A 115,343-nucleotide genomic window follows, 5' to 3' on the forward strand; every position below is an offset into this window, starting at 1 on the left:
AAGTCGCTCTTTGCTGCCCCCGCTCATCGCGAAAGCACGTCGCCTATCCGCGGTTACGGTGTCCAGCACAGACGCGCGTGCGTGGAGAAGTGGGACGGCACTCGTCGGAAACCCATGCGCGCATACAGCCGGATCGCACCCGGGTTATCGCGCGCTACGTGCAACCCCACGGAATCCGCCGATGCCACTGCGCCCGCGCGCTGGACCCAGCGGATCAGCGCCGTTCCGCGTCCCCGCCCGCGTTCGATCGCGACAAGCGACAGTTCGATCAGATGCCAGTCGCGGGAACTCCGGTCGAGCGATAGCCGCCCGATCGACACCCAGGCCCCGTCCGGCTCGATCCGGTCGACCACCCAATAGTCTGCGGTGGAATATGCGCGGAGGTAATGCGTATGCTGCAACCGGAACTGATCCGTGATGAACGCCTCCTGGCGACACTGTGGCCACGAGCACCCCTGCAATTCCGGGGCGCGGACGCTGCCGTAAAGTGCCAGCAGGAACGGCAGATCGACGCGCCGCGCGAGGCGTAGCCGCAGGTTTTCGGGCAGGCATGCCTTCGGTGCAGCCGGCAAACCAGTTGGGAAGGCAGCGAGATCGCGCATCACGCGATTTCGACCAACCCTTGCCGGCAATCGTATCCGTTATCGCGCAGTCTGCTTCTGGCAAGACCGCCTGTACGGATAGAAGCGATCGGACTGGTCCCTCCCGCACCGAGGATAGTACCGAATGTTTGTTGTGAAACCGGAAGACTTCGAACCCTGGGTAGGCCGACGGGTCCGCGTGGACACCGCGCCCGCGCCGATCGACTTGCTCCTTGCCAGGATCGAGCGGATGCCGCCGATCGTCGGTGCCGATTTCCGTGAACCGTTTTCGATGCTGTTCGAAGGATCATGGCCGGTGCTGCTGCTGGATGCGACCTATCGGTTCGACTGCGGTCGCGGCGGTCCCCATGCCTTCCACGTGACACAACTCCTCCCGCAGGGACGTACGCGACGGTATCAGGCGATCTTCACCTAGTCAGGGCTGTTCGGGCCAGATGCCCACGGAGGCGATGATCGTGGTCACCGCCAGGAATGGCGGCATTGTCGCGATCGGCCCGGAGCCGCCGGTCGGCGCGATCGTCACCACGCCTCCGCCGCTGGTCACGCTGCCTTGCAAGCCGGCCAGACTGACCGGGACCGCGCCTGGCTGCGTCGCGCTCGCAGCGGGAACGTACAACACCGGCGTGGTGTCCTGCTCCGCCGTAGAACCGAGGAAACAACCGTTCGTCGGGGTGGCCACTTCCTGAGCCCGAGGAACCCCCGCAATGGCGGTCAGCGTTCCGTTGAAGGCGCCGCTGGAGGACGGGGTGAAAGCGGCACTATGGGTGTGCGCGGGCAATTGCGCGGTAGTGAGCGCGACGACTTCGGCACCGCCTGAGCCACCTGCCGCGCGCGGGGTCAGCCCTGGCCCCGTGCCAGTCCCGATGAACGTCCGGCCCCGAGCGTCCGGAAGGCAGAAAGTGTTGGGCGGGGTGCCGCCAAAGCTGTTTCCGAGCAATGCGTACAGCGCCTGGTTCTGGTTCACCGGAAGCGGCGCTCCGTTGCAGGTGAGCCAGTTGATCGGTGCATACCGAAACCCGACCTGCATGATTTGCCCAATAAACGGATCCATAAGCTCCTCCTTGGTAATTCAAGACACTACACTTCAGGCGCGGTGCAAAAAAACGGAGTAAAGACGCATTCGGACCGGGTATCAAAATGACCCGAACCGGCGGATGCGACTAAACTCAGCGCTTTACCTATTGCGATCTCCATATTTGAAGTATTGCCAGTACATGAGAGTACCTCGGTTATGGCGCGATCTACTGGTAGATTTTTCGGTTTGTAGGAATTGCCGGAAAATCCAGCCTGACGGCAGAGCGGGCGGAGCGTGACCTAGCCAAGCGGGGGCGTGGATGCGGGGGGGCGGCGGGCATCGGTTACTCAGGAGCGTTGTCGACGGATCGTTGCGCGTCGCTCGCGGCGTTTTCGCAGCGGCGCTGGCAGCGGCCTTGCTGCACCCTGCCGCGGTGATGGCGCAGAGTAGCGGGTGCTCGGCGGTCAATGCCGGCCTGCTCGATTTTCACGCTGTCCTCGTGAGCAACGACGCGAACCAGCCGGGCACGACCAGCGGCGTCCACAACACATCGGGCGCGCTTTCGATGATGCGGACGACCACCTCCTATACGGACAATATCGCCGGTTCGACGGGATTCGTGCCCGATGCCGCCACCACCTACAGCTTCACGACGGGGGATCGTCTCGAATTCACCGCGAACGTCTCCGCAATCAGCGTCCTGGATCCCGCCCGGATTCGCTTCCGCGCCGGATTGAGCACCGGGAACGGCGCGTTTCAACCCGTCCCGGCGCGTGCCGACGCAACGGCCACGGGGACGTTCACCGGCTTTTACGTCATTCCGAGCGGCCTGCGCGCGATCGGCATGTCGGTCGATTCCCCGAACGGCAGCCACGTGACCGCGAGTATCTCCGTCATCTGTATCCCCTTTGCCGCCCCGACCCCGACACTGGCCGTTTCGATGACCCACACCGGCACCCCAGCGCAGGGCGGCACCGTCGACTACACGATCGTCCCGAGCGTGACCGGCGCGGCGACCAGCGGGGCATTGACGCTCGCCTTCACCTTGCCGAGCGGGCTGAGCTACGCCTCGGGGACGGGCACAGGCTGGAACTGCACGTCAGCCTCCTGCACCTACGGTACCACGATTGCCACGGGGGCGAGCGGCAATCCCCTGACGCTGCGCGCGAACGTCGCGGCCACCGCTGCCACCGGCCTGACGCCGAGCGTCTCGCTGACCGGTGGGGGCGCCTCCATTGCCGCCACCGCAACCAATCCGACCACCATCGCCCAGGTGGCCGCGTCGGTGACCATCGCCGGGGGCGATACCCAGACGGCGACCGTCGGCACGGCCTTTGCAACGCCGCTCAGCGTCACCGTCCGCGACGCGGCGAACGTTGCGATCCCCGATGCATCGGTTACATTTACCGCGCCCGCTTCGGGCGCGAGCGGTACCTTTGCCAACGCGAGCACCGCGGTTCTGGTCAACGCCTCGGGGGCGGGCGTTGCCAGTTCGGGGACGTTCACCGCGAATGCGATCGCCGGGGCCTATGTGGTCTCCGCCACCGCGGGCACGGCGTCTGCCACCTTTGCGCTGACCAACACCGCCGCGACCGCGGTGCCCACGGTCACTGGCATCGCTCCGGCATCGGGCCCTTTGACAGGCGGCGGTTCGGTGGTGATCACCGGCACCGCTCTGACCGGCGCTACGGACGTTCATTTCGGGTCGACCCCCGCCAACCGATTTACCGTCGACAGCGCAACGCAGATTACCGCCACCGCCCCCGCCGCAAGCGCGGGCGTGGTGGACGTGACCGTCGCCACCCCGGGCGGCACCAGCGCGACGAACGTTGCAACCCGGTTCACGTACGCGCAGTCCCCGCCCACACCGACGATCACCGCGACGCCGCTGGCGCTGTCGAACAGCGCAAGTGCCACCTTCCAGTTCACGCTCGCCGCTGGAACCGCGGAGTGCGCGATCGACACGGGCAGTTTCGCGGCGTGCGTAAGTCCGGTGTCGTTCAGTGGCCTGGCGGACGGACCGCATGTCTTCCAGGTCCGCGCGTCGAACAACGGGCTGACCAGTTCGCCGGCCTCCCATAGCTGGTCGATCGATACCACGCCGCCCGCCGCTCCCGTGGTCGGCACCCCCGCGACCGGGTCCAGCCGCGTGGTGACGCTGCGCAGCGTTGCCGGGACGGCGGAAGCAGCCACGACGGTCACGATTTACCTCGATGGCACGGCGGATGGAACTGCCACGGCTGACGGGTCGGGCCAGTGGACATATACGCTCGCTAGTCTGACCCCGGGTGCGCACACCGTGACGGCGCGCAGTACCGATGCTGCCGGCAACGCCTCGCCCGAGTCCGCGACCCGCAGCTTCACCGCGGCGGCAGTGCTCACCGCGACCCAGGCGGTGTCGAGCGTGGCGGCGACTACCAACGTTGCCCTCACAGCGGTGCAGCCAGTCACCACGAGCGGCGGCCTTGCACCGGTGGGTTATGCGCTCAGTGGTGGCACCCTGCCGGATGGCCTGGCATTCGACACCACGACCGGCCGGCTGTCCGGCACGCCGACCGTGCCTCTGGCGGCGGCGACCTTCACCGTCACCGCAACCGACGCGCTCAGCCAGACGGCTTCGCAGACGTTCAGCCTGAGCGTCGGCACGGCGAGCCAGACGATCACCTTCACCTCGACCGCGCCGTCCGCTGCGATCGTCGGCGGCGCGAGCTATACTCCGGCGGCGACCGCGACCTCGGGTCTGCCGGTCGCCTTTACGATCGATCCTTCCAGCAGCGCGATCTGCACCCTTTCGGGGGGGCACGTCAGTTTTACGGCCGCCGGGACATGCCGGGTCAACGCGGACCAGTCGGGCAACGCCGCCTATGCCGCCGCGGCGCAGATGTCGCAGAGCTTCGCGGTCGGCGCGGCGAGCCAGACGATCGGTTTCACCTCGACCGCGCCGGTCGGGGCGGTGGTCGGGGGAGCAACCTATACCCCCACCGCGACTGCGACATCCGGCTTGCCGATCGCGTTTACGATCGACGTCTTGAGCAGTGCGGTGTGCGCGATCGGCGCGGGCGTCGTGCGCTTTACCGGGACCGGCACGTGCCGGATCGATGCCGACCAGCCTGGCAACGCTGGGTATGCTGCGGCGCCGCAGGTCCAGCAAAGCTTCGCCGTCGGAGCAGCAAGCCAGACGATCAGCTTCACGACACTCGCCCCTGGCAACGCAAAGGTGGGCGGCACGCCGTATAGCCCGTCGGCGATTGCAACGTCGGGCCTTCCGGTAACCCTGACGATCGACCCGACCAGCAGCGCGGTATGCGCGCTTTCAGGGGGCAGCGTTCGTTTCCAAGGGAGCGGGACGTGCCTGATCGACGCCGATCAGGGAGGCAATGCGGGATATGCCGCCGCCCTGCAAGTCCGGCAGAGCATTACCGTCGGCAAGGGTGACCAGACGATCAGCTTTGCCGGATTGTCCGGGGCATCGCTCTCCGCCTCTCCGCTGATGCTCTCGGCAACCGCTGGTTCGGGGTTGACCGTCCCATTCTCAAGCGAAACGACCGGCGTCTGCACGGTCGCGGGAACCACGCTCACGCTGGTTGCGCAAGGCACCTGCACCATTGCCGCCGACCAGCCCGGCGACACCAACTGGAACGCCGCGCCGACCGTGCGCCGCAGCTTTACCGTACTGCCGGCGACGCTTTCGTTGACGCCCGGACACGGCACGGCCGCGGTGGTCGGCGCGTCCTTCAGCCAGGCCAATACGGTGACGGGCGGCGTCGCGCCATATCACTTCACTCTGGCGAGCGGGACGCTGCCGGAGGGTACAAGCCTCGATTCCGCGACCGGGACGGTAAACGGCACGCTCACCCACGCCGGAGCATTCAGCTACACCGTTTCCGTGACCGACTCCGCCAGCCCGCCGACGACGGCAAGCGGCGGCGGCGTTGCGGGCGGGACCGTCGCCAAGGGGAGTCAGACGCTCGGCTTCACGTCCACGCCACCGTCCCCGGCGGTGGTCGGCGGGACCTATACGGTCGTTGCGCTATCCTCGGCCAGTTTGACGCCCGCTTATGCGATCGCCCCTGCCGGCGCCGGCGTGTGCACCCTCGCCGGGGCGACGGTGACGTTCGCAGCGCCCGGAAATTGCCTGATCTATGCGGACCAGCCGGGAACGCGCGATTACGACGCCGCGCCACAGATCAGCCAAACGGTGACGGTTCTCGCCGCACCGACCGCAGCCGACCGCACCGAAACCGTCCCCTATGCCAGTACGGGTACGACAATCGACCTCGGATCCAGCATCGGCGGGGGCGGGCACACCGGAATCGCGATCGTGTCACCACCCGGGCATGGCACCGCGAGCTTAGCGGGCGACCGGGTCACCTACACACCAGCCACCGGATATTTTGGATCGGACAGTTTTACTTACAGCGCGACCGGCCCGGGCGGGACATCATCCCCCGCGACGGTGCGCGTGACCGTTGCCACGCCCGCGGCCCCGGGCTCGGCAGGCGGTACCCTCGACGTGGGGTATGACAGCACCGGGCAGGCGATCCCGCTCCAGCCGAGCGGGGTCTACACCGAGCTCGCGATCGCCACCGCGCCGACCAAGGGCAGCGTGACGATCAGCGGTACGACCGCGACCTATGTTCCGACGCACGGCAGCTACGGTGCGGACAGCTTCAGCTATACCGCGACCGGCCCCGGCGGCACTTCCGCGCCCGCCACGATCAGCGTCACGATCGCGCTGCCCGCCGCTCCGGGCGCGACCGGGAGCACGGCGGCGGTCGCGTATGACAGCACGGGGCAGGCGATCCCGCTCCAGCCCAGCGGCGTCTACACCGCCCTTGCGATCGCCACCGCGCCGACCAAGGGCAGCGTGACGATCAGCGGTACGACCGCGACCTATGTCCCGACGCACGGCAACTACGGCGCGGACAGCTTCAGCTATACCGCGACCGGCCCCGGCGGCACTTCCGCGCCCGCCACGATCAGCGTCACGATCGCGCTGCCCGCCGCCCCGGGCGCGACCGGGAGCACGGCGGCGGTCGCGTATGACAGCACGGGGCAGGCGATCCCGCTCCAGCCCAGCGGTGTCTTTACCGGCGTTGCTCTTGCGACACCGCCGACCAAGGGGACGGTCACCATCGCCGGTACGATCGCGACCTATGTTCCCACCCCGGGAAGCTACGGTGCAGACAGTTTCACGTATATCGCGACCGGCCCCGGGGGCACGTCCACGCCCGCCACCGTCGGCGTGACGATCGAGACGCCCGCCGCGCCCGGTACGGCGGCGATCGCCGCGGCGGTTGCCTATGGCAGCACCGGTCAGGCGATCGCCCTGCAACCGAGCGGCGTCTTTGCCAGTGTCGCGCTCGCGACCGCGCCGACCAAGGGGTCGGTGACCATCACCGGCACGACCGCGCGCTACGTTCCGGCCGCAGGAAGCTATGGTGCGGACAGCTTCACCTATACCGCGACCGGGCCCGGAGGGACCTCCGCGCCCGCAACCGTCAGCGTGACGATCGCCACGCCGCCGCCGCCGACCGCCGCGCCCGTCAACGTCGCGGCGTCGGGCACCACCGTCGAAGGCGGCGCAAGCGTGGGGATCGACCTCGCCAGGCTCGTCTCCGGGACGTTCGCGACGATCGAGATTGCCACGCCCCCGACGCACGGCAGCGTGACCTTGCGCGCCCCCCCGGCCGCAGCCGTGAGCACGGCGCGGGCCACCGGCGACGTGGGTATTCTCGCGGTCGCGGACTGGACCGCCGTCTATACGCCCCAGGCGGGGTTTGCCGGCACCGACAGTTTCCAGTTCGTCGCGGTTGGTCCGGGGGGACGATCGCCCCCCGCAACCGTCGCGATCACCGTCACCGGACAGGCCCCGACCGTGCAGGCCAAGACCGCCAGTATCGGCGATGCACAGACGGTCTCGATCGATCTCAGCGAAGGCGCGATCGGCGCGCCGTTCACTGCGGCAACGATCGACTCGATCACGCCGGACGATGCGGCGACCGGCCGCATCGTCCAGGGCGGCAGCGCCGCGCAACCGAGCTACCGCCTCGATCTCACCACCCGGGCGCATTACGGGGGGACGGTGATCGTGCGCTATCGGCTCGGCAACGCCTTTGGCCTGTCCGCCCCCGCCGCGGTGACCGTCACCGTCACCGCACGCCCGGACCCGTCCGCCGACCCCGTCGTGCGCGCGATCGCCGATGCCCAAGCCGAAACCGCGCGCCGCTTCGCGCGGACTCAAGTGTCGAATTTCATGACTCGCGCCCAGCAACTCCATCATGGCGGCGGCGCGACCAACCCGCTCGGCATCGCGGTTACCCTGCGGGACGCGGTGCTGTCCCCGCGCGGAACGAACCCGTCGGCGCAGGACCCGACGTTCTCACCGGCCGACCGCAACCGATACGTTTCCAGGACCGAGGCCGATGCCGCCTTGCCCGGGCGACCGATCGGCAGGGCGCGGAGCGAGGATCAATCCGCCGACCCTGGCGCTGCCGCGTCGCGCCCGCGGGCGGAAGCGTCGACCGTCGGCTCGCGCGCGATCGGCAGCGTCGCGGTGTGGACCGGGGGATCGATCGAGATCGGTACGCTCGATCGGCAGTCGGCGCGCGCGAAGATCACGCTCGCGAGCGGCGGTCTGTCTAGCGGCGCGGATCTCCGGATCGCGGACTGGGCCACGCTTGGGCTGGGCGGTGGCTATGGCAGCGACGTCAGCCGGATCGACGGCGAGGCGGCGCGCGTCCGCAGTGAAACCAAGGTGCTTGCCGCTTATGGCAGCTTCGCGCCGATCGACGGGGCGTTCGTCGATGTGATGATCGGGCACGGCAGCCTCGACTATGCAACGCGCCGCGCGGTTGCGGCGACGGGGGAGGTCGCGCTGGGCCGACGCGATGGTACCATGACTTTCGGCGCAGCGTCGGCGGGGCTGGACCGTGCGGATGACCGGCTGCGATGGTCGGCCTATGGTCGGTTCGAATGGCTGGATGGCACGCTCGATTCCTATGCCGAGACGGGAGCGACGCGCTATGCGCTGCGGTTCGATGCGCGGCATGTGCGATCGCTGACCGGCGTGGTGGGGGGGCGCTTCGAAATGACGCAGGACCTCGGTTTCGCCGCGATAAGCCCGCGGATCGCGGCGGAGTGGCTTCATGAATTCGAGGCTGCCGGGGTGCAGGCGCTGGACTATGCCGATTTTACCGGGGCATCGACCTATCGGATTCGCGGCATCGGCTGGCAGCGGGAGCAATATCAGCTCACGATCGGAAGCCGCCTCCGCTTGATGACGCAGTGGATGATCGACACCGAGATCGGCCTGCGCGGCGCGTCCGGCGAGCGCGCAGCACAGGCGCGGTTGCGGATCAGCAAACAGTTCTGATGCACGCCGCGGACGATCGACGTCCTGGCAAAGAAGGCGCGCGCCCCCTTTATCTTGCATGAGTGGGGGGCGCGATCCTAACCCGATGAGGGGCCAGCGTGGGCCGTGCGCCGTTCCGCAGACCGTCCGTCACGCGCTGATGGTCGACGTTCAATCAACGGGCTCATCCCTATTGGACGGCAGCAGGAAGCATTCGGCAGCCATGCGCCTGCCCGCGAACTGGGGTGAACCGTCGGACGTTGCCGATGCCAGGCCAGCAAGGTGAAACGACCGGGACGGGTGGTGCTAGCCCGGTCGGGAGCGCGACCTGCAGTGACGCGAGGACCGTTCACGCCTTGCGAAGCTGGCCCGGCGACACTCCCGTGATCCGGCGGAACGCCGCGCCGAATGCACTTTCGGAACCATAGCCCAAATCACGGGCGACGCTCGCGATCGGCACTCCACGCGCGAGCCGGTCGGTGGCAAGCACCATCCGCCAACGCGCCAGATAGGCGATCGCCGGCTCTCCGCACGTTTCGGCAAACCGTTGCGCAAAGCCCGACCGCGACAGGCCCGCGCGTTTCGCCAGCGCTTCCAGCGTCCAGCGCGCGCCCGGGTCGGCGTGGATCGCTTCGATCGCGCGCGCGAGCTGTGGATCGGCGAGCGCCGCCAGCCAGGTTCCGCTGCGCTGCTCCGCGCTCGCGAGATGCAGCCGCAGCGCCTCGACCAGAAGAGTCTGCGACAGATGCTCGGCGATGAGCCGCCCGCCCGGGCGCGGCGTCCGCAGCTCGGCCATCAGGCGGTCGACCAGCCACACCAGCCCCGACGCGTCCGCCCCCGCCCCCAGCCGCACCACGGGCGGCAGCGCGTGCAACAAGGAGTCGGTCGCCGACCCCGCCATTTCGAAATAGCCGCCCAGACCGCTGCACTCACGGCTGTCCCCGAACACCGCCGTATCGCCCGACGCGGTGGTGAAGAAGCGGTTCAGGTCGACTTGCGGCGCATCGAGGCGACTGCCCATGGTCAGCCCTTGCCCATGCGGCACCAACATAAAGTCGCCCTCCACCAGCCGGACCGGCGGGGCACCGTCGATCCACAAGCCGCACGCGCCCAGACGCAGGGCATAGCAGCGCACCACCGGTTGCGGCGGCAGGCACAGCGCCCAGTCCCCGCCAATATCGAGGCCGCGAAAGCCATAAGCGCGCGGACGCAGCACCTGCAGCAGGTCAGAAAGCGGATCGGCGGTCGTCATGGACGATCGCTACAGCATTACGGCCGATCGAGGATAGCAGGTCCAGTACATCCGCTCCATCTGAGCCAGCGGATCATCAGGGGCACAGACCATGACGCATATTTCCGTTTCGCTGCTCGACCCGGTCGGGGCGGTGACGCTGGTCGGCCTCGCGATGCTGGCGCTGGTTCCGCTGGGCGCGGTGTGGATGCTGCTAGACCGGCGCACGATCGGGCGCGAACGGGTCGCGCTCAAGCCAACCAAGTTCGCGCTGTCGATCGCGGTCTACCTGCTGACCATCGGATGGATGCTGACTTATGTCCGCCCCGAGCGGCTCGGGTCGGGCCTGATCCGGCTAATCGTCTGGGGGCTGCTGGTCAGCGTTGCGCTCGAGTTTCTGTGCATCGCGGCCCAGGCCGTGCGCGGACGCCGGTCGCATTTCAATCGCGCGACCCCGCTCGACGGCGCGATTTCAGTGGGGATGGGCGTGCTGACGGTCCCGTTCGTCGGCCTGCTGCTGCCGCTTGCCTGGGAGATCGCGGCGCGCCCGCGCGTCGACGCAACGCCCGTGATGGCCGCGGCGATCATCGCGGGGCTGGTGCTGACCCTTGTGCTGGGCGCGTTGACCGGCGTTGGCATGGCGCGCAACAGCCTGGCGCTGGCCGAGGCGGCCGGGCGCGGCGCTCGGATGACGCCGGACGAACGTCGCCGGACGGGTCTCCGGCTGCGCCTTGCCCATTTCTGCGGCATTCATGCGCTCCAGGCCATCCCGTTGATCGCCGCCGTGGCGGCGCGCTTCGCGGGCCAAGCCGCCGCGCCGCTGCTCGTGGCGGGGACGGTCGGCTATACGGCCGTCACGCTGGCCCTGCTGTTCCCTCGCGTCTTTCCCAGAGCGTGGCCGGTACTCAATACCGTGCGCGCCACGACGCGCTGGTGGCGGGGGTCGACCATGTCGTCGTGATGCTCGGCGATCAGGCGTTGCGGCTGCACATGTGGATCGACACCGCGTTCGTACGGCGGCTCGTCCCCGTGATGCGCCGGCAGGGCGCCCGGCGGATCCTGTATCAGGCGGGGGATTGCGCCGACCGCGTGATGGCGATCTTTTCGCCCGCGGTGTGGCTGCCCCGCAATACGCTGGCGCGATCGTATATCGGGCAGCACCGCGACAACGAGTCAGTCACGGCGTTCCTCGCGACCGAGGCGAACGATCTCCAATGGATCGGTCACCGTGCCGGAATCTCCTCCGACGGCCTGTCGAAGGGCAGCCTTCAGCGATCGGCGCGGACGTTCAACGTGGCGACGTTTCGCGATTATGGCTATCGGACCGTGACCGACCGGGCGGCGGTACACACGGCGGACTTCAGCCGGTATGGCTAGCGGATCGTGCCCGTCTCTCCGTCCGGAAAGCAGATCCATGCGCTTGATTGCGATCGAAGAACATATCCTCCCGCAAGACGTGCGCGAGGCGTGGAGCGCCGCGCCGCTGCCGCATGATCCGGTGTCCGCCTTTGCGGATGGCGGCGAAAATGGCGCCCGCCTGGCCGATCTCGGCGAAGGCCGCCTCGCGCTGATGGACGAACAGGGGGTCGACGTGCAGGTCCTGTCGCTCACCACGCCCGGGCTCCACAATCTGGCGCCCGATGTCGCGGTCGACCTGGCGTGCCGCGTCAACGACCGGATCGCGGAGGCCTGCACGCGCCACCCCGATCGCTTCCAGGGTTTCGCGGCGCTGCCGACACCCGATCCGGAGGCCGCGCCGCGCGAGCTCGAGCGCGCGGTCCGCGACCTCGGGCTGAAGGGCGCGCTCCTGTGCGGCCGGACGCGCGACCGGCACCTCGACCATCCCGCCTTCCGCCCGATGCTGGCCAAGGCCGCCGAACTGCGCGTGCCGCTGTTCATCCATCCGCAGACCCCGCTCCCCGCGGTACGGGACGCGAACTATGCCGGAATCAGCCCGCGCGCCGACCTCGCGCTCGCCGCCTTCGGGCTCGGCTGGCATTATGAGGCCGGGCTGCAATGGGTCCGCATGGCGGCGGCGGGCGTGTTCGATGAACTCCCCGATCTGCAGATCATCCTCGGCCATTGGGGAGAGGTGGTGCTGTTCTATCTGGAACGGATTTCGTCCGTCTTCGAGCGCGCGCTCGACCTGCAACGTCCGCTCGCTGCCTATGCGCGCGACAATCTGTATGTGACCGGCAGCGGTATGTGGAGCGAAACCTATCTGCAGCGCTGTCTCGAGATCGTCGGGCCGGAGCGACTGCTGTTCTCCACCGACTTTCCCTATCAGTATCGCGAAGGCGGGGCGCCGCGCCGGTTCCTCGAGGACAGCGCGCTGGACGATGCCACGCGCGAGGGATTTGCGCATCGCAATTGGGAACGGTTGACCGGCTGCGGTGGGTGACGCAACCGGGTCTTGGCAGGCATTCACCGGGCGCTATCCTTTCGGAACAGACCATCGCGGTCGCAACCGTGACGATCGCGTTGGGTCGATGGAAGGCGTTGGAGGCCGCCAGCGGCTATGCCTCGGTCACGTGCTGCCGTGACCTCGGCCGGTTTCTCCAGCGGCATTCCTGGGGTTCGAAAATCCGCGAGACGGCATTCGGCCTCACGCCTGCAACAGCGCCGTCAGGGTCCATCGCTGCGACCGCATGGGTCCGTCGCGAGCAGTCGCCCCAAGATCACCGGCATGCAGGCAGTTCGCGGGGTACAGGATCAGCCGATTGAATCGGAGGTCGGCATGCCCGATGCGGTCGAACCCGGCGGTGCGCTCATCGGGGTACTGCGCTTCCGGCAGACCGTACAAATTGCGGTCGCGCGTGAGTCCCTGCCGCCATGCGGATGCGCGGCTGGCGTCGATTCGTTCATAGCCCGTGCCGCGGTGGCGGTAGAAGCCGGTTCCGCAATGCGGCGGCTCGCACAGATAATGGACTGCCGCCATCATCTTGGGGTCCGTTGTGTCGAAGTGCGGGATCCGCTGGATCGGCGCGAGCCCGGCGGGATCATCGATCGCGATGGCAAAGGTGGCGCGCACGACGGTCAGTTTGCGCGTGGCGTCGGTCGCCAGCGCGACCTGCTCGAGCCATGCGGCGTAGCCTGCGGGTGCCGGCGCGCGGACGCCGGGATAATAATCGCCCGCATCGCGCTGGAACGGCTGCGTGGCGATCGCGGTCTGCAGGGTTTCGGGCTGTGGATGCGCGGCGTCGATGACGTAGAGCGGTACCGCTTCCTGCCCCATGAGCCGAACGGGGTGAACGATCACCCAGCGCGTCCTGCCGGTTGAACGCCGGGGGCGAACCACGCCGCCTCGTCCGCGATCCTGCGGTTCTTGCGCCGCACCAGACCGGCGACCTGCTCCAGCGACAGGAGGATCGCCGCAAGATCGAGCGCCAGGTCGAAGTCGGCCAGCATCCCATGCTGCCGCGAAAGCGCGCGCTGATCGATGCCATAGAGCCCCGACGGTGTGCAGTGCGTTCCATTGTCGAACGCGACGTCGAGCGTGATCTCGATCACCAGCTTGAGCGATACCGCCAGCGCGATCAGTGCCTGCGTTGGTTCCTGCCCCCGTGCGAGTTCGCCGAGCATCGCTTGCACCTGCGCAATATAGCGGCTGTCGCTGCCGTCGGCCTCGACGATCGCGCAGGTGCCTGCCGGATCCAGCGCGGGGCTTTCGAGATCGACGCAGATCACCCCTGCCATCGCGTCCTCGCCCCCGATGTAGAAAGGCTGGCGCCGGATGTTGAGCGGGACATAGCCCGTATCGAGCGTGCTGCCGTCCCAATACAGGTTCTCGTGCGGTTCGAGGCCCATCAGCGCGGCAAGGTGAAATTGGCCGGTTTCGCCGTCCTTGACGAAGAACAGGGGGTAATGGGCCGCGGCCTTGCGGATCTCGCTGCGGACGATCCGGACGAGATGGACCGTAGCCGCCGTCGCCGCCGCCCGGGACGGATCGATCCGCAGACCGGCATGATGTTCGCGCGACAGTTGCACCAGGTTCACGGCAGGTCTTTCCTTGGAACGAAACGGGTCGCGGCGCGCGTCAAACCGGCTGGAAGCGGTGCTGAGCGAGCGTATCGAGCAGCGCACGGTTGGTTGGCATGGTCGCGGCCAACCGTCGCTTGAGCGCGGTGGTGCGATCGAACGCATCGCGCGCGGCATCCGGGTCGCGAAGCGTTGCCGCCGCGAACCGCGGATCCGTGCGAAAGCCCATGCCGTACAGCACATATTGATAGCTCGCCGCCGGGAACATCTCGTGCGCGCTCGAAAAGTCCTGCTCGCCTGGAGGCGCGTGACGCCACAGTTCGAGCTGGTCCTGCAACGCCTGCGGGATCGTCGCGGGGTCGCGATTATCACGCCAGAAGGCGGTGTCGTCGCGTTCGCTCAGCATGTAATGCAGCTTGAGGAATTCGATGATCCGTTCCCAGCGATACAGCGTCATCGTGTTGAAGCGCCGCGCGACGATCTCCATCGCGCTGCGCGTCGCGGGCATCGACGCGGCGATATAGTCCGCCGACAGTTCGATCAGTACGAGCGCGGACGCCTCGAGCGGTTCGAGGAACCCTGCCGCCAGCCCGACCGCGACGCAATTGCGTTTCCAGAAGGTCTCGCGATGCCCCGAGCGGATCGTGATCTCGCGCGGCGACAGGTGGTCGAACGCGGGGCCGACATAGGCGGCAAGCTCGGCCTCGACCGAACTGCCGCCCGCGTGGGCGCTCGAATAGACATAGCCGACCCCGCGCCGGTTCTGCAGGCCGATATCCCAGATCCAGCCGTGCTTCTGCCCGGTCGAGACGGTATGCGAGACGATCGGCGCGCCCGCGTCGTCATAGGGCACCTGCACCGCGAGCGCGCGATCGATGAACAGCACGTCGTTGCAATCGCGGAACGGCACGCCCAGCGTCTCGCCCAGCAGCAACGACGAGAAGCCGCTGCAATCGACGAACAGGTCCGCGGTGATCGCGCCGTGTTCGCGGGTGACGACGGCGGCGATGTCGCCATCGTCCGCTTGCTCCACCGCGATCACCTCGTCGATGACGTGCCGGACGCCGAGCTTCGTCACGCAATGTTCCGCCATGAAGTCGGCGAAGCGGACCGCGTCGAGGTGATAGGCATAATTGGCGACCCCGCCATATTCGGGCGATGTGATCAGCTTGGGCGCCAGGTCGCGCTCGCACAGCGCCTCCTGGAAACAGACCGCATCCGAGAAGGAGGCCGTCGCGGGATCGTCTCGCATCTGCGCGTTCCAATAGGGGGCGAGGTCGAGCGAAGGGAAGCCTTCGGGCAGGACGAGCGGGTGGTAGTAAAAATTGTCCGGCGATTGCGTCCGCCATCCCGCGAATTTCGCGCCCTGCTTGAACGACGCGTTGCAGAAGCGGAGGAAATCCGTTTCCGAAACGCCGACTTTGCGCAGCGTGTTGCGCATCGTCGGCCAGGTCCCTTCGCCAACCCCGACGATCCCGATCCGGCGGCTTTCGACCAGCGTGACGCTGAGCCCGCCGCCGTCCGGCGTGCAGTGCCGCGCGGCGATCAACGCGGCGGTCAGCCACCCGGCCGACCCGCCGCCGACGATGCACACGGAGGAGACGGGTGTGTTCATGTCGGTCATCGCGGGAGAGGATGACATGGGACCGGGCGCGAAGAAAGCCCGGTCCGGTCACAGTACGATGGCCGCATCAGAAGTTGACGCGCACGCCGCTCTTGAAGCGCCGCCCGGTGTCTTCGGCGTAAAGGAACTGGCTGGTGTAATAGGCGTATTTCAGCGCCTTCGAATTGGTCAGGTTGACCGCTTCGAAGAAGACCGAGACATGTTTGTTGATGCGATAGATCAGGCTCGCGTCGACCTGCGAATAGGCACGAACCTGGGTGACCGCCTGGCCTGCGCCGTTGAGGGGCGGGGGTGCCAGATACTGAAGGAAATGGTCGCGCCAGTTATACGCGACACGCGCCTCGATCCCGTGCTTGTCGTAGAACAGCACGGCGTTGGCCGAGTTCGAGAGCCCGGTCAGCGCGAACTTGTTGGTCAGGTCCTGTGGGTTGAGCTTGCGATTGGAGTGGACCAGCGTCCCGTTGATCTGGAAACCGAAGCCGGTGTCCCACAGGTTTTGCTGCCACGCCGCTTCGAGGCCGGTGACCGTTGCGCTCTGCCCGTTGACCGGCGCGGTGATCGTGAATTGCGCGGGCAGGTTCGTCACCGGATCGAGCAGCGAGCCGCCGGTCGCATTGAGGACCGGGCCGCTCGTCTGGTTGAGCACGATGAAGTCGTTGACGTTCTTGAAATAGCCACCGAGCGAGATGTAGTTCGACTGGCCGAAATAATATTCGAGCGATAGGTCGAGATTGTTCGACTTGAACGGCTTCAGATCGGCATTCCCGCGGCTTGCGGCGAAATTGCCCGGGCGCAGCGTCACGAGCGTCGTCACCGGCGACAATTGCTCGAGCGTCGGCCGCGTGATCGTCTGCGAAGTGGCAAAGCGTGCGGTGAGCTTGTCGGTCAGGTCCCAGCGGAACGCGAGGTTGGGCAGGATGTCGGTATAGCTGGCATGGCCGACCGTGCGCGTCGTGCCCGATGAGGCGGAGCCATATTGCGTCTGGTCGTTGGCGAGCGTCACCAGCGCGGTGTAGGCCGTCGCCAGACCGTTGACGTTGGTCGCTGTATTTTCGACCCGTACGCCTGCGACCAACGAGAAAGGCCGATCCGCCAGCGCGCCGCGGAACTCTGTCTCGAGGTAGCCGCCGAGCACGCGCTCGGTGACCACGGTGTCGTTGACCAGCGGTGGCGCGAAGGTGAAATTGGGGTTGGTCGCGCGCTGCTGCTGCGTGATGGCGGCGAACAGGGCATCGCCGTCGAAGGTCTGCCACTGGGTCGGCAGCCGGTTCGACCCGCTGACCCCCGACAGGAACCCGCTGCCGGCATCGAACACCGAGATCGGCACCCCCGATGGTGCCGGCAGGTTGTAGCCACAGGTCGTGCATCCGGTCCCGCCGTCGTTCGAATAGAGCGAGGTGTCCTTGCGATCGTGCGAGTAATAGCCACCCCAACTGGCCTTGATCAGACCTTCGGCATCATCGCTCTTGTAGCTGAAGTCGGTCCGCACCTGGCCGACCTCGTCCTTTATGCCAAAGCCCCGGAGCAGCATGACGTGCTGGCATAGCGGCTGCCCGGCCCCGACCGTGTTGCCACTCGCGGGCGTGCCGGAATTGCTGACTGCCGACCCGCACGGGCTGGCGGGTGTGGCGAAGCTTGGCAACGTCTCGACGGTATACGGCAGCGTCGATCCGTCAGACCGATAGCGTTCCGATCCTGTGAGATAGCCGAGCAGCGCGAGATACGCCTGCCGGCCGCCATTCGGCTCTTCCTTCGCGACCGACCAGGTGCCGTCGACGCTGACCGAAAGCTGTGGCGTGATCTTATATTCCGCGTTGAGCCCGACCGCATAGGTGTTGGTGCGCTTGTCGAACTTCTTGTCGTGGAAATCGCTCGCGATGCCGCTGGACTGGGTGAGATCGGTTGCGGTGCCGTTGGCGTCGGTGGTCACGCCGGTCAGGTTCGATGCAGTGAACCAATGGCCGTAGGAGCGCGCGTCGGTGGTGTTGGTGAAACGGGTGTAGAGCCCGTCCGCGGTTACGGTCAGGTCGTCGCTCGGGCGATATTGCAGTACCAGCGTGCCGCCGATCCGCTCGCGATCTTCCCTCGTGACGCGCGAGTCGAAATTCTGCGGGATGAAGAGATTGCCCTGCGGGTTCGAGCTGCTGACCGTTCCGCGGCCGCCATTCACCTGCGCGGCCGGAACACCGGGATTGACGAGCCAGCCATCGGTCTGCGCCTCGTTCAGCTTGGTGAAGCGATGCTGGTAGCTGCCGCTCAGCAAGACGCCGAAGCGGCCGTCGGCGAACGTATCACTGAGCAGGAAGGATGCGTCGGGCGCGCCCTTCTCGGCGTTGCCATCGTAATTGCCGTCGGCCGCCGCGAACAGCTTGAAGCCCTTGTAATCGAACGGGCGCGCGGTCTTGATGTTGACGGTCGAGCCGACCCCACCCGACTGGTAGCGCGCAGTCGACGATTTGTAGACCTCGACTCCCGCGACGAGTTCGGAGGCGAGCGTGTCGAACGAAAAGGCGCGGCCAGATGCCTGGCTCGGATCGGTCGGCGTCGCGAGCTGGCGGCCGTTGATCAACACCGTGTTGAATTCGGGCCCGAACCCGCGCACCGTAATGAACGCGCCTTCACCGCCCGACCGGTCGATCGAGACGCCGGTGATGCGTTGGAGCGATTCCGCGAGGTTGGTGTCGGGCAGCTTGCCGATATCCTGGGTCGATATCGCATCGACGATTCCGGAGGCGCTCCGCTTGATCCCACGCGCGTTGCTCAGGCTGGCGCGCAACCCGACCACGACGATGTCGGATCCGCCGTCGGCCTGCGGGGCCGGGGCATCCGTCGGGGCAGGATCCTGCACGGCCGCCGCCGCTGGTGCTGGGCGATCCTCCTGCGGTGCGCGGACCGTCACCATCGCCGCCGGCACGGTGCCGAGCCGCGCCGTGGCGGGCGCCTGCGGCACGACGGCATAGGTGTGCGGGCCGATCAGTCGGGCGACCAGCCCTGTCCCTTCGAGCAGTTGGGTAAGTGCGTCCGACACGCTCATGTCGCCATGGACGGCGTGCGTACGCTTGTCCTGCGTGACCTTGCGCGCGGCAATGATCTGCACGTCGCCCTGACGACCGAGCAGTCCGATCGCGGTCTCGGCGGATTGCGCGTCGACCGCAAACTGCTTGGCCTGCGCAAATGCGGGTGTAGCAGCCACACACAGCAGTGCCGTCGATGTATAGAGCGCGTGACGGATCGAAATCCCGACCATCTGGTATCCCCCCCTAGAGCCTGTTTTCAACAGATCGTTTGTGTCTGTATTCCCCCATGAGACGCGGCCGGGAGCAAACCTTCCAAATTATTTCCGCAATCGACCGGCTGTTCGCGGCGGGTCGTCAGCGGGTGATGCGGATCGTGTCGGGAGCGGCGTCGACGACCGTGGCGTTCAGACTGACTTTCACCGCGAGCGCAAACCCTTCGGGGTCGTTGATGCGGAATACGCCATCGAGTTTCTCGCCAGCGAGCTGCGGATCGGACACGACGATCTTGCGCGCATTGTAGCGATTGAATTCTTCGGCGGCGGTGGCGAGCGTATCCCCCTCGAGGTCGATCATGCCGCCGCGCCATGCCAGCGCACGATCCACCGCGGATGCCCGATCGGCCTCCAACCGGACCGCCGCCTGCGCATCGACGAACGCGCGTTGCCCTGCAATCAGGCGGGTCGCGGGGATGACCTTGGCGGTATCTGCGTGGCGCGTCTCGACCGTGCCGTCCGTGACCAGGATCTCGACCCCGGTCGTGCGGACACGCACTGAAAAGGCGGTGCCGAGCGCTTGTGCCGTGACGCCCGCTGCGGTCACCACGAACGGTCGCGCGGGGTCATGCGCCACCTCGAACCATGCTTCGCCCTGCACCAGCGCAATCTGACGTGTGTGCGCGTCGATCCGAACGGTCAGCGCGCTGGCCGAATTGATCGTCATGGTCGACCCGTCGGCGAGGGGCACGCGGCGGATCTCGCCGAGATTGGTAACGTAGCGCGTCTCGGGTGCGAAGATCCTGGTCGTGCCGATCACTCCGGCGACGATCGTTGCGGCAAGGCCGGCGAGAACGTTGCGCCGTCGCCAGAACGGCCGGACGACCGCGGGCAGATCATCGCACGTCGCTGCGGATCCGGCGGGGATCAACGCCAGGTCGGCCGCCGCCCACGCTGCCTGGGTCCGCAACAACAGCCCGGCGCGGGTCGCGTCCAGTGCCAGCCACGCAGCAAGCGCAGCCTCGTCCGTCGCATCCCAGCGGCCCGAGTCCATCCGCGCGACCCAGCTGGCCGCTTCGTCCTCGATCGTTTCGAACGGCCCGGTCATCGCTGGCTTCGCGCTCCGTGTTCGGCAAGGTCCAGCCGCATGCCGGCGCGGCGCTCTGCGAGGTTCCAGGCGTCGCGCACCGCGCGCACGCCGACCCAGATCTGCTTCTCGACCGCCTTTTCGGTCATTCCGAGATGGTCTGCGATCTCGCGATGCGACCAGCCCTCGATCTTGCGCAACTCGACGATCCGTCGACAACGCGCCGGGAGGTTGGCGATCAGTTCCACCATCCTGTCATATGCCAGATGGCTTCCCGCCTGTTCCTCCGGGGAAGGCGTCGCATCGTCGCGATACGCTTCAATCTCGGCGAACGCCTCGAACGATACGATTCGTTGCCGTTTGAGCCGGCGCAGCAAGAGATTGCGCGCGATGGAAAAGAAATAGGCTGCCGGGCTGTCGATATGATCGACCGCCTTCAGCATTGCGATGCGACAGTAGGCTTCCTGAATCACGTCGTCGATATCCTCCGGCGAAAGGCGCGCGCGCTGGAACCAGGCGCGAACCCGGCCCTCGTGCGGCATGATTTCGCGCGCCACCCAAACGGCCATGTGGCGGCGACGTGCAAGCTCCCCTTCTGGCCACCTTTCCGTAGCATCCTCCCCTGTGCGGATACGTGCGGGCGTATTTCTCGCCTCTCTGATCCCCTTAGAGACATGATGCGCTCAAACCCCTCTCCGGCAAAGCGACGAACCGTTGGTATTACGAATGTCCGGTGACCGACCGCCGTTTTTTGTGCTGAACCGAAACTGAACCAGACCGTTCACGCCACGGCGACTTGCCAGCGCATAGAGGGCTGCCGTGCCAATCGGGCGCCGGACTGCATTGATCTACAAGCGTAAAGAGTGAGTGTGATGGCAAGTGCCGCGATATCGTCCCATGCCGTCGTCGACCCCATCTTCCCGCCCGGGGCGCGCCTCGCGTATGCAGGCTGCGGCAACGGTGAATCGGCATGAGCAAAACCGTCACCTGGGTGCATGTCGGCGATTTGCATATGGACGAAGCCGACGGCTTGCTGAGCAAGACCCGGTTGCAAGCGACGGTCGCGGAGATCAACACGTGGGTCGGTGCCGCGGCAGACTTCGTCTTCCTGCCGGGAGACAATGCGAATCACGCGACGCCGGCGCAATATGCGCATATCCTGGAAGCGCTGGAACCGCTGGGTCTTCCCTGGCGGGCGATCGCGGGTGACCACGATTTCGAGCCCGGGGATCTCGCGCATTACGAAGCGGCCTTTCCCGCGGCCAATCGTCCGGAAGTGGAAGTCATCGCCGGGCACCGGTGCATCTTCCTGGACATGATTTCGGCGGGCGCGGGCGGCCCGGACTTCCGACTGACGATGCACCATCGCAACCGCCTGTTCGAGGAACTGGCGCGCGCCGAGGCGGAGCGCCAGACCCCGATCGTCTTCATGCACGGCTATCCCGGCGACCTTGCCGCAGACGGAGACGTTATCGCGCGGACATTGGCAGACGCGCGCGTCGCCTTTGTCGATACCGGGCACACGCATTACAACGAACTGCTCAACGATGGCCGGGTCGTTTATGGCGCGACCCGCTCGACCGGCCAGATCGAGGAGGATGACGGCCAGCCCGGTTATGCGATCGTCACCGTTCATGACCGCGTACCGAGCTGGCGGTTCAAGACGTTGGGGTCGCCGTGGCCCTTCGTCCAGATCGTGGCGCCGTCGGACTATCGCATGGTCACGCGCCCGGCCGACCCGCAACAGGTGCCTCGCCCGGGGACGGTAGAGATCGTGGCCAAGGTTTATGGCCACACCGACCAGCCCGCGTCGCTGCGCTTCGCCGACACGGAGTGGGCGATGACCGGTCCTGACGAGGCCGGACTGGTTCGCGTGGCCGTCACGCTTCCGGCGGGGCTCCACCGATTGACCGTGGCGTGTGGTACGGACCAGGACAGCGTGTCCGTGCTCGTGCGGGATGTCGACGACATTCCCCGCCGCGGCGTTCCGGTTGCACCCGGACGCGACATCCACTCCGTGGGACCATGGCCCGAACACGGGATTGCGGGAACGCAACTCGGCCCCAACAAGAACGGGCGACGTTGGTGATGCCGGCATCGGACGCAACGCCGGATCCGCGCCGTGTTCTCGGTTGCCGGCATGCGGCCGGCCGCGCGCGTGAGCGTTCCTGCAGCGGGCGCGGGGTAGCCCCGCCTCGATATTCCATTCCCCCGTTGAAAAGGAGACGATCATGAATGCTGCCTGGGCCTATCCCTTCATTTTCGCCGCCGGTATCTTGCAAGCCGCCGGGGCCGCCATGGGCGGCCAGCTCAACAAGTCGCTGGTGAACCCGTGGCTGGCGACTTCCATTTCGTTCATGCTGGTGCTCTTCCTGACGTCTGCCCTATTTGCCTGTATGCCGCGGCCCTTGCCCACGGTCGGGGATCTCGCGTCCATGCCGTGGTGGGCACCGCTCGGTGGCATCGTGGGCGCGGTTGCGGTCTTCGCGGGGTTCCTGATGATCCAGAAGCTCGGCGCCGGGCCGGTCAACGGCATCACGATCACCGCCAATATTCTTGCGAGCCTGGCGATCGATCATTTCGGGCTGTTGCGCATGGAACAGCATGCCATGAACCCGATGCGCTTCCTCGGCGCTGCATTGATGATTGGCGGCGTGACGCTGATCGCCAAATTCTGAAGCAGGGAAAGGGGCCGGCCGGCCCCCCTCATGCCTCCTGCAATGCCGGATGTCGAAACAGGTCCAGCCCTTGCCGGGCTGGCAACCGCACCGGCCGCCCGGTTCGGGCACTCTCGTAAATCGCTTCCATCAACCGGTGGTCCTGCACGCCTTCTTCCCCGGGAGTATGGGGCGTGCCGCCGGTCAGGACGCAATCGGCCATATGATCGATTTCGGCAGCAAACTGATTCTTGGGGGATAGTGTCAGAGCGTCGGTGCTGGTCGCGTCGCCTTCGCGTCCGATGATGACGAGCCGCTGGCCGGTATATTGATAGCTGTTGGCCATATCCATCGCGGCGGTTTCCAGGTTCAGCCGCTGGTATTTATCGTCGCGGCCGCCGTAACTGGTGAAGCAGTTGGCGATGGTATGGGATGGAAACCGCAGCGTGAAGGACACGGTTTCCTCGACTTCGGCAAACCGTGGATCGCCAGGGGGAGAATAGCTGGTAGCGAAGATCTCGATCGGTTCCTCGCCGGTGATGAAGCGTGCGGTGTTCAGGCAATAGAGCCCGATGTCGAACAGCGATCCACCCCCGGCCATCGCCTTCTTGTGCCGCCACTGTTCGTGACCGTCCTCCGCGACGGTCTGCGTGTTGACCCCGTGATAGGCGAGCAACTTGCCATATTTGCCGCTGCGAACCAGTTGCATGGCGCGGCGATTGTACGGCTCGTACTGGATGCGATAGGCCACCATCAGCTTCACGCCGGCCTTGCTGCAGGCATCGACCATGGCTTGCCCATCCTGCGACGATATCGCCATCGGCTTTTCCGTCAGGACGTGCTTGCCTGCTTTCGCCGCGCGTTCACAGTAAAGGCGATGCATCGCGTTGGGCAGCACGATGTAGACGACCTTGACCTCCGGATTATCCCGGATGCGGTCGAAATCCGCGTAGCTGTAGCAAGCCTCGGGCTTGATCCCATATTGCCTTGCGACCGCGTGCAATTTGTCCGGCGAGCCGGATACCAGCGCAACGGGTTTTGCCTTGAGCGACATGGCGAATGCGGGCAGGATCTCCTCGAGCGCGAGGCGGCCGAGGCCGACGATCGCGAAGCCGATCCGTTCCCCAGGTGGCAGCGGGGTGGGGGGTGGCGGAGAAGGCGTGTCCGCGGCGTTACGCCAGGCGGGAAACGTCACCTTGCCGTTTTCGACCCGGCCGACATCGACCGGGCTGGGCGGGACGAAAGTTTGCGCCGTCGCACGTGATCCTAAAAGCAGCGCGGTTGCGCCTATACCGGCAGCTTGAAACACTTGCCGGCGGTCGGGGCGGTCGGTCGGGTCCATGGCGGAACATCCTCTTGCACATCTCGTCGATGGCTCAACGCGAGGCGGGCATATTGGAGCCGCCGCTCTGCTGCCCGATCCGGCGATGCGACGTGAGTGAGCGGCATACCCTCACGGAACAGGCATGATGCCATCGCGTTTTTGTTGCGACCGTGGAGCCCTTGGTCGGCAATTTTGCCATTCCGAAGAGAGGCTTGCGTGACCGCCGCGCGCCCGGCACAGTGATGGAATGTGGAAATCGCTTCTGTTGCTTGGCCTTGTGGTTCCGGGAATTTCGTCCGCGCAGTCGATCGCGCCCGGGCGGTGGGACGTCGTCTCGACCGCGACCGACCTCGATATTCCCGGCGCGCCAGGCTTCTTGCTGCGGATGATGAAAGGCCGGTCGAAGGCCGAGCATAAATGCGTTTCGGCCGAGCAGGCGAAGGCTGGGGTCGCCGCGCTTCTTGCGCCGGACCCCAAAGCGCACTGTCACGTCGACAGCGTCCAGATCGACAAGGGCCGCTTTACCCAGGTGCTGAGTTGCCCGCAGAAACAGGGAGCGCCGCTGAAGGTATCCCGCTCGGGAACCTATGATTTGGCGGGATTTGCCGGGCAGGCGCAAATGTCCGGCGTGACCCCAAAAGGTGCGATGCGGATCCGGCTGGAGCAACGGGCAGCGCATCTTGCCGGGGCCTGTCGCGGCTAGGATAACGCCCCGCACGCGGTAATCGTGCCGATCAGGAACTAGCGTTCGAGCGTTGCGAACCAACTCGCGTACGGTGTGTTGCGCGCCATGTGTCGGTTGAGGTCGGGGGCGCCGTCCTCCCACCAGACGGGGCCACGTTCGCCGAGAGCGCGCTTTGCCTGGTCCACTTGCCGGCGTGCCTGGGTCTCTCCGGCGCCGTCTCCGGATCGCAGCGCCACGCCCACCGCGCGGCGGGCGTCCATCAGTTCCTTGACGAGCGCCGTCCGAACATCCGCTGCCAGCGCGGGATTGCTGCGTCGCCATAGCCTCCCGCGGACGACGAAATAACGTCCGTCGGGCGTTACGGGGTAATCCGGGGCGGCGGCGGACCGGTCAGCGGTCATTTTGCAGACGCTCCGCCGCGCGAAGGGCTGCGGTGCGGACCGCACACCACCGTCCCCGTTCTTCCTGGGCATCGGCCAACGCGCGATGCGCCGGAACATGGGCGGGTTCCCGAATTTGCGCGAGGGTCAGCACGTCCTCGACACGATCCGTCAGCGCGCCCGCTGGCACATGCGGCGCCAGGATCGCGGTTGCGGTTTCGCGGCGGGCATCTTCGCTGGCGCGCAACCGCAAACTGCGTCGGTCGAGACCTGCTGCGCGGAGCAGCGCACTCAGCCACTTCCCGTCCCAGGACGGCGCGCTCGCCACCAGGTCGTGGCCGGAAAGATCCGCAACCATTTTCGTGGCGACCACGTCGTGCGGCGTGCCGTCCGCGACCAGCGTGTCCCGCGCGATGTGATGGATCGCTTCCGCGGCCGGATCCCAGTCGGTCCAGTCCGGGGCCGGACGGATCAGGCACCCGTGGGACCGCCCGTCCTCGAATACCCAGCCGACCTCGATCGGATAGCTCTTCTTGGCGAGCGACGAGGCTTCGAAATCGATAAAGACCAGCATGCCCGGTGAACGCCGGACCGCTGGCAATCGTCTCACGAGATCGGGCCAAGGACTATCGTGGCGTTGATTATTCGTCCGCGACCGGTGCCGCTTGAGCGGATACCGATGCCTCCTCGTCCTTCCGCCCAAGCGCCTGATCGACGGCCGCAACGAGATCTGTCGCATCGTATGGCTTGCTGAGCAGGACGGCTCCCGCGTCCGTATTGGCCGCGGCGGTATCGCCGGTGGCAAAGACGATCCTGACGTCGGGTCGCAGTTCGCGTGCCTTGCTGGCGAGTTCCGGTCCGGACAGGCCAGGGAGATTGACGTCCGTTACCAGGGCGTCGATCGGGACCGTATGCAACGCGGCCATCGCCTCCTCCGCACTTGCTGCATCGACCACGACGAAACCGCTCTGCTGCAACATCTCTGCGGTATTCATGCGGATCATGCCATCGTCTTCGACCAGCAGGATCGTGCCGCGCTTCATCATCGGCACGGGGGCGATGACAGGGGCGGCGACGGGGGTGACGACTGATGGGGCAGGGGTGCCGGTGGTTGCGCCGGCCTTGCGCTGGCGCTGGTTGGCGAGGACGTGCTTGAACTTTCGGGCAAGCGCCTCCCGCGTATAGGGTTTCGACAACAGTTCGATCCCGGCGTCGAGCTTGCCGCCGTGAACGATCGAATTCTCGGTGTAGCCCGAGGTGAACAGCACTGCGATGTTCGGGAGCCGTTCGCGTGCCTTGCGGGCAAGCTCCGGGCTTTTCATGGTTCCCGGCATCACCACGTCGGTAAACAGCATGTCGATGGCGATCCCGCTCTCGATCACGCTGAGCCCGCTCGCGGCGTCGACCGCCTTGAGCACGCTGTACCCGAGGTCGGACAGGATTTCGACCACGGTGTCGCGGACCTCGGCATCGTCCTCGACGACCAGCACGGTCTCGCTGCCACCAACGATCGGTCCGGTGTCGGTCACCACCTCGACGTCCTCCGACTCCATCGAGCGCGGGAGATACAGCTTGATCGTGGTGCCTTCGCCAACCTCCGAATAGATTTTGACGTGCCCTCCCGATTGCTTGACGAAGCCATAGACCATCGACAGGCCGAGCCCGGATCCCTTGCCTTCGCTCTTAGTCGAGAAGAACGGCTCGAACACCTTCTCGATGACCTCTGGCGGCATGCCGCTGCCGGTATCCGAAACCGCCAGCATGACATATTGCCCCGGCACCACTTCGTCATGGGTCCGCGCGTAAGCGTCATCGAGATGCGCATTGCCCAGTTCGATCGTCAGCTTGCCTTGGCCCTCCATCGCGTCGCGGGCGTTGATCGCTAGGTTGAGCAGGGCGTTCTCGACCTGTGCCGGGTCGATGAAGGTATTCCACAGCCCGCCCCCGACGATCGTCTCGACCTCGATGCCCTCGCCGATCGCGCGGCGCAGCATGTCGTCCATGCCGCGTACGAACCGGGTGACATCGACGACCTTCGGCTCCAGCGCCTGGCGCCGGCCGAATGCCAGCAACTGCGCGGCAAGCTTTGCGCCGCGCGACACGCCGGCCATGGCATTGGCAACCCGGCGTTCGGCACGATCGTTGCCCGCGATGTCCTTCGCCAGCAGCTGGAGGTTGCCCGAGACGACCTGCAGCAGGTTGTTGAAGTCATGGGCCACGCCGCCGGTCAGCTTGCCGACCGTTTCCATCTTCTGTGACTGCGCGAGCTTGGCCTCGGCCTGCCGCCGCTCGCCGATTTCCGCGATGACCCGCGCTTCGAGATCCTCGTTGAGCAGGCGCAACTGATCCTCGGCTCGCTTGCGATGCCCCGCCTCCCGCGCGAGCTTCTCCGCCTGCGCGCGCAATGCGGCTTCGGCGGCACGCCGGTGCGTGATGTCGGTATGGACCCCGACCCACTCCCGGATCTCGCCCGCTTCGTCCAGCAGGGGGAGTGCGCGGACGGCGAAGGTGCGCCACGCGCCCGAATGATGCCGGACGCGGTGTTCGAACACGAACATGGACTTGGTCGCGACCGCTTGCAGCCAAGCGTCGGTCGTGGGCGCAGCGTCCTCCGGATGGACGGCACTGGCCCAGCCAAAGCCCTGGTAGGCTTCGAAGGTCTGGCCGGTCAGGGCGGCCCAGCCCGGCTGTTCACCGATCATCCGACCGTCGGGACTGTTGGTCCACAGCACACCGTGGATCGCATCCATCGCGGTGCGGAAACGACCGTTGCTGAGCGCCAGGGCAGCCTCGCGATCCGCCCGCTCCTCGACGTCGATGGCCAGGATATGGACGCCGGGGATCGACCCGTCCGGCTCGATATGGGGGATGTAGCGGATCTCGCTGCGCCGCTCGCGTCCGTCGCGGTGGACCAGCATCGTTTCGGACGACAGCTGCTCGCCCCCGAGCGCCCGGTCGATCCACGGACGCCGTGAAGCATATTGCGCCGGTCCCAAGACGGTCGCGACCGACGTGCCGATCATCGCTTCGGGGTCGACGCCCAGCCAGTCGCGGTAGCACCCATTGGCGAAACGGTAGATGTGATCGCGGTCCACATAGGAAACCAGCATCGGCACCGCGTCGGTGATCTGTCGCAATTCGGCGGCGCTGGCAGCAACGCGCCGCTCGACGTCTGCGCGCGCGCTGTTGTCGACGATCGTGCACATGACCCCGCCCGGATTGCCGGTCGAATCAAACACAGGCGTGTAGAACATGTCGAGGGTCAGCGTCTGCGGGCCGGTCGCGCGGTCGAACACGACCGGTTGGTTGCTGTAGGAACGGAGCTCCCCGCGCAGTCCCGCTTCCAGGATCGGCCGGTTCCAGTCCCAAACGTCCGGGAAGGCACGTGCCACCGGGCTGCCAAACGCAGCGGGATGGCGATCCCCCGCGATCGTGCAATACGGATCGTTGTACAGCATGATGTGATCCGGTCCCCACATCAGCACCTTGGCGACCGGGGAATTCAGGATGTTCGCGACGGTCGTCCGAAGCTCCACGGACCAGTCGTCGACCGGACCCAACGACGTCTTGCTCCAGTCCCGTGCGCGCACCAGATCGCCACAGGCCCCGCCGCCACGGGGCCATTCCGCCAAAGCGTGGTCGCGTTGCGGCTCCTCTTTGGCACGCAGCGCCGACAACGCCGCCATCACCACCGCACCGACGTCTGCATAGGTGCCAGCCGCGACCTGCTCTTCGATGAAGCGATCGTATTCCAGTGGTAGCGATAAGGTCCGAGGCTGCGCCGAGCTTGTCATTCGGCGATATCTGGGAGCAGGCGGATCGGCTGTCAATAAACGGTGACAGTTCCGCATGAACGCATGACAATTGTGCCGCCCCGGGCGACGCTACGCCCGTGCGCGGACCTACGATGCCCGGTCGATTGCCGTGGGATCGGGCACGGTCAGACTGGCCAGCCTCGGCTGTCCCGCCGGGGCCCGTTCCAGTAGCCGAGCATGCGACAGCAACATTTCGGCGACGTCCGAACGGGCATGGCGGTTGGTTGGGTCGCCGACCGTTGCGGGTGCCGTGGCGACGAACTGGCTGCCCCATTTGTCGGCGAGTGCCAGCACCTCTTCGACCTGGAACGTCGTGTCGCTGACGACGATCGACGGAAAGGGCAGCCGATAGATTGGTCCCGTTCGAATGCTCGCAGCTGCCGCGACGTGGTGGAGATCGATCGACAAGGGTGAGTCGAAGACGGCGCCCCGCACTGATCGCAGATAACTGCGCGGCGACAATTGTGCCCACCAGGATACCGCCAGGCATGCGAGCCCCTGCGCCAGAATGACCACGGACGTATCGCGATGCGCGAACGCGGCGTCGAGCTGCAACGCCCAACGTCCGTTATGAAATTTGGACAGGTCGAGCACGACCTGCTCGATCGAGGAAGGTGGTAGCGTGTCTGCATCGACGCGCACGAGGATGGCTTGCGGCTCCACGGCCGTTTCACTGGCACGAAGGTCCATGACTGCTCTCCCGACGGCGAGGCGTGATCACGATCGTCCCTTGATGTGAGCCGACTCGCACAACGCCCCCAACACCATCAAGCTATTCCCACCATGAAGATGGGCAATGGGTCTGCGCCGAAATGCAACGCAGCTGCGCCGAGTTGTTCCAGGGGCCATATGACAGCGGTATCTATCCATCCTCGGTTCAGACGTGTGTGGCGCTCATCGCAGCATGGGCTTGTCGTGGTGGCGGACGGGGCCGTCGCATGACGAAAGCGCGGCCGCTCGGAGCCACAGCGTGTCTCGCGTGTTGTTGCGGGATGGAAACAAGACCCTTGCCACGCGAAGCCGCGCTGATCGTCAATGCCCATTCGCGAAAGGGGCAGGATCTGTTCGAGACCGCGCGCGCCAAGCTGACCGCGGCGGGCGTGGTGCTGCGAAGCGCCCACGCCGTGCAAGATCCCGCCGACATGGAGCAAACCATGCGCACCGTCGTCGCCAGCGGTGCCCCGATGGTCATCGTCGGCGGCGGGGACGGATCGCTTTCCGGCGTTGTCGATCAACTGGTCGGCACGGACTGCGTATTCGCGGTCCTGCCCCTCGGGACCGCAAACAGCTTCGCGCGGTCGTTGCGTCTGCCGCTTGATCTCGACGGGGCGATCGATGTCATCGCGCATGGCGAGCGGCGTCGGATCGACCTGGGAATGATCGACGACGATTATTTCGTCAACGGTGCGTCGATCGGGCTGTCGACGATGATCGGCGAAACCGTGCCGCACGCGCTCAAGCGCTATGCCGGACGCGTCGGCTATCTGCTGTGGGCGGTGAAATGCTCGATCCGCTTTCGGGCGTTCCGGCTCACGGTGGACGATGGGACGCAGCGCGAAACGCTTTGGGCAACGGAGCTACGAATTCTCAATGGACGGCATCATGGCGGAGTAGCGCTGTCGGATCATGCCGATGTCGGGACGCGGGAGCTGCTGGTCCAGGCGGTGGTGGGTCAGAGCAAGGTCGCCTTGGCCCGCGACTGGTACGCCAAGTTCTTCAAGCTTCGCGACAAGGACGCATGCAGCCGCGATTTCGTCGGCAAGTGTTTCCAGATCACGATCGATCCACCACAACGCATTTCGATCGATGGCGAGGTGCTCGCCTGTACGCCCGTTACCGCAAAGGTGGCTCCGGGCGCCATCGAGGTTGCCGTGGGCAAGGCCGATCGCACCAGGTCCGTCTGAGCGCGCGGATCGCGCCTGACGGCTGCATCCTGCGCACGGCCGCGAAAAGGCTTTCGCTGCTCGTGGCAGGATTTCACCCTACGGTTTTTACAGCGGCAGGGGCTCTACCCGGCTGGTCCGGAAATTGGCCGATCGTACCGGAACGTCGGTATCGGGCTGGCCCGAGCCAACGCTGACCCGGAATTGCCCGGCCATGACCTCACGCGTGCCGTCGGCGGTCACGGCACTCAGATCGCGCGGGGAAAGATCGAAGGTCACGCCGCGCCTTTGGCCGGGGGCCAGCGCGATCCGTTGATACCCGCGCAGCGCCACGCGTGGCGCACCGGGTACGTCGGGGAAGGTGAGGTACAGCTGCACGACCTCGTCGCCCGCGCGCTTGCCCGTATTGCGGACCTCGGTCGTCACGCGAAGCCCGTGTTCCGCACCGCCTGTCGCCGGTGTGAGCGTGAGCGGGGCGTAGGCGAAGCTCGTGTAGCTGAGCCCGTACCCGAAGGGATAGACCGGGGTGCCGGTGAAGTAGCGATAGGTACGGCCCGCCATCGCGTAATCGCCGAACGGGGGCAGGTCTGCGAGGCTGCGATAAAAGGTCAGTGGCAGGCGTCCCGCCGGGTTGACTTTACCGGACAGCACGTTGCCGATCGCCAGTCCGCCCGACTGGCCGGGATACCAGGCCTCGAGGATCGCCGCGGCATTGTCCTTTGCCCAGGCCAGGTTGATCGGGCTGCCGTTCATTGCGACGACGATCACCGGCTTGCCGGTCGCGCGTGCCTGTTCGAGCAGCGCCTGCTGGTCGGCCGGCAGGTCGAGTGTCGTCTTGTCTCCCCCCGCAAAGCCGGGCACCGTGACGCTCGTTTCCTCGGCCTCGAGATCGGAGGTCAGGCCAACGGCGGCCACGAAGACGTCGGCATCCGCGGCCGCGGCCTTGAGCGCGGCGCCAGGGTCGGGCGCGATGCGTTTCCACACCAGGTCGATGCCGGACAGCACATGCTCGTCGCCGGTTACAGTGATCGGATAACGATGCCCCGCTTCGAGCTGAAGAACCTTCATGGTGGGCAGGCTGCCATAGCCAGCCTTGGTCAAGTCGACGAACGCAGCACCATTCAGCGTCATCGAACCGGCAAAGCCTGTCAGGCCGAGCCGATAGGTACCGGTGGCGGGCGGCACGAGGAAGCCCGTCCATACGACACGGTGATGATCCGAAACCTTGGCGAGATCCAAGCTTCTGGCGGCGACGTCGGGCTCGCGTCGGGTCGCGACGGGCTTGGTTGCGAACCGCATCGCCTTGGTCGCTTCGCCGAAACTGCCAGGCGCAAACCGTTTGGGCGGCGGCGTGACGGGGTTGTAATAGCGTGCAAGCAGCCCGGGCTGGCCGTCGGGCGCGCGGAGTGCCGACGTCGGGACACGGTCCCCGTCGGTGAACGACGGACCGAACGGCACGACCGTGACGGTCGCCCCCGGGATTGCCTGCCGCAGCCCGTCGGCGATCGAGATCGGCGGCGCGGACAGGGCGGAGGAATAATTGCCGCGCAGCACCCGCGTGGCGTCACCCAGCGGGCCGATGACTGCGATCCTGACCCCTGGCTGCAACGGAAGCACGCCCGCATTCTTGAGCAGGACCAGGCTCCGTTCCGAAGCCGCGAGCGCCAGCGCGCGATGCGCCGGCGTATCGATCTGGCTCGGGCTCACCGCACTGACGGGGCGGATCCCCGCCAGGTCCCCATTGCGGTAGCGCGCCGAGAACAGCCGCACGAGCGTTCGGTCGATATCGGCCTCCGAAATCAACCCGCGCTTCAACGCGGCGCGATAGCGCTCGCCGAGCCCGTCGGTGTCGGTCAGCGTTGCGGTGTTGCACTCATTGTCGACCCCGGCTTTCAACGCTGCCGCGGCCGCAGCGGCGCCGTCCGGGGCATAATGATGGCCGTCACTAATGTCCTTCACCGCATCACAGTCGGATACGACATAGCCCGTGAAGCCCCACGCGCCGCGCAGGTGCTCCTTCAGTAGCAGGTCATTGGCGCAGGCGGGCTGACCGTCGATGCGATTGTAGGCGCACATGATCGATCCCGCCCGTCCTTCCACCACCGCAGCCCGGAAGGCGGGGAGGTAAGTATCCTCCAGATCATGCGGAGAGACATAGACGTTGGCGGCGTGCCGCGTCGATTCTGGACCGCTATGGACCGCAAAATGCTTGGGGCTGGCGATGACGTCGGGCAGATCGGGGTCGGGGCCCTGCATGCCGGTGACGAAGGCGACCCCCATGTGCGCGGCAAGATACGGATCCTCGCCGTAGGTCTCTTGCCCGCGACCCCAACGTGGGTCACGGAAGATGTTGATGTTGGGGGACCAGGTGTCGAGCCCCGTGCCGATCCGGCCCATCCGCCCGGTCTGGCGGGCGAGCGTATGCAGGCCACGCACTTCGGTACTGATCGTAGCGGCAACGTCGTGCAGGAGCGGGGCATCGAACGTCGCCGCCAGCCCGATCGGTTCGGGGAAATTGGTCGTTGGGAGAGCGCCCAGCGCACCATGCAGCGACTCGGTCCACCAATTATAGGCCGGGACGCCCAGCCGGTTGATGGCGGGCGCGGTATTCAGCAGTTGGTCGAGCTTTTCGTCGAGCGTCAGTCGTGCGACCAGCGTTGCCGCCATGCGATCGGCCGCGATCCGCGGCGCGCCGGCGGCGCTGGCGTCGGACGCGGTCTCATTATCCTGTGCCTGTACCGACACGGGCGTCAGGGCTGCCCCGACCAGCAGGAGGGTACGGAACGCGCGCGAGACAGTCGATGCCATGGTATACCTCGGGTCAGGGACGAGAATGTCCGGCGGTTGGGTCGCGGGTCATCCGCGCGCTACGATCTTTCGAATGAGGTCCCGATGGCATGGCCATCCTGCGCGAAGGCGCTCGGTCGGCTTGCGGCCTCCCGACGCGTCTGTTGCGTGATCCGGTTCTCTCCGGCGGTGGCATCGGGAGAAACGTCGGTGTGGAAGCGCATGCCGTACAGGATCTGTGGATAGCTTGTTGCAGCATTCAACGACTGCCATTTTCTCGAAAAAGGTGATGCATTATTCACGAATATCTATCCAAAAATCATAAGTGACAAGAAAACTTTTCGTTATTTTGTAAAATAATAACCACTTTTAGCGTTTTGGTGCTGTTACAACTGTATAATGTCCTTCCGCGCAAGGCATGCCTGTCTTGCGCGCAACTGCTCCGTCGACGTCATCGACAAACCGGATAGTTTCAGCCCGCCATTGCGCTTTGTGTGTCCTCCAGTGCGAGCTCGACCAAGCGGTGCATCGCTGCCTTGGCGGCGTCGGGATTGGCGGCGACGATCGCGTCGTAGACGAGCACATGGTCCGGAATCGGATTACGGGGCAGGGCCCGAAGGCGCTGCTTGAACTGCGTGGTCCAGCTGACTGCAGCCCCGATCGACGCGCTCAGCACACCGAGTGCATCGTTCCGCGTTGCCCGCAGGATCGCATCGTGAAACTGTCGATCCGCCGCCCGGCCGAGATCCGTCGCAAGCGAATGGCGACGCATCGCCGCGAGCGCTTCCTTCATCAGCCTGATGTCGCCACGATCGCGGTTGGTTGCGGCCAGCCCGGCCGCCGCGGGTTCGATGATTAACCGCAGCTCGAACAGGCTGCGGACCAGTTGCGGATCAGGCTCGCCGGCGAATGCCCAGGCCAGCACGTCGGGGTCGAGCAGGTTCCACCGCTCGCGGGGGAGCACGCGGGTTCCCGCCTTGGGGCGACTCTCGACCAGCCCCTTTGCGATCAGGACCTGGATCGCCTCGCGATACGCGCTGCGGGATACGTCGAGCGACTCGGCGAAGACGATCTCGCTGGACAGTGTTTCGCCCGGCGCGAATTCTCCCGAGAGGATTGCCACGCCCAATTTGTGCGCGATCGCACCGCGCAATCGGCGGCCCTTGCCGCGCGGCTGGCGGGCGGGCGGTTCGGACTCTGCCGGGGCATCGCTGCCGCTGGTCACCACGAGCGATTTCTCTGTCGTCTCCATCCAGTGTCTCAGCAGCATCCCGCAACACTAACCGCTGCCATCGAGCGCCAGCGGGCGGAGCCGGTGCTACCCCTGCAGAGCCCGACCTCGAAACGTCCGGTCATGGTTTCGCGTCTCCAGCGCCCGGCTTGAGTAGTCCGTTCATGTCGAGCCAGGCGATGAAGGCAGCGAACCAACCGGTGCTGGTCGTATCGCGCTTGCCGAGACCGAACCCGTGTCCGCCCTGGCCGTACAGATGGAACTCGACCGGTCGGTTCGCTTGCTGCCAGGAATCGATAAGGCCGAGTCCCTTGCGGGCGAACAGCGGGTCGTCGGCAGCGAGCACGGCAAACAGCGGCGGGGCATCGGGGCGGACGACGACTGGCTCCATCGACCCGTAGATCGGTGCGAGGAAGGCCGGGCGGAGCTCGGGTGCCGTGAGCGCGGTTGCCATCGTCGTCATCGCGCCGGCGGAAAACCCCATCATCCCCACCCGCGCTGGGTCGACATGCCATTCGCGCGCATGCGCGCGGACGAGCGCGAAGGCCGCTTGCGCGTCCGCGATCGGCTCGGCGAGACCGGTGGCGGCTGCATCGGGGCGGAGGCGCGTGGTCGCCCGCCCCGCGCCGGCGAACATCGCGGCCACCGCCTGCTCGAACTGCGGCATCGCTGGAGGGGTAGGCTTCAGCCGATATTTCAGCACGAACGCGGCAATCCCGCGGTCCGCCAATGCGCGCGCGACGCGCCAACCCTCATTCTCCATCGACAACATCAGGAAGCCGCCACCCGGTGCCACGATCACCGCCGTGCCGGTCGCCTTCGCGGGGTCGGGCAGGAACGGCGTCAAGGTCGCCGTGCTGACGTTGCGCGCCATCGCAACTCCATATTGACTGAACCAGCTTTCCGGCGCGCCGGAGCCAGCGACACCGCCAGTGTCCAGCCGGATCGCGTCGGGCTCGGCAGGGGCGGGGGTGGGCACCATCCGGGCGTCCTGTGCCGTCGCGGGCACCGCCAGGACCAGCGATAGCCCTGTCAATATCGCGCGCCAGCATCGGTTTCCGGAACTTGCTCGCATCGTCTTTCCCCTATTTGGTCGCGGGCTTACGCTTCGTGCGTTCAACTCGACAGAATGCGCCGCGGCGTGCCGTCGGGATCGTCGACCCTATGAGGGCCGAGCCAAGCATGGCGTGGCGACGGAGAACGCGCGGTCCGGCCCCGTCCATCCTCAATCTCCCACATCCTGTCGCCCCAACGGGCGCAGCGATTTCAAAGCTAACCGGCGGAGGCTGACCGGGTCAATAGTCCGACAAGAAAGGGCCGGTGGCACCGACGGACGGCGGCGTGGTATTTTGCCGGGGCTTCGACGTCCTCTGCGGTGCCGGACGGATCCCGAAGCGCGGCTTATTCAGGACTGTCCGGAATTCCGTTTATTCTCCGTGCCTTGCAAATGGTCCGTCGTCGTCCTTATTGCAGCGAAAGGCATGAGAGGGCGCAGCGATGACAAAAACAGTCTTGTTGATCGAAGACAACGTACTGCACCGCAAGCTGTTCGCGGCCTGGCTGGAGAAGGGCGGTCATCGCACGGTGACGGTAGCTGACGAACGCATGGCTTATGGCGAGGCCGCGGCGCGGCAGCCGGATATAATCATTACCGACATTCGATTACCGTATGTCGATGGCCGGGATATTATCCGTCAGCTCAAAAACAGCCCGCTCACGCGGCACATCCCGATCATGGCGATATCCGTGCTGAGCGGCCGCCAGGATGAGGAATCCTGCAAGGCCGCGGGCGCGGATGTGTTTGTCACCAAGACGATCCGCATGGCGGCATTTATCGATCACGTCGCTGCATTGGCAAATTGAATACAGCTGCGGCCATCGTGCCATGAATTAGACTATTTCCAACGGTTTCGCGCAGGCTTACGATTGGTCCGAGGTACTGCGTGCGCAGATGAGGTGACTGGCGGCAGGGATCGGTGCCGGATTTGGTTGGACAAGATTGGCGTTGAGCGACTTGGGGATACTCGACCCGATGTGCGGGAGCGTAAGATGTTAGAGCATTGGGGTGCCCCATTTGGGGCCGCGCACGAACGGCAGCGTCAAAGCGCCGTCGACGCCATCAGGCAGACCACCAGCGAGCGCGAAGGAGAATTGCAGCGGATCGTCGAACAGGCGGCGGCGATCGCACAGGCACCGATAGCGTCTGTCTCCATCATCGATCGCGATCGGCAGTGGATCGCCGCCGGGCTCGGCATCGACGTTTCCGAAACGCCGCGCTCCGCGTCGATCTGCAACCGCGTGATCCTGCGTCCAGGAGAGCCGCTCGTTATCCTCGATGCGCAGCAAGACGAGCGTTATGCGACCATTTCGACGGTTGCAAACCCGCCGTATGTCCGTTTCTACGCCGGCATCCCTCTCGTCAATCGCGCGGGCTATGCGTTGGGCGCGCTGTGCGTGGTCGACATGGTGCCTCGGACTGCCGCACCCGACTTGCTTGCGCTCGGCCGTCTCGCGCGGGAAGCGGAACGGGTCATTACCGGCCACTAAGGCTGCAGTTGCCCTCGGGCCCTTGCGATCCAGCCGATGCGTTCCGCCCATGGTCGCGCCATAGGTTCGGTGCTGTAAAGCGATTGGTGGCATAGCGCGCCTCGCCGCGATGTCTTCCCAATAGGCTGCCCCACAAACGTACATAATCTTAAGTACAAATATCGGAAAATACCGTAGAAATGTGCATAAAATCTGTTCCGGGCAAGGTTGTATTGGCATTCTGCGATAAACTTTGACAGTAAGCGGTGGTATCGGAAGACCTGGTTCGGTCCCCTTGGCGCACACGTCTCGAGAGTCTGGAAACCATGATCTCTGGAAATCGGTTATCCTTGGCGATTGTCATTGCGAGCGTCGGTCGGCCCGGGGTCCTCGCGCAATGGAAAGAGCGCATCGCCGACCAGACTAGCCCACCTGATCTGCTGTATATGGTCGTATCCGCGCCTGCGGACTTGCCGGACGGCGGGCAGTTTCCGGCGGGATGTGAGGTCATCTTCAGCGCCAAGGGATCATCGGTACAGCGTAATGCCGGGCTGGAGCAAGCGCTTGGCAATGCCGACATCATTGCGTTCTTCGATGACGATTATGTCCCGTCGCGCACGATGGTCCGAGATATCACGGTGCTGTTTCAGGATAATCCGGATCTGATCGCAGTGTCGGGGCATTTGCTGGCGGACGGGATCAATCGGTCGGGAATCCCGTACGATGTCGCATTGGCCACGGTGAGCGAATATGATCGCGCGCAACGGCCGCCGGTCTGGCTGCGCGAGCATCCCGGCGGGCTCTACGGGTGCAACATGGTCTATCGGTCCAGTGCGATCGGGGACGTGCGTTTTGACGAGCAACTCCCGCTATACGGGTGGCTCGAGGACGTCGACTTCGGGTACAGGCTCGTCGGGCGCGGCAGGATTGCTTACACCAACGCCTTTGTTGGTGTTCATCAAGGCATCAAGAGCGGCCGCACGAGTGGGTTGCGGCTGGGTTATTCGCAGGTGGCAAACCCCCTCTACCTTTGGCGCAAGGGTACGATGCGCTTGACCGCCGCGGTCCGGCTCATGGCGCGCAACATCTGCATGAACGTCGCGCGGGCCGCGTTCCCGGAACCCTGGGTCGATCGCTCCGGTAGGCTAAAAGGCAATATGCTGGCACTGCGCGACATGGTCTTCGGCGGCCTGCACCCGTCAAAGATCACAACGTTATAGCGCGGGGTTACAGCGCTGGGTTATAGCGCGGGCGGATCCACGGGCGACATCATCGGGATGCCGAGCGCCACGTCTTCGAAAAGCTGCTCATAAGCCGCTGCCGCGCGTTCCCAGGAAAATCGCTGCGCGTTGCGATATCCGCGCGCGCGGAGCTCGGCACGCAACAAAGGCGCGTGCAGGACTTGCTGGAGCAATTGAGCAAGGCCCTGGATGTCGCGCGGATCGAATCGCAAGCCGCCGTCCCCGCCGATTTCCGCAGTACCGGGCGCGTCCGCGAACAGCACAGGGCAGCCGTACCGCTGTGCCTCGATGACCGGCAGGCAAAACCCTTCGTACAGCGACGGCACCACCAGACATAGGGCTGACTGGTACAAGGCGGCCAGTTCCTCGTCGGTGATCCCCGTGTACCGGATCAGGCGATCCGCATACCCGTGCTCGGCCAAGGCCCGCCGCATGCGATCATCGCCGTCGCGCCCGGCGTGTACGAGCATCAACGCCGGATCGGTCGCAGCGGCGATGCAAAAGGCTTTCGCAAGGGTTTCGAGGTTCTTGTTCGGCGTAGCGTTGGCGACCGTCAGGACGAACCGCAGCGCTTTCAGGCGCGTCAGCCATGTGGAGTCCGCCACCGCGCGCATCGTCGAGTCGGACAGAATGACGCGAACCCGACCGGCCAGATGCGGGAAGTGCCGCTTGATATCGCGCGCCGTCGATTGCGAGATCGCCACGATAACCTTGCTGCGACCCAATACCATATGATGCAACAGCCAGGCCTTGGCGACGGCAAAGCGGCTGTACAGTCCGGGCATGGCCGCAAAATACAGGTCGTGAACGATCGTTATACGGGTCGCCGCGCCAAGGAACAGACCTAGCGGATCCAGATTGACGACCAGGTCCATCGTCCGGACCGAACGGTCGAACGGCGCCATGAGCGAACTGCCGATCATTTCAAAGGCATGCTTGCTGACGGGTTTGATTGCCGTGATGGTCCTCATGGCAGTAAAGGCAGGGTCGAGTTGCGATTGCCGGAACTGAGATCGCAGGGAATAGCTGTTCCGTTGACGAGCCATCAGTTGGCGCGAAAGCTCCATGCCGAATCGTCCCACTCCAGTGGGATGATCTGACGGCTGGCTGGGCATGTTCAGCAAGATGTTCATCCGCTATAAGGTCCCAAGCTGATCTATCGTGAAGAGGTAGTATGGTTCTGGCACTATTCTGGCTATGCGCGTTTGCAGCAATATGGTGCCCGATACGGATTGCCGTGTACATATTCCTTATCAGTATAAGCTTTGGAACATTTGCTGTCATTCCCCTCGATGTGACCAAGGGCGTCTCCTTTGTTCCCGTGATCATAATCTCACCCATCATTGTGGTCCGATTGATGTATAAGAGCGCTCCCGCCGATCTTCAGGACGCAACCTTGAACTGGCGCCATCTCGGTCTGCTTGCCTTCTTCTGCCTTTACGCTTTGACGCTGACCGTGGTCGCGCCGCGGATATTTGGCGGGGCACCGACGATTGGCCTCAATACCCAGCAGGAAACCCCGCTCGCCCCGGGGTTCGGGAATGTCACGCAGACCTTGTATTTGTTGAATTCCTGCCTGCTCGCGTTGGGGACATATCTGCTGCTGCTCCAGCAATCGGGCCGCGAAATTTTCCGTAAGGGGCTGATCCTGGGGGGAATGGCCATCGTGCTGAGCGGGGTGGCGGACATGCTCACCTATGGCAGCACCATATTGGATCCGCTGCGAACCGCTCCCTACGCCCTGTTGGGCAACGCCGACATGGCCGGCATGCGCCGCGTGATCGGGTTGCAGCCCGAGGCGTCCAGCTTCGGCTATGCCACGCTTTCGTTCGCGGCCACGCTCCTGTTCGCCCGTCCCGCACAGACGCTGAGCGCTGGCTGGCAGGTATTGGCGGCGCTCACCGGCTGGTCGTGCCTGTTCATGGCAGCGTTGTCGACGTCTTCGGGCGCTATCATGGGTATCTGCCTGCTCTTCGCGATTCTCGCCGGCGACACTGTGGTGCTGGCCGTCGCTGGTAGAACTGCGTTGGATCAGCGCATCCTTCGTTCGAACGTCCTCGTCCTGGCGGGTCTGGCCGTTGGCTTGGGCCTGATGGTCACCGTCTTGCCCGACGTGGGCAGCCAGTTGCTGCGGATTTTCGACGCAGCGATCCTCCAGAAATCGGGCAGCTCATCCTATGAAGAGCGATCCTATTGGAACAGTGTGAGTCTCGACGGCCTGAAGGCAACCGGCGGCTTCGGGCTGGGCATCGGCTCGACCCGGGCGTCCAGCTGGATCGTTGCGATCCTCTGCGCGACGGGTTTGATCGGCAGCCTATTGCTGGCCCTGTTCATCCTCAACGCCTTCCGTCAGCCGCTAGCGCATCTGGATCCGGCGGATCGGCTGTTCGTCCGGGGTACCAGGCGGGCGTTGGTCATTGCTTTCCTGCCGTTGGTCGGATCCGCGCCCTCTGCCGATTTCGGGGTACAGATCGCCATGATGTTTGCCGTGATGACGGCAATACCGGCAGCCCTGGCCGGACACCCGTCAGGACGAAAGCCTCTGCCTGGCCTGCGACATGCCGTTGCGCGGCCGCGCGCGCATCGATCGATTGGCGCATGACGTAGCCGGCACCAAGGCCGCGCCGTCAGCTTCGCTGCGTCTGCCAGCCTCCACCGAGCGCGCGAAACAGGTCGATCTGCGCGTCGGCGATCTGCGCATCGGCGTTCGCGAGCTCGGCGTCGGCATCGGCAAAGGTGCGCTCTGCGTCGAGTACCTCGAGAAAATCGATCGTTCCTTCGCGCTGCCGCGCGCGGGTAATGCGCGCGGCGGTGGCGGCATTGTCGCGCGCGGACTGGAGCTGCGTGCGGCGATCGAGTTCGCGCGCGTAGGTAGAAAGCGCGGTCTCGGTTTCCTCGAGTGCGGTCAGCGCGCTGCCATCGAAGGTCGCCAGCGCGCCGCGCGTCTCGGCCTTGGCCCCCGCGATCCGCGCACGCGCGGCCGACTGGTTCAGCGTCCAGTTGAGCAATGGCCCGACCAGCCAGCGCACCGGACCTCCGGTAAAGACGTCGCCGATCGTCGTCGCGGTCGAGCCGACCGAGCCGCCAAGCGAGATTTGCGGATAGAGTTGTGACGTCTCCACCCCGATCCGTGCGGTGGCGGCGGCGAGGCGCCGCTCCGCAGCGCGGACGTCAGGGCGGCGCGCGAGGAGCGCCGCGCCGTCACCGACCGGGATTGGCTGGTCGATCCGCGGGGTGGTGGTGCGTGCACCCGCGATCGCGGGAAGCGCCTGCGGTGTACGGCCGGTCAGCGTCGCCAGCCGGAACAGTGCGGCCTGCCGCTCGGCTTCGATCTGCGGGATGAGCGCGGCGCGCTGGTCGCGCAGTGCGGCGATGCGCGACTGGTCGAGCTTGGTCGCGCGCCCGGCATCGACGCGCTTGCCGGTCAAAGTGGTCGACGTATCGAGCAGGTTGACGATGCGCCGCGCGACCGCGAGCCGTTCGGCCGACGAGGCGGCGTCGACATAGGCGCGCGTCGTCTCCGCGACGATCGAGACGCGGACGGCATCGGCATCCGCCTGCGCCGCGCCGACATCGCCGCGCGCCGCCTCGACGCCTCGGCGGACCCGGCCGGACAGGTCGACCTCGTAGCTGACGTCGAGTCCGACGTCGTAGGTGGCCCGCTCGCGCGCAAAGCCGGGGAGGCTCTGCAATTGCGAGGCGCGCCCGTAAGTGCCGCTGGTGCCCGCATTCACCTGCGGTTCGCGGTCGGTCTTTGCACCGCGTAGCGATGCGCGCGCAGTATCGAGCCGCGCGACCGCGACGCGCAGGTCGGTGTTCGCCGCGAGTGCGTCGGCGACGAGACCGTCTAGGATCGGGTCGCGGTACATCCGCCACCAGTTCTGGTCGACGGGGGCAGTCATCGTCGCCGCGCTCGTCGAGACGAACGGCGCGGCGGCAGTTGGCGGGGGCAGGGGCGCGACGTAGGTGGGGCCGGCGGCGCAGGCGGAGAGCGCAAGTGCGGAGAGGCCGGTGAGCAGGAAAGTTTTCATGGGCGGTCCTATTCGGCTGGCTGCAGCGCGTGCGGCGCAACGGGGCCATATGGCGTGACGGGCAGGGGGGCAGGGCGACGTTCAAGCCGCTTCGCCAGCGCCCGCGCGACGACGTAGAAAGTGGGGGTGAACAGCAACCCGAAGCCGGTCACGCCGATCATCCCGAAGAACACCGCCGTCCCGAGCGCCTGACGCAATTCCGCGCCAGCCCCCTCGGCGATCACCAGCGGCACCGCGCCGAGGATGAACGCGAAGCTCGTCATCAGGATCGGGCGCAGACGGTCGGTCGCGGCGCGCACCGCGGCCTCGATCGGCGTGAGGCCATCCTCTTCCTCCGCCTGCTTGGCGAATTCGACCACTAGGATCGCGTTCTTGGCCGCAAGCGCGATCAGCACGACGAGGCCGATCTGCGTGAGGACGTTATTGTCCATCCCGCGCAGATTCACGCCGGTCATCGCCGCCAGCAGGCACATCGGCACGATCAGGATGATCGCAAGCGGCAGCGTCAGGCTCTCATATTGCGCGGCCAGCACGAGGAAGACGAACACCACCGCCATGCCGAAGACAAGCGCGGCGGTGCTGCCCGCCGACTTCTGCTGATAGGCGATGCCGGTCCATTCATGCGCGTAGCCGGTGGGCAAGGCGGTATCCGCGAGCTTCTCCATCGCGACCAACGACTGGCCCGAAGACGAGCCCTTGGCGGTGTCGCCATCCACCTCGACCGCGGGGAACAGGTTATAGCGCACGACCCGATACGGCCCGGTCTTGTCGCGGAAGGTCGAGACCGACCCGATCGGCACCATTTGCCCGGTGTTCGAACGCGTCTTGAGGTTGGCGATATCCGCCGTCGTGTTGCGGAACGGCGCATCGGCCTGCGCGGTGACGCGATAGGTGCGGCCCAGCAGGTTGAAGTCGTTGACGAACGCGGAGCCGAGATAGACCTGCAACGCCTCGAACACGCGCTCCGGGGGCACGCCCAGCATGTTCGCCTTGGTGCGATCGACATCCGCGAAGATACGCGGGGTGGCGGTGTCGAAGAAGGTGTAGACTTGCGCCAAGCCCTTGGTCTGGTTGGCCTTGCCGATCAGGTCATAGGCGGTCTTGCCCATCTCCCGATAGCCATGCCCCTGCTGGTCCTGCACCATCAGGCGATAGCCGCCCGCCGAGCCGATCCCTTGAATGAGCGGTGGAGGCACGATCAGCAGCCGCGCCTCGTTGATGTCGGCGGTGGCCTTTTGCGCTTCGGCCATGATCCCGGCGAAGGTTACGCCAAGCTTCTTGCGTTCTTCGAAGCTCTTGAGCGGAATGTAGGCGGCGGCGCTGTTCGGCGCGAGCGTCTGCGACGGGCCGTCGAAGCCCGCGAGCATCACCGCGCCCTTGACCCCGGCGAGCGGGAGGATGCGCTTGGCGACCTTCTGCATCACCGCATCGGTGCGTTCGACCGAGGAGCCGGGCGGGAGCTGGATCACGGTCAGGAAATAGCCCTGGTCCTGTGCGGGGACGAAGCCTGCGGGGGTGACGGTGAAGACGAAGGCGGTGAGCGCGATCAGGCCGCCATAGACGAGCATCATCTTGCGCGGTGCGCTGACGAGACGGAAGGTGAGGCGACCATAAGCGGCGCTCATCCGCTCGAACCCGCGGTTGAAACCGTCGCCCGCGCGCCGGACGAGGCGGGTCAGGCGACCGCCCGAATGCGCATCCGTGTGCGGCTTGAGCAGCATCGCCGCGAGTGCTGGCGACAGCGTCAGCGAAAGCAGCAGCGAGATGATCGTCGCGGTCGAGATCGTTACCGCGAACTGGCGGTAGAAGGCGCCCGACAGGCCGGTCAGGAACACGGTCGGGATGAACACCGCGCACAACACCAGCACGATCGCGACGAGCGCGCCCGACACTTCGTCCATCGACTTGCGCGCCGCCTCGAGCGGGGAGAGCCCGGCCTCGAGGTTGCGCTCGACATTCTCGACCACGACGATCGCGTCATCGACGACGATCCCGATCGCAAGCACCAGCCCGAACAGCGACAGGTTGTTGAGCGAATAGCCGACCGCCGCGAGCACCGCGAAGGTGCCGATCAGCGAGACCGGGATCGCGACGATCGGGATGATCGCCGCACGCCACTTCTGGAGGAAAACGAGGATGACGAGCACGACCAGCACCATCGCCTCGATCAGCGTGTGCTTCACCGCGTCGATCGACTGGGCGATGAATTCGGTCGGGTTGTAGATGACCTTGTAGGCGAGCCCCTTGGGGAATTTCTTCGACATCGTCTCCATCTCGGCGGACACCGCCTGCGCGGCGGCGAGCGCGTTGGAGCCGGGGCGCTGGAAGACCGCGGCGATGACGGTGGGCTTGCCGCTGAGATAGGTGTTCGCGCCATAATCCTGCGCGCCGAGCTCGACACGGGCGACGTCGGACACCTTGACCTGACGGCCGTCGGTGTCGGTGCGGATCACCACGTCGGCGAACTGCTTAGGGTCGGTGAGGCGGCCCTGCGTTTCGACGTTGAGCTGGAACGCGTTCCCCGTCGCATAAGGCGGCTGGCCGAGCGTGCCCGCTGCGACCTGGACGTTCTGCGCGCGCAGCGCGGCGACGATTTCGCCCGCGGTCAGGTTGAGCGCGGCGGCGCGGCCGGGGTCGATCCACACGCGCATCGAATAATCGCGCGCGCCGAACAGTTGCACGTCGCCGACGCCGTCGATGCGGCTGAGGCGGTCGCGCACCTGCGTCAGCGCGTAATTGGAGATGTAGCCGCGATCGAGCGAGCCGTCGGGCGAGACGAGGTTGACGACCATCAGGAAGTCGGGGCTGGTCTTGCGCGTCACCACGCCCAACCGCTGGACGTCCTCGGGCAGGCGCGGGACGGCGACCGCGACGCGGTTCTGCACCAGCACCTGTGCCGCATCGAGGTTGGTGCCGATCTTGAAGGTGACGGTGATCGTCACCTTGCCGTCGCCGGTCGATTGCGACGACTGGTACAGCATATTGTCGACGCCGTTGATTTCCTGCTCGATCGGCGCGGCGACGGTTTCCGCGACCGTCTCGGCGGATGCGCCGGGATAGACCGCGCTGACGGTGACGGTGGGGGGCACGATGTCGGGATATTGCGACACGGGGAGGCCCATGTACGCGATCAGCCCGACGATGGTGATGACCACCGCGATGACCCCGGCGAAGATCGGCCGGGTGATGAAGAAGCGCGAGAAGCGCATGATGCGAGTTCCTATTCCGCGGGCACACTCCCTCCTTCCCCGGCGGAGGCCGGGGCCCAGGAGTGGAACGGCAGTGAATGGAGCCGAGAGTGCGTCCCGACTGGGCCCCGGCCTGCGCCGGGGAAGAAGGCGGTTATCTGGTCAGCGTCGCTTCGCCTGCGATCGGCTGCGGCATCGGAGCGGACGCATCCGCCGACACTGCGATCTTGCCCAACGTGGGCGCGACCTTTGCCCCGGGCATCGCCATCTGCGTGCCCTTGATGATGATCCGGTCCTGCGGGCCGACGCCCGAGCGGATCACCCGCATCCCGTCGACCACCGCGCCGAGCACCACCGGCTTGGCAGTGACGACGTTGTTCCGGTCGACCGTCAGCAGCACCTTGCGCGCCTGATCGGTCTGCACCGCATCGTCGGGGACGAGCAAAGCGGGTTTGGTTCCGGCGCTGGCGAGGCGCATGTTGCCGAACATCCCCGGCGTCAGGAACAGCCCCGGGTTGGGCAGCACCGCGCGCCCGCGGATCGTCCCCGAATGCGTGTCGAGGCCGTTGTCGGTGAAGTCGAGCTTGCCCTTCCAGCGGTGGCTGGTCTCGTCCTGCAACTGGATCTCGACCGTGGGGGCGGCGGCGCCCGGCTGGCGCGAGCGCTGCGTCTTGAGGAACAAGGCTTCCGATCCGTCGAAGGTGAAGTAGATCGGGTCGAGCGCGTTGATCGTGGTGAGCACGGTGCCGCCGGTGCCTTCGCCGCCCGCGACCTGATTGCCCGCATCGACCTTGCGGTCCGAGATGCGCCCGCCGATCGGCGCGCGGATCTGGGTGAACGACACGTCCAGCGCGCGCGCGCGAACCCGCGCCTGCGCGGCGGCGAGCCCAGCCTGGGCGGCCTGGAGCTTGCCGCGCAGCGCATCGACTTCGCCCGCCGACACCGCATCGTCCTTGATCAGCCGCGTCGCGCGGCCGAGGTCGGTGCGCGCCAGCACTAGCGCACTCTGCGCGCTCGCCTCGTTGGCGCGCGCTTCCGCCAGCGCCGCGGCGAAGGGGCGCGCATCGATCGTGAACAGCAACTGCCCCGGCCGGACGACGTCGCCATCGTGGAAATGCACGCCGGTCACCTCACCCGCGACGCGCGGGCGCACCTCGACCGAACGGCTCGGTGCGAAGCGGCCGACATAATCGTCCCACTCGCTCACCTGACGGACCAGCGGCGCGGCGACCGTGACCGCAGCAGGGGGCGGCGCGGCGGCGACCGCGTCGGAATGGTCGAACAGCTTGACGCCGACCACCCCGGCGATCGCGATCGGCACGAGAATCAGTCCGCGTGTCTGCCAGCGCGACCGGCGCGCCATGGCTCCGCGGCTGTCCTGCGCGGTTTCGATCGGGGTGATCATGTTCATGCGGAGACTCTCCGACTGTTCTGGCCGACGCGCAGGCCGGTGACGCTGGTGACCAGCGTCTCCATCTGCGCTTCGGAAAAACCGTTTTCGTGGAAATTGGCGATTTCGGTCACGGGCAAGGCGTAGCCACGGTGGCGGGCGTAGACCGCGGCGCGGCGCAGCGCCTCGAGCTTGGGGTCGGCGAGCCGCGATGCGGCGCCGCGCCCGAACAGGCCGCCGAGCGCGCGCGACATCCGGCCGGGCGTGCGCAGGCTTCCCAGCGAATCGCGCTGCGACAAGGCGATCACGCTCCATTCGAGCGCGGAAAAGCTCGCCCGGGGCGCGGCGCTCGCCGTGGTGCGGCTGGCGACGGGGGCGGCGAACGGGTGGTCGATATCGTAATAAGCCATGGAAAATTCCCCCTTTGGGTCTTTGCCGGTCATCGGGACGAGCGACGGCCTCGCGCGGACGAAACATCGTCAACGTTGCACCTGTCGCAGGCGTGAAGGCCCGGCGGCGCAAACACGGTCGTGCCGTGCCGGACGGGTCTATCGTATTGAAAAAACACGCAGCATCGCTGCAGGCACGATCAGGTGGCGGTGGTGATCATGGGCGGTAACCCTTCTGTCGATGCCGGGGCCGCGGGAGGAACCAGCTTCAGTACCAGTCGGTATATAAAGGGCGGATGCAGCGCGTCAACTGCATTCTATACCGTTCCGAATAATTATCGCGGGCCGAACGGAAAACCGCTTATTTCGTCGGCCAGACCGCCATGCTGGTCGCGACCAGTTCGCTCAGCTGCACGCACGTCGCGCCGGACCCGCCCTGCAGCGCCATGCCCTGCAGGATCGCGAACAGATAGCGGGTGAGCGCGGCCGGGGTCATGCCGTCGGGGAGTTCCCCCGCTGCCTGCGCCTGTTCGAACCGGCGAATCAGCGCGGCTTCCGAGGATGCCCGGCGCTTGACCACCTCGGCCTTGATCGGCTCGGCCTCCGCGCCACAGGTGGCGGCGCTGATCACCCCGAGGCAACCCTTGGGATCGCAGGTGCTCATCTGCATCTCGAGCGCGCCGTGGAGCAGGCGCTCTGCCACGCCCCGTGCGGTGGGCGCCTCGAGGGCGGAGGTCATGTAGGCGAGCTTTTCGCGCTCGTAGAGGTCGAGCGCCTTGTGAAACAACGCTTCCTTGTTGCCGAACGCCGCGTACAGGCTGGGCTTGGTGATTCCCATCGCGCTGGTCAGCTCGGCCATCGACGCGGCCTCATAGCCGTTGCGCCAGAACACGAGCAACGCCTGCCCGAGCGCCTCGTCGATGTCGAACTCGCGCGGCCTGCCTTTCGGTGCCGGGGTGGAGCAAACGCTATTCATACCGGGCGGTATATAGGCATTCGCGACCAAACGTCCAGCGACGGGACCGTTGGCGTTCGACACGAACGCGACGGTCGCATGAGGGCTCGGCTCCCGGGCGCGGAGGCGCTGCAAGCCGCAACCGCCAGCCGCCGATCCTGCGGCACCATCAGGAGCAGGCGAGCACCTATCCGTCGACCTACCATCCATATGGTCGGTCGTTCTTCTCGGGAGGTTCGTGGAGGTCCTGAGGGTTGGGGCGTTCCGGGTGGACGCCCTCCGTTTGTCATGACGCCTTTGCAAAAGCCGCCCGGCGCCTCGTCCGTCACCCCGGCGGAGGCTGGGGCCGTGTAGTTACCCGGGCGCGGCGGGGCGATGCGGTGCTGTATCGCCGGTCGCGCGCGTCACCATGGCGGCCCCGGCCTTCGCCGGGGTGACGGACGAGGGGGCAGTCGCGCCAGTCCGGGCTGACGACGGTGAAGGTGTCCAGGGTCCGCCCCCCTCAGAACTGCCCGCCGACGTTGAACGTCACCAGCTTGGTATCGTCGCCCTTCTGCTTGAGCAGCGCCTTCGCCAGATCGATCCGCAGCGGGCCGAACGGCGAGTTCCAGTTGACCCCGATGCCGATCGAGACGCGCGGCTTCGGGCTGTTGCCGGAATAGGTCTCGCGGTAGTTGCTCAACGCATAGGTGTACGGCGTGCCGGTGTTGGTCGTCGTGCTGTTGCCGGACGAGTCGAGGTACAGCGGCGCGCCACTGCTGTTGGTATATTGGCGGTTGGTCGTGGTGCAGGCGACGCCCGCGACGATCGCGGCGGCGCAACTGTCCGCGAGCGTCGGCGTCTTCCCGCCGAACACCGCGCCGATATCGGCATAGATCGACGGCTGCAGCCCCAACTCGCGCATCCCCGCGCCGAGCGGCAGCTCCATCTCCAGCCGCCCGCGATAATAGGTGTCGCCGCCGAGTGCTTCCGAGGTGTTGTTGCTGGCGGCGGTGAGCGTCGCTGGGATCGTCGACGTGTCGTAATAGCTTCGCGTCACGCGCGGCCCGACCCCGCGAATGTCGAACCCGCGCATCTGCGGGTCGCCGAGGAAGAAGCGGTCGGTCAGCCGGACGTCCTGCCTGATCCCCTGGATATGCCCCCCCTCGGCCTGCGCGTTGAGCACGAAGCCCGAGCCGAGGCCCCAGTATTTGGACGCGACGATGGTCGAGCGGAGATAATGCGTATCGCCGCCCAGCCCCGCGAAATCCTGGCTGATCGACAGGCGCGAGCCCTTGGTCGGGTTGAGCCGGTTGTTGAGCGAATCGAAGATGATCGAATAGCCGACCGACGAGGTCCAGCGGTTGCCGACCGCGTCGCACAGATAGGATCCCGCAAGCGCCGTGTCGCAGGTGCCGTTGGTGTAATAGGTCGCGGCATCGAGCGAGACCTGGTCGTAGCTGAGGCCGTAGCGCGTCGAGGCGGTCCAATATTCGCTCAGCGGCAAGGCCGCGCGGACCTGGAACCCGGTCGACAGCTGGGTGTAGGTCGTCGTGTTGGTATCGCCGATCGTATTGTACGAGCGATAGTCGCGCCGGAAGATGTCTCCGCCGAGCGCGATATTGGTGTCGAACAGATAGGGTTCGGTGAAGCCCAGCTCGACTGACTTGGAATAGGTCGAATAGCTCACGCTCGCGCGCAGTTCCTGGCCCTTGCCGCGGAAATTGCGCTGCTTGATCGACGCCTGGATGATGAACTTCTCGAGGCTCGAATAGCCCGCCGACAGCGACAGCTCGCCGGTCGATTTCTCCTGCACGTCGGCGGTCAGCACGACGCGGTCGGGGGCGGAACCCTGGCTCTGCTTGATCTCGAACTTGTCCTGGAAATACCCCAGCGAGTTGATCCGGTCCTGTGAGCGCTTGACCTGGAAACTGCTGAACGCATCGCCCTCGGCCAGCCGGATCTCGCGGCGGATGATCTTGTCTTGCGTCTGCGTGTTGCCGTTGACGTCGATCCGCTCGATGTAGGTGCGCTTGGCCTCGGCGACGTGGAAGTTGATCCCCATCGTCAGCGTGTCCTTGTCGCGCTGGAAATCGGGGCTGACGTCGACGAAGGCATAGCCGAACGCGCCCGCCGCCTGGCTGAGCGAATCCACCGCGGTCTCGACCTGCTTGGCGTTGTACCAGCTACCCTTGACGATCCCGAGGCTCGCGGCGAGCTTCGTGTTGTCGAAGTCGCGAATGTCGCTGTCGACCGTCACGTCGCCGAATTTGTAGCGTTTTCCTTCCTCGACCACGTAAGTGATGATGAAGTCGCGCTTGTCCGGGGTCAGCTCGGCGACCGCGGAGATGACCTTGAAGTCGGCATAGCCCTCGGTCAGGTAGAATTGCCGCAGCTTCTGCTGGTCATAGGCGAGGCGATCCTGGTCGTAGCTGGTGTTCGCGCTCAACAGCGTCTTGAGACGCGCTTCCTTGGTGGCCATCTGCTCGCGCAGTTTGCCTTCCGAGAACACCGTGTTGCCGAGGATGTTGATCTGGCGGACCTTGGACTTCGGGCCTTCCGACACCTCGAAGATGACGTCGACGCGGTTCTGGTCGAGGTTGACCATCTTCGGCTCGACGACGGCGGCGAACCGCCCCTGCCGGCGATACAGTTCGATGATCCGCGCGACATCCTGCCGGACCGCGGTGCGGGTGAAGATCTGGCGCGGGGCGAGCTTCACCTCCTTCTTGATCTTGTCCTCCTTCAGCCGCTTGTTCCCCTCGAACAGGATGCGGTTGATGATCGGGTTCTCGCGGACGCGCAGCACGATGGCGCCGGTCTCGGCGCCCGCGATCGACACGTCGGCGAACAGGTCGCTCGCGTAGAGATCCTTGATCGCCTGATCGAGTGTTTCGTTGGTGAACGGCTGGCCGGTGCGCAGCCTGGTATAGGACAGCACCGTCTCGGGCTCGACGCGTTGCGCGCCCTCGACCCGGATCGACCGGATCGGGCGCTGGGCGGCCGGTGTCGGGGCTGCGGGTGGCTGTTGCCGCGAGAGGACCTTCGGAGGAGCCGTGGTCCCCGACACGGCGGCGGTTGCGAAAACGATCGGGCCAACGCCCAACACCAAAAACATCACTGCATCTCCAACCAGCCGTCGGGCTAGGGAGGCGATGTGTCCGGCGGATTTTCGCGTGTGACACCCGCGCCACGGCATGCGTCGCGGCGGGCACAATCGGTCATGGCGATCAACGTGCGCGCCGCCGCGACCCGGCTCTGTGTCGTCCCAGCCAAGCGCGGGACACGCGGCAGACATTCAGCGGGCGCACCAGAGCCCGACGCACCGTTCCCCCTCCGGCGCGTTTGTCTGAAAGGCTTGCCATGTACGTTGCCATTAAGAGTCCGATCGTTCCCGAGCCCAAGGTCGAGGAACCGCCCTATGTCGACAATCCGTTCGCGCCGGAGATTTTCGCGACGGGCTATTCGGGGCTGGCCAACATGGGCGGCGTGATCGTGATGACGCTGGAAAGCGCGCGCTGCGACCACAGCCGTCCGCAACCCGCGCTGGAGCGGGTCGTGGTCGGGCGCGTCGCCTTCACGCCGACCGCCGCGCTCGAGCTCGTCACCGGGCTCAACCAGTTTCTCGAGCAGCAGGGCATCAGCCCCTCCAAGATGCTGGCGGCCGGGGCGACCTTCCAGTGATCGTGCGGGTGGCGCTCTTCGTGGTGTCGACCTGGTGGCGGCTCGTTCCATGAAGGTGGCGAGCGCCCTGGACCGGTGCTGGAACCACTCTCGACTTGCGCCGTCACCCCGGCCCTGGGCGAGGCCACTGCGAAAGTCGGTATACGAGCCCTTCGTTTGTTGTTTTCCCGCGAAGGCGGGAATTCAGGGCCAAGCAAAACAACGGCGTACAGTTCTCGCGACTCCTGGACTCCCGCCTTCGCGGGAGAACTGATATGGTTTCGCAGAGGCCATGCCCTGTGCGGGGTCCACCGTGGTTTGCGTCCGTAAACCGATGGAATGGCTGCACGGTGGACCCGGAACAAGCGCGGGGTGACGGCGGCGGCAAGATCCGTCACACCGGCAGCGTCACGCGCGCGAGCAACCCGCCGCCCGGACGCGACGCGATCGTCGCGTCCCCGCCGTGCGCCCGCGCGACCGCGCGGACGCTCGCCAGGCCAAGTCCCGTGCCGCCGGTGTCGCGACTGCGCGAGCGTTCGGCGCGGAAGAACGGTTCGAACGCGCGCACCAGGTCGGACGGGAGCATCCCCGGCCCGGTATCCGCGACCTCGATGATCGCGACCCCCCGCTCCGATCGCAGCGTGACCTCGGCATTGCCCGCATATTTGACCGCATTGCTCACCAGATTGGTCAGCAACGCCTTGAGCGACGGCGCGTCGCCCTCCATCACGATCGACGGACCGGCATGGAGCATCACGTCGCCGCCCGCGTCGCTCGCATCGGACACGACGCTCTCCGCGAGCGAGCGCAGGTCGAGCCGCTGCCGCCGGACATGCCGCGTCATCTCGCGGACGAACGCCATCGCCGCGCCGATCCGGTCGCTCATCTCGCGAATGTCCTCTTCCCCCGCCAGCCGCAGGTCGTCGGGCGCCTTTTCCAGCCGGAGCGACAGCCGCATCAGCGGCGTGCGCAGATCGTGCGCGACCGCGGCGATCAGCGTCGTGCGATCCTCGACATAGCGGTTGAGCCGTTCCTGCATCTGGTTGAACGCGGCCGCCGCCTCGGCGATTTCGGACGGTCCGGTCAGCGTCAGCGGCTCGGCACGCGGGTCGCGGCCGAGCCGGTCCGCCGCCGCCGCGAACAGCGCGATCGGCTTTGCGATCCGCCGCGATACGCCCCAGGCCAGCGGCGCGATCGCCACCGCGGCCAGCACGAACCACAGGACGAAGCGCATCCGCCACGGGCTGAGCAGCCGTTCGACCGGCTCGACCATCAGCCACGTGCCGTCGGGCCGGCGGATCGACACGGTGAAATCGCCGAACAGCGCATCGTCCATCGCGCGATGTTGCCGCGGGCCCCCCATCCCCATCGGGAGCGGGGGGCGGAACACGCCGATGATCGTCGGCCCCTTGTGCTGGCCGGATTCGACGAGGACGGACGCGGCCGGCAAGCGCAGGTCCGACGCGATCGACCGCGCCAGCGCCAGGTCGCGCGGATTCTCCGCCGCGGCGCGCGGCGCGCCCGTCGCATGGATCGTCAGCAAATGGCTTGCGTCCCGCCCGGTGCGCGCGACGGTGGCGATGCGGCTCGACGTGAAGATGACGGGCGAGGGCGGCGGCATCAGCACGAACGCGCCGAAATTGAGCACCTGGACGAACAGCACCGTCACCAGCATCGTCGCGAAGATGCGCAGGAACAGCGGCCAGGAGCGCGACAGGCTCCCGGGCAGGGCGACGACCGACGCGCGCCTGGCGAGCGCGGTCATGCGCGGGTTACCGTCGGCACGAAGAAATACCCTTCATTTCGGATGGTGCGGATGATCTCGTCGTCGCGCGCGCGCAGTTTCCGGCGCAACCGGCTGACCTGCACGTCGATCGCACGGTCATAGGCATCGCTGTCGGGACCGCGCGCGTCCTCGAGCAGCGAATCGCGGGTCAGCACCCGGCGCGGACGTTTCACGAACGCGCGCAGCACCGAGAATTCGCCGTCGGTCAGGTCGACCAGCATCCCGCTGCCATCGACCAGCTCGCGCGCCGCGAAATCGACGCGCCAGTCGAGAAAGCAGTAATAGCGTGGCTCGGCGGCGATCTCGTCGCGCGCGCGCAGTGCCGCGCGGACCGTGGCGAGGATCTCGCGCGCGCTGCACGGCTTGGTCAGATAATGGCTCGCGCCCATTTCCAGGCCGAGGATCCGGTCGGGCTCGTCCCCCAGCGCGCTGAGGAAGATGATCGGCGGTCCCCCGCGCAGCGCGATCCGCCGGCACGCGGAAATCCCGTCCTCCCCCGGCATCATGATGTCGAGCAGCACCAGCGATACCGGATGCCGCGCCAGCGCGACGTCCATCTCCTGCGCGCTGGCCGCGGTCTCGACGCGGTAGCCGTGCCGGCTGAGGCTTTCGGTCAGCAGCGTGCGGATGGCGTGGTCGTCATCGACGACCAGCACGGTCGGGGTATCGCGCGGCGGCGGCACGGGGTTGGGCTGGGGGGCCATTGTCATCGCGTTGCGATGCGGTTGCGATGTGTCCGGGATGTGTCCGTCCGAACGTGGAGCGACCCGCCCCGCAGCACACCGCAGTCTTTGTGCCGATTTCGATACCCCGGGAAACAAGCCGGAAAAGAAAGGACGCCATGGGCGGGGTGCAGTTCGTCGCCGCAGCAACTTTCCCTCAGGAGTCGCATGATCATGACATTCCATACCAGCGGTGACACCATGTCGTCCGGCCTTGCCCAGGCTGCCCTGCCGATTGCCTCCGGCGCAAGGATCGTGATCGTCGACGACGATCCCGGCGTGCGCGAGCTGCTGACCGAGTTTCTCGTCGAGAACGGCTTCGGCGCCGAAGGCGTCGCCAATGGCGCGGCGCTGCGCGAACGGCTCGAACGGCGCGACTGCGACCTGATCGTGCTCGACATCATGATGCCGGGCGAGGACGGTCTGTCGGTCCTGCGCTCGCTGATGCATGTCGAGGATGGTCCCGGAATCATCATGTTCTCCGCCATATCGAGCGAGATCGACCGGATCGTCGCGCTCGAGATGGGGGCCGACGACTATATCCTCAAACCGTCCAGCCCGCGCGAGATCATGGCGCGGATCCGCTCGGTGCTGCGTCGCCGTGCGGCGACGGCGGCGCGGGGAACGGCGACCGGCATCGGTCAGGCGACGACGCCGCCGACGGATTGCTTCGGCTTTGCCGGATGGACGTTCGACGCGCGACGCCGCAAGCTGACCGCGCCGAGCGGCGCGATCGTCGCGGTGACCGAAACCGAATATCGCATGCTCGCCATCTTTCTGCGCGATCCGCAGATCGTGCATTCGCGCGAAAATCTGGCAGACCTGACCGGGCGCGACAGCCCGACCTGCAATGATCGCACGATCGACGTCCATGTCAGCCGGCTGCGCCGCAAGCTGTCGGCCAACGGTGGGGACGAGATCATCCGTACGGTCCGCAATCGCGGGTATCTGTTCCTGCCGCGGGTCGAGGCGCGGGTCGCCTGACTTCGCGGTGAAGCGGGGCCGGTTGCCCCTGGCGACCGGCCCCGCTCCCGCATCAAAGGGCGACGTGCACCGATCCGACGAACGTGCGCGGCGACCCGAAGGCGTAGCGCGTCGTGCCGGCGGCGTTTGCCCCGGTCGACGGACGCTGCGGGATGGTGCGGGCGTTTCATGCCGGGCCAAGCGGCTAGAACAACCGCCGCAGCGACAGGCTGATCGTCCGCCCGAGCGGATCGATCGCGGCGGCCTGGTACAGCAACGGGGTCGCGCCGGTCGCATCGCGGACATGCTGGCGCGCGTCCGCGACATTGCCGATCGCGAGCGTCACCCGTGTCGCGCGTGCCCACCGGCCCGCGAAGCGTTGCTCGAGGTTGGCGAACAGCCGGACGTCGAGCGTCGCGAGCGCGGCGAAGCGCAGCGTGCCCGCGGCGGTCGTCGCCGCCGTCACGGTCGTCGCGCTTTTCCAGTTTCCGCTCAGCCGCAGGCCGATCCCGTTGTCGACGATCCCGGCCTCGCCCTGGACGGCGTGCCGCGGCTGGCCGCCGGTCCCGGTCGATCCACCATCGAGCAGGTCGATCGACGCGCCGCCATCCCGCAGGACGATCCGATCGCGGAAATACCAGCTGTGGAACAGCGAGACTTGCAGCCGCATCGCCGTGTCGCCGCCGTTGCCACCGGGAGGACCACCGGGAGGACCACCGGGACCGCCAAACCCGCCAGGACCCCGCGGACCGCCGGGGCCGCCGAAGCCTCCCGGCGGCGGCCCCATTCCGTCTGGGGGCGGACCCGGCGGCGGCCCGTCGCCCTCGGCGAAGCCGGGCGGCAGATCGCGCGGCAGTTCGCGCGGCAGTTCGGGTGGGGGCAGTGCGTCCGCGCGCATGCGGTGGCCCTCGACCACGATATCGTCGCCATCCGCGCCCGGGGTGGCACGGTCCGCGCGGGTCGCGACCGATCGCGCGTCGCCGTCCCGCGGAACGTCGCGCGGTACGCCATGGCGCAGCAGGAAGGGAGGCGGAGCCCAGTTGGCCGGGGGGCGCGGCCGCGTCGGGGACCGCAGCACCTGCGAGAAGGTCAGCCCGGATCGCAGTTCGCGGCGCGCCTCACGCGCATAATTGACCGCGCGGGCATCGACCGACACGAGCGTGCCCGCGGAATCGCGCACGTAGCGATCGGGAAACGCCGCCTCGACCGCGGCGGTGAGCGTCGGCAGCGATCCGATCGCATTGTCGGTCCGGCTGTCGATGTACGTGGCGCTGAGCGTCAGCTTGGTTTTCGCCGCGGCGATCGCCGCCGCGGACAGGCCCAGCTTGAAGACATGCCGGTCGTCCGCGGTCAGCGTCGCGGATCCCCCGCTGATCTGCGTCACCGCGACGGTCCGTCCGCGCACGTAATCATAGACGAGCACGTTGGCGGTACGGATCGTCGGTGCATTGAGTTGCTGTAGCGTCGGCGCGACGCGATCCTCGTTGACCGCGACGATGACGCCGATCCCCTTGCGCGGGGTCCAGTTGAGCCCGTAGCCGAGCGTGCCCAGCGCGCCATAGTCCGACAGCTGCGTCGTGCCGAGATTGACGTTGGCGGAGAGCGTCCCGATCGCATCGAGGAAGCCGGTCTTGCTGCTGGTCAGTGGCACGTCGAGGCTGGCCTGCGCATTGTAGTCGGACCGGCGGAGCGTAGCGGCGCTGGCTGCCCCCGCGCCGCTGCTCCCGGATGAAAGCGCGCTGAACCCGCCACCGATGCGCAGGCTGGCACGCGCCGGGCCGGCGGGCAGGGAGAACAGCTTGCCCATCGCGACCACGCTTGCGCTCCCGGTGTCGGCAACGGCGCTCGCGTGCTGGCGCCGTGCGATCCCGAGCGCGGCGGCGGATAGCGGGCCGTAGGGATTGACGGTCGGATCGCCCGCGTCGATCGCGGCCTGCACGGTGCTGCTTTCATACCCCGCATCGGTCGCGGTGCGCGTGTCGCTATGGTCGAGCGTGCCGATCATCGACAGCTGCCAGTCCTTGGACAGGTCCGCGTCGAGGGTGATGCCACCATGGGCGGTCGCCGTCGCGCTGTGCTGGCGCAGCGGCGCGCTGGACAGGAACCGGGTGATCGTGGCGGCGTCGTCGCTGCGCGCGAAGGGACTGTCCGCCGGCACCGAGAGAGTCGCGGTCGGCAGGCCGTTGCGCGCGGCGCTCGTCTGATAGGCGCCATTGGCGTTGAGCGACGCGGTCAGCGCGTCCGACAGGCGGTGCGCGAACGTGCCGTTGAGCGTGTAGCTGCGCGTATCGGGCTGCAGCGTGCGAAAGGGGGTGTCGTCCGCCACCGCGCCGGTGGGATCGGTCGCCGCGCTGGTCGAGACCAAACCGCGGTCGCTTTGCAGCAGCGCCGCGCTTGCTGCCGCCTTGGCGGAGAGGCTGAAGCGGTCGCTGTCGTGGATGCGCACATAGCTGAGGACGCCAGCGCCGTTCTCGCCCCCGCCGTCGGTCGCGCGGCCGCCGGTGGCGTTGGCGACGCGGGCGATGAACCGCCGCCGCAGGATGACGTTGACGACCTTGCGTTGCGCATCATAGCCATATTTGAGCGCGACCTCCTCGGGCAGGATGTCGATGCGCAGCACCGCCTCGGTCGGCAGGTCGCCGACCTCATTGACGCCGGAAACGCGCTTGCCGTTGACCAGCACGACCGGCGCACTGCTGCTGTCCCGTCCTTCATCGCTTTGCGTCTGGTCGGCGATGGCATCGAGCAGATCGCTAATGGTGGACACGCCATAAGCGGCGATGTCCGCCGGGTTCAGCCGGTTTTCGGGCGGAATGTCACCAACGACCGAACCGGGGAGCGCACGGCCCGTTACGACGATGTCGTCGCCGGTGGTCTTGGGCGTCACGCCCCCGGCCGGACCGCCGGCGTGCGCGGGAGCGATCGCGCCGAAGGTCGCGCCCATGAGGAGGACGCCGTGGCGCAGGGACGGGTGGGTGCGGGTCCGTTGGCGCAGGCGGGGGCGTTTCATATCCCCCGCCCGCTATCGGCCGATCATTTCGGCCGCATTTCCGCGCGCGGTCGGTTAGGGTTTTCCTGACAGGATCAGCTGACGGACGTCGTCCGCCGTCTGGTTGTTCGCGCCAAGCCGCTCGATCAACTGCGCCGGACGGCTGCCGCGCAGGCCGGCCAGCGTGAGCGCCTTGTCGCGGACATAGGTGTACACCCCGCTGACCGCAAAGGCGGTGGCGTGGCGGATATGCCTGCGCTGCTCCGCCTCGGTCGCGCGGAACGCGTCGCTTTCCAGGAAGGCGCGGCGGGTCAGCGGAGTCTCGAAGGCGAGTTCGAGGATGGCGATCGCGGCGCGCTCTGGGGGAACGAGATGATCGACGTTCGGGGCGGGCGGCGCCGGGTTCGCATTGTCATAGCGATCGGGCAGATGCAGCCGCACCTTCAGGACCGCGGGCTCCGCCGCCAATTGCGCCGCGAACGCGCGGAGGAAGGTGCCGAAGGCGTCGAGATCGTCCCCCGCCGCGCCCAGATGGACGTGAATCCGGTCGAAGCCGTCGTCGGCATTGGGTACCGCGTCCGGAATACGGTCGACCAGCGTCTGCGATCCGTCGGGCAGGGCATAAGCGACGGTCGCCTCGAACATGTTCTGTTCGTCGGCGAACAGGATGTGGCTGGCGTCGTTGAACGTGGCCTGGTCCGCGGCCGAGGCGAACCCGATCTCGACCCCGCCATCCAGTTCATAATCGGGGAAGGGTGTGATCCCCTCGACCGGCGGCCAGAGATGGGCGTCCTGTTCCCGGTCGAAATGGTTCTGGACGTACCAGCCGAGCCCCGGGATGCGCGAGCAGAGCGGCCCGTGCACGTCGCGCCAGTAGGTCGCGAACAGATCGTGCGGCACGCGCGGGCGGCGCAGCACGGTGGTGTAGCTGTTGATCGCGATGCTGGCGTCGCGCTCGGCGTAATTCTGGTCGATCGGGAGCTTTGCCATGACGGTTCTCCTGGGTGGCAAGGAACGGATGCTGCGGGCGTGTGCAAGTCGATGGGTGGGGCGTCAGCTCGCCGCGCGTGCCTTCAGCCGCGCAACGAGCGGCGTGAGCAGGACGGCGAGCAGCGCGATTCCGGCGGCGACATAGCCGACGCTCGGCAAACCCCAGTGCAGGATGATCGTTCCGCCGATGATCGCGCCGAGGCCGATCCCGGCATTTGCCATCGACACGTTGAGCGTACCGGCAAGCGCCTGCGCATGGCTCGCCGACTGCATCACGCGAACCTGGCAGATCGGGTAGAGCGCGGTGTTCGCGACACCCCATACCGCCAGCGCGACGCCCAGCCAGACCGGCGACCCGGCGAGCAGGGTGGTCGCCGCCACGCCGATCGCGAGCACGAGCGCGGCGATGGCGGTGACGAGCAACGGCCCGCGTCCGACGAACTGGCCACCGAGCCAGTTGCCGCCCAGCCCGACGATGCCGAAGCCCATCAGCCACCAGCCGACCTGACCCGCCGGGATATGCGCGATCTGCTGCAGCGTGTCGGCAAGGTAGGTATAGGCCGTGAACATCGCGGTGAAGACCACCACCGACAGGATGACGTTGCCGAGGAAATACGGGTCCTTCAGGATCTTCGCCTGTTCGGCGAGCTTGACGCGCGGCGGCTTGGCCAGGGTCGGCATGACGAGGAACAGCATCGCGCCCATCACCAGCGACAGCCCCGACAGGCCCCAGAAGGTCCCGCGCCAGCCGAACGCCTCGGATGCCAGCGTCCCCAGCGGAATGCCGAGCACCATCGCGCCCGAAATGCCGAGATAGACATTGGCGACCGCCTTGCCCGCGCGTTCCGGTCCCGCCAGTTCGCCGGCGGTCTCGCTCGCGGTGCCCCAGAAGACGGGAAGCGCGAGCGCCGGCAAGAACCGCGCAAAGCCGAGGATCCAGATGTTGGGCGCTGCCGCCGCCAGCGCATTGGCGCCCGCGAAGATCAGCAGGATCACCACGAACAGCCGCTTGCGCTCGAAATGCGAGAGCATCGCGGTCAGGAACGGTCCCGCCAGCATCACGGTGAAGGCGAACAGCGTCACCAGCTGCCCCGCCGCGGCGATCGAAATGCCGAGATCCCGCGACAGGCTCGGCAACAGCCCGACGATGATGAATTCGGTGGTCACGATCACGAACGCGGAAATCGCGAGCAGCAGCACGGCAAGGCCGTTGCCGCGCGGTTCTGCGCGTGCGTCGCGGGATGGGGACGATAGGGTGGTGGTCGGCATCAAAGGGTCTCCGGCGGATCGTCTTCTATGTAGGAAGACAAATCGGATCGTCTCGCGCTAAAAATTCGTGTTACTAGTGACCGTATTTCCGCAATCGAGGGCTGCAATGATTCCGTCGGAACGCCTAAAGGGGATCGAGGCCTTCGTCACCGCCGCCGACGCGGGCAGCTTCGCCGCTGCTGCGGGGCGGTTGCACCTGACGAGTTCGGCGATCAGCAAGAGCATCGCCCGGCTCGAGACCCGTTTGGGCAGCCGGCTGTTCGATCGGACCACGCGACGGCTTACGCTGACCGACGCCGGCGCCGCTTTCTACGAAACGTGCGTCCGTGTGCTCGCGGATCTTGCGGAGGCCGAGGCGGTCCTTGCGTCCCACCGGTCCGACATCGTCGGACGCCTCAAGGTCGACGTGCCGGTCGCTTTCGGGCGGATGCGGGTGTTGCCGTTGCTGCTCGATTTCGCCGAACGCCATCCCAATGTCCGTCCGAACATCACCTTTACCGACCGGGTGGTCGACGTGATCGAGGAAGGCGTCGACGTCGCGGTACGGATCGGGACGCCGACCGCCTGGCCGGAAGCGCTCGGGCATCGCTATCTCGGCACCGAACGGGTGATCTTCTGCGCCGCGCCCGCGTATCTCGACCAGCATGGCCTGCCGCGGACCGTGGACGAGCTCGCGACGCGCGACTGTATCCTGTACGGTCGAGCGGACGGCAGCACGATCGCATGGCGCTTCGGCGATGCGGCGGGCGGGGTCGAGCAGCGCACGATGGACGGGCGGATCGTGCTCGGCAGTGCCGAGGCGCAGGTCGAGGCGGTCGGGGCCGGGTTCGGGATCGCGCAGCTGGCGACCTGGCTGATCGCCGCGGACCTGCAGCGCGGCGACCTGGTCGAGATCCTGCCGGGACAGGCGACCGAAGGTCTCCCGCTCCACCTCGTCTGGCCGCGCAGCCGGCAGTTGAGCCCGAAGGTCGACGCGCTGCTGGCGGTGCTGACGGAAGGGTTGCGGGTGGAGTGAGCTCGGTCCCTCAGACCCTGTCGTCACCCCGGCCGAGGCCGGGGCCGCCATGCTGCGGGCACCGCGCCGCCCGCATCACCCCTTCGCCGTCTTCGTCTCGGGCATGGCGAGCAGGTACAGCACGAAGCCGGCCCCCGCGATCGCCGCGAGCGTCAGGAAGCTGACGCTATACCCGGCCCAGACGATGATGCTGCCCGCGAGCGATGCCGACAGCGCGGCACCCAGCCCCTGCGTCGTCGCGACCGCGCCCTGGCTGACGTTGAACCGTCCGGTCCCCTCGGTCAGGTCGGCGATGATGACCGGGAACAGCGCCCCGAAGATCCCCGCGCCGACGCCGTCGAGCGCCTGTACCCCGACCAGCCAATAGGGATCGTTCGACAGCGTGTAGAGCGCACCGCGCGCCGCGAGGAAGCCGAAGGCCAAGAGGAAGATCGGCTTCGTGCCCCAGCGTTCGGTGTTGCGTCCGACGACGATCGCGACCGGGACCATCACGAGCTGCGCGGCGACGATGCAGGCCGCGGTGAGCGAGGTCGCCTGATCCTTGCCGACGGTCTTCGCCAGCAACTGGCTCACCGACGTGAGCATGGCTGCGTTGGACAGGTGAAACAGGAACGCGATGCCGGCGAACAGCATCAGCGGGCGGTTCTCGACCAATGCCTTCCATCCGCTGGGTTCCGCGCAATCGTCCTCCGGTTCGCATTCGAGCCCGCGCGCGACGGCGTTGTCGATATCCGCGTTGCGGATGCGGAAGGTGGTGGCGATGCTCGCCACGGTCAGCCCGGCCATCAACCAGAACACGACCACCGGCCCGAACTTCCAGGCGAGCACGCCCGCAAGCGCGGCGGACACCGCGTTGCCGGCATGGTTGAACGCCTCGTTGCGCGCGATGCGCTTGGCGAACAGCTTCGGCCCGACCAGGCCAAGCGTGATCGCCGAAATGGCGGGGGCGAAGACCGCGCCGGCGACCGCGGCGATCGACTGGGTCACCGTCACCGCGGCAAAGCCCGACGCGATCGGCAAGGACAGGCTGCTGATGGTGACCAGCAAGGCCGCGATCATCACGATGCGGGGCTTGTTCCTGCTGCGATCGATCAGGCTTCCGGCGGGGGTCTGCGCGAGCAGGCCGACGATCCCCGCGATCGTCAGCACCAGCCCGACGGTCGCCTCGTTCCAGCCATGCGCCGGACCGCGAACCGCGACGAGATAGATCGCCAGATACGGCCCGAGGCCGTCGCGCACGTCCGCCAGGAAGAAGTTGAGCGCGTCGAGCGTACTGCCCGCGGAGGAACCGCGCGGGGTCGATCCGCCGGTCGCAATGGTCGCAGAAGCCGTGGCCATAAGGGATCTCGCAGGAGCTAGGGTGTGAAGGAAGCGAAGGGCAGGACGGGCCGGATCAGCCGAGGATCAGCCGCGCCGCGAGCGCGGCCGCCAGCGCGGGAAGCATCGTCACCGCGCCGACCTTGAGGAATTGCCAGAAGCCGACGTCCTCGCCCTCGCGACGGATCGCCTGGAGCCAGAGGATCGTCGCGAGCGAGCCGGTGATCGACAGGTTGGGACCAAGGTCCACGCCGATCAGCAGCGCGTCGACCATCATCCGCGGGGGATGCGCCTGCGCGAGCGCGCTGCTCGCGATCAGGCCGGCGGGCAGGTTGTTGATGAGATTGGAACCGACCGCGAGCACGGTGCCGGCGATCGCGCTGCCGCTCGCGGGGTCGGACGCGAGCGCATGCAACGCCCGCGCGACGTGGCGGATGACGCCGGTATGGTCGAGCGCCTCGACCAGCACGAACAGGCCGGCGACGAGCGGCAGGACGCTCCACGACACGTCCTTTGCCACCGCGATCGGCGAGGAGCGCGTCAGCGCCGAGACGACTACCATCGTCGCGATGCCGGCGATGCAGGTCGGCAGGCCCAGCTGAACGTCGAAGGCCGATGCCAGCAGCAGGATCGACGCGGTCGCGATGATTCCGGCCAGCGCGGTCTTGCCCCCGGTGGACAAGGGCTCGCGCTCGACCGACGCGGCGCAGTCCCCTGCGATCCGGCTGCGCTCGACCCAGCGGAGTACCAGGAACGTCACCACGATCGCCGCTACCGACGGCAGCGCAAACGCGCCGAACCACTGGCCCAGCGGCGGCATCTTTCCGCCATACAGAACGAGATTGGCGGGATTCGAGATCGGCAGGACGAAGCTCGCGGCGTTGGCGATCAGCGCGCAGGCAAACAGCAGCGGGAGCGGCTCGGCCTTCGCCTTGCGTGCCGCGGCATAGACCGCAGGCGTCAGGACGACCGCGGTCGCGTCATTCGACAGGAAGGTCGTGGTGACCACGCCGGTCGCGTACATCAGCAGGAACAGGCGGGGGCGGGACCCTTGCGCCTGGTTGACGGCCGTCGCCGCGACCCAATCGAACAGGCCCTGTTGGCGGCAGGTTTCGCTCAACAGCATCATGCCGACCAGGAACAAATAAACGTCCAGCCCCTTGCCGACCGCGCCGACCGCGGCGTCGATCGGGAGCAGCCCGAACACGAGCAGGACGAGCGCGCCGAGCACCGCCCAGATCGCCTCCGGCCACCGGAAGGGACGCAGGACGACGCCCGCGGTGGAGGCCGCACAGATGCCCCAGGTCGCGCCCGTCGCAAGGATCACGCGCAGCGGCTTCCGGCGCGCGCGCGCAGCGGCAGGTGCGGACAGTTCGGGGTCGGCGGGGAAGCTTTGAAAGTCTCGGTCATTACGCGGGCTCCGACGGTCAGCCGCCTCAACGAAGAAGGACCGATCTGGTCGCATCGCCGCACGAGGGAATTCGCGGGGCAGCGTTTCCGAATAACAGAGGCTTATCAGCGGGATGACCGCGAGCGCCTGAACCGTCCGATTCAGTTTCGGTTCAGAAGGGTTAACGCGGCCCTTGCCGCCGTCCGGTCGGGGGCCGCGCCGCCGGCCGGAGACCGGGCGGCGCGGCAGAAGTGTCAGGCGATGTGCAACCCGACATCGACGTTGTTGCGGGTCGCGTTGGAATAGGGGCAGACTTCATGCGCGGCGTGCGCAAGCTTTTCTGCGTCCGCCTTGTCGACGCCGGGCAGGGTGATCGTCAGGTCGACGGTGATTCCGAAGCCACCCTCGGACCGCGGACCGAAGCCGACTTCCGCAGTGACGGTCGTGTCGGCCGGAACCTTCACGCCGACCTTGCCCGATACCGCCTTCATCGCGCCGATGAAGCACGCCGAATAGCCCGCCGCGAACAGCTTTTCGGGATTGGCGCCGTCGCCGCCCGGGCCACCCATTTCCTTGGGCACGACCAGCTTCACGTCGACCGAGCCGTCATCGGAGCGGGTCGATCCATCGCGTCCGCCGGTGGCGGTGGCGCTGGTCTTGTAGATTACGGATACGGACATGGGATACCTTTCAAAAAATGGTGCGCGCCCTGTGCGCTGCGACACCGAACGACTGGTCGCCCGGTAGGATGCATCGCCGGCGTGGACCGTGTGCGGTGTGGGCGATCGACGTCCGGGAACCGATCGCCCGCACCGTTCGTCCATATCGCCGGGGACGGGCCCCGATCAGGGAAATCATGGCCACTTCACCGACGTTTGCCCCTTTACGGATCGCGCAGGTTGCGCCCGTCATCTTCCCGGTCCCGCCGATCGGCGCGGGCGGCACGGAGCGGGTGGTGTACGACCTGACCGAGGCGCTGGTGGCGCAGGGGCATGCGGTCACGCTGTTCGCGCCCGAGGACAGTCGGACATCGGCGCGATTGCGCTCGGCCGGGCCGAGCCTTGCCGCGCTCGAGCGCGATTTCGGGCGGGTGGCGCCGGGCGTGCCCGCCGCGCTCGAGGCGATGCAGCTCGATCTGCTCCGCGCGCAAATCGACACGTTCGACATCGTCCATTGCCATGGCGAGTTCGCGCATGCCGCGGTGCTGGGCAAGGCGCGGGCGCGCAGCATCACGACGGTCCATTGGCGGCTCGACGAGCATGACCGGCAATTGTTCTTCGGCCATTTCTGCGACCTGCCGGTGGCCGCGATCTCGGCGTCGCAGGCGCGCGCGTTGCCGACGGCCAACCTCGCCGGGATCGTGCACCACGGGATCGATCGCGATCGCTATGCCCTGGGGGACGGGGCGGGCGGCTATCTCGCCTTCATCGGGCGAATGACCGACCAGAAGCGGCCGGACCGGGCGATCGCAGTCGCGAACGGCGCGGGGCGTTCGCTCCGTCTGGCGGGCGCGATCGACGTCGGCAACCCGACCTATTTCGCAAGCCATGTCGCGCCTGCGCTGGGGCGGGACATCGTCCATGTCGGCGAACTGGACGACGCGGGGAAGCAGGATCTGCTCGGCAACGCCGCGGCACTGCTGTTCCCGATCGATTGGCCCGAGCCGTTCGGGCTGGTGATGATCGAGGCGATGGCGTGTGGCACCCCGGTGATCGCCTGGGACAAAGGCAGCGTGCCCGAGATCGTGGAGCACGGCATCACGGGCTTCGTCGTATCGAGCGAGGCGGAGGCGATCGCCGCGGTCGGCAAGGCCGTCAGGCTCGATCGCGCGGAAATCCGGCGACGGTTCGAGGCCCGTTTCACGGCCGATCGCATGGCGCGCGACTATGTCGACCTGTACACCGCGCAACTCGCCAGGGCGCGCGGATGACCCGCCGCCATGCGGCGCGCTTGCGATGCCCGGTCTGCGGCAATCCGGACTGGCACGCGCGGATCGGCGGCGAGGAATGTACGCATTGCGGGTTGCAGGTCGATGCCGACATCGCGCTGGCGGCGGTGCGCGCCGGCATCCTGCGCCGTCTCGCGTCCGGTGCGGCCGAGGGCGGCCCGGCCGATCGCTGGGCGCTGACGGCGGAGGGCTGGCGCAACGCTGCGTGGCGGTTCGCCCATGTGATCGACGAGGGCGTCGCCGTGCCGGCGCGACCGGTGGATCACGCGATCACGCTGGCGATCATGACCCGCCCGTCCGAATGCGCGGAGGCCGCTGCGCTGGTCGCCGGATTGCCCGGGTTCGCGCGCCGGACCGTCCTGATCGACGCGACCGATGCGACGCGATGGGCCGGGTCGTTCCCGCAGGCGGACGTCCACGCACATCCGCTGGACGGGGACTTCGCCGCGCAACGCAACCGGCTGCAGGCGCTGGCCGGAACGGGATGGGTGCTCCAGCTCGACAGTGACGAGCGGCCGGATTGCCGGTTGCAGAACAGCCTCGGGTGGCTGGTGGCGGCGGCCGATCGGGACGGGTTGCTGTCGCTGGGGCTGGCGCGGTCCAATCTGGTCGATGGAGTACCTTCGGCGCTGTTCCCGGACATCCAATATCGCCTCAACCGCGCCGAGGTGCGGTTCGTCGGACGCGTGCATGAGCGCCCCGCCGTGCCGTTTGCGCAAAGCTCGCTGGCCCTGTCGGGGGCGATCGACCATCGGCTGCACGCCGCCCGGGTGCGCGAGCGGACCTTGCGCTACGGCGCGATGGCGGCCGACGGTGCGCGACCCGAGGACGAAGCCCGCTTGCTCCGTCCGTTCGACGCGATCGCCGACCGGTAGGCCGCGATCGTCTGCTCGCCCAGCGTGCGGCGGGTGAACTGGCCCGATGCCGCACGGCTGGCGGCGGCGTGGGTGGCGCGCAGGGGCGCATCGGTCATCAGCAAGCGCAGCGCCTGGGCGACGGACGCGCCGCTACAGGTCCCGGCAAGTACCCCGGCGCCGCTGTCCCCCACGAACAGGCGCGCGCTCGCATCCTCGGCACAGGCCACGATCGGGCGGCCGAACATCATTGCTTCCTGATACACCAAGCCGAAGCTCTCGTAGCGCGACGGAGCGACGACGACATGCGCCTGTTCGAACAACCCGTGCAGCGTCGGCTCGTCGACCCGGTGATACAGCCGGAGCAGCGAACGCGCATCGGCCGGAAGCCCGGCGACGTCGGCGTCCTCGGCGCCCACCAGCGTCAGGCGGAACGGGGCCAGACGCCCCGCCGCAACGTCCCCGGCGAGTTCGGTCGTTGCGTCGAGCAACGCATCGAAGCCCTTGCGCGGCTCGTTGCGTCCGACGAACAGCAGCTCGATCGGGCCGTCCGCGGGATAAGCGGCGCGCTGGCCGCGCTCGGTAATCGCCTGGGGCAGGCTGAGGCCGATCACCGCATGGCGCGGGCCCGGGCGTGGTACGCCGTACAGCTCGGCAATGGTTGCGCCGTGCGCGGCGGTGTTCGAGATCAGGCCGGCGCTGCGACGCGCCGCGATCCGCTCGATCAGCGTGGCCGCGGCGCGATCGATCCGGTTGCGCAGCGTCGGGTCCTGCGCCAGCGAGATCGCCGCCGGGGTGGAGTTGCGCGTGACCAGCGGGATCGCCCCGGTCGCCGCGATCGCCGCGCCGGGCGCGTACCAGTTGGTCGCCTCGATCACGTCGAACGGACGGTTCCGCTGCTCCGCCAGCACCGCCTTCCGAAACGCGAGCGGCGCGGCGAGGTGCCCGATCGCCGCCTGCCGTCGCAGCATCGCCAGCCCGCCGGCAGGCGCGCATCCGATGATGTCGAGGACTCCGTCCTGCGCCCGGCCGGTGCGATCCAGCGTGAATACGCGCACGTCCGCCCCCGCCTCGGCAACCGCATGGGCGATCTCGAGCGCGGCGCGCGACAGGCCGCTCTTTTCCGGGGGCAGCGCCCAGGTGAGCAGACCGACCTGCAGGCGAGGGGCGACTTGCTTTGGATCAGGGAGATTCACGGACATGCTACCGGAACTGTGGCGATCGCAAATGGGTTCCATTTTCCTGACTCCAGGATGAACGGAACCGATGTTCGTACTTCATATCGCCCTTCAGGGCTGTCTGCGGGCGCACGACGTCGAATATGGCGTAACCGCCGACACGGGTGGCCATATCCGCTATCTGCTCGATCTGGTCCGGGCGAGCGGCGACAATCCCGCGATCGACCGGATCGAGATCGTCACGCGCGCTTTCGTCGATCCGGTGCACGGGCAATGCTACGACCAGTGCATCGAGGCGATCGACGACCATACGCGGATCGTCAGGCTGCGCACGGCGGACTCCAGGTATCTCGCCAAGGAGCAATTGTGGACGCAGCACGACAGCATGGTGGAGGCGTTGGTCGCGCATATCGGTCGGCTCGATCGCTGGCCTGATGTGATCCACGCGCACTATGCCGATGCGGGCGCACTTGCCGCCGCGGTGCAGGCGCGGCTCGGAATCCCGTATGTCTTCACCGCGCATTCGCTCGGGCAGGTCAAGCGCGCAGCCTTCGACGGGCCATGCCGCGAACTCGACGGGCTGGACCGGCGCATCGTGATCGAGGACCGGGCAATCTCCGGTGCAGCCGCGATCATCGCGTCGTCCCGCGACGAGGCCGAGCTGCAATATGCGCTCTACGAGGCTTATGACCCCGGCCGGATCCGGATCATCGCGCCGGGAAGCGACGTGAAGGATTTCGCCGACGCCAGGCCCGATCCGGCGATCGACGCGGCGATCGACCGTTTCCTGACCGATCCCGCCAAGCCCGCGCTCCTCGCGATCGCACGGCCCGTGACCAAGAAGAACCTGTCGGGGCTGGTCGAGGCCTATGGCCGGTCCCCGGCGCTGCAGGCGGCCGCGAATCTGGTGATCGTGGCGGGCACGCGCGAGGATCTGCGCACGCTCGAGCCAGAAGTGCGCGACAATCTCGCCGAACTGCTGATCCTGATCGATCGCTACGACCTGTACGGCAAGGTGGCCTATCCCAAGACGCACAAGCCCAGCGAGATACCGGCCGTCTATGCCTATGCGCGCGAGCGGCGCGGGGTGTTCGTCAATCCCGCGCTCAACGAACCGTTCGGGCTCACGCTGCTGGAGGCAGCGGCGTCCGGGTTGCCGGTGGTGGCGACCGACAGCGGCGGCCCCAACGATATCGTCGAAACCTGCGGCAACGGCCTGCTCGTCGATCCGCGGGCACCCGAAGCGATCGCGGCGGCGCTGCTGTCGATCCTGGAGGAGCCCGCCCGCTGGGATCGGTACGCCGCCGGCGGGCGCACGGCGGTGCGGACCTACGACTGGGCCGCGCACGTCGCGATCTACGCCGACCTGCTGTCCGACGTCGTCGCGGCAGGCGTGACGCAAGCCGCGCCGGATCCGGTCGCGGCGCAGTTGCTGGTGTCGGATATCGACGGCACGTTGCTCGGCTCCAGCGAAGCGTTGTCGGCGTTCCGCGAATGGCATGGCGACGAACGCGCGCTGGTCTTCGCGGTCGCCACCGGGCGCAGCTTCCACAGCGCGATGGCGGTCCTGGCGCAGCATCACGCGCCCTTGCCCGCGATCGTGATCTCGTCGGTCGGGTCGGAAATCTACCACCGCCAGCCGGGCGGGGTCTATGCGCGCGACACCGTGTGGGATGCGAAGGTCGCGGCGGGCTGGGATCGCGAGGCGATCGCGCAGGTGATCGCGGACGAGGGCGGGCTTACGCCGCAAAGCCCGCTGGAACAGCGGCGCGCCAAGCTCAGCTACATGATCCAGGGTGATCCCGATGCGGGACGGCGGCTGCGCGGGCTGCTCGATTCCCGCGGCCTTGCGTGCACGATCATCCAGAGCCATGGGCGGTATCTCGACGTGCTGCCGTTCGCGGCGTCCAAGGGGACGGCGGTCGAACATGTTCGCCAGGCCCTGGGGCTCGCCCCCAGGCAGGTGATCGTCGCGGGCGACAGCGGCAACGATATCGAGATGCTGCGTTCGGCGCCGAATGCCATCATCGTCGGCAATCATTCGGATGGATTGGCCGACCGCAAGGATCTCAGCCGCTGCTACGTGGCGCGCGGCCATCATGCGCAGGGTATTCTCGAAGGCGTCGCGCATTTCCGCAAGAACGCGCAGCGCGCGTGACGGTCAGCGTCCTGACGATCGTCCGCGGGCGATCGGCGCATCTCGCCAATCTGATCGCCGGGCTCGCGCGGCAGACGCGTCCGCCGGATGAACTGGTGATCGCCTGGATGCAGGATGCGCCGTCCCCCTTGCCGACCACCGCGTTCCCGGTGCGGTCGGTGCTGGTCCCGGGCGACCCGATGCCGCTCGCCGCCGCGCGCAACCGCGCAGCCGAAACCGCGGCGGGGGACCAGCTCGTCCTGCTCGACGTCGACTGTATCCCCGCGCCCGACCTGGTCGAACGCTATGCGGCGACCAGGGATGCCGCGGGCGTACGGCTTGGCGACGTCCTGTATCTGCCACCGGGCGAGGTCGATCCGCTCGACGTCGCCGCGCTGGACGCGGCGGGTGTCCGGCATCCCGCAAAGCCGCCCCTGTCCGACGACGAGATCCGCCCCACGCCCAGCCACGGGGAATTATGGGGCCTGTCGTTTGCTGTGTCGGCGGCCGATTGGCGTCGCGCAGGTGGAATGGACGAACGCTATGTCGGCTATGGCGGCGAAGAAACCGACTTTGCCGCCCGGCTAGAACGGGCCGGCGTGACGATGGCCTGGGTCGGTGGCGCACGGGCCTATCATCAGCATCATCCGATCCATCGCCCGCCGCTCCAGCATTTCGACGCGATCCTGCGGAACGCGCGGCTGTTCCACGCAACCTGGGGGCGGTGGTGCATGGACTATTGGCTCGGCCAGTTCGCGGACCGCGGGCTGATCACGATCGCGGACGACACGCTGACCGTCCTGCGGCGCCCGACCGATCCGGAAATCGCCGCTACGCTCGACCGGGCCGCGCTGTTCAGCTGAGCCCGGCCGCGCGGCTCACGCCGCCGACAGGAGCGGCGGGGCGTCGTTTGCGAGGCGCAGCGTCGTCGGCATCTCCTGCGCCCACAGATTGATCGCCATCCGCTCCAGATAGGCGGCTGCCTTCCGGGCGGCGTCGCCATCGTACAATGCGGCGAGCGCAGCCGGATCGAGCGCCTTGGCGGCATCGAGAATCGTGCGCCACGGGGCCAGCGCACCCGGCCATTCGCGCAGCATCACCGCCGCGCCGACGTCAGCCAGGCGCTCGGCCTTGCGCGTCTGTTCCGCGAAATACCGCCATTCCGGCGCGCAGACATACGGCCGACCCACCCGCGCGATCTCGTGCACCGTATTGTCGCCCGCCGAGGCGATGACCACGTCCGCCGCCGCGATATAGTCGGTCACGTTCGGCACCCAGCCAAGCTCGCGCAGGTTCCCGAAGTCGGTCTCGTGCCCCTCACGGTGGGTCGGTCCGAGCACCAGCCAGAGCGCATTGGGGACCGCGCGCGCGGCCATGGTCAGCGGGGCATAGGGCGTACCGGCCCCACCGCCGCCGGTCAGCACCACGACGATCTCCTGGACAGGGTCGAGCCCCAGTTTCGCCCGTGCGGCGTCGCGGCTCGGAATGGCATCGACCGTGGTGCAAAGGCCGCCGGTATAGCAGGTTGCCGCTTGCACCCAGGCGGGCGTGTCGTCCTGTTCGAGCGTGCGGTCGAACGGCGCCAGCAAGCCGACGCTGGCCTGATAGGCGCCGAGATGGCCCGGATCGAGCCGGTCGCCGTGCATCCTCAGGCTGATCGCCGGGACGCTGGCGATGCGCGCGAGCATCGCGATCTCGGCCGAGACGTCGACCACGAACAGCGCGGGATCGACGTCATCGAGATGATCTAGGATCGTGCGCATGGTGCCGCGCGTCTTGGCGACCCCCAAGGGAACGCAGTGCATGATCTCCGGGGTCGGCTGCGCGAACAGGCCGGGCGCGGGGACCGGCGCGCCGATCATGTTGGGCAAAGCGACGATATCGATCGGCCGTTCGAACCCGTCGAACAGCTCGGGCCGCGCGCACAGGACACTGACCGGACGCTCCGCCGGGAGCTGGCGGATGATCGCCATGGCCCGATTGGCATGGCCGCGGCCCTGGTGGTGGATGAAGAAGCTGATCGGTTTGGAGGTCATGTCTTGGCAACGCGACATGATCCCTTCGGTTGCCTGTACGGGGTCGAAAAGCGCATCGGCACCGCAGTTGCCACCGACGGCCGCGCCGCCGTTCAGTCGAAGGTGGCGACATAGTCCATGCCATTCTCGACACGGCGCAACGGTGCCAGGAAAATGTCGAGCTGCCCCATTACCGGATGGGTCATGTGATAGGTCGATTGCGGCCAGGTCTCGGACGAGGAACTGGGGAATACCAGCGAGAATGGCGATGCACGGCCGTCCACCGCACGCCGCCGCGATGCCTCGACCAGGGTGAGCGCCACCATGCCGAGCTTGGGCATGCCGACCGTGAAGGTGGTGCCTACATGCCCGGCAAAATCGCTACATGTCCTCAAAGGAACCGCCATTTGCCCCCCCTCCGCGCAGCACCGTGCCGAGCCGTGATGGCAGACAATTGAGTAACAAATTACCGCCGCCCGGCGCAACGCAAAGCGGGACTATCCTTCGAATTACTTCGAATTATGTAGTCAGTCGGTCGTCAACTGCTGTATTCGCGCGGACAGGGCATCCATTGCGAAGGGTTTCGTAAGAATATGCATGCCCGGATCGAGGTGTCCATTGCCGACCGCCGCATTTTCGGCATAGCCGGTGATGAACAGGATTTTCAGGTCAGGCCGCCTGACGCGCGCGACATCGGCGAGCTGCCGTCCGTTCATCCCCTTGGGCAGGCCGACATCGGTGATCATCAGGTCGATGATCCGGTCTGAATCGAGCAGCGTGACCGCGCTGGGGCCGTCACCGGCCTCGAGCACGTGGTGGCCCAGATCCACCAGCGTATCGACGACCAGCGCGCGCACGGCCGGTTCGTCGTCGACGACCAGTACCGTCTTGCCGGTTGCCTGAGCGGTCGCGTCCAGCGTCGGCTGGCTTTCGAGATCGGGTTCCTCGGCATCGTAGGAGCGCGGGAGATAGAGGCACATCGTCGTGCCGCTGCCGAGTTCGGAATAGATCCGCACCTGCCCACCCGACTGACGGACGAAGCCGTAGATCATCGACAGGCCAAGCCCGGTTCCCTCGCCGAGCGGCTTGGTGGTGAAGAACGGGTCGAACGCGCGCGCGATCGTCTCCGGGGTCATGCCAGACCCGGTGTCGGTCACGCAGACCGAGATATATTGCCCCGCCGCCATGTCGCGGGTCCGCGCCGCGGTCGCGTCCAGCCAGATATTGGCGGTCTCGATCGTGATCCTGCCCCCGTCGGGCATCGCGTCGCGCGCGTTGATGCACAGGTTCAGCACCGCATTCTCGAGCTGGTTCGGGTCGACCAGCGTCGTCCACAGCCCGGCCGCACCGACGATCTCGATCTCGACCGACGGCCCGACCGAGCGGCGGAGCAGATCCTCGAAGCTGGCGATCAGGCGGTTGATGTCGGTCGGCCGGGGGTCGAGCGTCTGGCGTCGCGAAAACGCCAGCAGGCGGTGCGTCAACGCCGCGGCGCGGCGCGCGGCCTGCTGTGCCATGTTGACGTACCGGTCGAGCTCGTTCGCGCGCCCCTGCAGGATCCGGGTCTGGATCAGTTCGAGGCTGCCGGAAATCGCGGTCAGCAAATTGTTGAAATCGTGCGCGAGGCCCCCGGTCAGCTGGCCGACGGCTTCCATCTTCTGTGCCTGGCGCAGCTGTTCCTGCGCACTTTCCAGGTCCGCCTGCGCCGCGCGTTCGGCCGTGATGTGGCGGCCGCTCGCGTACAGGCGGTTCCCTTCCAGCGTGGCGACCCAGCCGATCCAGCGGTAGCTGCCGTCCTTGTGGCGATACCGATTTTCATACTGCCGCAGATTGCCGCGCAAGGCGCTTTCGCGCGCCGCGGCGTTGGCGCTCACTTCGTCGGGATGCGCAAAGGCGAGGTGGTTGCGACCGATGATCTCGTCCGGGTTCCAGCCGAGCACGCTGGTCCAGGCCGGATTGACCGACAGGATCATGCCGTCCTCCGACAGGATCGCCAGCATGTCCTGCGAATTCTGCCACGTCCTGTCGCGTTCGCGCGTGCGTTCCTCGACCTGCCGCTCGAGCGTCTCGGCCAGCGCGGCGAGCGCGTCCTCGGCACGGCGACGCTCGATCGCCGCCTGGGTGCGATCCGCCACGTCGCGCACGAAGGTGAGGTCGTCGTCGGACCACGCACGCGGGTGCGCGTGACTGAGATACAGCAAGGCGGAAAAGGTGCCGCGCTCCACCAGCGGGAGATTGATCACCGCGCGCGCCGCGATCGCCTCGAGCGCGGAGGCGCTCTCGGCGGTGCGCGGATCGGTCCGCGCATCGGCGAACGCCACCAGTTCGCCGCGCTTCAGATTCTCGATGTACGAGCCGTAATCGCGGAAATGCAATACGCCGGCGAGGGTCTGGATGCCGGGCATGCACCAGTCGCGCTCGATCGTGATGGTCTCGGCCACGGGATCGATCACGCCATAGCCAGCCCGGCATACCCCCAAGGTGCTGCCCAGGATGGCGGCCGCTTCGAACGACATGGATGCGGTGTCGGGCGCCTCGCGCAGGCGGTCGCTGAGCGCGAGGAGCGCGCGCTGACGCAGCTCGATCACGCGCCGGTCGGTAATTTCGTGCGACACGCCCACGACGCGGCGCGGCTTGCCGGCGCGATCGCGCTCGACCCGCCCGTCGACTTGCAGCCAGTGCAGCGAACCATCCGGCCAGACGCAGCGCACTTCCGCGCGATAGTCCGAATGGTCGGCCATCGCACGCTGGACGCCGGCAATGGTGTCGTCGCGGTCGTCGGGATGGATCGCGGCAAGAAGGTCCAAATAGTCGAATGGCTCGTCGGGGCCACGGCCGAACTGCGCCTTGGTGTCCGGCTCGACGTGGAGCGTCGAGGTCGACATGTCCAACGTCCAGGCGCCGAGCCCGCCCGCGGCAATGGCGAGTTTCAGCCGTTCCTGACCGGCGTGGATGTCCTCCAGCCGGTTGCGCGCCTCATATTGCCGAAGCCGCGCGCGCCGCGCCGCGCGGGCGAGCGACAGCAGCGTAGTGGGATGAAAGGGGCGTTCGAGAAAAGTGACGTTGCCGAGCGTCTCGAGCAGCCGCACCGCGCCGGGATTGCGCTCCAGCCCGCCGCCGCGCTCGGTCAACACGATGAACGGCAGGTCGGACCATTCCGCCTGCCCGGCGAGGACGACGGTCAGCTCGCGCAGGTCGGCGCTCCGCAGCGCCTCCTCCGTCACGATCGCAAAGCCGCTCCCGCTGCGCAGCGCCGCCACCAGCGCCGCCAGATCGGGAGCGATCGCCGCTTCCATCCGGCCCTCGACCAGCATCGCCTGCGCGATCGCGGCATCGCGGCCGCGGGGTGCGAGAATGATGGCGCCTTCAGCGAGGGTACGGTTCAAGAAACGGTCAAGCCTGTGTTACGTCCAGCAACAGTGCGTCGTCGCCGATCAACGTCGGGACCCCGCGCAGAACGCCCTGGAATGCGGTGAGCGGACGCCCGAGCGAGATGCCGGTGCGACCGATCGTGAATTCCCGGATCGTATCCTCGTGATGGCCCGTCCGCTTCTTAACGACCGAGATGGCGCGTCGGACCCGACCGGCCGCCTCGAAATATCGCAACAGGATCACCGTATCGGCCAGATAGGTCACGTCGACCGGGGACTTCATGTCGCCGACCAGCCCGTGTTGCGCGACGGTGAGGAAGGTCATCACGCCCTGCCGGTTCAGATATTGCAGCAATTCATGCATGTGCAGGATCAGCGCCTGCTCCTCCGGCATGGCCGCCTGATAGCCGTTGAGGCTGTCGATCACGACGGTACGCGCCTTGTGCCGCTCGACACAGATCCGCACGCGCTCCGAAAACTCGCCGGGCGACAGCTCCGCGGCGTCGATCTGCTCGATCACGAGATGCCCCGCCGTGACCATCGCCTGGAGATCGATCCCGAGCCCGAGTGCGCGATCGAACAGCAACCCCAGTTCCTCGTCGAACACGAACATCGCGGCACATTCGCCGCGGTCGATCGCGGACTTGACGAAACTGAGCGTCAGCAACGACTTGCCGGTGCCCGCCGGGCCCAGGATCAGCGTGCTCGCGCCGCGTTCGAACCCGCCGCCGATCAACCCGTTGAGCGCGTCATTGTCGATCGCGATACTCTCGCGCGAGAAGCTTCCGCGATGCTCGGCCGAGACGAGCCGGGGAAACACGCGGACCCCGCCGGTGGCGATGACGAGATCGTGATAACCGCCGCGATACTTGCGCCCGCGATATTTCAGGACGCGCATGCGGCGGCGTTCCGCGCCATAGGTCGGGGACAGTTCCTCGAGCCGGATGACCGCGTGCGCGACGGAATGGACGGTCTTGTCCATCAGCTCGGCGGTCAGGTCGTCCAGCAGCAGCACGGTCGCGTCATGGCGCGCGAAATAATGCTTCAGCGCCAGGATCTGGCGACGGTAGCGCAGCGAACTCTGGGCGAGCAGCCGGATTTCGGACAGGCTGTCGAGCACGACCCGCGACGGCTTGATCCGCTCGAACGCCTCGAAGATGCGCTTGGTCGTCTCGCCGAGTTCGAGGTCCGACGAATAGAGCAGGCTCTGCTGGTGATCGGTGTCGAGCAGGCTTTCGGGCGGAACGAGCTCGAACACGGTGAAGGAGGGCGGAAAGACCCAGCCATGCGATGCGGCACCCGCCCGCAGCTCTTCCTCGGTTTCGGACAAGGTGATGTAGAGGACCCGCTCGCCCACCGCCGCACCCTGCATCAGGAACTGCGTGGAGATCGTCGTCTTGCCCGTGCCCGGGCTGCCTTCGAGCAGGAACAGGCGGCCAGGCTCGAGCCCGCCTGCCAGAATATCATCGAGACCGGCCACTCCGGTTGCACAATCCGCCACATGCGCTCCACTTCGACTGCGGTTGGTAACGACCCCAAACGCATCATGGGCTGATCTGGATCAACGGTTGGGGCAGGATCGCAATCTTTTTGCCGGGTCCGCTCCACCACAAGCACGGATTGATCCTTCGGCCGGGTCGCGCGTAGGATTAGCGATGGCCGCCAGTCGTATTCGCCGTTTCCTGACAGAGGAACAATGGACGTTCGCGCCGCACGAGCGCCCGGCCTTGCCGGGGTCGCCGGCGTCGCCCGAGCACAGCAATGCGGTGCGGCTGGCCTATGGCGCGATCGCGGTGCTGGTCGGGCTGACCGGCGGGCTCGGGACGGCGCTGATTTCGGTCAATACGACTACGTTGCAGGGGGCGCTCGGGTTCGATCCGACCGAGATCGCTTGGCTGCCGACCGTGTATGTCATGACCAACGCGTCGATGAACCTGCTGCTGATCAAGTTCCGCCAGCAATACGGGATGCGGCCGTTCACGATCCTTTTCCTCGGCCTGTACGTGCTGCTCGCCTTCGGGCATCTGTTCGTCCACGGCCTGGGTTCGGCGATCGCGGTGCGTGCGGCGAGCGGCATGGCGGGGGCGGCGCTCAGTTCGCTCAGCCTCTATTACATGATGCAGGCGCTGCCGACGAAATGGCGGCTGCGCGCGCTGGTCATCGGGATCGGGATCCCGCAATGCGCGACGCCGCTCGCGCGGCTGTTCTCCCCCGACCTGCTCGCGATGTCGCAGTGGCGGGCGCTGTACCAGTTCGAATTCGGGCTCGCGCTGCTGTCGCTGGTCGCGGTCAGCCTGTTGCGCCTGCCGCCGACCGAGCGGAAACCCGCGTTCGAGCCGATGGATTTCCTCACCTTCACCCTGTTCGCGACCGCGATCGCGTTGTTCTCCGCGGTGCTGGGGCAGGGGCGGATCGTGTGGTGGTTCGAGGCGCCGTGGATCGGCTGGTCGCTGGTCATCGCGATCCCGCTGCTCGCGGCCGCGCTGGTGATCGAGCATGGCCGCGCCAACCCGTTGCTCAATACGCGCTGGCTGGGAAGCGCCGATATCGTGCGCTTCACCATCGTCACGCTGATGGCGCGGCTCGTGCTGTCCGAACAGACCTATGCCGCGGTCGGGCTGCTGACCGTGCTGGGGCAGAACAACGACCAGTTCGGCACGCTGTTCGTGATCATCTTCGTCGCCTCGGTCGCGGGCGTCATCGCCAGCGCGGTGACGCTCGACGTCAACCGCCTGGCGCATCCGGTGATGCTCGCGATCGGGCTGGTGGCGGTGGCGGCGTTCGTGGATTCGCGCTCGACCAGCCTGACCCGGCCGGAACAGCTCTATGGCACCCAGGCGGTGATCGCCTTCGCTGGCACGTTCTTCCTCGGGCCGTCGCTGCTGTTCGGCATGACGCGCGCGCTGCAGGCGGGGGCGGGGCACATCATCAGCTTCCTCGCGCTGTTCGGAATGGTCAATTCGCTCGGCAGCCTCGGCGGGGCGGCACTGCTCGGCACCTATCAGACGATTGCCGAAAAGGCGCACAGCGCGGCGATCGTCCAGTCGATCGACCCGACCGACCCGATCGTCACCGCGCGGATCGCGGCGGGCGGCGGCGCGGTCGGGCGCGTGATCGGCGACCCGACGTTGCGCTCCGCCGAGGGCAGCGCGCTGCTCGCGCAGACCGCGACGCGCGAGGCCAACGTGCTGGCCTATGACGACACCTTCCGGCTGGTGGCGATCCTTGCCGGGTTGACCACGGCTTATCTCGCCATTCTATTGATCCGTCGCGAACGGCGCCTGCGCCGTGCCGCGCCTGCCGGGGTTCCCGCATGACCGACACGCGCCAGCCACCCGCCGCCAGCCCGGTCGCGGCGGAACCCGTCACCGAGGCGCGCGCCGCGGAAGCGACCGCTGGGGCAGGGACGTCCGCCGCGGCCGCCGCCGCGCCGGTCGGTTCCGGCTGGCGGCCACCGCGTCCCTCGCGCAGCGCGTTGATCGTCGCGTTCGTGCTCACGACGATCGGCGTCGGCGCGGTGCTGTCCGCCTGGCGCCTGCCGCCGTTCGCGACCGCAACCGAGGCGACCGACAACGCCTATGTCCGGGGCCGCACGACGGTCATCAGCCCGCAGGTCAGCGGGTATGTGACCGCGGTGCTGGAACGCGACTTCGCGACCGTGACGCAAGGGCAGCCGCTCGTCCGGATCGACGACCGGATCTACCGCCAGCGCGTCGACCAGGCGAAGGCGCAGGTCGCCGCGCAACAGGCGACGCTTGCCAACAGCGACCAGACCGCGCGTGCGCGCGCCGCCAGCCTGCAGGCGCAGGACGCGGCGGTCGCCAATGCCAAGGCGCAGCTGCTCCGCGCGCAGGCCGACATGAACCGCGTCAACGACCTCGTCACCGACGGGTCGGTGTCGCTGCGCGAACGCGACCAGACGCTCGCCGCGCTGCGACAGGCCGAGGCGGGCGTGCTGCAGGCGAATGCCGCACGCGAGATCGCGCGGCAGGACATCCGCACGGTCGAGGTCGGGCGCGGCGGGCAGCGCGCGGGCGTCAGCGGCACCGATGCGGCACAGCGGCTCGCGCAGATCGATTTCGACAACACGATCGTGCGCGCGCCCGAAAGTGGCCGGCTGAGCGAAGTCGGCGTGCGCGTCGGCCAATATGTGACGGCCGGATCGCAGCTGATGTTCCTGGTCCCGCCCGAAACCTGGGTCATCGCCAATTTCAAGGAAGCGCAGACCGCGCGGATGGCGGTCGGCCAGCCCGCGAGTTTCACCGTCGACGGCCTCGCCAACGCCCGCCTGACCGGCCATGTCGAGCGGCTGTCGCCTGCGGCTGGCTCCGAATTCGCGGTGCTCAAGGCGGACAATGCGACCGGCAACTTCACCAAGGTGCCGCAGCGGATCGCGGTGCGGATCAAGATCGATCCGGGCCAGGCGCTGGCCGGACGATTGCGGCCGGGCATGTCGGTGCAGGCGCGGGTCGATACCTCGTCCGGGCCGAAGATTCGATGAAGCGCATCGCTGGACTGCTCGCGGGTGCCTTCGCCGTGGGGGGATGTCTCGGACCCCGCCCCGTGGCGCCGGCAACGACGGCGGTCGTCCCGCCGCCCGCCTGGCGGACGGCGCTCCCTGCAAGCGGGGCGGTCCGGACGGATTGGTGGAGCGCGTTCGGCGACCCGGTGCTGACCCAGCTGATCGAACGCGCGATCGCCAACAGCCCGGATCTCGGGGCCGCCGCGGCGCGGGTGGACGAGGCGCGCGCGCTGCAGCGGCTTGCCCGGGCGCAGCTCGCGCCGTCGGTCAGCGCCGGGCTGCCGACGTCCGATGCCCGCGCGCTCAACGCCTTCGGCGTGGCGACCACCAATGTCGCGGCGCAGCCGTCGGTGTCGGTCAGCTATGACCCCGACCTGTTCGGCCGGCTGCGCAATGCCAGTGCCGCGGCGCGCGCGCAGTTGCTCGCCAGCGAGGGGGCGCGCGATGGCGTGCGGCTCGGGCTCGTGAGCAGCGTCGCGACCGGTTACATCACCTTGCGCGCGCTCGACGCACGGCTTGCGGTGGCGCGCGATACGCTCGCGGCGCGCGGCGACGGGCTGCGCATCGCGCGGCGGCGGGCGGAGACGGGCTACACCTCCAACCTCGAACTGCATCAGGCCGAAGGCGAATATCGCGCGACCGAGCAGCTCATTCCGCAAGCCCAGCTCGCGATCGCGCGGCAGGAGGATGCGCTCGCGCTGCTGCTCGGCGAGACCCCGCGCGCGATCCTGCGCGGCGCGGCGCTGACCGCCTTGCGCACGCCGCCGATCCCGGCCGGGCTTCCCGCCGGCCTGCTGCGCCGGCGCCCGGATCTGTACCAGGCGGAACAGACGCTGGTCGCGGCCGACCGCAGCCTCGACAGTGCGCGCGCGGCCTTGCTGCCGAACATCGCGCTGACCGGGTCGGTCGGCGTGATCCTGACGACCGCACTGTCCAATCCGGTCGGGGTGTTTTCGCTCGGCGGGAGCGTCTTGTCGCCGCTGTTCGATGGCGGACGGCTGCGCGCCAATGCCGATGCGACGATCGCACGCCGCGACCAGGCGGCATTCGCCTATCGCCGCGCGGCGCTGACGGCCTTCCGCGAAGTCGACGACAGCCTCGCGGGCGTGCAGCGCTCTGGCGAGCAGGCGGTCGCGATCCGCGGGCAGCGCGATGCGCTGGCGGCGGCGCTGCGCAATGCGTCGAACCGGTATCGCGCGGGCTATTCGTCCTATCTCGACCAGCTCGATACGCAGCGCGGGCTGCTTACCGCCGAACTCGCGCTGGTGCAGGCGAACGCGGATCGCCTGACGTCCTACGTTTCGCTGTACCAGGCGATGGGCGGCGGCTGGAGCGAGGCCGATATCGCTCCGGTCCGCCGGTAGCGCGCGTCATCACGCCGACCACGCGGTCGGATCAGCCATGCTCGGGCGACCCGGTGGATCGGGTCAGAACGCGAAGGGGGCCACCACCTCGCGTTCGGCGACGCGGATCGCGTCCTCGACCAGGCGCAAGGGCGCGAGATCGGCGTCCGACGTGCCATCCGCGACGATCTGCGCAAAGCGCGCGTAGAGGGCGCGATATTCGCCATTGTCCGCCCGGCGGGGCGCCTCGCCGTCGATCGCGATCGTCGCGCCGCCGTCGCTGAGCACCAGCGTGCCGCGATCGGTATCGACCCGAATGTCCCAGCTTTGCGGCCCGGTCTGCAGGAAGTCGAAGTCGGCCGCGATCCGTGCGTCCCCCGATACCAGCGCCAGCCGGGCTGCGATCGGCGCGGCGCGACCTTCGGGGATCGCGATGTGCGCGGTTTCCACGCGGACCGGATCGGGCAGGATCTCGGTCAGGATCGACAGCGCGTTGATACCGGGATCGAACACGCCGAACCCGTTGGCGGCGAGGATCCATTCCTGCCCCGGGTGCCAGCGGCGGATGTCTTCCTTCCACGTGATGGTCACTTGCGCGACCTGCCGTTCCGCGATCCAGCCGCGCGCCTCCGCCACGGCGGCGGCCTCGCGCGAATGCCACGTCGCCATCAGCGGGGTCCCGGACGCGGCGGCGTGCGCGACGATCCCCTCGGCCTGCGCCAGCGTCGCGGCGGTCGGTTTCTCGAGCAGCACCGCGAGCCCGGCATCGATCGCGGCCGTCGCGATCCCGGCGCGCAGCCCGGGCGGCGTGCAGATCGCAACCGCGTCCAGGTCGGGCATGCCCGCCAGCATGGCCGCGAAATCGCCGAAGGCGGGGACTCCGTCGAGGCTGCCGTGCGGGTCCGCGGTTGCCGCCAGAACGAAGGCCGGGTTCGCCATGATCGCGGGAACATGCTGATCGCGCGCGATCTTTCCGATACCGACGATCCCGAGGCGAATGGGCCCATGACGCGGCGGGGCGGGGTCTGTCGCGGTGGTCATGGCAGCTCTCGTGTTTTGTATGATGAATGGGCTGATAGAAGGCGGATGCGATGGCATCAAGCCGTCGGCGCGATGTCGTCCCCGTCGCCTTGTTCGATCAGCGCGAGCACGTCGCCGATCAGATGCTGCATCGCGGCGCGCGCGGCATCGGCATCGCGCGCGACGATCGCGTCGCGGACCGCGGCGTGATCGGCGATGCTCGCGGTCCGCCCCTTGATGCGGTTGGTGAAGCGGATCGACGTGCGCAGGGCGGTTGCCACGACCTCGCGAAACTGGCCGTAGAACGGGTTTCGCGAGGCCTGCAGGATGGCGATGTGAAAGGCGATGTCAGCGTCCAGCGGATCGTCCGCCGCCTGGTCCGCCGCGATCATCCGGGCGAGCCCGGCGTCGATCCGGTGGAGATCCCGGCTGTCCCCGAACCGCGCGGCGAGTGCCGCCGCCTCTGGCTCGATCGCGATTCGCAACTGGCTGAACTGGCGCAGCAGATCGACCGAAAAGGTCCGCTCGAGCAGCCAGCGCAGCACGTCGGGGTCGAACAGGTTCCACGTCTCGGCGGGCCGGACGACGGTCCCCTGGCGCGGGCGCGCGCTGAGCAGGCCCTTGGCGGTGAGCATCTTGACCGCCTCGCGCGTGACCGAGCGGCTGACGCCGTGCGTCTGCGCAAGCTGCGCCTCGGTCGGAAAGGACGTCGTCTCGTAAACCCCGGTGACGATATCACGACCGATCGTGTCGAGCAGTCGGTAGGTCAGGTTTCGCGAGGGCGCGGCGGGCGCGGCGGCCGGCGGGGCGGCGGGAGGGGGCGTTACGGGAACCATAGCGCGCCATTCTGGCCCTTCGCGACCGTCCTGTCACGGCCCGGTCACGACGGTGGCGGCTGGACAAGACCAATAAGTCAGATAAATACCCGGAGCATTCCGCCATCGCCGATGTAGCGCCGGTGGCCTTGCCGGCATCCGCGCCGGCGCACAGGAGTCGAAGCGTTGACCGTGCCGATAGCGCAACCGTTCGGGGACGCCTTCCTCGCCGTCGATTGGGGCACGACCAACCGTCGTGTCTACCGCATCGAGGCGGGACACGTCGTCGCTACCGATCGCGATGCGCGCGGCGTGACCGCGATCGCGCGGGACGGCTTTCCCGCCGCGGTCGCGGAGATCCGCACGCGCTTCGGGGACCTGCCGATGCTGCTCGCCGGGATGGTGGGCTCGACGATCGGATGGCGCGACGTGCCTTATGTCATGGTGCCTGCGGGGTTCGCCGGGATCGCGCGCGGGCTGGCATGGATCGACGCGCGGACCGCGATCGTCCCGGGGCTTTCGGTGCTCGCGGACGGGCGCGCCGACGTGATGCGCGGCGAGGAGGTCCAGTTGCTCGGCGCGGTCGCGGCGGGGCTGGTGCCGGCCGACGGACTGCTGTGCCAGCCCGGCACGCATTGCAAATGGGCGCGGGTCGAGGCGAGCGTGGTGGTCGACTTCACCACCGCGATGACCGGCGAGCTGTTCGCGCTGCTGCGCGGGCACGGGCTGTTGTCGACGCAACTGGCCGGTGCGGTCTCGCCGGGGGCAGCGTTCCGCGACGGCGTCGAGGCCGGCAAGCGGCGCGACCTGTCCGCCGCGTTGTTCGGGATCCGCGCGAGCAAGCTGCTCGGCCAGCGCGACGATGCGGATGCCCCGTCTTACGCCAGCGGGTTGCTGATCGGCAGCGACGTTGCGGTGCGGCTGGCAAGCGGGGCCGGCGACGTCCATATCCTGTCCGACCCCGATCTGGGCGGACTTTATGCGATTGCGGTCGCGGCGAATGGGGGCACGCCGCACGTGGTCGACAGCCACGCTGCCTTCGCCGCCGGCATCATCGCGCTGTCGCGCGCGCTTGGAGAATGATCGCATGACCATGGTTTCCGATTTCGACGCCGCCTTCGCGCGCTGCCCGCTGGTTGCGATCCTCCGCGGGGTCCGCCCCGACGCGGTCGAGGCGATCGGCGAGGCGCTGGTCGATGCGGGCTTCACGCTGATCGAAGTGCCGATGAACTCCCCGGACCCGCTCGAAAGCGTGGCGCGGCTGGCGAAGCGGTTCGGAGGGCGCGCGATCATCGGCGCGGGGACGGTGCTCGATACCGACACCGTTGCGGCGGTGCAGGCGGCGGGCGGGACCATGGTGATCTCCCCCAACATGAACCCGCGCGTGATCGCGGCGACCGCGGCGGCGGGGCTGGTCTCGCTCCCCGGCATCGCCACCCCGAGCGAGGCGTTCGCCGCGCTCGAGGCGGGCGCGACCGCGCTCAAGCTGTTCCCGGCGGAAGCCGCGAGCCCGGTCGTGCTCAAGGCAATGCGCGCGGTGTTGCCGAAAACGGTGCGCGTGCTTCCGGTCGGCGGGATCACGCCCGAGGGGATGGCGCCGTGGACCGCGGCGGGCGCTGCGGGCTTCGGTCTGGGCGGCGCGCTCTATTCGGTCGGTGCGACGGCGGAGCAGGTCGGCGCCAACGCGCGCGCCTTCATCGCCGCGCTGCAGTAACCACGCCGTTCGACTCCTTATCCGTCACCCCGGCGAAGGCCGGGGCCGTCTCGTCACCCTGGCGCAGCCGGATGGCGGAATGCGGTACCGCGGGTCGCGTCCCTCGACCTGGCGGCCCCGGCCTGCGCCGGGGTGACGGACGGGGAAGTCTTCGTCCCCTAGCCCTTCCCGAAATCGCTGGTATGGCCGTCCCCGTAACACGGACAGGCCCGGCACAGGGCGGTAGAGGGAGCGGCAGGCGATGGCGGGATTGTGGTTCGAGCAGCTGAAGGTCGGGCAGACCTTCGCGCATGCGATCCGGCGGACGGTGACCGAGACCGACAACCTGCTGTTCTCGACGCTGACGCACAATCCCGCGCAGCTCCACCTCGATGCCGAATATATGAAGACCAGCGACTATGGCCGGATCATCGTCAACTCGACCTTCACGCTGGGGCTGATGGTCGGCGTGTCGGTCGGCGACACGACGCTCGGCACCGCGGTCGCCAATCTCGGGTGGGACGAGGTGCGCTTTCCCGCCCCCGTCTTCATCGGCGATACGCTGCGGATCGAGACCGAGGTCGTCGACCTGCGCGAGTCCCGCTCGCGCCCCGACGCGGGGATCGTCACCTTCGTCCACCGCGCGTTCAACCAGCGCGACGAACTCGTCGCGACGTGCAAGCGCACCGGCCTCCAGCGCAAGACCCCCGTGGGGGACGCGGCATGATCGACCTGCGCTCGTGGCTGTTCATCCCCGGCGACAGCGAGAAGAAGCTCGCCAAGGCGGATGGCACCGGCGCGGACGCGCTGATCTTCGATCTCGAGGATTCGGTCGCGCCCGAGAACAAGGCGCGCGGGCGGGATCTCGTCGCCGGATTGTTGGGGGATCGGCCGCAGGAAGCCCGCACCAGCCAGTTGTGGGTGCGGGTCAACCCGCTCGACAGCGGGATGGTGCTCGACGATCTCGTCGCGGTGGTCGCGGCGGCGCCGGATGGGGTGATGCTGCCGAAATGCGCCGGACCCGCCGACATCGCACAGCTGTCCTTCTATCTCGACGCGTTCGAGGCGCAGGCGGGGCTGGCCGCCGGATCGATTGCTATCCTGCCCGTCGCGACCGAGACCGCCGCCGCGCCGTTCACGCTCGGGGACTATGCGAAGGTGCCGCAGCCGCGGCTCGCCGGGCTGACGTGGGGGGCGGAGGATCTGGCGGCGGCGCTGGGGGCGTCGACCAATCTCGATCCGGCGGGCGGCTGGGCACTGACCTATCGCACCGTGCGGACGCTGACGCTGCTCGGCGCGAAGGCGGCGTCGGTGCAGGCGGTCGACACGTTGTACGTCGATTTCCGCGACGAGGCGGGGTTGCGCGCCGCCTCGCGCGCGTCGCGGGCGGAGGGGTTTACCGGGCGACTCGCGATCCACCCGGCGCAGGTCGCCGCGATCAACGAGAGCTATCTGCCGGCCGCGGAAGAAGTCGCGTTCGCCGAGCGGGTCGTGGCGGCATTCGATGCGGCGGGCGGCGCGGGGACGGTCGGGCTCGACGGGCGGATGCTCGACATCCCGCATCTGAAACAGGCGCGCGCGGTGCTGGCCAAGGCGGCGGCGTACGGGGGGTAACGCCGCGCAACTGTTCCTTGGACCGGGCGGGATGCGCGAGGCGGGAGCGACCCGTACCTTCTGGTCCGACACCCCGACCCAACGGGAGGGGAGGCATGCAAGCGCCCTGCAACGCTACCGCGCGGAAGTGCCGCGCGCATCCATCCCGGCCGGGGTCCCCGTCGCCGGCAACGTTCCCGACATCGATTGCGCCACTCGCTCTGCCGTCGCCATCACGCGCAGCACATTGCCGCCAGCGAGCTTCGCGACATCGCCGTCGCTCCATCCGCGCCGCATCAATTCCGCGAGGAGCGCAGGGTAGGTCGAGACGTCGTCCAGTCCTTCGGGCAACACGCTCCCAACCCCGTCGAAGTCCGATCCGATTCCGACATGATCGACTCCTGCGACGTCCGCGACATGCACGATATGGTCGGCCACCTGCGCCAGCGTGACACGCGGCGCGGGATGTTGCGCCTGCCAGTCCTGCAACGCCGCTTTCGCCTTTTCGGGCTGCCCGATCAGCAGGCCACCGAAGGGCGGCGCGTTGAGCCGGGTCTTTTCGGCCGCCAGCTCGGCCGACCAGCGGCGATAGGCGTCCGACACGTAATTGGGGGCGAAATCGACCATCACCACGCCGCCATTGGCCGCGACGAGCCGCAACACCGCATCGGACACGTTGCGAGGATGATCGTTCACCGCGCGCGCCCCGGAGTGCGAGAAGATCACCGGCGCCTTCGTCACGCGCAGCGCGTCGCGCATCGTATCCTCGCTGACGTGGCTGAGATCGACCAGCATTCCCAGCCGGTTGAGCTCGCCGACCACGGCCTCGCCGAACGCGGTGAGCCCGCCATGGCGTGGATCGTCGGTCGCCGAATCCGCCCATTCGATCGTGCGCGAATGGGTGAGGGTCAGATACCCCGCGCCGAGATCGTGATAGGCGCGCAGAACCGACAGGCTCCCGTCGATCTGCCCCCCGCCCTCGACCCCGATCAACGAGGCGATCCGGCCGCTCCGGTGAATGCGGCGGACGTCGTCGGCAGTGCGCGCGAGCGCGAGATCCTTGGGGTAGCGCGCGACCATCGTGTGGACGAAATCGATCTGCTCGAGCGTCTGCTTGACCTGTTCGAGCCCGGGAAGCGCGGCGTCGACATAGACCGACCAGAATTGCCCGCCGACCCCGCCGCTCCGGAGCCGCGCGATATCGGTGTCGTATCGGGGGGTGCGCCGATCGAGCCCGGCAGCGAGATCGATGCTCCAGCGCTGCTCGCCCTCGCGGTCGCGGAGCGTTTCGGGCCAGTCGTTGTGCCCGTCGATCAGTGGCGTCGTGCGAAGGACGCGGGCGACGCGCGTATCGTACCCGTCGGCGAGAGCAGGCGTTGCAAGCAGCATCGTGGCAAGGAGGGCGAGGGCGGTACGGGTGCGCGGCTGCATGGTCGGGTCCTTCCCGGGGAAGGACCCGTGGTAACCCACGGTGCGCGAGCGGCAAGCGGCAAACGCCCGGCGTCCCCCGTGCAGGCCCGGCCGGGTGGCAAGACGATCGCGGGCATGCGGTGTCCCGGCTTCCCTCGACCGGCGCACCCGGCGACGGCCTCCGCCGGGGAGGCCGTCGCGATGCAGCCCCGTTACCGCAGGGAAGCGGTCGCCACCGGCGGCGTCTTGGCGGTCACCCGCCATACGGTGTTGCCAAGATCGTCCGCGATCAGCAGCGCACCCGACTTGTCGACCGCCAGCCCGACCGGGCGCCCGCGCGCCTTGCCGTTCGGGCCGACGAAGCCGGTCACGACATCCTGCGCCTTGCCGTTGGGCTTGCCGCCTGCAAACGGGACGTAGACGACCTTATAGCCGTTGAGGTTGCCGCGATCCCAACTGCCGTGTTCGGCGACGAACGCGCCGCCTTGATACGCCCCGGGTAGATTGGTCGCGGCGTAGAACACCATCCCGAGCGGGGCGACATGGGAGCTGAGGCCGTAGTCGGGCAGGATCGCCTTCTTCACCAGATCAGGGCGTTGCGGCATCACGCGCGGATCGACGTGCTGGCCCCAGAAGCTGTACGGCCATCCGTAGAACGCGCCGTCCTTCACCGAAGTCATGTAATCGGGCACGAGATCCGGGCCGATCTCGTCGCGCTCGTTGATCACGGCCCACAGCTGCCCGCTGGTGGGGTTGAAGGTCAGGCCGTTGGGGTTGCGCAATCCGGTCGCGAACAACCGCGATGCGCCGTTGGTGCGATCGACTTCCCAGATCGCGGCACGGTTCTTCTCCGCCTCGATCCCGTTTTCGGTGATGTTGCTGTTCGATCCGACGCCGACGTACAGCTTGGTCCCATCGGGGCTGGCGACGAGGCTCTTGGTCCAGTGATGATCGATCGGCCCGCCGGGCAGATCGGTCAGCTTGACGCCCGGCGCGGTGATCCTGGTCTGGCCCGTGACATAGGGGAAACGCAGGATCGCATCGGTGTTCGCCACGTACAGGTCGCCGCCGACCAGCGTGATCCCGAACGGGGAATTCAGGTGGTCGAGAAACACGGTGCGGACGTCCGGCTTGCCGTCGCCATTGGTGTCGCGCAACAGGGTGACGCGGTTGCCGCCCTTCGCACCGGCACCGGCATAGCTCTGCACCAGGCCCATGATCAGTTCCTTGGGCCGCTTGACCGGCGCGCTGCCCGGGCCGTTTGCCTCGACCACGAGCACGTCGCCATTCGGCAGGACAAACGGCTGGCGCGGATGCGCAAGACCGGTGGCGAGCGCGGTGATCTGCAGGCCGGGGGCGACCGTCGGGGTCTCGCCGCCCGTCCACGAGCTGGCGGGCGCGACGTGCATCGGCGGGAGCAGATACTGGTTGATCGCGGGCAGCGTCGGATTCGCACCGATCTGCTTGTCGGTGGAGCCGCCGGCCCCGCCGCAGGAGGCAAGCGCCAGGGTCGTCGCGCCGAGGACCAGCGTGGGAAGAATGCGCATCATGCGGCTCCTACGGGATAGCGATGGGCGACCGACGTGCCGGTCCAGCTCGAGACGATCACCAGCACGGCGACGATCGCCGACAGCAGGATCCCGGTCGGCATGACCGACGTATACGCATCGCGGCTGTGGATGAACGCGTTGACCGTGCCGAGCACCAGCACGACAATGTTGAGCAGGCTGTGGAACCACGGCCGCGGCGCCCGCCGCGCGCGACGGTTGCGCGCAAAGTCGACGATCCCGGCAATCGCCGCGAGCACGCCCATGATCAGGCCGCCGGTGATCAGCCAGACCGAGAAGTTCGCCCACATCATTTCGGCAGTATTGACGTAGGTGAGGTCGGTCACGAACGCGGTCGTGAAGAACGCGAGTGGGAACGCCGCGAGTACCGAGTGGATGGGATGGGGTGCGCTTGCCATCGGCATATCGCGCACGTCTTGCTGAGCCATAGTCTGCAATCCTTCGAAGGTGTGCGAGATACGCCCCGCGCGCCCGAGTGTTCCGTCCCTGCAACGATTACGCGCGTATTCCAGGGCGTTACCGCCTCAGCCGCCCGCCATCGGCCAGAAGAAGGCGATCAGCGGTACGCCGAACCCGATCACCACCAGCGACAGCGGCAGGCCCAGCCGCCAGTAATCTCCGAACCGGTAGCCCCCCGGGCCCATCACCAGCGTGTTGCACTGGTGGCCGATCGGCGTGAGGAAGTCGCAGCCCGCCCCGGTCGCGACCGCCATCAGGAACGGATCGGGATTGAGGTGGAGTTGCTTGGCGACCAGCACCGCGATTGGCCCGAGCACCAGCACCGTCGGGGCATTGTGCAGGAAGGGCGAGCAGGCCATCGCCGTGACGAGCAGCACGCCGAGCACGATAATCGGAGCGACCCCGGTCAGCGCATGCGCGAGCCCCGCGGCGATCAGCCCGGTCCCGCCCGTATGCTGTACCGCCTCGCTGATCGGGGTCAGCGCGCCGATCAGGATCAGCACTTCGGGTTCGAGGGCGCCGTACGCTTCGCGCATCGGCAGCGCGCCGATCAGCACGACCGCCACCGCCGCGCCGAAAAAGCCGCCGACGACGGGCACGACCTTGAACGCGATCAGCAGGATCGCGACCGCCAGCACCAGGATCGGACCATATTTCTGGCGCGGGCTGCCGAGCTTTACCGCGCGTTCGGCGAGCGGCAGCAGCGACTGGCTGCGCACGAATTCGGGAAGGGCCGTATCGTTCGCCCGGATCAGCAGCAGGTCGCCCGCCCGCAGCGTCACTTCGCGCAGGCGTTGCGTGATCCGTTCATTGCGGCGGCCGACGGCGAGGAGCTTCACGCCGAAATCGTCCTGCAACCGTGCGCGCTGCGCGGACTGGCCGATCAACGGGGAGTCCGGCTGGATCACGGTTTCGATCGAGCGCACCTCGGTATGCGCCTCGGCGCTTTCGAGCGCGTGCTCGGACCGCGCGGGCAGCAACGGCAGGCGCGCGAACATGGCCGCGAGACCTTCGTCGTCCCCCTCCAGCAACAGGATCTCGCCCGGAACGAGCCGGGTGTCGGGCCCGGCGGGCAAACGCCGGCCATCCGCGCATTCCAGACCGACCACGACGATCTTGTCCTTGTCGAGCGCGAGATCCGCGATCGTGCCGAGCGTGTCGGGAAGGGTGTCCGGAACGGTCGCTTCGGTCGAATAGGCCTCTTCCGCGGTCCCGTCCTCGAGCCGTTCGCGCCCTTGCCGGTCACGCGGCAGCAGGCGCCAGCCGAGGCTGACCACGACGAAGCCAAGCAGCGTCAGGCACAGCCCGACCGGCGCGAAATCGAACATGGCGAACGGCCTGCCGACGGTTTCCTCGCGCACCTGGCTGACGATGATGTTGGTCGAGGTCCCGACCAACGTGACCAGCCCGCCGAGCAACGACATGAACGACATCGGCATCAGCAAGGCGGAGACCGAGCTGCCTTCGGTCCGCCCCAGCCGGATCGCCGTCGGCATCAGGATCGCCAGCGCGCCGACATTCTTGGTCACGATCGACAGAAGTGCGGTCGCCCCGGCGAGCGCCGGGACCTGTAGCGGCAGACTCTTCAGCCGGCCCAGCAGGGGCGCGAGCGTCGCCTCCAGCACGCCGGACTTCGCCACGGCCGCGCTCACTACCAGCGCCGAGGCGATGATCACCACGACGTCGCTGGTAAAGCCCGTGAACGCGCCCTTGATCGGGACCACCCCGACGATGACCGCGATGCACAGCGCCACCAGCGAGACGAGATCGTAGCGGAACCGCCCCCAGGCAAAGGTCACGATGGCGCCGGCGATGATGGCGAAGGACAGGATCTGGGGTGTCGTCACGGGAACGCTTCCGAAGAGGGCGACCAACGCCACACCGGGTAAGTCGCAAGGTCAAACGTCATGCCCGCGGCTAGGGTTCCGGGTTCGGCGTCCGGGGGCGTTGCCTCCGACATCCGGCCGGTGCGCGGTGGACCCTTCCGCGCTCGGTGCACCGGCGTGCTGAAGCCGGCCGAACGCTACCGGAACAGCGCCAGCGGGATCGCATCCGCCATCGCGCGATAGCCGAGCGGCGAGGGGTGGAGCCCGTCGCCGGAATCATACGCCTTGCGCAAGCGGGTCGGCGCGGCGGGATCGCGCATCAGCGCGTCGAAATCGATCACCGCATCGAAATGCCCGGGGGTGCGGACCCACGCGTTCACGGCGGCACGATCCGCCTCGTTCCGCGCATCGGGATGATAATAAGACGAGCCACCGTCGGGCAGGATCGTCGCGCCATACGCCTTGATTCCCGCGGCATGCGCCCGCGCGACGATCTGGCGGTACGATCCGATCATCCGCGCGACCAGGGCGGCGTGCGCCTCCGGCGTGACGGGCGCATCGCGGGTCAGCGTGCCGAGATCATTGATCCCTTCCAGCACGATCACATAGCGCACGCCCGGTTGCGCGACGACGTCGCGATCGAACCGGGCGAGGGCATTGGGCCCGAGCCCGTCCGACAGCAGCCGATTGCCGCCGATCCCGTGGTTGAGCACGCCGACCGGCCGCGTGCCCGCAACCGCCTGCAACCGGTTGGCGAGCAGGTCGGGCCAGCGATCGTTGCCATTGGTCGTCGCGCCATGCCCATCGGTGATCGAATCCCCGAGCGTCACGACGGCGCGGGCGCCGGCGTCCGGGGACTCGACGGCAATGCCCGCAAGCTGGAACCAATGGTCGACGGTCTGCGGGTCGCGCAGCGCCGGGTCGCCGGCATGGTTGCCATGCACCAGATAGCTGGTCGCGCGCGACCCCGGATGGCTGGTCTGGCCCTTTGGTGCCGTCGGCAGATACAGCGACACCGCGACCGATGCCAGCGCGGGCGCGTCCAGTGCCACCGGGTCGGACCAATAGCCGGCGCCCGCCGGAATCACGACGGTGGCCGCGCCGTCGAAGGTCAGGGCACGGTCGGAGCCGGGCACGATCCGCGCGCCCGATCCGGCCCGGGCCACGTGCGCCGCGTCGACCCGCAGCGGCGCGGTGCCAAAGGCATTGCTGACCAGGACGCGCAGGTGGCGGCCCCCCGTCGACAGGCGAACCACCTGCCGCAGCGTCGCGTCGCTCAGATCGGCGTCGGGAAGCGCGTTGTTTGGCTCCGGCGTCTGCTGCGACGCGGCCCAGCTGCCGAGCCACACCGTCCGCGGCGCGGGACTTGCGCCGAGCAACAACGCGCTTGCGAGGCCGATTGCGACCGTGCGGACCAATTCCATCCCAATTTCCTCTCCACGCCACTATCTTGTGGCTGTCGCGGCCTTGACAGCGTGCCGATGCTGGTGTTGTTAACGCTATCAAAATATAATGTCGAGGGGAGTGGGGAATGAAGGGCGAACGCGGCAGTCTGGCGTCGGCGCTACCGGAAGATTGGGGCACGGGAAGCTTCGTCGGCAGGATGCTGACGCGCGCGGGACCGTCGCCGATCCTGGTGGTGCGCGGGCAAGCCTATGACATGGCGCGGGTCGTGCCGACGGTCGCGGCGTTGGTCGATCGCGGCGACTTCAGCGGCGCCGGCGGCGATCCGATCCCCGACTTCTCGATCGCATCCGTCGACCTGCTCAGCCCGGTCGACCTGCAATGCGTCAAGGCCTGCGGCGTCACCTTTGCGGTCTCCGCGCTCGAACGCGTGATCGAGGAGCGCGGCCGCGGCGATCCGGGCGCCGCAAGCGCGATCCGCGAGCGGCTCGAGGCGCGGGTCGGCGGGTCGATCCGCGGCGTGGTGCCGGGTACGCCCGAGGCCGCCGCGCTCAAGGCGGCGCTGATCGACGATGGCCTGTGGTCGCAATATCTCGAGGTCGCGATCGGTCCGGATGCCGAGGTGTTCACCAAGGCGCCCGTACTCGCCACGGTCGGCGCGAATGCCGAGATCGGGATCCGCTCGGATTCGACCTGGAACAACCCGGAGCCCGAAATCGCGCTGCTGGTCGACAGCACCGGCAAGGCAGTCGGTGCGATGCTCGGCAATGACGTCAACCTCCGCGACTTCGAGGGACGCTCGGCGCTGCTGCTCGGCAAGGCAAAGGACAATAACGCATCCTGTTCGCTCGGCCCGCTGGTGCGGTTGTTCGACGACAGCTTCGGGATCGACGACGTTCGTTCCGCCGAAGTGTCGCTGCGGATCGAAGGCGCGGACGGCTACGTTCTCGACGGCGCGAGCAACATGGCGGAAATCAGCCGCGACCCGCTCGAGCTGGTCCGCCAGACGTTGAGCGAGCATCAATATCCGGACGGGTTTGCCTTGTTCCTGGGCACCTTGTTCGCGCCGGTGCAGGATCGCGACGACCCCGGTCGGGGCTTCACCCACAAGGTCGGCGACGTCGTGGCGATCGAGAGCGCAAAGCTCGGACGGCTGGTCAATCGCGTGGTGACCTCGCGCGACGCCGCGCCGTGGCAGACCGGGATCGGCGCGCTGATGACAAACCTGGCCGGACGTGGCCTGTTGGAGAACAAGCAGTGACGGCCATGCCGACCGACGACACGATGACGACGCGTGCGATCTACCCGAGCCTTGCCGGCAAGCGCATCCTCATCACCGGGGGTGCCACCGGCATCGGCGCGGGGCTGGTCGAGGCGTTTTCGGCGCAACGCGCGCACATCGCGTTCATCGACATCGACCGCGACGCCGGCGGGGCCGTGGCGGAGCGGTTCGCGCCCGGCGGGTTCCACCCTTGCGACCTGCGCGACATCGATGCGCTGAAGGCCACGATCGGCACGATCGCGGAGCAGCTCGGCGGGATCGACATCCTGATCAACAATGCCGCCAACGACGATCGCCACAGCATCGCCGAAGTGACGCCCGCCTATTGGGACGACCGGATGGCGACCAACCTGCGCCACCTGTTCTTCGCCGCGCAAGCCGTCGTGCCGCACATGCGGCAGGCAGGCGGCGGGGCGATCGTCAATTTTGGGTCGATCAGCTGGCATCTCGGCCTGCCCGACCTCGTCCTGTACCAGACCGCCAAGGCCGCGATCGAAGGCATGACGCGCAGCCTCGCGCGGGATCTGGGCCGCGACAATATCCGCGTGACGACGATCGTTCCGGGCAACGTCCAGACACCGCGGCAGGAAAAATGGTACACGCCCGAGGGCGAGGCCGAGATCGTCGCGGCGCAATGCCTCGACGGTCGTATCCAGCCGGCAGACGTCGCGGCGCTTGCGCTGTTCCTCGCTTCGGACGACGCCCGCATGTGCACGGGGCACGACTATTTTGTCGATGCCGGCTGGCGCTGAGGGGATAGCAGAATGGTTCAGTCGGTTTTTGCAGCGGCGGCGACGCTCGGGGAGGGGCCGGTCTGGATCGACGGCGGCCTGTGGTTCGTCGATATCAAGGCGCACCGCCTGTACCGGTTCGATCCGGCGGCCGGCACCGCGCGGCACTGGACCGCGCCCGACCAGATCGGCTGGGTGTTGCCCACGGAAACCGGCGACCTGATCGCCGGCGTCAAGACCGGGCTGCATCGTTTCGACCCGGCAACCGGCGTCTTCACGCTGTTCCACGATCCCGAGCCGCAGCATCCGGGCAACCGCCTCAACGACGCGACGACCGATTCCCGGGGGCGGATCTGGTTCGGTACGATGGATGACGGCGAAGCGTCCGAAACCGGGCGGCTGCACCGCTTCGCCGACGGCACCACGCAGGACAGCGGGCTGCCGCCGGTGGCGATCACCAATGGCCCCGCGGTCAGCGCGGATGCGACGATGCTGTACCACACCGACACGCTCGGCAAGCGGATCTGGCGCGTGCCGATCCACGACGACGGCGCGCTCGGCACGCCCGTGCTGCACGTCGAGATCGAGGACGGCGCGGGGCATCCGGACGGCTGCGTGATCGATTCCGAAAACTGCCTGTGGACCGGCCTGTGGGGTGGCTGGCGCGTCCGGCGCTACGACCCGGCGGGCAAGGCGATCCAGGAGGTGCGCTTCCCGGTCGCCAACATCACCAAGATGGCGTTCGGCGGCCCCGACCTGCGCACGGCCTATGCGACGACGGCGCGCAAGGGACTCGATCCTGCCGCGCTCGCCGACCAGCCCGAGGCGGGAAACCTGTTTGCATTCGACCCCGGGGTCGCGGGCCTGCCCGTGACCCCGGCAAAACTATAAACGAGAATTGGGAAGAGGATAGGATATGGCGACGGCATCGTTGCCCGGGCTCGGCCCGGATTTGAGCAAGGTCAATTTCGGCTTCATTGCCGCCATCGTCGCGGTGGCGACGATCGGCGGATTCATGTTCGGCTATGACTCGGGCGTGATCAACGGTACGCAAAAGGGGCTCGAGGCGGCGTTCGACCTCGGCAAGCTCGGGATCGGGATCAACGTCGGCGCGATCCTCGTCGGGTCGTCGATCGGCGCGTTCACCGCCGGGCGGCTCGCCGACCGGATCGGGCGGCGCAGCGTGATGATGCTGGCGGCGGCGCTGTTCCTCGTCAGCGCCCTCGCAGCGGGGGCGGCGAGCACGTCGATCATCTTCATCCTTGCCCGCATCGTCGGCGGCCTGGGCGTCGGCGCGGCGAGCGTCATCTCGCCGGTCTATATTTCCGAAGTCACCCCCGCCTCGATCCGTGGCCGCCTGTCGAGCGTCCAGCAGGTGATGATCATCACCGGGCTGACCGGCGCGTTCGTCGCCAATTACGTGCTGGCGCATTATGCCGGCGGCTCGACCGCGATCCTCTGGCTGGACCAGCCGGCATGGCGCTGGATGTTCTGGCTCCAGGCGATCCCCGCCGCGATCTACTTCCTCGCGCTGCTGATCATCCCGGAGAGCCCGCGCTACCTGATGGTCAAGGGATATGACGAACGGGCCCGCGTCGTGCTCGCCCGGCTGTTCGGGCAGGAAGAGGCGGACCGCAAGGTCACCGAAATCCGCGCGAGCCTGTCGGCGGATCATCACAAGCCGCGCCTGTCCGACCTGCTCGACAAGCGGACCGGCAAGATCCGTCCGATCCTGTGGGCGGGCATCGGTCTCGCGATCTTCCAGCAGCTCGTCGGCATCAACGTCGTCTTCTATTATGGCGCGACGCTGTGGGAGGCCGTCGGCTTCTCCGAGAATTATGCGCTCCAGACCAACATCCTGTCCGGCGTACTGTCGATCGGCGCGTGCGTCTTCACGATCGCGTTCGTCGACAAGATCGGCCGCAAGCCGCTGCTGCTCGTGGGTTCGGCGGGCATGGCGGTGACGCTGGCAACGGTGGCCTATGCCTTCTCGACCGCGGTGACGGGCGCGGACGGTGCGGTGACGCTGCCCGGCAACAACGGCGTGATCGCGCTCGTTGCCGCCAACCTGTACGTCGTGTTCTTCAACTTCAGCTGGGGCCCGATCATGTGGGTCATGCTGGGCGAGATGTTCCCCAACCAGATCCGCGGATCGGGGCTTGCGGTCGCAGGCTTCGCGCAGTGGATCGCCAATGCCGCAATCTCGGTCAGCTTCCCGGCGCTCGCCGTGTCGCCGGGCCTTGCGGTCACCTACACCGGCTATGCGGTATTCGCGGCGATCTCGTTCTTCTTCGTCAAGGCGATGATCAACGAAACACGCGGCCGCGAACTGGAAGACATGGAGGGCTGAGCCTGCTCCAGACCTGAAAAAGGCCCCGTTCCGGAGGGAACGGGGCCTTTTTTCTTTGGGTCGCAGCCGGGGTGCTGCGGGTACTGCCGGGGGGGGCTGGAGCGTGGACTAGAGCGCGGTCCCGGTCCCGGCTTGCAACGTGCGCATGTCGGCCTCGACCAGCGAGGTTCCGGAGGTGATCCAGGATCGCACGCGCGCGCGACGAAGGCCGTTGATCCAGTAGACGACGCCCATGCCGGGCCAGACCGGGGGCAGTCCGTCGCCGAGCGCGTTGGCAATCACCCGCAGGAATGCCCGTTCCCGCTTGTCCGCGCGCCGCGCGCGCAGCGGGAGGAATTTCTGCGGCCCGGTGTAATGCCGTAGCGCCGCCTGTTTCCAGAGATCGGTCTGAAAGGTGATCGACTGGACGTTCCAGGTCAGCGGTAGCGGCGTCCACTGGTTTTCGAACGCCTGGTTGAACGCGCATTGGTCCACCAGCTTGCACGCCTCGTTATACGGGCAATAGGATTGGTGGATCTGGCAGTATTTGTCATATTCGGCGCGAAAATGCGCGATGTCGCCGCGCGTCAGGTCGAACAGCATCACCCCCGAATTGAAGTAATATCGGGAAGCGTTGACGGGCGTGAAGGTCGTGGAAAATCCCGTCTCGCCGACTTCCTGGGTCTGCGACAGTTCGAACACCGCCGCGATCGGATTTCCGCGAAAATCGACCTGGGATATTGGCAGGGGCTCGTAGAAAATCGTGTCGGTGTCGGCGTAGAGAACGCGGTCATGCGCGCCGACAAGGCTCTGGATCGCGGTGAACTTCTGGTATGCGGTGCGCGTGAGGTGCTTGGTAACCTGGAAGTTCTTGTCCTGATACGTGTTCTGCGTCAGGCGAATGATCTGCAGCGGACTGCCCAGGCGCTGCGCCAGCCGGAGCAGGCCATCGGTTTCCGCCGGTCCATCCCAACGATCGATGAACAGATACGGGGTGAAAGGTTCCGTCTGGGTCAGAAGCGCCGATGCCATCGCATACCGCGCAAGACAGTATCCCCGTGCGTCAGTCACCATTGCCAGAGCCGAGTGCATTCGGAATTCCCCACGAACCCTGCAACTATGGACCTAAAGATATACGCTAGTCTCGTCAGCCGGAATAACGCATTTTGCGTATGGCAGTATTTCCTTCGGCCAGGATCTGTCTTTTCGGACGCCAAGGAAACCTTCGGCCCGGGCGGCCGGTCGTCAGCCTTCCTTGGACGCCAGCACCACCACGGGCCGGCGGCGTGGCGCCGCGTCGGACTGGCGCCGGATCAACGCATAATCGGCGAGGACGTGCGGCTCGGTGATTTCGCTGGAGCGTCCCGCCTTGCCCATGCGGATCGCATGCACGAGCAGTTCGACCGCCATGCGCGACATTTCCACGACCGGTTGGCGGATCGTGGTCAGTTCGGGCCAGATCGTCGTCGCCAGCGCGGTATCGTCGAAGCCGCAGACGGTCAGGTCGCTCGGGACGTCGAGTCCCCGGCGATGCGCGATCGCGACGGTGGCGGCGGCCATGTCGTCGTTCGAGGCGAAGATCGCGGTTGGCGTGTCGGAGAGATCGAGCAGGCGATCGGCCGCGTCGAGCCCCGAGCGATAGGTGAACAGCCCTTCGGTCACGAGCGCGGGATCGTCGGGGAGGCGCATGTCGGCCAGGGCGGCGCGATAGCCCTCGAGCCGCTCTGCGCTGGCCGTCTGGTTGGGGTTGCCCGTGATGAAGCCGATTCGCACATGGCCGAGCGCACCGAGGTGTCGCGTCATGTCATAAGCGGCCTGGCGATCGTCGATGCTGACCGACAGCGCCCATTCGGGCGCGCGGCCGGTCGCGACCGCGACGATCGGCACGCCGGCCGCCTCCAGCGCGGCGAGCACGTCGGGCGAATCGCTCAGTGGGGGCGGGAGGACGATCCCGTCGACGCGACCGTTGAGCAGATGCATGACGGCGGCGGCTTCCTGACCGGGCTCATCGCACTTTTCCACGACGAGCTGGACGTTGCTGCGGCTGGCCTGGTCGAGGCTGCCGACCAGGAACGCGCTGAGATAGGCGAAGCTTGGGTTGGAATGGAGCAGCCCGATCCGCATTTCCTCGCCGCCCGCCAGGGTGCGGGCCGCGGCGTTGGGCGCGTAGTTGAGCTCGGCGATGGCGGCTTCGACGCGTTCGCGGGTCTGGTCGCGGACGGTGTGCTTGGCGTTGATGACGCGCGACACGGTCATCGGCGACACCCCGGCCTTGCGCGCGACGTCGGTGATCGTCGGTACGTTGTGCTGGCGCCGGGAGGGTCGGGTTTCCGTCATACGGGTCCTTTCGAGGGCACGACTATGACCCGATCGTTAGGCTCTCGGCAAGTCGGGGTTTCCAGGCGTGTTCGCGGACGGCCCGACCAGGGGCCGATCGATGCTGCGGATCGGCGGGGCGGGGCGCAATGGCGGCCGTCTGGCGCGTCTGGGCGCGGTGCGGGGGCACCCTGACCAGTGCGCCGTTGACAGACCGGCGGCGCTTCGACCATGATAACGCTAACACAACGATGGCATCACAAGCAATGCCACGTCTGCGCACGCAGGGGAGGAATGCCGATGGGTCTTTGCACCAAGGAGAGCGTGGACAGGGTCAGCCCTCGACCGCGTGGCGTGGGTGTCGCACCCCTCTGGTTCGCTTTGTCGCAATTCGGCCGGCGCTCTTGAGCGCGCTCGGCGACCAGGTCCCCCGGGCACCGGAAACGGCGGAGCACGCCGTTCCCCGACCGCGCGGGCGAGTCCGCTGGATCATCTGCGCGCTGCTCTTCGCGGCGGTGGTATTGTCATACATCGACCGCCTGGTGCTGGGCGTCCTCAAGCCGGAGCTTTCCAGCCTCTATGGTTGGTCCAACACCGGATACGGCGACATTACCGGTTATTTCCAGGTGTGTTACGGGTTCGGCTTCCTGTTCTTCGGCTGGCTGATCGATCGGATCGGCGCACGGACGGGCTATCTTCTCGCCATGGCGACCTGGACGATCGGGCATCTCGCGCAGGTGCTGGTGACGAGCACGACGGGTTTCGTGATCGCCCGGATCCCGCTCGCGCTAGGGGAAGCGGGTACCTATCCGTCCGCACTGGCGGCGGTGTCGCAATGGTTCCCCAAGAAGGAGCGCGCGCTCGCGATCGGCATCTTCAATGCCGGTGCCAATGTCGGGGCGGTGGTCACGCCGCTCCTCGTGTCGCTGCTCGTCGTATCGTTCGCGCTCAACTGGCGGTGGGCGTTCATCGTGACCGGGTCCTTCAATCTGGTGTGGCTCGGCATGTGGTTCTGGCTGTACCGCAAGCCCGCCGACCATCCCCGGCTCACCCGGGAGGAGCGCGCCTGGATCGAAACCGAAGCGGCCGAGGATGTCGGTCGCGCGAGTTTCCGGCGCGTGCTGCGCCACCGCGAAACCTGGGCCTATATGGCCGGGCGCTTCCTGATCGATCCGGTGTGGTGGACCTTCCTGTTCTGGCTGCCGGACTTCTTCAGCAAGCAATATGGCTATGACCTCAAGAGCTTCGGCCCGCCGCTGGTGGCCATCTACATCATGGCCGACTTCGGTGCGATTTCGGGCGGCTGGTATTCGTCGCACCTGCTCAAGCGTGGCGTGGCGACTGGTCGCGCGCGCAAGCGGGCGATGTTCGCCTGCGCCCTGTTCGCGTTGCCGGTGATGTTCGCGGTCCAGGCGAGCAACATCTGGATCGCGGTCGGGCTGATCGGGCTGGCGTGCGCGGCGCACCAGGGGTTCTCGACCAACCTGTTCGCGCTGCCGGGCGATCTCTTCCCGCGCTATGCGCAAGGCACGCTCGTCGGGCTGGGCGGATTCGCCGGGGCGGCGGGGGGCTTCATCGCATCCAAGTCGCTCGGGTTGCTGCTCGATACGGTGGGGAGCTACCAGCCGTTCTTCATCGCGTGCGGCCTCGCCTATCTGCTGGCGCTGCTCGTGACCCACCTGCTCAATCCGCGCTACGTGGCGGTGACGATCGCCCCGTGACGGGGAATTGGCCGGGGTGGCGATCGCGGCTATGCGGGATGCCATGAGCCTGGATCATCCCGATATCGTGACGTCGGTCGCGCGCTATGAATCCGAACTGGCGGCCACGCTCGGTTCGGCGGTGGTGGACGCGGACGTGCAGGAAAAGCATCGCAAGATGCGCAAGACCGCGTTCCAGTTCCTCCGCGCCACCTGCTTCCGCTGGGCGGAGACCGCGGCGACGCTGTGCCCCTCGCTGATGACCGCAGCGCCGGTCGGCGCGGTGGTCGATTCGCACGCGGGCAATTTCGGCTTGTGGCGCGATGCGCAGATGCGGCTCGTCTGGGGCGTCAATGACTTCGACGAGGCGGCGCGCGCACCCTGGCCGATGGATCTGGTGCGGCTGGCCGCGAGCCTGGTCCTGGCGCTGGACGATGCGCGGGCGGGCGAGATCGCGGATGCCGTGATCGCCGGCTATGCCGACGGCTTGGCGACACCCCGAGCCTTCGTGCTCGAGCGCGATCACGCCTGGTTGCGCGACGCGTTCACCGCATCCGACAAGGCGCGCGAAGCCTATTGGGCAAAGCTCGATGCCGCCTTGCCGGCACCGTGCAATCCCGCCGCCTTCGACCAGCCGCTGCGCGCGGCGCTCGGTCCGGTCGAGCAGGCGACGATCGCGCCGCGATCGGCCGGGGTCGGCAGTCTCGGCCGGCCGCGCTTCGTCGCGATGGGGCAATGGCGCGGGGGGCCGGTCGCCGCCGAGATCAAGGCGTTGCTGCCGTCGGCCTGGGTCGGGGGGCGCGTGGCCGGGTTGGCCGATCGGCTCGCGCACGGACGGTTCCGCTCGCCTGATCCGACCTTGCGTTATGCCGCGGATCACGTCGTCCGGCGGCTGGGGCCAAACAGCAGCAAGCTCGATTTCGACACGCTTGCCCCGGCGCTCCACACCAACCTGTTTTCCGCCATGGGGCGGGAGCTTGCCGCGATCCACCGCGACTCGAGCGAGGCCGCCCCGATCGCCAGCGAGCTTGCGGCTTTGCCGGCGGGCTGGCTCAAACGCGCCGCCAAGACCGTCGCGGCCGCGACCGAGGCGGATTGGGACGAGTTCCGACGCGGCGCCGGCTGACGTTCGGCCGTCCTGCGGTGTCGGCCGGAGACTCGCGATCGTCAGCAGTCCTGGCGGTGTTGCTCCCGGCATTCCTTCTGCGCGCGCTTGCGCTCGCGGCCTTCGCGTTCTTCCTGCTTGCGCATCTTGCGGCCATAGTTGCGGTCGGATTCGGACTGGCTGGTCGTCGTCCAGTCGACGGTCTTGCCGACCGCCCGGACGGGAAAGGTCACGACACTGGCCGCTGTCCGGATGCAGCCGCCCGCCAGCAACGGAAGCATCGCGGCAGCGACAAGGGGCAGAAACTTCATCGGTTTTCCTTCACGGCGTTGCGCGTCTGTACGCCAATTCCCGGGAAATCGGTGAAGAAACCGTCGATGCCAAGGGCGAGATAGCGGCGCATCGCCGCTTCGATCCTGCCGTGCGCCGCGGGATCGCTGCCGACCTGCAGGCTTTTCGGCAGGAATGCGTTCTCCGCGCGGAACGTCCAGGGATGCAGCCGCAGCCCGACGGCATGCGCGTCCGCCACCAGCGTGCTGGGCGCTGCATCGCCATTCTGGATCATGCCGAGACCCGGCCCGATGCCATAGGCATAGCCGGCGATCGCCTTGAGGCCGGCGGGCGTCGCCATCGCGGCGTAGCTCGGCGCGGCATGGTCGGCGGGGCCGCCGCTTGCGTCCATCAGCTGGATCAGGCGCAGCCCGGTCATCCCGTGGATGCGCTTGAGATTGTCGACTTCGAACGACTGGATGAACACGGGATCGCTCGGCCTGCTCCAACCGGCGGCCTTCAGCTGCGCGACGAGCAGCGCGTCCATCGGATGCCCGATGCTCGCGAAGTAGCTCGGATGCTTGGTCTCGGGATAGATGCCGACGACCCGCCCGCCGACCGAATGGCGCTTGGCGAGCGTGATGACCTCGGCGAGCGTCGGAACCTCGAACTGGCCGTCATATCTGGCGTTGTCGGGCCGCAGCTTGGGCAGCCGCTCGATCGCGCGGAGCGTTTTCAGCTCGGCCAGCGTGAAATCCTCGGTGAACCACCCGGTGTGGCTCTCGCCATCGATCATTTTGGTGGTGCGGCGGGCCGCGAATTCGGGATGGCTCGCGACGTTGGTCGTGCCGGTGATGTCATTCTCATGGCGCGCGACGAAGACATTGTCCTTGGTCAGCACCAGGTCTGGCTCGATGAAGTCGGCGCCCTGTTCGATCGCAAGCGTATAGGAAGCAAGGGTATGTTCCGGGCGCAAGCCACTGGCGCCGCGATGCGCGATGACGATCGGCGGGGAGAGCGGATGCGATGCGGGCGTGGCCATCGGCGCACTTTGCGCCATCGCCGGGGGTCCGGCTACCAGCGACAGCACGGCCAGATACAGAAAGCTTGATCGAAGGCTGTACGAAAAAGGACGTAGACCGCCGGTATGATCGGAAACCATTCGGTTCATGTTCGTTAACCCGTGCTGAAAGGGAGGCCATACCCCATGCAATTCACCATCAACGGCGAAACCCACGAGGTCGAGCCCGATATCCGCGCGTCGCTGCTCGACGTACTGCGTGAACACGTCGGTCTGACCGGCACCAAGAAGGGGTGCGACCACGGCCAGTGCGGTGCGTGCACCGTTCTCGTCAACGGGCGCCGGATCAATTCATGTCTCACGCTGGCAGTCATGCATCAGGATGATGACATTCTGACGATCGAAGGCCTTGGCAGCGCGGACAATCTGCATCCGATGCAGGCGGCGTTCGTCAAGCATGACGGCTATCAGTGCGGCTATTGCACCCCCGGGCAGATCTGCTCCGCGGTCGGCATGCTCGACGAGGTCAAGAAGGGCTGGCCCAGCCACGTCTCCGACAGGCTCGACAGCGTGTCGTTGAGCAACGACGAGATTTCGGAGCGGATGAGCGGCAATCTTTGCCGGTGCTCGGCCTATCCCAACATCGTCGACGCGATTTCCGAAGTGTCCGGGCTCACCCCCGCCAAGAAAGAGGCAGCGGACGCATGAAGACCTTCGCCTATAGCCGGGCCGAGAGCCCCGAAGCCGCCGTCGCCGCGGGCGGACGCTTCATCGCGGGCGGGACCAACCTGCTCGACCTGATGAAGCTGCAGATCGAGACGCCGGAATCGCTGGTCGACATCAGTCGCCTCGACCTTGCGAAGATCGAGGAGCGCGAGGATGGCGGTCTGACGATCGGCGCGCTCGTTCCGAACAGCGACCTGGCCGCCGACCCGCGCGTGATCGAGGGCTATGCCGTGCTCAGCCGGGCGTTGCTCGCGGGCGCGTCGGGACAGCTGCGCAACAAGGCGTCGACCGGGGGCAATCTGCTCCAGCGGACGCGCTGCTATTATTTCTACGACACGGCGACTGCGTGCAACAAGCGCGAGCCGGGCACCGGCTGTTCGGCGATCGGCGGGTTCAACCGGATCCTCGCGGTGCTGGGCACCAGCGAGCATTGCATCGCGACTCATCCGAGCGACATGGCGGTTGCCATGCAGGCGCTCGATGCGACGATCGTGACGCTCAAGGCCGACGGGGACCGTCGCCGTATCGCGATCGGCGAATTCTATCGGCTTCCCGGCGACACGCCCGAGATCGAGAATGTCCTCGAACCGGGAGAACTGATCACGCACGTCGAGCTGCCCGCGCCGCCCAAGGGCGCGCAGCTGTACCGCAAGGTCCGCGACCGGGCGTCCTATGCCTTTGCGCTCGTGTCGGTCGCCGGGATCGTCTCGGTCGAGGACGGCAAGATCGCATCGGCCGCACTGGCGTTCGGCGGGCTCGGCCCGATGCCGTGGCGTAATCCGGCGGTCGAGGCGGCGCTCGTTGGCCAGGCGCCGAGCGACGCCGTGTTCGGGGTAGCGGCAGATGCGCTGCTCAAGGACGCCAAGGGTTATGGCTCGAACGATTTCAAGATTCCGCTCGCGCGCCGCACGCTGATCGCGAGCCTGCGCGAGCTGACGGGAGTTTCCGCATGAGTAGCACCAACGCACTGACGATGGACAAGCCGGTCCCCAACAGCCTGCTCGACACGAGCACGCAGGGGATCATCGGCAAGCCGCTCGATCGCAAGGAAGGCCCGCTCAAGGTTTCGGGCGCCGCGACCTATGCGGCCGAGTATCAGATCGAGAACCTCGCCTACGGCGTGCTGGTCGGTGCGCCGTTCGGCAAGGGCAAGATCACGGGCGTCGATGCCGAGGTCGCGCGCGCGCTGCCGGGCGTGATCGACGTCGTGACCGACTTCGAGAAGTTCCTCGCGACATCGGCACAGGGTCTTGCGGCAAAGGCACCGCAGGGCGTCGAGAGCGTCCAGTATTTCGGCGAACTCGTCGCGATCGTGCTGGCCGAGAGCTTCGAAGCGGCGCGTGACGCGGCACAGCAGGTCGTCATCACGTTCGACGCAGCGGACGATGGCCGGTTCGACTTCGAGGCGCTGAAGGGGGACGCCGAGAAGCCGGCCGATGGCGATATTCCGGCGCATTTCTCGCAAGGTAATCTCGACAAGGCGATGGCGGACGCCGCGGTCACGATCGACGCGACTTTCACCACCCCGAGCCAGAACAGCGCGGCCATGGAGCCGCATGCCAGTATCGCGACCTGGGACGACACGGGTATGCTGACCCTCCACGGGTCGTACCAGATCCCCGGCAATGATGCGGAGCAGCTCGCCAAGGCGCTCGGGGTCAGCAAGTCCAAGGTCCGGATCGTCGCGCGCTATATCGGCGGCGGCTTCGGGTCGAAGCTCGGGATCGCGCCGGAGTCGGTCGCGGCGGCGCTCGCAGCCAAGGCGCTCGGACGTCCGGTCAAGGCGGTGATGGCGCGCCAGCAGGTGTTCGAGGCGACCGTCCGTCGCTCGAATACCGAGCAGCGGATCCGGTTGGGTGCCGATGCGAATGGCAAGCTGACCGCGCTCGGCCACGACACCATCGCCTCCAACCTGCCCGACGACGATTATTTCGAACCGACCGGGCAGGCGACGCATTTCCTGTACGCAGCCGAGAATCGCGAGATCAATCACGACCTCGTTCGGCTCGACTGGCTCGTCTCCGGTTCGATGCGCGCCCCCGGCGAAGCGGTCGGCATGCTCGCGCTCGAGGGCGCGATGGATGAGCTCGCGGAGAAACTGGGGCTCGACCCGATCGAGTTCCGCAAGCGCAACGAGCCCGAGACGGATCCGGAAACGCAGGTTCCGCATTCGTCGCGCGAGCTGGTGCGGTGCATGGACGTCGGCGCGGCGAGCTTCGGCTGGGACAAGCGGAACGCAACGCCGGGTACGCGGCGCGAAGGCGAGTGGCTGGTCGGCATGGGCATGGCTGCGGCGGTGCGCGGCAACATGCTGCTGCCGTCCGAGGCGCGCGTCACGCTGTCGGCAACCGGCCGCGCGACGGTCGAGACCGACATGACCGACATCGGCACCGGGTCGTACACGATCCTCGGGCAGATCGCGGGCGAAGTCCTCGGGCTGCCGCTCGATCACGTCGACGTCGAACTCGGCGACACGAGCTTCCCGACCGCAGCCGGCTCCGGCGGGTCGTTCGGTGCGGGATCGAGCGGGACCTCGGTCTATCTCGCGGCGGAAGCGATCCGCGAGAAGCTGGCCAAGGCCATGGGCGTCGATCCGGACGCAATGACGCTCAAGGATGGCTACGCGATCGCCGACAACCGCCGCGTTCCGCTGGCGGACCTCGCGGGCGAGGGAATCGTCGCGACCGGTTCGATCAAGCCGGGCAAGCAGGAGAAGGAAACGCGCCAGTCGTCCTACGGCGCGCATTTCGCCGAAGTCGGGGTCAATGCGGTGACGGGCGAAGTCCGCGTGCGCCGCATGCTCGGCGTGTTCGCGGCCGGGCGAATCCTCAATGCCAAGACGGCACGGTCGCAGTGCCTCGGCGGCATGACGTTCGGCATCGGCACGGCGCTGACCGAGGATCTGATTCATGATCCGCGCAACGGCAAATTGGTGAACCGCGACCTCGCGGAATACCATGTGCCGGTGAACGCCGACGTCCCGCAGCTCGAGGTCGAGTTCCTCGAGGAGCGCGACATCCATGCCAACCCGATGCACGCCAAGGGGATCGGCGAGCTGGGGATCTCGGGTGCGGGGGCAGCGATCGCGAATGCCGTGTACAACGCCACTGGCATCCGGGTCCGCGACTACCCACTTACGCTCGATAAGATCTTGGACGGCCTGCCCGAACTGTAAGGGCAGGCCCGCGCGCGGGGAACATCATGGCCGATTTCAAAATGGACGCCGACCACCCCGGCCTCGCGCTGGAACGCGGCGTCCAGGGAGTGCTCGGCGCCGGGCTCGACCGGAGCGAAGGGGCGCTCAAGGTCAGCGGTGCTGCCCGCTACGGCTATGAACATCCGGTCGCGGGGGAGGTGGCCTACGGCTATCTGATCACCGCACCGGCCGCCAAGGGGCGGATTACCGGCTTCGATACCGACGTCGCGCGCAGCCTGCCGGGGGTGATCGACGTCATCGTCGACGATTCCCGCATTCCCCGCCAGGCGGCGGCCTTCTCGCCGGCGCATGCCGGGAACGATGCGATCGATCATTGGGATCAGGTCGTCGGCGTCGCGGTCGCGACCAGTTTCGAGGCGGCGCGCGACGCGGCGAAGTCCGTGACGATGACGATCCAGCCCGAGGCGGGCCGGTTCGACACGATGGAAAACATCGCGAGCGCGAGCGGACCGCCGAAGGACTCGCGCCTGCAGGACATCGCGAAGGGCGACATCGACGCTGCGATGGCGGCGGCGGCGGTGACGATCGACCAAGTCTATACCACGCCCAACCAGGTTCACGCCGCGATGGAACCGCATGCGTCGGTGGCGGTGTGGGAGGGCGACAAACTCACGCTCCATTCCAGTCTGCAGATCCTTCATGCGGCCAAGGGCATTCTGGCCAAGGCCGTCGGGATAGACGCCGACAAGGTCCGGATTTTCTCGCCTTATATCGGCGGCGGATTCGGCGGGAAATTGCTCGGGCCGGAAGCCGTGCTCGCGGCGATCGCCGCGCAGAAGATCGGCCGTCCGGTCAAGATTGCGATGGCGCGCGCGCAGCTGTTCCACAACATCTACCGTCGCACCGATACGCACCAGCGGATCCGGCTGGCGTGCGACGCACAGGGGAAGCTGACCGCGCTGGCGCATGACAGCGTCGTGAGCCAGGGGCCGGACGGTGGCTTCATGGAGCCGGTCGCGCTCGGCTCGATCGCCTTGTACGATGCGCCGGTCCGGCACTTCTCGCACAAGATCGTGACGCTCGACATGGTGCAGGCGGGCGCGGTGCGCGCGCCGGGCGAGGCGGTCGGCATGCTCGCGCTCGAAACCGCGATCGACGAAATGGCCGAGGCGCTGGGACGCGACCCGATCGATTTCCGCAAGCTCAACGAACCGCAGGTGGACCCGATGACGGGCGCGCCCTTCTCGACGCGGGCGCTGGTCGAATGCCTCGACAAGGGAGCCGAACGCTTTGGCTGGGCCAAGCGCGGTGCGCGCCCCGGTCAGGTGCGGGAGGGCGAGTGGCTGATCGGCATGGGGATGGCCGCGGCGGTGCGGATCAACCTGCTGGTCGATTCGCAGGCGCGGGTCACGCTGTCACCCGACGGTCGTGCGCGGGTCGAGACCGACATGACCGACATCGGCACCGGCAGCTACACGATCCTGGGCCAGATCGCGGGCGAGGTCCTCGGGCTGCCGATGGAGTGTGTCGACGTGATCCTCGGGGATACCGATCTTCCGCCGGGCGCAGGCTCGGGCGGGTCGTTCGGTGCGGCGAGCGCGGGGTCGTCGGTCGCGCTGGCGTGCGAGGACATCGTCGCCACGCTGGCCGAGCGGATGCAGGCGGACGCCAAGGACATGACGCTCAAGGACGGGCACGCGATCGCGGGCAACCGCCGCGTGCCGCTGGCCGAACTGGTCGGGAGCGATCCGCTGGTCGCGCTCGGCAAGATCAGCCAGGGGAGCAACGCCAAGACCTTCAGCCAGGCCGCGCATGGCGCGCAATTCGCGGAGGTCGCGGTCAACAGCGTGACGGGCGAAGTCCGCGTGCGCCGGATGCTCGGTGTTTTCGAGGCGGGGCGGATCCTCAACGCGAAGCTCGCGCGCAGCCAGGCGATCGGCGGGATGATCTGGGGGATCGGCTATGCGCTGATGGAGGATGCGGTGCTCGACCAGCGGCACGGCGCATTCGTCAATCACGACCTGGGCGAATATCACGTGCCGAGCCATGCCGACGTTCCGCCGCTCGATGTATTGTTCGTCGAGCATATCGACCGGCATGCCAATCCGATCGGCGTGAAGGGACTTGGCGAACTGTCGATCTCGGGCGCGGGCGCCGCGGTGACGAACGCGATCTACAATGCGTGCGGCGTGCGCGTGCGCGATTTCCCGCTGACGCTCGACAAGGTGTTGGCCGGGTTGCCGGATATGTGATTGCATGGGGAGAGGGTGGTGCGAGAGCGGTAACGGTCGGTTTCGGCATGCCCCTCTCCCCGGCCCTCTCCCGCAGGCGGGAGAGGGAGTAAGATGGCTGACAACGATTCCGTCCTGAACGCGGCGACCCAGTGGAAGGGCGCGCCGCTTGCGCTCGCCACCGTGGTGTCGACCTGGGGCTCGGCACCGCGACCGCGCGGGAGCCATATGCTCGTCCATGCCGATGGCCGGTTCGAGGGATCGGTCTCGGGCGGGTGCGTCGAGAGCGACATCCTCGCGACCGCCGCCGAGGTGATCGCGGGCGCGCCGTTCCAGCTCAAGAACTACGGCATCGCCGATGCAGCCGCCTGGGAAGTCGGGCTGCCGTGCGGGGGCGAGATTTCCGTGCTGGTCCAGCCGGTCTCGGCGGAAGGCTTCGACCCCGAACTGTTCGACCGCATCGCCGAGGCACGCGATGGCGGCAAGGGGCTGGCGGTCACCACTGACCTCGCCTCGGGACAGAGCTCGCTGCGCCCGCAGGAGGGGGCGGCGTTCGTCAATCGCTACGATCCGCCGCGGCGGCTGCTGATCGTCGGCGCGGTGCAGATCGCGCAGGCGCTGGCCGGCCTTGCACGCGAACTGGGCATCGCGACCACGGTGATCGACCCGCGCGCGCGTTTCCTGACCGAGGAACGTTTTCCCGGCGTTACGCTCGACGATCGCTGGCCGGACGAAGCGGTCGAGGCGCTCGATCCCGGTCCCGCGAGCGCGGTCGTGACGCTCAGCCACGACACCAAGATCGACGACCCCGCGCTCATCGCCGCGCTGTCGCGGCCGACCGCGTACGTTGGCGCGCTCGGCTCGCGCCGCAGCCATGCCGCACGGCGCGAGCGGCTCGCCGCGGCCGGCATTTCGGAAGCGGACCTCGACCGGATCGACGCGCCGGTCGGGCTCGACATCGGCGCGGTCGGGCCAGCGGAGATCGCCCTGTCGATCGCCGCCGCGATGGTCGGTGCGTTCAACGCCGGTGAACGGAAAAAGGGATGAAACCGATCACCCCCGCCGAGGAATGCGTCCTGATCCTGCTCGCCGCCGGCCGCTCCGAGCGGTTCGGCGATACCGACAAGCTGCAACAGGAGTATCTGGGGCAGCCCCTCGCGTTCCATGTCGTCACCGCCTTGGAAAGCGTGCCGTTCAAGGCGCGGATCGCGGTCTGCTCGGGGTCGGAACTCGATTTCGGGAGCCGCGGCTATCGGGTGATCCACAATGACAATCCGGGCGACGGCATGTCCGGGTCCGTCAAGCTCGGCGTGGCCGCGGCGCGGGAGATCGGGTGCGCGGCGGTCGTGGTCGCGCTGGCCGACATGCCGCGCGTGACCGCGACGCACATCTACCGCCTGCTGGACGCGACGCACGGCCCGGATGCGGTGGTCGCCTCCAGCAACGGCGTCCACCCGACGCCCCCCGCCGTGTTCGGCGCGGATCAGTTCGAGGCGTTGCTGACGCTGGAGGGCGACGAAGGCGCGCGGGCGATGGTGCGCGCGGGACGGCACGTCATCGCACCTGAATCCGAGCTGCTGGACGTCGACCGGCCCGAGGATCTGGAGCGCCTGCGCACGTTGCGGTGACTTTGCCGCAGGATGCTACCCCGGCCCCTCGCCGGGGGAACCCTCAGCGGACGTAACTCGCGCCGTTCACGTCGAGCACCGCGCCGGTCATCGACGCTGGCGCCTCGAGTGCGAGGAAACGCGCGACGTCGGCGACTTCCTCGGGGGCCGCGACCCGGCCGAGCGGAATGTCGGCGAGCAACGCGTCGCCGCCGCGGCTCGACAGATAGTCCTCCGCCATCCCCGTCATCGTGAACCCGGGGCACACGGCGAACGCCAGTATGCCGTCGCGGGCATAGCCGCGCGCGATGCTCTTGGTCATCGCGACCATTCCCGCCTTGGACGCGGCATAGTGCCAGTGCGCGGGTGAATCGCCGCGATAGGCCGCGCGACTCGCGATGTTGACGATCCGGCCGCCGACGCCGCGCGCCTGCCAGTGGAGGACCGCCAGCCGGCACAGTTCGGCCGACGCGGTCAGGTTGATCCGCATCGTCCGCTCCCATTCGGCGACCCATTCGGCATCGGTACGCTCAATCGGGTTGGCGTCGAACACGCCCGCGTTGTTGATCAGCACGTCGAGTGTGCCGCCCAGCCGGTCCAGTGCGGCATCCCACAGCGCGCGGGGGGCGGCCGGGTCCGCGAAGTCGGCGGGGATGCCGCTGCGCGTCCCGTGCCCGACAAGCGCGATGCCCGGGCGATCCAGCGTTGCGGCAATGGCGGCTCCGATCCCGCGCGACGATCCGGTGAGGAGGATGTTGGTCATGCGCCCGCCTTACCGGGCGACGGCGCGCGGACCAACCCCTGCCCCGGCAAAGCGCCGCGCATCAGGTGGCGACGCTGGCCGAAAACGAGTCCGCCGCGCCCTTCAGCGTGCGCAATTGGTCGTCGACCTCGCCGAAGCCGCGTTCCAGCGTATCGATCTCGCCCGCGACATGATCGGTATCCTCCCGGATCGCCGCAATCGTGTTCGACATCGAATCGGCCGCCAGCGCGGTTTCGTCGACCGCCGCGGTAATCGCGGTGACGGTCCGGGCCTGTGCCTCCATCGCGCCGCGGATGCGGCTTGCGCTTTGCTGCACCTCGCCGACGGTCGCCTTGATCGAGGCGTTGGTGGCGACGGTCGACCGCGTCGCGGACTGGATCGCCGCGATCTTCGACGCGATGTCGTCGGTCGCGCGCGCGGTCTGGCTGGCGAGGCTCTTCACCTCTTGCGCCACCACCGCGAAGCCGCGCCCGGCGTCGCCGGCGCGCGCCGCCTCGATCGTCGCGTTGAGCGCGAGCAGGTTGGTCTGTCCGGCAATGTCCCGGATCAGGCCGAGGATCGACTCGATCGACTTGGCGTGGTCGCTCAGCGTTTCCGACATGCACACCGCGGCACCCGCCTGGGTCGATGCGCGCGTCGCGATTTCGGTGGCGGCCTCGACTTCGCTGCGGGCATCCTCGATCGCGCGGATCAACCCCGCAGCGGTCTCGGCGGCTTCGCGCATCGCCATCGCGGATTGCTCGGCCGCTGCCGCGACCTGGCTGGTCTTGTCGGTCATGCCGCGTGTCGCCTGGGCGGCCCCCTGCGCCTGCACGCGGATGCGGTTGCCGAGGGCAGCGGTGCCTTCGATCGACGTGGCGATCGTCATGCTGAACTGGGCCGACCGGCCACGGCGATCCTCGCGCGCGCGGGCCGCGTCATGCCCGCCGAGATAGGATGCCATCACGTCCGCCTCGACCAGCGCGAGCCGCTGGACCGTATCCGCCAGCACCCGCAGGCGGGGCGAGCCGATCCCGAGCGTATCCTCGATCAACTGCAGCGTGCAGCTATGCGCGAAGCTGAGCGACGAGAGCAGGGCCTGCAGCGGAACCCCAGCCTTTTGCGACTCGGCGGCGTGGCGCATCGCCATGCGTGCCCAGTCGTCGCTGTGCGGATCGGCGTATTTGACGAGTGTATAGCGCGCGCTGTCGGCGATCCGCGCGGCGAGATAGGCATCGTCGAACAGCGGGCGGATGTGCGCCGACACCGGCAGGTCGAGATAATGTTTCCAGAAGGTGCGCGAGATGTCGTGCTCGTGCCCTTCGATCAGCCGGGCGATCTCGGCGCTTGCGGCGAGCACGCTGCCATCCCAGTCATAATCGGCAACCCGCTGCGCGGCCGAGCGGTTCTCGCCGCTCCACCCGCCGGGAATCGTGTTGCTTGCCGTCCAGACGCGGGCAATGTCGGCCATCGCGTTTCCTCTCCTGTGTACACCATACGCGCCGGGCCCGCGTCAGGCCGCGACCTTCGCGACGAATTCGCCCGCGCTGCTCTTCAGCGCGCCCAGCTTGTGGTCGAGCGAGTCGAACCCGCGGCCGACCAGGTCGATCTCGGACGCGACCGTCTCGGTATCCTCGCGGATCGCGGTGATCGTGTTCGACATCGAATCCGCGGCGAGCGCGGTCTCGTCCACCGCGGCGGTGATCGCCGTCACGGTCTGCGCCTGGGCTTCCATCGCATATCGAATGCGGTTGGCGCTTTCCTGAACCTCGGCCACGGTCGACTTGATCGAGGCATTGGTTTCGACGGTCGAGCGCGTCGCCGACTGGATCGCGGCGATCTTCGCGGCGATGTCGTCGGTCGCGCGCGCGGTCTGGTTGGCGAGGCTCTTCACCTCCTGCGCGACCACCGCGAACCCGCGGCCGGCATCACCCGCGCGGGCCGCCTCGATCGTTGCGTTGAGCGCGAGCAGGTTGGTCTGCCCGGCAATGTCCCGGATCAGGCCGAGGATCGACTCGATCGACTTGGCGTGCTCGCTCAGCGTTTCGGACATGCCGACCGCGGCACCGGCCTGGGTCGATGCGCGATTGGCGATCTCCGCGGCGGCCTCGACTTCGGTGCGGGCGTCCTCGATCGCGCGGATCAGACCGGCCGCGGTTTGCGCGGCTTCGCGCATCGCCACCGCGGACTGTTCGGCGGCGGCGGCGACTTCGCTGGTCTTGCCGAGCATCCCGCGCGCCGATGTCGAGGTGCGGACCGACTGGCCGCGCAGCACGCCCGATTCC

Annotated in this window: 90 protein-coding genes (1 of these 90 running past the window's edge); 39 read left to right on the plus strand and 51 right to left on the minus strand. The window is 67.4% G+C overall.

Features of this window, described 5'->3' with window-relative positions; genetic code table 11:
• Nucleotides 1–53: 53 nt before the first annotated feature.
• On the minus strand, nt 54–602 hold the full coding sequence (locus tag L8K25_RS17755; RefSeq protein ID WP_242140329.1) for a GNAT family protein: 549 nt from the start codon (nt 600–602) through the stop codon (nt 54–56).
• Between the two features lie 124 nt (nt 603–726).
• Here L8K25_RS17755 and L8K25_RS17760 point away from each other — a divergent pair, with 124 nt between their 5' ends.
• Entirely contained in the window at nt 727–1,017 is a 291-nt protein-coding gene (locus tag L8K25_RS17760; protein ID WP_242140330.1) for a hypothetical protein, read from the plus strand.
• On the opposite strand, the gene L8K25_RS17765 is transcribed toward L8K25_RS17760, so the two are convergent.
• A complete protein-coding gene (locus L8K25_RS17765) occupies nt 1,018–1,653 on the minus strand; it encodes a tail fiber protein (RefSeq protein WP_242140331.1) in 636 nt (211 codons plus the stop codon).
• 334 nt (nt 1,654–1,987) lie between these two features.
• Between L8K25_RS17765 and L8K25_RS17770 the strand changes: the two genes are divergently transcribed.
• Nucleotides 1,988–8,992, plus strand: a complete 7,005-nt coding sequence (locus L8K25_RS17770; RefSeq protein ID WP_242140332.1) for an autotransporter domain-containing protein — start codon at nt 1,988–1,990, stop codon at nt 8,990–8,992.
• A gap of 328 nt (nt 8,993–9,320) precedes the next feature.
• On the opposite strand, the gene L8K25_RS17775 is transcribed toward L8K25_RS17770, so the two are convergent.
• Nucleotides 9,321–10,223, minus strand: a complete 903-nt coding sequence (locus L8K25_RS17775) for an AraC family transcriptional regulator (RefSeq protein WP_242140333.1) — start codon at nt 10,221–10,223, stop codon at nt 9,321–9,323.
• A 91-nt stretch (nt 10,224–10,314) separates the two neighbouring features.
• On the opposite strand from L8K25_RS17775, the gene L8K25_RS17780 reads away from it, so the two are divergent.
• Genes L8K25_RS17780 through L8K25_RS17790 form a run of 3 tightly spaced genes read left to right on the plus strand, consistent with a single transcriptional unit; the run spans nt 10,315 to nt 12,603 of the window.
• Nucleotides 10,315–11,163, plus strand: coding sequence for a hypothetical protein (locus L8K25_RS17780; RefSeq protein ID WP_242140334.1), 849 nt, complete (start codon nt 10,315–10,317; stop codon nt 11,161–11,163).
• A complete protein-coding gene (locus L8K25_RS17785; RefSeq protein ID WP_242140335.1) occupies nt 11,136–11,579 on the plus strand; it encodes a hypothetical protein in 444 nt (147 codons plus the stop codon). Before L8K25_RS17780 ends, L8K25_RS17785 begins: the two co-directional genes overlap by 28 nt.
• A gap of 37 nt (nt 11,580–11,616) precedes the next feature.
• Nucleotides 11,617–12,603, plus strand: a complete 987-nt coding sequence (locus L8K25_RS17790; protein ID WP_242140336.1) for an amidohydrolase family protein — start codon at nt 11,617–11,619, stop codon at nt 12,601–12,603.
• A 204-nt stretch (nt 12,604–12,807) separates the two neighbouring features.
• Here the strand turns inward: L8K25_RS17790 and L8K25_RS17795 are convergent, their stop codons facing one another.
• The 6 genes from L8K25_RS17795 to L8K25_RS17820 all read right to left on the minus strand — a co-directional run bounded on the left by L8K25_RS17795 (nt 12,808) and on the right by L8K25_RS17820 (nt 20,689).
• A complete protein-coding gene (locus tag L8K25_RS17795) occupies nt 12,808–13,461 on the minus strand; it encodes a DUF6445 family protein (protein ID WP_242140337.1) in 654 nt (217 codons plus the stop codon).
• Entirely contained in the window at nt 13,458–14,198 is a 741-nt protein-coding gene (locus L8K25_RS17800) for a SapC family protein (protein WP_242140338.1), read from the minus strand. The genes L8K25_RS17795 and L8K25_RS17800 overlap by 4 nt, the downstream gene beginning before the upstream one ends.
• Nucleotides 14,199–14,238: 40 nt before the next feature.
• The gene (locus tag L8K25_RS17805) at nt 14,239–15,795 is read right to left on the minus strand and encodes a tryptophan halogenase family protein (RefSeq protein WP_242140339.1); all 1,557 of its coding nucleotides are present in this window, start codon (nt 15,793–15,795) and stop codon (nt 14,239–14,241) included.
• Nucleotides 15,796–15,871: 76 nt separating this feature from the next.
• The gene (locus L8K25_RS17810; RefSeq protein ID WP_242140340.1) at nt 15,872–19,051 is read right to left on the minus strand and encodes a TonB-dependent receptor; all 3,180 of its coding nucleotides are present in this window, start codon (nt 19,049–19,051) and stop codon (nt 15,872–15,874) included.
• A gap of 124 nt (nt 19,052–19,175) precedes the next feature.
• Entirely contained in the window at nt 19,176–20,141 is a 966-nt protein-coding gene (locus tag L8K25_RS17815; RefSeq protein WP_242140341.1) for a FecR domain-containing protein, read from the minus strand.
• On the minus strand, nt 20,138–20,689 hold the full coding sequence (locus tag L8K25_RS17820; protein WP_242140342.1) for a sigma-70 family RNA polymerase sigma factor: 552 nt from the start codon (nt 20,687–20,689) through the stop codon (nt 20,138–20,140). Before L8K25_RS17820 ends, L8K25_RS17815 begins: the two co-directional genes overlap by 4 nt.
• A 401-nt stretch (nt 20,690–21,090) precedes the next feature.
• Here L8K25_RS17820 and L8K25_RS17825 point away from each other — a divergent pair, with 401 nt between their 5' ends.
• Both L8K25_RS17825 and L8K25_RS17830 read left to right on the plus strand, forming a co-directional pair.
• The gene (locus L8K25_RS17825) at nt 21,091–22,209 is read left to right on the plus strand and encodes a metallophosphoesterase (RefSeq protein ID WP_242140343.1); all 1,119 of its coding nucleotides are present in this window, start codon (nt 21,091–21,093) and stop codon (nt 22,207–22,209) included.
• 142 nt (nt 22,210–22,351) lie between these two features.
• A complete protein-coding gene (locus L8K25_RS17830; protein WP_242140344.1) occupies nt 22,352–22,798 on the plus strand; it encodes a DMT family transporter in 447 nt (148 codons plus the stop codon).
• Nucleotides 22,799–22,826: 28 nt separating this feature from the next.
• Here L8K25_RS17830 and L8K25_RS17835 read toward each other — a convergent pair whose 3' ends face one another.
• Nucleotides 22,827–24,119, minus strand: coding sequence for a Gfo/Idh/MocA family oxidoreductase (locus L8K25_RS17835; protein WP_242140345.1), 1,293 nt, complete (start codon nt 24,117–24,119; stop codon nt 22,827–22,829).
• Nucleotides 24,120–24,348: 229 nt separating this feature from the next.
• Between L8K25_RS17835 and L8K25_RS17840 the strand changes: the two genes are divergently transcribed.
• A complete protein-coding gene (locus L8K25_RS17840; RefSeq protein WP_242140346.1) occupies nt 24,349–24,804 on the plus strand; it encodes a DUF3617 family protein in 456 nt (151 codons plus the stop codon).
• Between the two features lie 38 nt (nt 24,805–24,842).
• On the opposite strand, the gene L8K25_RS17845 is transcribed toward L8K25_RS17840, so the two are convergent.
• The 4 genes from L8K25_RS17845 to L8K25_RS17860 form a co-directional block, all read right to left on the minus strand.
• Complete coding sequence (locus L8K25_RS17845; protein ID WP_242140347.1) at nt 24,843–25,187, minus strand: hypothetical protein; 345 nt, start codon at nt 25,185–25,187, stop codon at nt 24,843–24,845.
• Complete coding sequence (locus tag L8K25_RS17850; RefSeq protein ID WP_242140348.1) at nt 25,177–25,740, minus strand: transcriptional regulator; 564 nt, start codon at nt 25,738–25,740, stop codon at nt 25,177–25,179. The genes L8K25_RS17845 and L8K25_RS17850 overlap by 11 nt, the downstream gene beginning before the upstream one ends.
• Nucleotides 25,741–25,807: 67 nt before the next feature.
• Complete coding sequence (locus L8K25_RS17855) at nt 25,808–28,960, minus strand: PAS domain-containing protein (RefSeq protein ID WP_242140349.1); 3,153 nt, start codon at nt 28,958–28,960, stop codon at nt 25,808–25,810.
• 108 nt (nt 28,961–29,068) lie between these two features.
• Complete coding sequence (locus L8K25_RS17860) at nt 29,069–29,671, minus strand: alpha/beta hydrolase (RefSeq protein WP_242140350.1); 603 nt, start codon at nt 29,669–29,671, stop codon at nt 29,069–29,071.
• 302 nt (nt 29,672–29,973) lie between these two features.
• Here L8K25_RS17860 and L8K25_RS17865 point away from each other — a divergent pair, with 302 nt between their 5' ends.
• Nucleotides 29,974–30,885 (plus strand): diacylglycerol kinase family protein, encoded by a 912-nt coding sequence (locus L8K25_RS17865; protein WP_242140351.1) that lies wholly within the window; start codon nt 29,974–29,976, stop codon nt 30,883–30,885.
• An 87-nt stretch (nt 30,886–30,972) separates the two neighbouring features.
• Here L8K25_RS17865 and L8K25_RS17870 read toward each other — a convergent pair whose 3' ends face one another.
• The 3 genes from L8K25_RS17870 to L8K25_RS17880 form a co-directional block, all read right to left on the minus strand.
• Complete coding sequence (locus tag L8K25_RS17870; RefSeq protein ID WP_242140352.1) at nt 30,973–33,672, minus strand: glycoside hydrolase family 3 C-terminal domain-containing protein; 2,700 nt, start codon at nt 33,670–33,672, stop codon at nt 30,973–30,975.
• A gap of 451 nt (nt 33,673–34,123) precedes the next feature.
• Nucleotides 34,124–34,903: a FadR/GntR family transcriptional regulator gene (locus L8K25_RS17875; protein ID WP_242140353.1), complete on the minus strand. Its 780-nt coding sequence runs from the start codon at nt 34,901–34,903 to the stop codon at nt 34,124–34,126.
• 100 nt (nt 34,904–35,003) lie between these two features.
• A complete protein-coding gene (locus tag L8K25_RS17880) occupies nt 35,004–35,957 on the minus strand; it encodes an alpha/beta hydrolase (protein WP_242140354.1) in 954 nt (317 codons plus the stop codon).
• A gap of 440 nt (nt 35,958–36,397) precedes the next feature.
• Here L8K25_RS17880 and L8K25_RS17885 point away from each other — a divergent pair, with 440 nt between their 5' ends.
• From L8K25_RS17885 to L8K25_RS17895, 3 genes are all read left to right on the plus strand, one after another.
• Entirely contained in the window at nt 36,398–36,745 is a 348-nt protein-coding gene (locus L8K25_RS17885; RefSeq protein WP_242140355.1) for a response regulator, read from the plus strand.
• 126 nt (nt 36,746–36,871) lie between these two features.
• On the plus strand, nt 36,872–37,429 hold the full coding sequence (locus tag L8K25_RS17890; protein WP_242140356.1) for a GAF domain-containing protein: 558 nt from the start codon (nt 36,872–36,874) through the stop codon (nt 37,427–37,429).
• 245 nt (nt 37,430–37,674) lie between these two features.
• Nucleotides 37,675–38,628 (plus strand): glycosyltransferase, encoded by a 954-nt coding sequence (locus L8K25_RS17895; RefSeq protein WP_242140357.1) that lies wholly within the window; start codon nt 37,675–37,677, stop codon nt 38,626–38,628.
• A 20-nt stretch (nt 38,629–38,648) separates the two neighbouring features.
• Here L8K25_RS17895 and L8K25_RS17900 read toward each other — a convergent pair whose 3' ends face one another.
• Nucleotides 38,649–39,572, minus strand: a complete 924-nt coding sequence (locus L8K25_RS17900; RefSeq protein ID WP_242140358.1) for a glycosyltransferase family 1 protein — start codon at nt 39,570–39,572, stop codon at nt 38,649–38,651.
• A gap of 251 nt (nt 39,573–39,823) precedes the next feature.
• Here L8K25_RS17900 and L8K25_RS17905 point away from each other — a divergent pair, with 251 nt between their 5' ends.
• Entirely contained in the window at nt 39,824–41,251 is a 1,428-nt protein-coding gene (locus L8K25_RS17905) for a hypothetical protein (protein WP_242140359.1), read from the plus strand.
• A gap of 25 nt (nt 41,252–41,276) precedes the next feature.
• Here the strand turns inward: L8K25_RS17905 and L8K25_RS17910 are convergent, their stop codons facing one another.
• The 6 genes from L8K25_RS17910 to bamA form a co-directional block, all read right to left on the minus strand.
• Nucleotides 41,277–42,680 (minus strand): TolC family protein, encoded by a 1,404-nt coding sequence (locus tag L8K25_RS17910; RefSeq protein WP_242140360.1) that lies wholly within the window; start codon nt 42,678–42,680, stop codon nt 41,277–41,279.
• Nucleotides 42,681–42,688: 8 nt separating this feature from the next.
• Nucleotides 42,689–45,889, minus strand: coding sequence for a multidrug efflux RND transporter permease subunit (locus L8K25_RS17915; protein WP_242140361.1), 3,201 nt, complete (start codon nt 45,887–45,889; stop codon nt 42,689–42,691).
• 133 nt (nt 45,890–46,022) lie between these two features.
• Nucleotides 46,023–47,279 carry an efflux RND transporter periplasmic adaptor subunit gene (locus L8K25_RS17920; protein ID WP_242140362.1) on the minus strand — a complete coding sequence of 419 codons (1,257 nt, stop codon included), beginning with the start codon at nt 47,277–47,279 and terminating at the stop codon, nt 46,023–46,025.
• Nucleotides 47,276–47,668 carry a hypothetical protein gene (locus tag L8K25_RS17925; protein WP_242140363.1) on the minus strand — a complete coding sequence of 131 codons (393 nt, stop codon included), beginning with the start codon at nt 47,666–47,668 and terminating at the stop codon, nt 47,276–47,278. Before L8K25_RS17925 ends, L8K25_RS17920 begins: the two co-directional genes overlap by 4 nt.
• A 340-nt stretch (nt 47,669–48,008) precedes the next feature.
• Nucleotides 48,009–48,623, minus strand: a complete 615-nt coding sequence (locus tag L8K25_RS17930) for a TetR/AcrR family transcriptional regulator (protein WP_242140364.1) — start codon at nt 48,621–48,623, stop codon at nt 48,009–48,011.
• A gap of 481 nt (nt 48,624–49,104) precedes the next feature.
• The gene (bamA, locus tag L8K25_RS17935) at nt 49,105–51,699 is read right to left on the minus strand and encodes an outer membrane protein assembly factor BamA (RefSeq protein WP_242140365.1); all 2,595 of its coding nucleotides are present in this window, start codon (nt 51,697–51,699) and stop codon (nt 49,105–49,107) included.
• Nucleotides 51,700–51,944: 245 nt separating this feature from the next.
• Between bamA and L8K25_RS17940 the strand changes: the two genes are divergently transcribed.
• Complete coding sequence (locus tag L8K25_RS17940; protein WP_242140366.1) at nt 51,945–52,265, plus strand: hypothetical protein; 321 nt, start codon at nt 51,945–51,947, stop codon at nt 52,263–52,265.
• A gap of 373 nt (nt 52,266–52,638) precedes the next feature.
• Here the strand turns inward: L8K25_RS17940 and L8K25_RS17945 are convergent, their stop codons facing one another.
• Both L8K25_RS17945 and L8K25_RS17950 read right to left on the minus strand, forming a co-directional pair.
• Nucleotides 52,639–54,009 carry a HAMP domain-containing sensor histidine kinase gene (locus L8K25_RS17945; protein WP_242140367.1) on the minus strand — a complete coding sequence of 457 codons (1,371 nt, stop codon included), beginning with the start codon at nt 54,007–54,009 and terminating at the stop codon, nt 52,639–52,641.
• Complete coding sequence (locus L8K25_RS17950; RefSeq protein WP_242140368.1) at nt 54,006–54,740, minus strand: response regulator; 735 nt, start codon at nt 54,738–54,740, stop codon at nt 54,006–54,008. Before L8K25_RS17950 ends, L8K25_RS17945 begins: the two co-directional genes overlap by 4 nt.
• Before the next feature lie 186 nt (nt 54,741–54,926).
• On the opposite strand from L8K25_RS17950, the gene L8K25_RS17955 reads away from it, so the two are divergent.
• Nucleotides 54,927–55,736 carry a response regulator transcription factor gene (locus L8K25_RS17955; protein WP_242140369.1) on the plus strand — a complete coding sequence of 270 codons (810 nt, stop codon included), beginning with the start codon at nt 54,927–54,929 and terminating at the stop codon, nt 55,734–55,736.
• Nucleotides 55,737–55,920: 184 nt separating this feature from the next.
• Here L8K25_RS17955 and L8K25_RS17960 read toward each other — a convergent pair whose 3' ends face one another.
• The 3 genes from L8K25_RS17960 to L8K25_RS17970 form a co-directional block, all read right to left on the minus strand.
• Entirely contained in the window at nt 55,921–58,725 is a 2,805-nt protein-coding gene (locus L8K25_RS17960) for a TonB-dependent receptor (protein WP_242140370.1), read from the minus strand.
• Between the two features lie 54 nt (nt 58,726–58,779).
• On the minus strand, nt 58,780–59,694 hold the full coding sequence (locus L8K25_RS17965) for an EthD domain-containing protein (protein ID WP_242140371.1): 915 nt from the start codon (nt 59,692–59,694) through the stop codon (nt 58,780–58,782).
• Nucleotides 59,695–59,757: 63 nt separating this feature from the next.
• Complete coding sequence (locus tag L8K25_RS17970) at nt 59,758–60,963, minus strand: MFS transporter (RefSeq protein ID WP_242140372.1); 1,206 nt, start codon at nt 60,961–60,963, stop codon at nt 59,758–59,760.
• A 106-nt stretch (nt 60,964–61,069) separates the two neighbouring features.
• Between L8K25_RS17970 and L8K25_RS17975 the strand changes: the two genes are divergently transcribed.
• Nucleotides 61,070–61,978, plus strand: a complete 909-nt coding sequence (locus L8K25_RS17975) for a LysR family transcriptional regulator (RefSeq protein WP_242140373.1) — start codon at nt 61,070–61,072, stop codon at nt 61,976–61,978.
• 75 nt (nt 61,979–62,053) lie between these two features.
• Here L8K25_RS17975 and L8K25_RS17980 read toward each other — a convergent pair whose 3' ends face one another.
• From L8K25_RS17980 to L8K25_RS17990, 3 genes are all read right to left on the minus strand, one after another.
• Nucleotides 62,054–63,316, minus strand: coding sequence for an MFS transporter (locus L8K25_RS17980; RefSeq protein WP_242140374.1), 1,263 nt, complete (start codon nt 63,314–63,316; stop codon nt 62,054–62,056).
• A 55-nt stretch (nt 63,317–63,371) separates the two neighbouring features.
• Nucleotides 63,372–64,622 (minus strand): arsenic transporter, encoded by a 1,251-nt coding sequence (locus L8K25_RS17985; RefSeq protein WP_242140375.1) that lies wholly within the window; start codon nt 64,620–64,622, stop codon nt 63,372–63,374.
• A gap of 317 nt (nt 64,623–64,939) precedes the next feature.
• Entirely contained in the window at nt 64,940–65,365 is a 426-nt protein-coding gene (locus L8K25_RS17990) for an organic hydroperoxide resistance protein (RefSeq protein ID WP_242140376.1), read from the minus strand.
• 176 nt (nt 65,366–65,541) lie between these two features.
• Here L8K25_RS17990 and L8K25_RS17995 point away from each other — a divergent pair, with 176 nt between their 5' ends.
• Both L8K25_RS17995 and L8K25_RS18000 read left to right on the plus strand, forming a co-directional pair.
• Nucleotides 65,542–66,615: a glycosyltransferase family 4 protein gene (locus L8K25_RS17995; RefSeq protein ID WP_242140377.1), complete on the plus strand. Its 1,074-nt coding sequence runs from the start codon at nt 65,542–65,544 to the stop codon at nt 66,613–66,615.
• Complete coding sequence (locus L8K25_RS18000) at nt 66,612–67,508, plus strand: hypothetical protein (RefSeq protein ID WP_242140378.1); 897 nt, start codon at nt 66,612–66,614, stop codon at nt 67,506–67,508. Before L8K25_RS17995 ends, L8K25_RS18000 begins: the two co-directional genes overlap by 4 nt.
• Here L8K25_RS18000 and L8K25_RS18005 read toward each other — a convergent pair.
• On the minus strand, nt 67,424–68,683 hold the full coding sequence (locus tag L8K25_RS18005; protein ID WP_242140379.1) for a glycosyltransferase family 4 protein: 1,260 nt from the start codon (nt 68,681–68,683) through the stop codon (nt 67,424–67,426). The genes L8K25_RS18000 and L8K25_RS18005 overlap by 85 nt on opposite strands.
• A 70-nt stretch (nt 68,684–68,753) precedes the next feature.
• Here L8K25_RS18005 and L8K25_RS18010 point away from each other — a divergent pair, with 70 nt between their 5' ends.
• Nucleotides 68,754–70,823 carry an HAD-IIB family hydrolase gene (locus L8K25_RS18010; RefSeq protein WP_242140380.1) on the plus strand — a complete coding sequence of 690 codons (2,070 nt, stop codon included), beginning with the start codon at nt 68,754–68,756 and terminating at the stop codon, nt 70,821–70,823.
• Nucleotides 70,820–71,665 (plus strand): galactosyltransferase-related protein, encoded by an 846-nt coding sequence (locus L8K25_RS18015; protein ID WP_242140381.1) that lies wholly within the window; start codon nt 70,820–70,822, stop codon nt 71,663–71,665. Before L8K25_RS18010 ends, L8K25_RS18015 begins: the two co-directional genes overlap by 4 nt.
• Nucleotides 71,666–71,680: 15 nt before the next feature.
• On the opposite strand, the gene L8K25_RS18020 is transcribed toward L8K25_RS18015, so the two are convergent.
• The 4 genes from L8K25_RS18020 to L8K25_RS18035 form a co-directional block, all read right to left on the minus strand.
• Nucleotides 71,681–72,856 (minus strand): glycosyltransferase, encoded by a 1,176-nt coding sequence (locus L8K25_RS18020; protein ID WP_242140382.1) that lies wholly within the window; start codon nt 72,854–72,856, stop codon nt 71,681–71,683.
• Between the two features lie 74 nt (nt 72,857–72,930).
• Complete coding sequence (locus tag L8K25_RS18025) at nt 72,931–73,224, minus strand: hypothetical protein (protein WP_242140383.1); 294 nt, start codon at nt 73,222–73,224, stop codon at nt 72,931–72,933.
• A gap of 120 nt (nt 73,225–73,344) precedes the next feature.
• Nucleotides 73,345–76,203, minus strand: coding sequence for a PAS domain-containing protein (locus tag L8K25_RS18030; RefSeq protein WP_242140384.1), 2,859 nt, complete (start codon nt 76,201–76,203; stop codon nt 73,345–73,347).
• A 7-nt stretch (nt 76,204–76,210) separates the two neighbouring features.
• Nucleotides 76,211–77,668, minus strand: a complete 1,458-nt coding sequence (locus tag L8K25_RS18035) for an ATPase domain-containing protein (RefSeq protein WP_242140385.1) — start codon at nt 77,666–77,668, stop codon at nt 76,211–76,213.
• A 175-nt stretch (nt 77,669–77,843) separates the two neighbouring features.
• Between L8K25_RS18035 and L8K25_RS18040 the strand changes: the two genes are divergently transcribed.
• The 3 genes from L8K25_RS18040 to L8K25_RS18050 are packed head-to-tail and all read left to right on the plus strand — an operon-like array spanning nt 77,844 to nt 82,074.
• On the plus strand, nt 77,844–79,505 hold the full coding sequence (locus L8K25_RS18040) for an MFS transporter (RefSeq protein ID WP_242140386.1): 1,662 nt from the start codon (nt 77,844–77,846) through the stop codon (nt 79,503–79,505).
• Nucleotides 79,502–80,689 (plus strand): HlyD family secretion protein, encoded by a 1,188-nt coding sequence (locus L8K25_RS18045; RefSeq protein ID WP_242140387.1) that lies wholly within the window; start codon nt 79,502–79,504, stop codon nt 80,687–80,689. Before L8K25_RS18040 ends, L8K25_RS18045 begins: the two co-directional genes overlap by 4 nt.
• A complete protein-coding gene (locus L8K25_RS18050) occupies nt 80,686–82,074 on the plus strand; it encodes an efflux transporter outer membrane subunit (RefSeq protein WP_242140388.1) in 1,389 nt (462 codons plus the stop codon). Before L8K25_RS18045 ends, L8K25_RS18050 begins: the two co-directional genes overlap by 4 nt.
• 63 nt (nt 82,075–82,137) lie before the next feature.
• Here the strand turns inward: L8K25_RS18050 and L8K25_RS18055 are convergent, their stop codons facing one another.
• Both L8K25_RS18055 and L8K25_RS18060 read right to left on the minus strand, forming a co-directional pair.
• A complete protein-coding gene (locus L8K25_RS18055) occupies nt 82,138–83,094 on the minus strand; it encodes a Gfo/Idh/MocA family oxidoreductase (protein WP_242140389.1) in 957 nt (318 codons plus the stop codon).
• 56 nt (nt 83,095–83,150) lie between these two features.
• Nucleotides 83,151–83,909: a FadR/GntR family transcriptional regulator gene (locus L8K25_RS18060; RefSeq protein ID WP_242140390.1), complete on the minus strand. Its 759-nt coding sequence runs from the start codon at nt 83,907–83,909 to the stop codon at nt 83,151–83,153.
• Between the two features lie 165 nt (nt 83,910–84,074).
• Between L8K25_RS18060 and L8K25_RS18065 the strand changes: the two genes are divergently transcribed.
• The 4 genes from L8K25_RS18065 to L8K25_RS18080 all read left to right on the plus strand — a co-directional run bounded on the left by L8K25_RS18065 (nt 84,075) and on the right by L8K25_RS18080 (nt 87,195).
• Entirely contained in the window at nt 84,075–84,971 is an 897-nt protein-coding gene (locus L8K25_RS18065) for a 2-dehydro-3-deoxygalactonokinase (RefSeq protein ID WP_242140391.1), read from the plus strand.
• A 4-nt stretch (nt 84,972–84,975) separates the two neighbouring features.
• Nucleotides 84,976–85,602: a 2-dehydro-3-deoxy-6-phosphogalactonate aldolase gene (locus L8K25_RS18070; protein ID WP_242140392.1), complete on the plus strand. Its 627-nt coding sequence runs from the start codon at nt 84,976–84,978 to the stop codon at nt 85,600–85,602.
• 241 nt (nt 85,603–85,843) lie between these two features.
• Nucleotides 85,844–86,308, plus strand: coding sequence for a MaoC family dehydratase (locus L8K25_RS18075; RefSeq protein WP_242140393.1), 465 nt, complete (start codon nt 85,844–85,846; stop codon nt 86,306–86,308).
• A complete protein-coding gene (locus L8K25_RS18080; RefSeq protein WP_242140394.1) occupies nt 86,305–87,195 on the plus strand; it encodes a CoA ester lyase in 891 nt (296 codons plus the stop codon). Before L8K25_RS18075 ends, L8K25_RS18080 begins: the two co-directional genes overlap by 4 nt.
• Before the next feature lie 114 nt (nt 87,196–87,309).
• Here L8K25_RS18080 and L8K25_RS18085 read toward each other — a convergent pair whose 3' ends face one another.
• From L8K25_RS18085 to L8K25_RS18105, 5 genes are all read right to left on the minus strand, one after another.
• Nucleotides 87,310–88,605, minus strand: a complete 1,296-nt coding sequence (locus L8K25_RS18085) for a dipeptidase (protein ID WP_242140395.1) — start codon at nt 88,603–88,605, stop codon at nt 87,310–87,312.
• 191 nt (nt 88,606–88,796) lie between these two features.
• Nucleotides 88,797–90,131, minus strand: coding sequence for a sorbosone dehydrogenase family protein (locus L8K25_RS18090; RefSeq protein WP_242140439.1), 1,335 nt, complete (start codon nt 90,129–90,131; stop codon nt 88,797–88,799).
• Nucleotides 90,131–90,580: a DUF2231 domain-containing protein gene (locus L8K25_RS18095; RefSeq protein WP_242140396.1), complete on the minus strand. Its 450-nt coding sequence runs from the start codon at nt 90,578–90,580 to the stop codon at nt 90,131–90,133. Before L8K25_RS18095 ends, L8K25_RS18090 begins: the two co-directional genes overlap by 1 nt.
• Nucleotides 90,581–90,676: 96 nt before the next feature.
• Nucleotides 90,677–92,458 carry an SLC13 family permease gene (locus L8K25_RS18100; protein ID WP_242140397.1) on the minus strand — a complete coding sequence of 594 codons (1,782 nt, stop codon included), beginning with the start codon at nt 92,456–92,458 and terminating at the stop codon, nt 90,677–90,679.
• Nucleotides 92,459–92,634: 176 nt separating this feature from the next.
• Nucleotides 92,635–93,861 carry an SGNH/GDSL hydrolase family protein gene (locus L8K25_RS18105; protein ID WP_242140398.1) on the minus strand — a complete coding sequence of 409 codons (1,227 nt, stop codon included), beginning with the start codon at nt 93,859–93,861 and terminating at the stop codon, nt 92,635–92,637.
• A 107-nt stretch (nt 93,862–93,968) separates the two neighbouring features.
• Between L8K25_RS18105 and L8K25_RS18110 the strand changes: the two genes are divergently transcribed.
• From L8K25_RS18110 to L8K25_RS18125, 4 genes are read left to right on the plus strand one after another with little or no spacing between them, the layout of a single operon-like run.
• Nucleotides 93,969–95,102 carry a fumarylacetoacetate hydrolase family protein gene (locus L8K25_RS18110; RefSeq protein ID WP_242140399.1) on the plus strand — a complete coding sequence of 378 codons (1,134 nt, stop codon included), beginning with the start codon at nt 93,969–93,971 and terminating at the stop codon, nt 95,100–95,102.
• 5 nt (nt 95,103–95,107) lie between these two features.
• Entirely contained in the window at nt 95,108–95,875 is a 768-nt protein-coding gene (locus L8K25_RS18115; protein WP_242140400.1) for an SDR family oxidoreductase, read from the plus strand.
• A gap of 12 nt (nt 95,876–95,887) precedes the next feature.
• A complete protein-coding gene (locus L8K25_RS18120; protein WP_242140401.1) occupies nt 95,888–96,745 on the plus strand; it encodes an SMP-30/gluconolactonase/LRE family protein in 858 nt (285 codons plus the stop codon).
• Nucleotides 96,746–96,770: 25 nt separating this feature from the next.
• The gene (locus tag L8K25_RS18125) at nt 96,771–98,204 is read left to right on the plus strand and encodes a sugar porter family MFS transporter (RefSeq protein WP_242140402.1); all 1,434 of its coding nucleotides are present in this window, start codon (nt 96,771–96,773) and stop codon (nt 98,202–98,204) included.
• Between the two features lie 108 nt (nt 98,205–98,312).
• Here L8K25_RS18125 and L8K25_RS18130 read toward each other — a convergent pair whose 3' ends face one another.
• Nucleotides 98,313–99,275 (minus strand): glycosyltransferase, encoded by a 963-nt coding sequence (locus L8K25_RS18130; RefSeq protein ID WP_347341161.1) that lies wholly within the window; start codon nt 99,273–99,275, stop codon nt 98,313–98,315.
• A gap of 153 nt (nt 99,276–99,428) precedes the next feature.
• Nucleotides 99,429–100,520: a LacI family DNA-binding transcriptional regulator gene (locus tag L8K25_RS18135; protein WP_242140404.1), complete on the minus strand. Its 1,092-nt coding sequence runs from the start codon at nt 100,518–100,520 to the stop codon at nt 99,429–99,431.
• Between the two features lie 383 nt (nt 100,521–100,903).
• Here L8K25_RS18135 and L8K25_RS18140 point away from each other — a divergent pair, with 383 nt between their 5' ends.
• Entirely contained in the window at nt 100,904–102,220 is a 1,317-nt protein-coding gene (locus L8K25_RS18140) for an MFS transporter (RefSeq protein ID WP_242140405.1), read from the plus strand.
• 43 nt (nt 102,221–102,263) lie between these two features.
• Nucleotides 102,264–103,325 (plus strand): DUF2252 family protein, encoded by a 1,062-nt coding sequence (locus L8K25_RS18145; protein ID WP_242140406.1) that lies wholly within the window; start codon nt 102,264–102,266, stop codon nt 103,323–103,325.
• Between the two features lie 41 nt (nt 103,326–103,366).
• Here L8K25_RS18145 and L8K25_RS18150 read toward each other — a convergent pair whose 3' ends face one another.
• Together L8K25_RS18150 and L8K25_RS18155 are read right to left on the minus strand one after the other, a co-directional pair.
• Complete coding sequence (locus L8K25_RS18150; RefSeq protein WP_242140407.1) at nt 103,367–103,615, minus strand: hypothetical protein; 249 nt, start codon at nt 103,613–103,615, stop codon at nt 103,367–103,369.
• The gene (locus tag L8K25_RS18155) at nt 103,612–104,616 is read right to left on the minus strand and encodes a glycerophosphodiester phosphodiesterase (protein ID WP_242140408.1); all 1,005 of its coding nucleotides are present in this window, start codon (nt 104,614–104,616) and stop codon (nt 103,612–103,614) included. Before L8K25_RS18155 ends, L8K25_RS18150 begins: the two co-directional genes overlap by 4 nt.
• Before the next feature lie 165 nt (nt 104,617–104,781).
• Here L8K25_RS18155 and L8K25_RS18160 point away from each other — a divergent pair, with 165 nt between their 5' ends.
• The 6 genes from L8K25_RS18160 to L8K25_RS18185 all read left to right on the plus strand — a co-directional run bounded on the left by L8K25_RS18160 (nt 104,782) and on the right by L8K25_RS18185 (nt 112,337).
• On the plus strand, nt 104,782–105,303 hold the full coding sequence (locus L8K25_RS18160) for a 2Fe-2S iron-sulfur cluster-binding protein (protein ID WP_242140409.1): 522 nt from the start codon (nt 104,782–104,784) through the stop codon (nt 105,301–105,303).
• Nucleotides 105,300–106,274, plus strand: coding sequence for a xanthine dehydrogenase family protein subunit M (locus L8K25_RS18165; RefSeq protein WP_242140410.1), 975 nt, complete (start codon nt 105,300–105,302; stop codon nt 106,272–106,274). Before L8K25_RS18160 ends, L8K25_RS18165 begins: the two co-directional genes overlap by 4 nt.
• On the plus strand, nt 106,271–108,496 hold the full coding sequence (locus L8K25_RS18170; RefSeq protein ID WP_242140411.1) for a xanthine dehydrogenase family protein molybdopterin-binding subunit: 2,226 nt from the start codon (nt 106,271–106,273) through the stop codon (nt 108,494–108,496). The genes L8K25_RS18165 and L8K25_RS18170 overlap by 4 nt, the downstream gene beginning before the upstream one ends.
• 26 nt (nt 108,497–108,522) lie before the next feature.
• Entirely contained in the window at nt 108,523–110,730 is a 2,208-nt protein-coding gene (locus L8K25_RS18175) for a xanthine dehydrogenase family protein molybdopterin-binding subunit (protein ID WP_242140412.1), read from the plus strand.
• A gap of 93 nt (nt 110,731–110,823) precedes the next feature.
• Nucleotides 110,824–111,756: an XdhC family protein gene (locus L8K25_RS18180; protein WP_242140413.1), complete on the plus strand. Its 933-nt coding sequence runs from the start codon at nt 110,824–110,826 to the stop codon at nt 111,754–111,756.
• Nucleotides 111,753–112,337: a nucleotidyltransferase family protein gene (locus tag L8K25_RS18185; protein WP_242140414.1), complete on the plus strand. Its 585-nt coding sequence runs from the start codon at nt 111,753–111,755 to the stop codon at nt 112,335–112,337. The genes L8K25_RS18180 and L8K25_RS18185 overlap by 4 nt, the downstream gene beginning before the upstream one ends.
• Nucleotides 112,338–112,380: 43 nt before the next feature.
• Here L8K25_RS18185 and L8K25_RS18190 read toward each other — a convergent pair whose 3' ends face one another.
• From L8K25_RS18190 to L8K25_RS22740, 3 genes are all read right to left on the minus strand, one after another.
• A complete protein-coding gene (locus L8K25_RS18190) occupies nt 112,381–113,079 on the minus strand; it encodes an SDR family oxidoreductase (RefSeq protein WP_242140415.1) in 699 nt (232 codons plus the stop codon).
• 61 nt (nt 113,080–113,140) lie between these two features.
• The gene (locus tag L8K25_RS18195; RefSeq protein WP_242140416.1) at nt 113,141–114,529 is read right to left on the minus strand and encodes a methyl-accepting chemotaxis protein; all 1,389 of its coding nucleotides are present in this window, start codon (nt 114,527–114,529) and stop codon (nt 113,141–113,143) included.
• Between the two features lie 42 nt (nt 114,530–114,571).
• Nucleotides 114,572–115,343, minus strand: partial view of a methyl-accepting chemotaxis protein gene (locus L8K25_RS22740; RefSeq protein ID WP_277923403.1) — the 3' portion only. Its footprint extends 572 nt past the window's final position; only the last 772 of its 1,344 coding nucleotides appear in the window; its start codon lies off the right edge, out of view; it ends in the stop codon at nt 114,572–114,574.

It is taken from the genome of Sphingomonas sp. TREG-RG-20F-R18-01, from assembly GCF_022662475.1.
Classification (GTDB): Bacteria; Pseudomonadota; Alphaproteobacteria; order Sphingomonadales; family Sphingomonadaceae; genus Sphingomonas.

Coding starts and splice junctions, on each gene's coding strand:
- L8K25_RS18070 (WP_242140392.1), top strand. CDS start 84,976: ATGACCATGGTTTCCGATTTCGACGCCGCCTTCGCGCGCTGCCCGCTG.
- L8K25_RS18150 (WP_242140407.1), bottom strand. CDS start 103,615: ATGAAGTTTCTGCCCCTTGTCGCTGCCGCGATGCTTCCGTTGCTGGCG.
- L8K25_RS18050 (WP_242140388.1), top strand. CDS start 80,686: ATGAAGCGCATCGCTGGACTGCTCGCGGGTGCCTTCGCCGTGGGGGGA.
- L8K25_RS17850 (WP_242140348.1), bottom strand. CDS start 25,740: ATGCTGGTCTTTATCGATTTCGAAGCCTCGTCGCTCGCCAAGAAGAGC.
- L8K25_RS17790 (WP_242140336.1), top strand. CDS start 11,617: ATGCGCTTGATTGCGATCGAAGAACATATCCTCCCGCAAGACGTGCGC.
- L8K25_RS18125 (WP_242140402.1), top strand. CDS start 96,771: ATGGCGACGGCATCGTTGCCCGGGCTCGGCCCGGATTTGAGCAAGGTC.
- L8K25_RS17865 (WP_242140351.1), top strand. CDS start 29,974: ATGGAAACAAGACCCTTGCCACGCGAAGCCGCGCTGATCGTCAATGCC.
- L8K25_RS18080 (WP_242140394.1), top strand. CDS start 86,305: ATGATCGACCTGCGCTCGTGGCTGTTCATCCCCGGCGACAGCGAGAAG.
- L8K25_RS17940 (WP_242140366.1), top strand. CDS start 51,945: ATGTACGTTGCCATTAAGAGTCCGATCGTTCCCGAGCCCAAGGTCGAG.
- L8K25_RS17820 (WP_242140342.1), bottom strand. CDS start 20,689: ATGGCCGTTTGGGTGGCGCGCGAAATCATGCCGCACGAGGGCCGGGTT.
- L8K25_RS18105 (WP_242140398.1), bottom strand. CDS start 93,861: ATGGAATTGGTCCGCACGGTCGCAATCGGCCTCGCAAGCGCGTTGTTG.
- L8K25_RS18190 (WP_242140415.1), bottom strand. CDS start 113,079: ATGACCAACATCCTCCTCACCGGATCGTCGCGCGGGATCGGAGCCGCC.
- L8K25_RS17755 (WP_242140329.1), bottom strand. CDS start 602: ATGCGCGATCTCGCTGCCTTCCCAACTGGTTTGCCGGCTGCACCGAAG.
- L8K25_RS18165 (WP_242140410.1), top strand. CDS start 105,300: ATGAAGACCTTCGCCTATAGCCGGGCCGAGAGCCCCGAAGCCGCCGTC.
- L8K25_RS18120 (WP_242140401.1), top strand. CDS start 95,888: ATGGTTCAGTCGGTTTTTGCAGCGGCGGCGACGCTCGGGGAGGGGCCG.
- L8K25_RS17995 (WP_242140377.1), top strand. CDS start 65,542: ATGGCCACTTCACCGACGTTTGCCCCTTTACGGATCGCGCAGGTTGCG.
- L8K25_RS18145 (WP_242140406.1), top strand. CDS start 102,264: ATGAGCCTGGATCATCCCGATATCGTGACGTCGGTCGCGCGCTATGAA.
- L8K25_RS17910 (WP_242140360.1), bottom strand. CDS start 42,680: ATGAAAACTTTCCTGCTCACCGGCCTCTCCGCACTTGCGCTCTCCGCC.
- L8K25_RS18010 (WP_242140380.1), top strand. CDS start 68,754: ATGTTCGTACTTCATATCGCCCTTCAGGGCTGTCTGCGGGCGCACGAC.
- L8K25_RS18115 (WP_242140400.1), top strand. CDS start 95,108: ATGCCGACCGACGACACGATGACGACGCGTGCGATCTACCCGAGCCTT.
- L8K25_RS17810 (WP_242140340.1), bottom strand. CDS start 19,051: ATGGTCGGGATTTCGATCCGTCACGCGCTCTATACATCGACGGCACTG.
- L8K25_RS17930 (WP_242140364.1), bottom strand. CDS start 48,623: ATGAATAGCGTTTGCTCCACCCCGGCACCGAAAGGCAGGCCGCGCGAG.
- L8K25_RS18075 (WP_242140393.1), top strand. CDS start 85,844: ATGGCGGGATTGTGGTTCGAGCAGCTGAAGGTCGGGCAGACCTTCGCG.
- L8K25_RS18060 (WP_242140390.1), bottom strand. CDS start 83,909: ATGGTTCCCGTAACGCCCCCTCCCGCCGCCCCGCCGGCCGCCGCGCCC.
- L8K25_RS17960 (WP_242140370.1), bottom strand. CDS start 58,725: ATGAAACGCCCCCGCCTGCGCCAACGGACCCGCACCCACCCGTCCCTG.
- L8K25_RS18130 (WP_347341161.1), bottom strand. CDS start 99,275: ATGCACTCGGCTCTGGCAATGGTGACTGACGCACGGGGATACTGTCTT.
- L8K25_RS18155 (WP_242140408.1), bottom strand. CDS start 104,616: ATGGCCACGCCCGCATCGCATCCGCTCTCCCCGCCGATCGTCATCGCG.
- L8K25_RS17950 (WP_242140368.1), bottom strand. CDS start 54,740: ATGACAATGGCCCCCCAGCCCAACCCCGTGCCGCCGCCGCGCGATACC.
- L8K25_RS17840 (WP_242140346.1), top strand. CDS start 24,349: ATGTGGAAATCGCTTCTGTTGCTTGGCCTTGTGGTTCCGGGAATTTCG.
- L8K25_RS17870 (WP_242140352.1), bottom strand. CDS start 33,672: ATGGCATCGACTGTCTCGCGCGCGTTCCGTACCCTCCTGCTGGTCGGG.
- L8K25_RS17855 (WP_242140349.1), bottom strand. CDS start 28,960: ATGACAAGCTCGGCGCAGCCTCGGACCTTATCGCTACCACTGGAATAC.
- L8K25_RS17990 (WP_242140376.1), bottom strand. CDS start 65,365: ATGTCCGTATCCGTAATCTACAAGACCAGCGCCACCGCCACCGGCGGA.
- L8K25_RS18020 (WP_242140382.1), bottom strand. CDS start 72,856: ATGTCGCGTTGCCAAGACATGACCTCCAAACCGATCAGCTTCTTCATC.
- L8K25_RS17900 (WP_242140358.1), bottom strand. CDS start 39,572: ATGATCGGCAGTTCGCTCATGGCGCCGTTCGACCGTTCGGTCCGGACG.
- L8K25_RS18040 (WP_242140386.1), top strand. CDS start 77,844: ATGGCCGCCAGTCGTATTCGCCGTTTCCTGACAGAGGAACAATGGACG.
- L8K25_RS17945 (WP_242140367.1), bottom strand. CDS start 54,009: ATGACCGCGCTCGCCAGGCGCGCGTCGGTCGTCGCCCTGCCCGGGAGC.
- L8K25_RS18045 (WP_242140387.1), top strand. CDS start 79,502: ATGACCGACACGCGCCAGCCACCCGCCGCCAGCCCGGTCGCGGCGGAA.
- L8K25_RS17875 (WP_242140353.1), bottom strand. CDS start 34,903: ATGGAGACGACAGAGAAATCGCTCGTGGTGACCAGCGGCAGCGATGCC.
- L8K25_RS18090 (WP_242140439.1), bottom strand. CDS start 90,131: ATGCGCATTCTTCCCACGCTGGTCCTCGGCGCGACGACCCTGGCGCTT.
- L8K25_RS18175 (WP_242140412.1), top strand. CDS start 108,523: ATGGCCGATTTCAAAATGGACGCCGACCACCCCGGCCTCGCGCTGGAA.
- L8K25_RS18160 (WP_242140409.1), top strand. CDS start 104,782: ATGCAATTCACCATCAACGGCGAAACCCACGAGGTCGAGCCCGATATC.
- bamA (WP_242140365.1), bottom strand. CDS start 51,699: ATGTTTTTGGTGTTGGGCGTTGGCCCGATCGTTTTCGCAACCGCCGCC.
- L8K25_RS18025 (WP_242140383.1), bottom strand. CDS start 73,224: ATGGCGGTTCCTTTGAGGACATGTAGCGATTTTGCCGGGCATGTAGGC.
- L8K25_RS18000 (WP_242140378.1), top strand. CDS start 66,612: ATGACCCGCCGCCATGCGGCGCGCTTGCGATGCCCGGTCTGCGGCAAT.
- L8K25_RS18195 (WP_242140416.1), bottom strand. CDS start 114,529: ATGGCCGACATTGCCCGCGTCTGGACGGCAAGCAACACGATTCCCGGC.
- L8K25_RS18170 (WP_242140411.1), top strand. CDS start 106,271: ATGAGTAGCACCAACGCACTGACGATGGACAAGCCGGTCCCCAACAGC.
- L8K25_RS17775 (WP_242140333.1), bottom strand. CDS start 10,223: ATGACGACCGCCGATCCGCTTTCTGACCTGCTGCAGGTGCTGCGTCCG.
- L8K25_RS17955 (WP_242140369.1), top strand. CDS start 54,927: ATGACATTCCATACCAGCGGTGACACCATGTCGTCCGGCCTTGCCCAG.
- L8K25_RS17980 (WP_242140374.1), bottom strand. CDS start 63,316: ATGGCCACGGCTTCTGCGACCATTGCGACCGGCGGATCGACCCCGCGC.
- L8K25_RS17780 (WP_242140334.1), top strand. CDS start 10,315: ATGACGCATATTTCCGTTTCGCTGCTCGACCCGGTCGGGGCGGTGACG.
- L8K25_RS17845 (WP_242140347.1), bottom strand. CDS start 25,187: ATGACCGCTGACCGGTCCGCCGCCGCCCCGGATTACCCCGTAACGCCC.
- L8K25_RS17830 (WP_242140344.1), top strand. CDS start 22,352: ATGAATGCTGCCTGGGCCTATCCCTTCATTTTCGCCGCCGGTATCTTG.
- L8K25_RS17815 (WP_242140341.1), bottom strand. CDS start 20,141: ATGACCGGGCCGTTCGAAACGATCGAGGACGAAGCGGCCAGCTGGGTC.
- L8K25_RS17825 (WP_242140343.1), top strand. CDS start 21,091: ATGAGCAAAACCGTCACCTGGGTGCATGTCGGCGATTTGCATATGGAC.
- L8K25_RS17975 (WP_242140373.1), top strand. CDS start 61,070: ATGATTCCGTCGGAACGCCTAAAGGGGATCGAGGCCTTCGTCACCGCC.
- L8K25_RS17805 (WP_242140339.1), bottom strand. CDS start 15,795: ATGAACACACCCGTCTCCTCCGTGTGCATCGTCGGCGGCGGGTCGGCC.
- L8K25_RS17765 (WP_242140331.1), bottom strand. CDS start 1,653: ATGGATCCGTTTATTGGGCAAATCATGCAGGTCGGGTTTCGGTATGCA.
- L8K25_RS17760 (WP_242140330.1), top strand. CDS start 727: ATGTTTGTTGTGAAACCGGAAGACTTCGAACCCTGGGTAGGCCGACGG.
- L8K25_RS17860 (WP_242140350.1), bottom strand. CDS start 29,671: ATGGACCTTCGTGCCAGTGAAACGGCCGTGGAGCCGCAAGCCATCCTC.
- L8K25_RS18055 (WP_242140389.1), bottom strand. CDS start 83,094: ATGACCACCGCGACAGACCCCGCCCCGCCGCGTCATGGGCCCATTCGC.
- L8K25_RS17915 (WP_242140361.1), bottom strand. CDS start 45,889: ATGCGCTTCTCGCGCTTCTTCATCACCCGGCCGATCTTCGCCGGGGTC.
- L8K25_RS18185 (WP_242140414.1), top strand. CDS start 111,753: ATGAAACCGATCACCCCCGCCGAGGAATGCGTCCTGATCCTGCTCGCC.
- L8K25_RS18180 (WP_242140413.1), top strand. CDS start 110,824: ATGGCTGACAACGATTCCGTCCTGAACGCGGCGACCCAGTGGAAGGGC.
- L8K25_RS18085 (WP_242140395.1), bottom strand. CDS start 88,605: ATGCAGCCGCGCACCCGTACCGCCCTCGCCCTCCTTGCCACGATGCTG.
- L8K25_RS17920 (WP_242140362.1), bottom strand. CDS start 47,279: ATGAACATGATCACCCCGATCGAAACCGCGCAGGACAGCCGCGGAGCC.
- L8K25_RS17925 (WP_242140363.1), bottom strand. CDS start 47,668: ATGGCTTATTACGATATCGACCACCCGTTCGCCGCCCCCGTCGCCAGC.
- L8K25_RS18095 (WP_242140396.1), bottom strand. CDS start 90,580: ATGGCTCAGCAAGACGTGCGCGATATGCCGATGGCAAGCGCACCCCAT.
- L8K25_RS17835 (WP_242140345.1), bottom strand. CDS start 24,119: ATGGACCCGACCGACCGCCCCGACCGCCGGCAAGTGTTTCAAGCTGCC.
- L8K25_RS17970 (WP_242140372.1), bottom strand. CDS start 60,963: ATGCCGACCACCACCCTATCGTCCCCATCCCGCGACGCACGCGCAGAA.
- L8K25_RS17965 (WP_242140371.1), bottom strand. CDS start 59,694: ATGGCAAAGCTCCCGATCGACCAGAATTACGCCGAGCGCGACGCCAGC.
- L8K25_RS18110 (WP_242140399.1), top strand. CDS start 93,969: ATGAAGGGCGAACGCGGCAGTCTGGCGTCGGCGCTACCGGAAGATTGG.
- L8K25_RS17905 (WP_242140359.1), top strand. CDS start 39,824: ATGGTTCTGGCACTATTCTGGCTATGCGCGTTTGCAGCAATATGGTGC.
- L8K25_RS18135 (WP_242140404.1), bottom strand. CDS start 100,520: ATGACGGAAACCCGACCCTCCCGGCGCCAGCACAACGTACCGACGATC.
- L8K25_RS17880 (WP_242140354.1), bottom strand. CDS start 35,957: ATGCGAGCAAGTTCCGGAAACCGATGCTGGCGCGCGATATTGACAGGG.